This is a genomic window from Streptomyces sp. NPDC102274 (assembly GCF_044766385.1).
Classification (GTDB): Bacteria; Actinomycetota; Actinomycetes; order Streptomycetales; family Streptomycetaceae; genus Streptomyces.
Genome location: NZ_JBIWLW010000012.1, coordinates 170,296 through 253,810 on the forward strand (window position 1 = coordinate 170,296; position 83,515 = coordinate 253,810).

At 71.7% G+C, this 83,515-nt stretch carries 57 protein-coding genes and 1 pseudogene (1 of these 58 cut by a window edge); 21 read left to right on the forward strand and 37 right to left on the reverse strand.

Annotation, left to right across the window (positions count from 1 at the left end):
* The 9 genes in view from ACIRQP_RS18925 to ACIRQP_RS18965 are tightly spaced (at most 33 nt apart) and all read right to left on the reverse strand, a layout consistent with a single transcriptional unit that may run on beyond the window.
* Window positions 1-2,696: the 5' end (the start) of an amino acid adenylation domain-containing protein gene (locus ACIRQP_RS18925; protein WP_403891050.1), read on the reverse strand. It extends 6,703 nt beyond the left edge of the window; only the first 2,696 of its 9,399 coding nucleotides appear in the window; the start codon lies at window positions 2,694-2,696; the stop codon falls past the left edge of the window.
* Window positions 2,693-9,823 carry an amino acid adenylation domain-containing protein gene (locus ACIRQP_RS18930; protein ID WP_403891053.1) on the reverse strand — a complete coding sequence of 2,377 codons (7,131 nt, stop codon included), beginning with the start codon at window positions 9,821-9,823 and terminating at the stop codon, window positions 2,693-2,695. The genes ACIRQP_RS18925 and ACIRQP_RS18930 overlap by 4 nt, the downstream gene beginning before the upstream one ends.
* Window positions 9,816-10,862, reverse strand: coding sequence for a 3-hydroxyacyl-CoA dehydrogenase family protein (locus ACIRQP_RS18935; protein WP_403891056.1), 1,047 nt, complete (start codon window positions 10,860-10,862; stop codon window positions 9,816-9,818). The genes ACIRQP_RS18930 and ACIRQP_RS18935 overlap by 8 nt, the downstream gene beginning before the upstream one ends.
* A gap of 33 nt (window positions 10,863-10,895) precedes the next feature.
* Window positions 10,896-16,493, reverse strand: coding sequence for a condensation domain-containing protein (locus tag ACIRQP_RS18940; protein WP_403891059.1), 5,598 nt, complete (start codon window positions 16,491-16,493; stop codon window positions 10,896-10,898).
* Window positions 16,494-16,524: 31 nt separating this feature from the next.
* Window positions 16,525-18,597, reverse strand: coding sequence for a non-ribosomal peptide synthetase (locus ACIRQP_RS18945; protein ID WP_403891062.1), 2,073 nt, complete (start codon window positions 18,595-18,597; stop codon window positions 16,525-16,527).
* 19 nt (window positions 18,598-18,616) lie between these two features.
* Complete coding sequence (locus ACIRQP_RS18950; protein WP_403891064.1) at window positions 18,617-19,690, reverse strand: HAD-IIIC family phosphatase; 1,074 nt, start codon at window positions 19,688-19,690, stop codon at window positions 18,617-18,619.
* Entirely contained in the window at window positions 19,687-20,958 is a 1,272-nt protein-coding gene (locus ACIRQP_RS18955; RefSeq protein ID WP_403891067.1) for an acyl-CoA dehydrogenase family protein, read from the reverse strand. The genes ACIRQP_RS18950 and ACIRQP_RS18955 overlap by 4 nt, the downstream gene beginning before the upstream one ends.
* The gene (locus ACIRQP_RS18960) at window positions 20,942-21,211 is read right to left on the reverse strand and encodes an acyl carrier protein (protein ID WP_382519213.1); all 270 of its coding nucleotides are present in this window, start codon (window positions 21,209-21,211) and stop codon (window positions 20,942-20,944) included. The genes ACIRQP_RS18955 and ACIRQP_RS18960 overlap by 17 nt, the downstream gene beginning before the upstream one ends.
* Window positions 21,208-22,221, reverse strand: coding sequence for a 3-oxoacyl-ACP synthase III family protein (locus ACIRQP_RS18965; protein ID WP_403891070.1), 1,014 nt, complete (start codon window positions 22,219-22,221; stop codon window positions 21,208-21,210). The genes ACIRQP_RS18960 and ACIRQP_RS18965 overlap by 4 nt, the downstream gene beginning before the upstream one ends.
* A 720-nt stretch (window positions 22,222-22,941) precedes the next feature.
* On the opposite strand from ACIRQP_RS18965, the gene ACIRQP_RS18970 reads away from it, so the two are divergent.
* From ACIRQP_RS18970 to ACIRQP_RS18985, 4 genes are all read left to right on the forward strand, one after another.
* Window positions 22,942-23,661, forward strand: a complete 720-nt coding sequence (locus ACIRQP_RS18970) for a GntR family transcriptional regulator (RefSeq protein WP_403891073.1) — start codon at window positions 22,942-22,944, stop codon at window positions 23,659-23,661.
* Window positions 23,658-24,650 (forward strand): ADP-ribosylglycohydrolase family protein, encoded by a 993-nt coding sequence (locus ACIRQP_RS18975; protein WP_403891075.1) that lies wholly within the window; start codon window positions 23,658-23,660, stop codon window positions 24,648-24,650. The genes ACIRQP_RS18970 and ACIRQP_RS18975 overlap by 4 nt, the downstream gene beginning before the upstream one ends.
* A gap of 110 nt (window positions 24,651-24,760) precedes the next feature.
* Window positions 24,761-26,239, forward strand: a complete 1,479-nt coding sequence (locus ACIRQP_RS18980; RefSeq protein WP_403891077.1) for a purine-cytosine permease family protein — start codon at window positions 24,761-24,763, stop codon at window positions 26,237-26,239.
* Window positions 26,236-27,204: a PfkB family carbohydrate kinase gene (locus ACIRQP_RS18985; protein WP_403891081.1), complete on the forward strand. Its 969-nt coding sequence runs from the start codon at window positions 26,236-26,238 to the stop codon at window positions 27,202-27,204. Before ACIRQP_RS18980 ends, ACIRQP_RS18985 begins: the two co-directional genes overlap by 4 nt.
* A 27-nt stretch (window positions 27,205-27,231) precedes the next feature.
* On the opposite strand, the gene ACIRQP_RS18990 is transcribed toward ACIRQP_RS18985, so the two are convergent.
* From ACIRQP_RS18990 to ACIRQP_RS19000, 3 genes are all read right to left on the reverse strand, one after another.
* The gene (locus ACIRQP_RS18990) at window positions 27,232-27,981 is read right to left on the reverse strand and encodes a ribonuclease H (protein ID WP_403891084.1); all 750 of its coding nucleotides are present in this window, start codon (window positions 27,979-27,981) and stop codon (window positions 27,232-27,234) included.
* A gap of 140 nt (window positions 27,982-28,121) precedes the next feature.
* Window positions 28,122-29,027 carry an NADP-dependent oxidoreductase gene (locus ACIRQP_RS18995; protein WP_403891087.1) on the reverse strand — a complete coding sequence of 302 codons (906 nt, stop codon included), beginning with the start codon at window positions 29,025-29,027 and terminating at the stop codon, window positions 28,122-28,124.
* A gap of 120 nt (window positions 29,028-29,147) precedes the next feature.
* Window positions 29,148-29,669: a MarR family winged helix-turn-helix transcriptional regulator gene (locus ACIRQP_RS19000; RefSeq protein WP_403891089.1), complete on the reverse strand. Its 522-nt coding sequence runs from the start codon at window positions 29,667-29,669 to the stop codon at window positions 29,148-29,150.
* A 129-nt stretch (window positions 29,670-29,798) separates the two neighbouring features.
* On the opposite strand from ACIRQP_RS19000, the gene ACIRQP_RS19005 reads away from it, so the two are divergent.
* On the forward strand, window positions 29,799-30,215 hold the full coding sequence (locus ACIRQP_RS19005; RefSeq protein WP_403891092.1) for an organic hydroperoxide resistance protein: 417 nt from the start codon (window positions 29,799-29,801) through the stop codon (window positions 30,213-30,215).
* Between the two features lie 73 nt (window positions 30,216-30,288).
* Here the strand turns inward: ACIRQP_RS19005 and ACIRQP_RS19010 are convergent, their stop codons facing one another.
* From ACIRQP_RS19010 to ACIRQP_RS19020, 3 genes are all read right to left on the reverse strand, one after another.
* Window positions 30,289-31,539, reverse strand: a complete 1,251-nt coding sequence (locus ACIRQP_RS19010) for a DUF3089 domain-containing protein (protein WP_403891095.1) — start codon at window positions 31,537-31,539, stop codon at window positions 30,289-30,291.
* 407 nt (window positions 31,540-31,946) lie between these two features.
* Window positions 31,947-32,795: an NAD-dependent epimerase/dehydratase family protein gene (locus tag ACIRQP_RS19015; RefSeq protein ID WP_403891098.1), complete on the reverse strand. Its 849-nt coding sequence runs from the start codon at window positions 32,793-32,795 to the stop codon at window positions 31,947-31,949.
* A gap of 282 nt (window positions 32,796-33,077) precedes the next feature.
* Entirely contained in the window at window positions 33,078-33,953 is an 876-nt protein-coding gene (locus tag ACIRQP_RS19020; RefSeq protein ID WP_403891101.1) for an LLM class F420-dependent oxidoreductase, read from the reverse strand.
* Window positions 33,954-34,404: 451 nt separating this feature from the next.
* Here ACIRQP_RS19020 and ACIRQP_RS19025 point away from each other — a divergent pair.
* The 4 genes and pseudogenes from ACIRQP_RS19025 to ACIRQP_RS19040 form a co-directional block, all read left to right on the forward strand.
* Window positions 34,405-34,598, forward strand: a pseudogene (locus tag ACIRQP_RS19025) (FAD-linked oxidase C-terminal domain-containing protein); the annotation flags it as partial.
* A 2-nt stretch (window positions 34,599-34,600) separates the two neighbouring features.
* Complete coding sequence (locus ACIRQP_RS19030) at window positions 34,601-35,482, forward strand: diacylglycerol/lipid kinase family protein (RefSeq protein WP_403891104.1); 882 nt, start codon at window positions 34,601-34,603, stop codon at window positions 35,480-35,482.
* 157 nt (window positions 35,483-35,639) lie between these two features.
* The gene (locus ACIRQP_RS19035; protein ID WP_403891107.1) at window positions 35,640-36,800 is read left to right on the forward strand and encodes a substrate-binding domain-containing protein; all 1,161 of its coding nucleotides are present in this window, start codon (window positions 35,640-35,642) and stop codon (window positions 36,798-36,800) included.
* A 260-nt stretch (window positions 36,801-37,060) separates the two neighbouring features.
* Window positions 37,061-38,092 (forward strand): hydroxyacid dehydrogenase, encoded by a 1,032-nt coding sequence (locus ACIRQP_RS19040; protein WP_403891110.1) that lies wholly within the window; start codon window positions 37,061-37,063, stop codon window positions 38,090-38,092.
* A gap of 194 nt (window positions 38,093-38,286) precedes the next feature.
* Here ACIRQP_RS19040 and ACIRQP_RS19045 read toward each other — a convergent pair whose 3' ends face one another.
* The gene (locus ACIRQP_RS19045) at window positions 38,287-39,633 is read right to left on the reverse strand and encodes a 6-phospho-beta-glucosidase (protein WP_403891209.1); all 1,347 of its coding nucleotides are present in this window, start codon (window positions 39,631-39,633) and stop codon (window positions 38,287-38,289) included.
* A gap of 514 nt (window positions 39,634-40,147) precedes the next feature.
* On the opposite strand from ACIRQP_RS19045, the gene ACIRQP_RS19050 reads away from it, so the two are divergent.
* A complete protein-coding gene (locus ACIRQP_RS19050; RefSeq protein WP_403891112.1) occupies window positions 40,148-41,848 on the forward strand; it encodes a lysyl oxidase family protein in 1,701 nt (566 codons plus the stop codon).
* A gap of 125 nt (window positions 41,849-41,973) precedes the next feature.
* On the opposite strand, the gene ACIRQP_RS19055 is transcribed toward ACIRQP_RS19050, so the two are convergent.
* From ACIRQP_RS19055 to ACIRQP_RS19065, 3 genes are read right to left on the reverse strand one after another with little or no spacing between them, the layout of a single operon-like run.
* A complete protein-coding gene (locus tag ACIRQP_RS19055) occupies window positions 41,974-43,191 on the reverse strand; it encodes an NAD(P)/FAD-dependent oxidoreductase (protein ID WP_403891115.1) in 1,218 nt (405 codons plus the stop codon).
* A 14-nt stretch (window positions 43,192-43,205) separates the two neighbouring features.
* Window positions 43,206-43,400, reverse strand: coding sequence for a ferredoxin (locus tag ACIRQP_RS19060; RefSeq protein ID WP_403891118.1), 195 nt, complete (start codon window positions 43,398-43,400; stop codon window positions 43,206-43,208).
* 23 nt (window positions 43,401-43,423) lie between these two features.
* Window positions 43,424-44,623 (reverse strand): cytochrome P450, encoded by a 1,200-nt coding sequence (locus ACIRQP_RS19065; RefSeq protein WP_403891120.1) that lies wholly within the window; start codon window positions 44,621-44,623, stop codon window positions 43,424-43,426.
* 213 nt (window positions 44,624-44,836) lie between these two features.
* Between ACIRQP_RS19065 and ACIRQP_RS19070 the strand changes: the two genes are divergently transcribed.
* From ACIRQP_RS19070 to ACIRQP_RS19080, 3 genes are all read left to right on the forward strand, one after another.
* A complete protein-coding gene (locus ACIRQP_RS19070) occupies window positions 44,837-45,397 on the forward strand; it encodes a MarR family winged helix-turn-helix transcriptional regulator (protein ID WP_403891123.1) in 561 nt (186 codons plus the stop codon).
* 327 nt (window positions 45,398-45,724) lie between these two features.
* Window positions 45,725-45,928, forward strand: a complete 204-nt coding sequence (locus ACIRQP_RS19075; RefSeq protein ID WP_403891126.1) for a hypothetical protein — start codon at window positions 45,725-45,727, stop codon at window positions 45,926-45,928.
* A gap of 39 nt (window positions 45,929-45,967) precedes the next feature.
* Window positions 45,968-46,813 carry a M23 family metallopeptidase gene (locus ACIRQP_RS19080; RefSeq protein ID WP_403891129.1) on the forward strand — a complete coding sequence of 282 codons (846 nt, stop codon included), beginning with the start codon at window positions 45,968-45,970 and terminating at the stop codon, window positions 46,811-46,813.
* Window positions 46,814-46,935: 122 nt separating this feature from the next.
* On the opposite strand, the gene ACIRQP_RS19085 is transcribed toward ACIRQP_RS19080, so the two are convergent.
* A complete protein-coding gene (locus tag ACIRQP_RS19085) occupies window positions 46,936-47,751 on the reverse strand; it encodes an SAM-dependent methyltransferase (RefSeq protein ID WP_403891131.1) in 816 nt (271 codons plus the stop codon).
* Window positions 47,752-48,176: 425 nt separating this feature from the next.
* On the opposite strand from ACIRQP_RS19085, the gene ACIRQP_RS19090 reads away from it, so the two are divergent.
* The 3 genes from ACIRQP_RS19090 (at window position 48,177) to ACIRQP_RS19100 (ending at window position 53,562) form a co-directional block, all read left to right on the forward strand.
* A complete protein-coding gene (locus tag ACIRQP_RS19090; protein WP_403891134.1) occupies window positions 48,177-51,419 on the forward strand; it encodes an alpha-L-rhamnosidase in 3,243 nt (1,080 codons plus the stop codon).
* A 251-nt stretch (window positions 51,420-51,670) separates the two neighbouring features.
* Complete coding sequence (locus ACIRQP_RS19095) at window positions 51,671-51,832, forward strand: hypothetical protein (RefSeq protein ID WP_403891137.1); 162 nt, start codon at window positions 51,671-51,673, stop codon at window positions 51,830-51,832.
* Between the two features lie 185 nt (window positions 51,833-52,017).
* A complete protein-coding gene (locus ACIRQP_RS19100) occupies window positions 52,018-53,562 on the forward strand; it encodes a helix-turn-helix domain-containing protein (RefSeq protein ID WP_403891139.1) in 1,545 nt (514 codons plus the stop codon).
* A gap of 285 nt (window positions 53,563-53,847) precedes the next feature.
* Here ACIRQP_RS19100 and ACIRQP_RS19105 read toward each other — a convergent pair whose 3' ends face one another.
* Together ACIRQP_RS19105 and ACIRQP_RS19110 are read right to left on the reverse strand one after the other, a co-directional pair.
* Window positions 53,848-54,063 carry a ferredoxin gene (locus ACIRQP_RS19105; RefSeq protein WP_403891142.1) on the reverse strand — a complete coding sequence of 72 codons (216 nt, stop codon included), beginning with the start codon at window positions 54,061-54,063 and terminating at the stop codon, window positions 53,848-53,850.
* Between the two features lie 3 nt (window positions 54,064-54,066).
* Complete coding sequence (locus ACIRQP_RS19110; protein ID WP_403891145.1) at window positions 54,067-55,266, reverse strand: cytochrome P450; 1,200 nt, start codon at window positions 55,264-55,266, stop codon at window positions 54,067-54,069.
* 196 nt (window positions 55,267-55,462) lie between these two features.
* Here ACIRQP_RS19110 and ACIRQP_RS19115 point away from each other — a divergent pair, with 196 nt between their 5' ends.
* Window positions 55,463-56,107 (forward strand): TetR/AcrR family transcriptional regulator, encoded by a 645-nt coding sequence (locus tag ACIRQP_RS19115; protein ID WP_403891148.1) that lies wholly within the window; start codon window positions 55,463-55,465, stop codon window positions 56,105-56,107.
* 196 nt (window positions 56,108-56,303) lie between these two features.
* On the opposite strand, the gene ACIRQP_RS19120 is transcribed toward ACIRQP_RS19115, so the two are convergent.
* Both ACIRQP_RS19120 and ACIRQP_RS19125 read right to left on the reverse strand, forming a co-directional pair.
* On the reverse strand, window positions 56,304-56,681 hold the full coding sequence (locus ACIRQP_RS19120; RefSeq protein WP_403891150.1) for a toxin Doc: 378 nt from the start codon (window positions 56,679-56,681) through the stop codon (window positions 56,304-56,306).
* On the reverse strand, window positions 56,681-56,920 hold the full coding sequence (locus tag ACIRQP_RS19125) for a hypothetical protein (protein WP_249953645.1): 240 nt from the start codon (window positions 56,918-56,920) through the stop codon (window positions 56,681-56,683). Before ACIRQP_RS19125 ends, ACIRQP_RS19120 begins: the two co-directional genes overlap by 1 nt.
* Before the next feature lie 195 nt (window positions 56,921-57,115).
* Between ACIRQP_RS19125 and ACIRQP_RS19130 the strand changes: the two genes are divergently transcribed.
* Window positions 57,116-57,769: an SAM-dependent methyltransferase gene (locus tag ACIRQP_RS19130; RefSeq protein WP_403891153.1), complete on the forward strand. Its 654-nt coding sequence runs from the start codon at window positions 57,116-57,118 to the stop codon at window positions 57,767-57,769.
* Between the two features lie 73 nt (window positions 57,770-57,842).
* Here ACIRQP_RS19130 and ACIRQP_RS19135 read toward each other — a convergent pair whose 3' ends face one another.
* Window positions 57,843-59,276, reverse strand: a complete 1,434-nt coding sequence (locus tag ACIRQP_RS19135) for an SLC13 family permease (protein WP_403891155.1) — start codon at window positions 59,274-59,276, stop codon at window positions 57,843-57,845.
* A 92-nt stretch (window positions 59,277-59,368) separates the two neighbouring features.
* Window positions 59,369-60,154 (reverse strand): IclR family transcriptional regulator, encoded by a 786-nt coding sequence (locus ACIRQP_RS19140; protein WP_403891158.1) that lies wholly within the window; start codon window positions 60,152-60,154, stop codon window positions 59,369-59,371.
* Window positions 60,155-60,252: 98 nt separating this feature from the next.
* Here ACIRQP_RS19140 and ACIRQP_RS19145 point away from each other — a divergent pair, with 98 nt between their 5' ends.
* Both ACIRQP_RS19145 and ACIRQP_RS19150 read left to right on the forward strand, forming a co-directional pair.
* A complete protein-coding gene (locus ACIRQP_RS19145) occupies window positions 60,253-61,419 on the forward strand; it encodes a pyridoxal-phosphate-dependent aminotransferase family protein (RefSeq protein ID WP_403891162.1) in 1,167 nt (388 codons plus the stop codon).
* A 28-nt stretch (window positions 61,420-61,447) separates the two neighbouring features.
* Window positions 61,448-64,426, forward strand: coding sequence for an FAD-binding and (Fe-S)-binding domain-containing protein (locus ACIRQP_RS19150; RefSeq protein WP_403891165.1), 2,979 nt, complete (start codon window positions 61,448-61,450; stop codon window positions 64,424-64,426).
* Window positions 64,427-64,534: 108 nt separating this feature from the next.
* Here the strand turns inward: ACIRQP_RS19150 and ACIRQP_RS19155 are convergent, their stop codons facing one another.
* The gene (locus tag ACIRQP_RS19155; protein WP_403891168.1) at window positions 64,535-65,836 is read right to left on the reverse strand and encodes an amidohydrolase; all 1,302 of its coding nucleotides are present in this window, start codon (window positions 65,834-65,836) and stop codon (window positions 64,535-64,537) included.
* A gap of 157 nt (window positions 65,837-65,993) precedes the next feature.
* Between ACIRQP_RS19155 and ACIRQP_RS19160 the strand changes: the two genes are divergently transcribed.
* Window positions 65,994-66,170: a thiazolylpeptide-type bacteriocin gene (locus ACIRQP_RS19160; protein WP_129766434.1), complete on the forward strand. Its 177-nt coding sequence runs from the start codon at window positions 65,994-65,996 to the stop codon at window positions 66,168-66,170.
* Window positions 66,171-66,260: 90 nt separating this feature from the next.
* Here the strand turns inward: ACIRQP_RS19160 and ACIRQP_RS19165 are convergent, their stop codons facing one another.
* The 10 genes from ACIRQP_RS19165 to ACIRQP_RS19210 all read right to left on the reverse strand — a co-directional run bounded on the left by ACIRQP_RS19165 (window position 66,261) and on the right by ACIRQP_RS19210 (window position 82,956).
* Window positions 66,261-68,237 carry a TOMM precursor leader peptide-binding protein gene (locus tag ACIRQP_RS19165; protein WP_403891170.1) on the reverse strand — a complete coding sequence of 659 codons (1,977 nt, stop codon included), beginning with the start codon at window positions 68,235-68,237 and terminating at the stop codon, window positions 66,261-66,263.
* On the reverse strand, window positions 68,234-68,989 hold the full coding sequence (locus ACIRQP_RS19170) for an ABC transporter permease (RefSeq protein WP_403891173.1): 756 nt from the start codon (window positions 68,987-68,989) through the stop codon (window positions 68,234-68,236). Before ACIRQP_RS19170 ends, ACIRQP_RS19165 begins: the two co-directional genes overlap by 4 nt.
* The gene (locus tag ACIRQP_RS19175) at window positions 68,986-69,978 is read right to left on the reverse strand and encodes an ABC transporter ATP-binding protein (protein WP_403891175.1); all 993 of its coding nucleotides are present in this window, start codon (window positions 69,976-69,978) and stop codon (window positions 68,986-68,988) included. Before ACIRQP_RS19175 ends, ACIRQP_RS19170 begins: the two co-directional genes overlap by 4 nt.
* A gap of 29 nt (window positions 69,979-70,007) precedes the next feature.
* Complete coding sequence (locus tag ACIRQP_RS19180) at window positions 70,008-71,120, reverse strand: peptidase M50 (RefSeq protein WP_403891178.1); 1,113 nt, start codon at window positions 71,118-71,120, stop codon at window positions 70,008-70,010.
* Window positions 71,117-72,244 carry a lantibiotic dehydratase C-terminal domain-containing protein gene (locus ACIRQP_RS19185; protein WP_403891180.1) on the reverse strand — a complete coding sequence of 376 codons (1,128 nt, stop codon included), beginning with the start codon at window positions 72,242-72,244 and terminating at the stop codon, window positions 71,117-71,119. Before ACIRQP_RS19185 ends, ACIRQP_RS19180 begins: the two co-directional genes overlap by 4 nt.
* Window positions 72,232-75,123: a lantibiotic dehydratase gene (locus tag ACIRQP_RS19190; protein ID WP_403891182.1), complete on the reverse strand. Its 2,892-nt coding sequence runs from the start codon at window positions 75,121-75,123 to the stop codon at window positions 72,232-72,234. The genes ACIRQP_RS19185 and ACIRQP_RS19190 overlap by 13 nt, the downstream gene beginning before the upstream one ends.
* A 20-nt stretch (window positions 75,124-75,143) precedes the next feature.
* Window positions 75,144-76,763, reverse strand: a complete 1,620-nt coding sequence (locus ACIRQP_RS19195) for a nitroreductase family protein (protein WP_403891185.1) — start codon at window positions 76,761-76,763, stop codon at window positions 75,144-75,146.
* Window positions 76,764-76,821: 58 nt separating this feature from the next.
* The gene (locus ACIRQP_RS19200; RefSeq protein ID WP_403891188.1) at window positions 76,822-78,780 is read right to left on the reverse strand and encodes a TOMM precursor leader peptide-binding protein; all 1,959 of its coding nucleotides are present in this window, start codon (window positions 78,778-78,780) and stop codon (window positions 76,822-76,824) included.
* On the reverse strand, window positions 78,770-81,064 hold the full coding sequence (locus ACIRQP_RS19205) for a TOMM precursor leader peptide-binding protein (protein WP_403891191.1): 2,295 nt from the start codon (window positions 81,062-81,064) through the stop codon (window positions 78,770-78,772). Before ACIRQP_RS19205 ends, ACIRQP_RS19200 begins: the two co-directional genes overlap by 11 nt.
* Before the next feature lie 65 nt (window positions 81,065-81,129).
* On the reverse strand, window positions 81,130-82,956 hold the full coding sequence (locus ACIRQP_RS19210) for a BTAD domain-containing putative transcriptional regulator (protein ID WP_403891195.1): 1,827 nt from the start codon (window positions 82,954-82,956) through the stop codon (window positions 81,130-81,132).
* Window positions 82,957-83,515 lie beyond the last annotated feature (559 nt).

The window sequence follows — 83,515 nt, forward strand, 5'->3', positions numbered from 1 at the left end:
CCGGGCACGGCCAGCAGCGCGGACTCGATCTCGGCGGGCTCGATACGGAAGCCGCGGACCTTGACCTGGTCGTCGGCCCGGCCGAGGTACTCCAGACCGCCGTCCGGCCGCCACCGTACGAGGTCACCCGAGCGGTACAGCCGCGATCCCGGCGGGCCGAAGGGATCGGCGACGAACCGCGAGGCGGTGAGGCCGGGCCTGTCGAGATAGCCCCCGGCCACACCGGGGCCCGCCACATACAGCTCCCCCGCCGTGCCGGGCGGCAGCGGACGCAGCCGGCCGTCCAGCACGTACAGGCGTGTTCCGGGAAGCGCCGTGCCGACCGGGCTGCCAGGTTCCTCGCCATGACGGGCGATCAGGTCGAGCCGGGTGGCATGGACCGTGACCTCGGTGATGCCGTACATATTGACCACGACCGGCGAAGCGTCGCCGCGCCGCCGGAACCACGACCGCAGCCGCGCGGGCCGCAGCGCCTCGCCGCCGAGGATCACCCAACGCAGCGCCAGGTCCCGTCCCCGGTCCGGCTCCTCGTCGTCGGCCGCCGCCAGCGCGTAGAAGGCGGACGGCGTCTGGTTCAGCACCGTCACCCGCTCCCGGGCCAGCAGGCCCAGGAACTCTCGGGGCGACCGGCTCACCTCGTGGGGGACGACGACCAGCCGCCCGCCGTGCGCCAGCGCGCCCCACATCTCCCATACGGAGAAGTCGAAGGCACAGGAGTGGAACATCGTCCACACATCACCGGCATGGAACCCGAACCCGGCCGCGGCGCCCTCCAGCAGCGACACCACACTGTGGTGCTCGACCACCACGCCCTTCGGCCGGCCGGTGGAGCCCGAGGTGTAGATGACATACGCGGCATGGCCGGGCGTCAGCGGCCCCGTACGGTCCGCGTCCACCGGGTCGGCGGACGAGAACTCGTCCAGCGGCCCGGCCGGATCGTCGGGAGTGAGCACACACACCGGCCGCGCGTCCGCCATGATCATGCCGACGCGGTCGGCTGGCCAGGCCGGATCGATGGGCAGATACGCCGCGCCCGTCTTGCTCACCGCGACAATCGCCGTGACCAGTTCAACGGAGCGGGGCAGCAGTACGGCGACAGTGTTCCCGGGACCGGCGCCGCGCCGGATCAGCTCCCCGGCCAGCCGGTTGGCACGGGCGTTGAGATCTCCGTACGACAGCTCGTCCCGCCCGCAGGTGACAGCCGGGGCGCCGGGGGTCCGCGCCGCCCAGCGCTCGACCAGCCGCGGCAGGGTGGCGGAGGGCCGGGGCGACGGTGTGGTGGCGCGGGGCACCGTCCGCCGCCGCTCCCCGGCCGACAGCAGGCCGAACTCATCGGCCCGACGGTCGGGTTCGGCGATCAGCCCGGTCAGCAGCCGTACGAAACGCCGGGCCTCGGCGGCGGCCTCGCGCGCCCCGTACCGGGCCGGATCGGCGTAGAGATCGACGCGCAGACCGGAGCGCGACGTCTCCGGGTGGACGGTGACGGACAGGTCTTCCACCGGGCCGACGGCGAGATGGTGCATCGTCATCGGCCGGCCCGCGAACCGCCGTCCGAAGCTGAAGGGCATCACGTTCACGGCGAGCCCGTAGAGCGCCTGCCCGGTGCCGGTCAGTCCCAGATCGCGGTGCAGATCCTCGGCGCGGTACTGCTGATGCGCGAGCGCGGACGTCATTTCCGCGTCCACCGCTCGCACCAGCTCGGCGGCCGGCCGGTCCACTCGGACCGGCACCCGCAACGGCAGCACATTCGACGTCATACCGCCCACGGCGCGAGCCACGGCACTCGTACGACCGGCGACCGGCAGCCCCAGCACCACCTCCTCGCCGCCGCCCGCTCCGGCGCGCGCGTGTGCCAGCAGGGCCGCCGCGGCCGTGGCCACCACCGGCCACCGCACACCGAGCCGGCGGGCCAGCAGCCGCAGCTCGGCGAGGCCCGTCCCCGGAAGCCGGGCGACACCCCGCGACGCCACCCCGCTCACCCCGCTCACCGCGTCCGCCGCCCCGAGCCCGCCCGCCCCGGAGCGAACAGTCCCGGGCCGGACCGGCACGGGCCGCAGGTCCGCCATCCTGCCGGTCCAGTAGGCACGGTCGGCGCCGAACTCCGGCGCGGCCCGGTAGTCGGACTCCGCCCGCAGCAGCGCCTCCAGCGGGACCCGCGGGCCGGGCTCCGGGTCCTCCCCGCGCTCCAGCGCCGCGTAGGTCTCGCCGAGACGCCGGGCGAAGAGCGCGCCCCCCAGACCGTCCATGACCAGGTGATGACAGAGCAGATACCAGCAGACCCGCTCGTCCGAGAGCCGGATGAACGCGGTACGGAACAGCGGACCGGCCGCGAGGTCGAACGGGCGCGCCGCATCGGCCCGCATCCACTCCACCGCGGCGGCCATCGGGAACCGCTCGTGCCGCAGATCCACTCGCGGCACGCGCCACGACGGAAGTGGCCCGACCCGCTGCCAGGGCTCCTCCCCCTCCCCGGCGGGAAATTGCGCGCGCAGCGGCTCCGCCTCCGCCACCGTGAGCCGGAAAGCCGTCTCGAACAGCCCGGGGTCCAGATCTCCGGACACCTCGAAACCGGCCGCCACGTGGTACCGGGCCGGCGGGGCGAACTGCTGCCCCAGCCAGACCCCGTACTGCGCGGTGGAAAGAGGGACGGAGCCGGGGCGGTCCGCCGTGTTCCCCGGCTCCGTACCCTGCCTCATACGACATTCCCCGGTGTGGCCGGACGGGCCTTCAGCCGCTGGGAGAGCACCTGGGCGACATCGCCCAGCGGGCCGGGCCGCCCCAGCTCACCGTGGGTGCAGTCGACGGGCAGTATCTCCACCCCGCCGGCGTCCACCAGCGGCCGCCACAGGTCACGGGCGACATCCGGGGACGTCTCCCGGGCGGTGAAGACCAGTGGGGCGCCGGTGAACCGGCCCGGCTTGTGGGCGTACGAGAGCGACGAGTTGTTGGCGAAGATCCGGGCGACCGCCGCGACCCGCTGCTCGTCGAACGAGGCCAGCAGCCCCGTCTGTTCGCGTGCGATCTCCACGAACCGCGGATAGGTCAGCGACTCGCCCGCCCAGCCGGAGGGGTCGTAGCCGAAGAACTCCAGCACCATCGCCAGCACATCCCCGCCGGTCACCCGCGCGGTCGGCAGGCCCGCGCTGTCCTTCTCCCGGTCCGCGGGATAGGCGTCCAGCACCGCCAGCAGAGCGACCTCCTCCCCGCTCAACTGGAGCTGTACCGCCATCTCGTGGGCCACCAGCCCGCCGAACGACCAGCCCAGCAGCTGGTACGGGCCGGTGGGCTGCACGGAGCGGACGTGATCCACATAGTCCGCCGCCATCTCCTGAAGGGACGCGGGCAGCACCTCTTCCCCGTCGAGCCCCCGCGCCTGCAGGCCGTACACCGGCTGGTCCGTGCCAAGCGGCCCGGTGAGACCGGCATACGACCAGGCTATTCCGGCCGCGGGGTGGACACAGAACAGCGGCGGCCTGTCGCCGGACTCACGCAGCGGCAGCAGGACGCCGATTCCGCTCTCCGGGTCCCGCTGGGTGCCCGCGAGCAGCGCCTCGGCCGCCCTCCCGGCATCCCCCGCGGCGGTCTCGCCGGCCGTACCGGCGGCCGTGGCACCGGGTGCCATGAAGCCGCCGACGCCCCGGGTGGGCTCGGTCGCCGCCGTCGTCAGCAGCCGGACGAACCGGTCCGCCAGCGATTCCACCCGGTCGCGCTCCAGCAGATGCGGACGGTAGTCGAACCGCAGCAGCAGCCGCTCGCTCCGCGCGGACACCACCAGGTTCAGCGGGAAGTGCGGGGCGTCGTCACCATAGGCCCGCGCCAGCTTCAGACCGGGGGCGGGTTCCGCCAGCTCCTCCGTGTCGAGGGGGTAGTTCTCGAACGCCATCACCGTGTCGAACGGGTTCCCCACGTCCGTGATCCGGCGGATCTCACCGAGACTGATGTGGTGGTACGGCAGCAGCCGGGCCTGCTCCCGCTGAAGCCTGACCAGCAGCGCGCCCAGCGACTCCACCGGGTCCAGCCGGACCCGCGTCGGAACGGTGTTGATGAAGAGCCCCACCATCGTTTCCACACCGGCGAGTTCCGCCGGCCGCCCCGAGACCACGGAGCCGAACACCACATCGGTGTTGCCGGTCTCCTGGCCCATCAGGATGCCCCAGCCCGCCTGGAGCACCGTGTTGGTCGTCACGCCGTGGCGGCGGGCCATGTCGACGAGAGCCACGGTCGTCTCCGCGCTCAGCTGCACGGTGACATTGCGCGGCGCCATCGGCTCCGCCGCACCCTCCTCCAGCGCGATCCGGGTCGACGCTGTCAGTCCCGACAGCGCGTCCCGCCACGCGCCCTCCGCCTCCGTACCGTCGACCCGGCCGAGCCACGACAGATACTCGCGGAAGGGGGTGGTGGCCGGAAGATCGGCGGCCGCGGGGTTCCCGGCCGGAAGATCCCCGGCCGTGCCGGAGCCCTCGCCGCCGGCCTCACGGTAGAGGGCGAACAACTCCCGCAGCACGATGGGCAACGACCAGCCGTCCATCAGGATGTGATGGGTCGTCAGTACGACCCGGTGGCAGTCGTCACCCAACCGGATCAGCATCAGCCGCATCATCGGCGGGGCGGTCGGGGCAAAGCGGCGGTTGCGCTCCAGCACCAGCAGCCGGTCGATCTCCGTCTCGCGCCCGGCCTCCGCGAAGGAGCTCAGATCCTCCTCCCGCCAGGGCAGTTCGGCCGCGGCGCCGAACACCTGGACCGGCTCGGCCAGGCCCTCGTGGACGAAGGCGGCGCTCAGGTTGGTGTGACGCCGCAGCAGCGCCCGGCCCGCGGCACGCAGCCGGTCGGGGTCCAGATCACCGACGAGCTCCAGCCACACCTGCACGGTGTAGACGTTGTGCTCACCGGCCGGTGCGTCCGCCTCGTCCACACGCTCCCGCGCGCCCTCGTCCGCCGCATAAGTATCCGGATCCGTGTCCGTGTCCGTGTCTGCGTCCGCGTCCGCGTCCGTGCCCAATCCGCTGACCAGGACGTGGTACAGGAGCCCCTGCTGGAGCGGTGACAGCGGAAGAATCTCCTCCAGGCCGGGATAGTCGCGCTCCAGTCGCTCGACCTCGTCCTGGCTGAGGTTCGCCAGCGGGAAGTCGGACGGCGTACGGCCACCCGCTCCGGGCTCCGCCGCGTGCGCCGCCAGCGCGTCCAGGATCTCGAACCAGGTGTCCGCCAGCTCCCCGACCAGCCGCTCGTCGAGAATGCCCTCCGGCCAGGTGAAACTGACGCCGAGTTCCGGTCCCCGCGCCGTGTCCTGGGTCAGCGCGGTGATCTCCAGCGGATGGGCCAGCGGCATGTCCGCGTCGGCCCCCGCGGTCATGCCCGTCTCCGGCGCCGGTCCCCAGTCCTGTTCCCCCGACGCCGCGGGCAGCAGGAACCGTCCGAAGTAGTTGAACCCGATCTCCCGTGGCTCGGCGGCGGCCAGCGCGCCCGAGGTCTCCGGGTTCAGGAAGCGCAGCAGACCGAAGCCGATGCCCTTGTCCGGGATCGCCCTCAGCTGCTCCTTCACCCGCCGCAGCGCCCGGCCCAGTTCCTGGCGGGAGTCGCGCCGGCCCGGGGCATCGGCGCCGCCGGGCGCCAGCCGTATCGGGTACATGCTGGTGAACCAGCCGGCCGTACGCGACAGATCGGCATCGGGGACGACCGGCTCACGGCCATGTCCCTCCACATCGATGACCACATCCCGCTCATTGCCGACACAGCGCTGCACCGCCAGCGCCAGGGCGGTCAGCAGCACATCGTTGATCTCACAGTGGAAAGCCGCCGGAATCGTGCTGAACAGATGCCGGGCCCGGTCGGCACCGTATGTCACGGCGCGGGACCGCGCGCGCCCCGTGGTGTCCACGGCCGGGTCCAGCGGCCGCTTCGCCAGCCGGGGCCCCGGTGTGGACAATATGCCCGTCCACAACGGCAGTTCGGACGTACGGCGTTCCTCGCGCGCCTGCGCGGACAGCGCACGGCTCCAGTGCCGCAACGACGTCTCCACCGGACGCAGTCCGGGAACGCGGCCCGCTTCGAGATCCTGGTACGCCCCGACCAGATCGGGCACCAGAATCCGCCACGACACCCCGTCACAGGCCAGGTGGTGCGCCATGAACATCAGCCGGCCCGGTACGTCGTCCCCCGCGTCGAACCAGACGATACGGACCATCACGCCCGCCTGGACGTCCAGTTGTCCCTTGGCCCGGACGGCCTCGTCCGCGAGGACCCGCTCCAGATCACCGAGACCACCGACATCGACCCGTCGCACACACGACACGCCGGACACCGAGCCCGGCGGCCGTACCGAGAGCCGCCACTCGGCCGACGACCGGTCGAGCCGCAGCCGCAGGGCGTCATGGTGGTCCAGGAGTTTCTGTACGGCGGCGGTCAGCCGGTCCTCACGCACTCCGCCGGGGACCTGGAGCAGCACGGCCTGATGGAAACCGTCGACCGGGCCGTCCAGCTCGCGCAGCCACCGCATGATCGGGGTGAGCGGTACGTCTCCGACGCCCGAGGCCGCGCCCCCTGCCTTGGCACGCGTGGTCTCACGGGCCGCCCCGGCCAGCGCCGTGACGGTCTTGTACTCGAAGATGTCCTGCGGGGTGAGCACCAGCCCCGCCTGACGCAGCCGGCTGACCAGCTGGATCGACATGATGCTGTCGCCACCGAGGTCGAAGAAGCTGGCGTCCACGGGGACTTCGGGCTGCCGCAGGACTTCGCGGAACACCCGCGCGACCTGCTCCACCCGGGTTTCGACGGACGACACCTCGGGCGCGGCCGGCGCGGCGGCTTCGGCCGGCTCCGCGCGCTGAACCGGCGCGACGGCTTCGGCGACCGCCGCGACCGGCGCGACCGCCGCCGGTGCGGCGGGCTCCGGTGCGGCAGCCGGCTCCGGCACGGCGGTGGGCTCCGCGTCGCGGTCGAGCTTGCCGCTCGGGGTGCGCGGCAACGACTCGGCGAGCCGTACCTCCCCCGGGACCAGATACGCGGGCAGCCGCTCGGCGGCCCACTCCCGCAGCGCCTCGGGATCCGCACGCCCGGCCCCCGTCACCGGCACCGCGTAGGCGACGAGCCGTGCGTCACCGGCCGCGTCCTTCCGTACCGCGGCCATGGCCTCGCTCACCCCGGGGTGCGTGGCGAGTACAGTCTCCAGCTCGCCCGGCTCGATCCGGAATCCGCTGATCTTGACCTGCGCGTCGGCCCGCCCCAGGAACCGCAGTTGTCCGTCCTCGCGCCAGAGGGCGAGATCACCGGTCCGGTACATGCGGCTGCCCGGCGGGCCGAACGGATCGGCCACGAAGCGTTCCGCGCTCAGTCCGGGCCTGCCCAGATAGCCGCGGGCCAGCCCGGTACCCGCCAGATACAGCTCACCCCGCCGTCCCGGCTCCACCGGCTGGAGCGCCCCGTCGAGTACGTACGCGCGCACATGCGTCAGCGGACGGCCGATGGGCGGCGCACCGCCGGACAGCGCGTCACCGGACGGGGACTCGTCGGAGGACCACGCCGTGGCGTACACGGTGGCCTCGGTCGGTCCGTAGACATTGAGCAGTCTGCTGCCCGGCATGGTCCGCGCCACGCGCGAGGCGAGGGAGGCCGGGAGCGCCTCTCCGGCCATCGCCAGCGTCTTCGCGGACAGCTCCGCGCCGCCGAAGTCCATGAGCTTCGCGAACACGGAGGGAATCGCGCACAGCAGCCCGCCCGACCAGCGCGGCGGGTCGCCGTCGAGCAGCGACAGCAGATTGCCGACCACCTCGACACTGCCGCCGGTGGCCAGCGCGGGGAAGATCTCGGCCACCGACACATCGAAGCTGAACGAGGTGGCGGCCAGTGTGTGCGCGAGCGCCTGAGCACCGAACTCGGCGGCCACCCAGGCGATCAGCGGTACGACGCCGCGATGAGCGACGACGACACCCTTCGGCGTCCCGCTGGATCCCGACGTGTAGATGACATACGCGGGATGCGCGGGCAGCAGCGGCACGGCGCGGTCCGCGTCGGTGGGCGGCTTCGGGGAGCAGCGCGCCAGTTCGCCGGCGGTCTTCGCGTCCTCCAGTACGAGCACCTCGCCCGGAAGACCGTCGATGTCCCGGCCGGCGGCGTCGGTCACCACACACCGGGGCCGCGCGTCCTCGATCATGAAGCGGATCCGCTGCGCCGGGTAGGCGGGGTCGAGCGGGAGATACGCGGCGCCGGTCTTGAGCACCGCCAGCATCGCGACGACCGCCTCGGTCGTCCGGGGCAGCAGCAGCCCCACCACCCGCTCGGGTCCGGCCCCCCGGCTGATCAGCAGATGGGCCAGCCGGTTGGCCCGCTCGTGGAGTTCGCCGTAGGTGAGCCGCGTCGTACGGTCCCGGACGGCGATCGCGTCCGGGTGCCGGGCCGCCGCGGTCTCCAGCAGTTCCGTGAGCGTGCCCTGCTGGGGGCGCTGCTCCACCGCCCCCGTCCAGCCGCGTACGGTCGCCCGCAGGCCGGCGTCCAGGAGATCGTAGGTGCCGACCGGCAGGCCGGGAGCGGCCACGGCGGCGGACAGCAGACGCCCGAAACGCTGTCCGTGCGCCGCCAGTTCGGCAGCGGTGTACCGGCCGGGTGCGCCCTGGAAGGCGATCCGCAGACGGCTGTCCCCGGGGAGCTCGTCGATCACCACGCGCAGATCCCGGACCGGTTCGGGGCCCACTGCGCGAGCGACGGCGGGCAGCGCGCCGAACCGGATCTCCGGGCCGGGGGTCCGGATGTCGGCGACGGGTCCGTAGAGCCGCGGGCGGCTGCCCGGCAGTCCCAGCTCCCGGCACAGTTCCTCGTGCCGCAGCCGCTGATGGGCCCGGACACGGCGGCTCTCCTGGGCCGCCCGCTGGACGAGTTGACCGAAGCCCGTACCGGGGCGCACCGTCAGCCGCAGCGCCGCGATGTCCTCGGCGGCGCCCGTCGCGCGCTGGGAGACCCTGCTCGGCCGTCCGTCGACGGGCAGGCCGAGCACAAGGTCCGTACCGCCGCTCATCCGGTGCGTGTACGCCGCGACGGCGGCCAACAGCACGGCCCGGGACGGGGTGCCGCTGTAGCGGGCCGCCGCGCGCACCCGGTCGGTGTCGGCGGTGGTGAGGACGACGGGGTGCGCGGACTCGCCCGGAGCCTCGGCGGAAGCGCCGACAGTGCCCGACGCCGCTTCCCCGGCGAGGGTCACCGGCTCGGTCCGGCCCGCGACATACTCCCGCCAGAACGCGAGATCCCGCCCGTGGTCGGCCGACGCGCGGTATTCGGCCTCCTCGGCGAGCAGCACCGCCGGTGACACCAGCGCGGAGTCCCTTGGCGGCCATCCCTCGGCGCGCGCCGTGTAGATCTCCGCGACCCGCCGGGTGATCAGCGAGCAGCCGAAGCCGTCGAGCACCGAGCGGTGATGCCGGTGGAACCAGTGGAAGCGGTGCGCGGAGAGACGGATCAGCGCCTGCGCCGACGCCGCGTTCCCGGCCGGACGGGCCGACCGGGCGAGCTGGGCCCGTATCCACTGCTCCGCCGCGGCGACCGGGTCGGGCTCGGCGCTGACGTCCACCAGCGGCAGGGGCAGGCTGTCGGCGGACACCAGGGCCGGGGCCCTCTCCGTACCCGGATCGCGCGCGGGCAGCCGCAGGCGCAGCGCGTCGCTCTCCTGGACGACCTGGGCCAGCGCCTTCTCGAACGCCGTGACGTCCAGGGCGCCGTGGATCTCCACGACCTCCGCGACATACAGGCCCGGACCCCAGGGATCGGCCGGCGAGTCGTGCCAGACCTCCCGGCCCGCGGCGGACATTGCGGTGCGCACACTCTGGTGGTCAGCCATGGCTGGCTCCTCCCCGCGAGACGAGATGGTGTTCCGGATGCTGCCTCTGCTTCGGGTACTCGTAGAAACCACGGCCGGACTTGCGGCCGACGCTGCCTTCCGCGACATGACGGGCCAGCAGGGCGCATGGCCGGAAACGTTCGTCGCCGGTGAACTCGCGCAGCACTTCGAGTGAGTCGAGCACGGTGTCCAGCCCGATCAGGTCCGCCGTACGCAGAGGGCCCATCGGGTGGCCGAAGCAGTCCTGGAAGATGCGGTCCACGGTCTCGGCGTCGGCCGTTCCCTCGCCCAGCACGGTGGCGGCCTCGTTGAGCGTCAGCATCAGCACGCGGTTCGTCACGAAGCCGGGCGCGTCACGGACCACGAGAGCCCGCTTGCCGAGCTCCGCGAGGAGGTCCACGGTCCGCCGCACGGTCTGCTCGCTGGTCCGCGGCGCGCGGATGACCTCCACGGCGTCCTTGAGGGGAGCCGGGTTCATGAAGTGGGTGCCGATCACCCGGTCGGGACGGCCGGTGAAGGATCCGAGCCGGGTGATCGGGATGCACGAGGTGCAGGACGCGAAGACCGTGTCGGGGCCGCACACCTGATCCAGCTGCCGCAGGATCTCCTCCTTGATCGGCACCTGCTCTCGCGCGCACTCGACCACGAAGAGGGCGGGGGCCAGGTCGGAGAGCTTCTCCGACCAGACGACACGCTCCTCGGGAAACGGGGAGGAGGGCGCGGGCCTCCCGCCTCCGACTCCTTTTGTTGTTCCTGTTGTTGTTCCTGTTCTTGTTCCTGCTGCTGCTCCCGTTCCGGCTCCGGCTTCTGCCCCGGCCGATGGGGAGGAGGGACGGCGCAGCAGCCCCGCCATCCGCACCCCGGCGCGGAGGCGGGCCGGGCCGCTGCCGAGCGCCGCCGGATCGGGATCGACGACCACCACGGGGTATCCGGCCTCCGCGAAGCACTGCGCCACGCCGATCCCCATCGTTCCGGCGCCGACGACGCCCACGGGCGCGCCGGTCGTGATGGCCGGCTCACTGTCCTTGCGTTCGCGCACGGTTGCGGATCTCCTTCGGCTCTGTCCGGGATGTCAGTCGGCGAGTGAGGCGGTGGCGCTGAACCACAGGTGCGACAGGGGCGCGGCGGGCTCACGGATAGCGGCGCGCACGAGGGCGACCAGGTCGTCGGCGAAGGCGGTGACCGTCGAGGCGTCGAACATCTCGGTGCGGTACTCCACCGACGCCTGCAAGGCGCCCGGCTCGGGGCCTTCGACGACGGACCAGGCCAGATCGTGGCCGGCCGTACCGGTGGCGGCGGTGAGACGTCCCGCCTCCTCACCCGGCCACCGCACGGCACCGACCTCGACGCCGGCCGCGGAGCCGAGCTCCGTGGGCAGGCGGTGATGGGCGTAGACGACGTCGAAGAGCGGTGCCCGCCCCGGCTCTTGAGGCACCCCGACCGCGCGGACGATATCGGCGAGCGGCACGTCCCGGTGGCTCTCCGCGTCGGCGACCACTCCTCGGATCCGCTCGGTGAGCCGGTCGTAGGAGGGGTCGTCGGCGAGCGCGACGCGCAGCGGCAGGGTGCGCGCGAACGGGCCGATCAGTTCGTCCGTCCCGGGCCGCTCCCGGCTGTCTCCCGTCTCCCCCACGGCCGGGCCCGGCACCGTGGTGAATCCGAGGACCGCCTCCTCCGTCTCGGCGCGCAGGGCGAGGAGCGTGGCGATACCCGCGAGCAGCCCCTCCCGGGCTCCGGCCCGGCTCAGTTCGACGGCGAGTTCCTCCGGAACCCGGAAGGTGTGAGCGGCGCAGGCACCCGTACCGGCGAGGGGGCGCGGCCGGTCGGCGGGCAGGCCGGAGGCGCGCAGCCCGTCGAGGGTGTGCTTCCAGTGATCGAGGCGGCCGTTGAGCGGAGCCTCCATCAGTGGACCGTCCACCAGCGGATCGTCCTGCCCGCGCGCGTACTCCTCGTACCGGACCGGGAGTTCGGGCAGACGCGCCGTGTGTCCGCGCAGCCGCGCGCCGTAGAGGGCGAACAGGTCCCGGAAGAACACACCGGGCTGCCCTCCGTCGTAGGCCGCGGGGTGGGTGGTCACCACGAGGATGTGCTCGGTGCGGCCCGTGGTGATCAGCAGCGCGCGCAGCGGGCGGCCCGCGACCGGGGCCAGGGGCCGCCGCCCTTCCGCCAGCGCGAGTTCGCGTGCGGCGGCCGCTGGTGCGTCGCGGCCAGAGGTGTCGACGGCGGTGAAGAAGTCGCCGCGTACCGGGCGCAGCACCGCGTGCCGCTCGGCCAGTTCCTGGAACGCGGTCCGCAGCCGCGCGCCGTCCACCTCGCCACGCAGCTCCACGCAGACGCTGACCGGATCTCCGGAAACGGCGGGTGGGGCCGGGAGGTCCGGGGCGGCGGACTCGACGGCGGTCGGCGCGGTGGCAGCCGGCTCGACGGCGGTCCGCTCGATGGCGGTCGACTCGGTGGCGGTCCCCTGGGTGGGGGCCGGCTGTACGGGGATCTCCCCGTACAGGGTGTCCTCATCCGCCGCGACAGCACGCAGCAGCTCCGTCAGCGACGCCGACAGCGCCTCGACAGTACCGGCGTCGAAGAGCTGCGTGGCGTACTCGATCACCACGTCGAGGGATTCCTCGCCCGCCCGCTCGGCGACGACCACCGTGAGGTCGAACTTGGCCGTGCCCTTCGGCAGTCCGGGGAAGTAGGGACCGGTGTCCTCGTGTCCGGCCGGACCGAACAGGTCCTCGCCGAACGCGAGGCCCGCCGGCAGCGTCTGGTGGACGTACATCACGTCGAAGATCGGGTTCCGGCTGGGATCGCGCTCCGGTGCGACCTCGCGCACGATCTTGTCGAACGGGATCTCCTGATGATCCAGCGCGCCGACCACCACACCGCGCACCTGGCGCAGCAGCTGCCGGAAGGTCGGATCACCGGAGAGGTCGGAGCGCAGGGCGATGGTGTTGTTGAAGAAGCCGAGCAGGCCCCACAGTTCGGGGCGGCTGCGGCCGATGGTCGGCGTGCCGATCACGACGTCCCGTTGACCGGACCAGCGCGCGAGCAGCACTTTGAGGCCGGTGAGCAGCACCATGAAGAGCGTGGCGGTCTCCCGGCCGCCCACCGCCCTCAGTCCGTTGACCAGTTCGCCGGGGAGGGTGAACCCGTGGGACGCTCCGGCGAAGTCCATGCGTGTGGCACGCGGCCGGTCGGTGGGCAGTGCGAGCGCCGGGGGATCGCTCAATCGCCCGCGCCAGTAGTCCAGTTCGCCGTCGAGCCGCGAGCCCTCCAGCAGTTCCCGCTGCCAGCGCGCGTAGTCCCGGTACTGCACGGGCAGCGGATCGAACCGGTGTACGCGGCCCTCCAGCCGGGCCGTGTAGAACGTGAGGAATTCCTTCATCTGGATCTGGGGCGCCCAGCCGTCGTTGACCGCGTGGTGCATCGCCCAGCAGAAGAGATACTCGTCGGGCGCGAGCCGTACCAGCGTCACCCGGACCAGCGAATCACGGGCGAGGTCGAACACCCAGCCGGTCTCGGCCCTGATGACCGCGCGCGCCGCGGCCTCGGGGTCCGGGTCGGCGGAGACGTCCTCGTACCGGAAGAAGTCGCCCAGCTCCGGGCGGATCACCAACCGCGGTCGCCCGTCGGCCTCGACGAAGTTGGATCGCAGGGTCTCGTGCCGCTGTGCGAGATCCTCCCAGGCGAGCCGTACCGCGTCGGGATCCAGCGGACCGCGGTGCCGGGAGACACCCGGCAGGTTGTAGAGCGTGGTGGTCGGGTCCAACTGGTGGTGGAACCACATGCGTTCCTGCCCGTACGACAGCACCAGCTCGTCTCCGGGGAGGATCGGCGGCAGCCCGTGGCCGTCGTCCTGAGCGGGCACGGCCGACAGCTCCGGCCGTGTCCCCGTTTCCCGCGCGGCCTGCGGCAGCCGGGCCGAGAGGGCGTCCGAGAGGTCGCCGACGATGGGATGGTCGTAGATGTCGACCAGCTTGAGGTGGGCGCCGTAACGCCGTTCCATCTGCTGGACGAGCTGGAGCGCGATGACGGAGTTCCCGCCGATGGAGAAGTAGTCCGCGTCGGCCGGGACCTCGTCCGCGCGGAGCAGATCGGTCAGGGATTCCTGAAGCCAGCTCAGCACGGTCTGCGGGCCGGACGGCGCGGTCGGACCGGGCTCGGACGAGAGCGCGGGCGCGGCGGGTACGGGCGCGGGTACCGGGGCCTCGGGGACGACGGGTACGGGGGCCGGAACGGCCCTGGGCTCGGGGACACGGACAGGCGCGGCGGCGGGCGCCGGGGGCGCCACCGCCTCGGTGGCCGTCGTCGTCGGCGCGGCGGCTCCGAACCCCTCGAAGGAGATGATGTCGCCCACGGGCCGCGCCCAGCAGCGGACGCCCCTGAGCCGGTGGCCGGGCAGTGGGACCCGGCGGCCGACGCCGCCACCCCGCCCACCGGCGGCCGCCGCCAGTGCGGACCAGTCGGGATCCCATCGCAGCTCGTAGAGCCGGGCCAGCACGTCGAGCACCCCGTCCGCGCCGGAGTCCAGGGTGAGGACCGAGGCGCCGGGGCGGCCGTGCAGATACTCCGCCAGCCGCTCGCCGAGCTCTCCACGGGCCGCCAGTTCCACGAAGACGACGGGACCGCCCGCGATCTGTTCGTCCGCCGCCGCCCGCAGCTGCTCCAGCCGGAGCGCGTTACCGGCCACGGCCGGGTCCTGGCCGCTCGTCGCCCGCTCCAGCGCCGCGGTGTCAGCGGGCGTCAGGGTGTTCTGGAGATGCCGGACGGTATACCGGGACATCCCGGAACTCATCAGCCCGTCGGGGGCCACTCCGGCCCGGGTGAGCCGGGTGTACGCGGCGAGCTGGCCGCGAACCATCGCGGCGCGGTCGGCCGGTACGGGCAGCCGCTCGGGCAGCGGGTCCGGGCGCGGGTCCGTCTCCGGCGCCCGGCTGGGGTCGGCGTCGCCGGAGAACAGGAACACAACGCGGGGCGCGGCGGCGAGCCGGGCCTCGGTCCGGCCCGTCCGCGGGGACGCCGCCGTGTCCGGGGTGTCCAGCCGCTGCCAGGTGGCCTCCGCGGCCAGTCTGACGGCGAGTTCGGTGGTCCGGCGGGCCACCGCGCCGACACGGTAGGGGTGGTGCTCCCGTCCCTCGTTCAGCGTCCTGGCGATATCGGCCAACGGCTGTGTGCTGTGGCGCAGTTCGAGCGAGAGCCGTTCGCACAGGGCGATGAGCTCGGCGGGCGTACGGGCGGAGACGCCGACCAACCGCGCCTCGTCGGTACCCGGTCCTCCACCCGCGCCGTTGGCCGCGCCGTCGCCGGCGTCCGCCGCCCGCCATACGGATGTCGGAGGCGCCTGCTCCACCACACAGTGCGCGTTGACGCCGCCGAGGCTGAACGAGCTGACACCGGCGCGGCGCACCTCGTCGCGCCAGGGCAGGACCGACGTCACGACATCGAGGCGGGCACCGTCGAGATCGACCTCGTCCGCCGCCCGTTCGAAGTGCAGCGAGGGGTACAGCTCACCGTGCCGCACACTGAGGATCGTCTTGACCAGCCCGGCGATCCCCGCGGCGTGGTCCAGATGCCCGAGGTTGGTCTTCACGGAACCGACCGGGAGGATGCGCCGGTCGCCGGGGCGGGCCAGCGCCAGTCCCTCCGCCTCGATGGCGTCGCCGAGCCGGGTGCCCGAGCCGTGTGTCTCGACGTACCCGGCCGTCCCGATGTCCAGAGCAGCGCTGCGCCACGCCTTGCGGATGACCTCCGCCTGGGACCGGGCGCTCGGCGTGCTGATGGTGGCGGAGTGCCGGCCGTTGTGCCCGACGGCGCTGCCGCGGATCACCGCGTGGATGAACGCGCCGTCCGCCATCGCCCGTTCCAGGGTGGTGAGCAGCAGGACCGCGCCCCCCTCACCGCCGCCCGCTCCGTCCGCAGCGTGGTCGAACGCCCGGGACCTGGCGGTCGGCGAGCTGATGCCGGGGAAGGCCGCCACAGTGGCGGCGGGGGCGATGACATGACGCAGGCTCACACCCCCGGCCACCGCGTACTCCGCGTCGCCGTCACGCAGTTCCCGGCATGCCTGGTGTACGGCGACGAGCGATCCGTTGCAGCCGGTGTCGACGCCGTAACAGGGCCCGGTCAGCCCGAAGATGTGGGAGATCCTGGCGGGCAGTATGCAGGGGACGTTGCCGATCATGCTCAGCGTGCCGTGCTCGCGGACCAGCGGCGCGTAACCGTTGCTCGGGGAGCTGAAGATCACGGCGGTCTGGCTGTCGCGCAGACCCGAGGGGGCGTATCCGGCGTTCTCCAGCGCCTCGTGGGTGAGTTCGAGGGCGAGCCGGTGCTGCGGGTCGGTGACCTCGGCCTCGCGCCGCGACACACCGAAGTATTCATGGTCGAAGAGATCGATCCGGTCCAGATACCCCAGCTCCGGGTAGTCCGCGGAGGGGTCCAGACAGGTGGACTCGACCCGCTCGGGCGGTATGGGGCGCACCGAGTCGACGCCGTTGAGCAGATTCGCCCGGAACGCGTCGAGGCTGTCCGCCTGCGGGAGGCGCGTGGCGATCCCGATGACCGCGACGGCCGGCCTCGCCCGCGTCGTACCGTCGTCCCGCGTCGCGCCGGTCCGGTACGCCGTACCGTTCTCGTACGCCGCGTCGCTCCCGTACGCCGTGCCCGTCCCGCTCATGTCGCCCTCCCGTTCATGCGGCACCCTGCCTTCACAGCTCATAAGCGGTCGGGGGTGTGAGGTCTTCTCGCCTGGCGTCCGCGTCCGCGCCCACGCCCACGCGGCTCGTGATCGCCTCCGCCTGGGCGGAGATGGTGATGAGGTCGAACAGTTCTCCCATGCGCAGCACTCCCGGCCACCGCTGATTCAGCCGCGCGTGCAGATCGATGATCTTGAGGGAACTGCCGCCGACCGCGAAGAAGTTGTCGTCGGGCCCGGTGTCGGAGTGTCTGAGTACGGCCGCCCAGATGGCGCCGACGGTCCGCCGGTGGCCGGTCCACCCCTCCCAGGGGGAGTCCTCGCCCGTCCGGCCTTCGAGCCGCCCGTCGACCTGATCCGCGCCCGCGCCGCCCTCGGGCCCGCCCGCCGGGACGCAGTCGCGCAGCAGCGCCGTCCGGTCGGCCTTGCCGCTGCTGTTCAGCGGCATCCGCGCGACCGGCACGAACACGGTGGGCACGGCCTGTTCCACCAGATGTCCGAGGCAGTGCCGACGCAGTGCCATTCCGCCGGGCGGCGTGACCTGGGGCCCGGCGGGCGTGACGAAGGCCATCAAGCGCGGCTCGTCGTCCTCGGCCGGTTCACAGACCACCACCGCCTGGCCGATGGCGGGATGGCGCTCCAGGACGCTCTCGATCTCGCCGAGTTCGATACGCGTGCCGCGGATCTTCACCTGGAGATCGGTTCTGCCGTGGTAGTGGATCGCTCCCTGTTCGTCGACGAGGGCGAGATCACCGGTGCGGTACAGGCGCGCTCCCGGCCGGCCGAACGGGTCGGCGACAAACCGCTCGGCCGTTCTGCCCGGCTGTCCGGCGTACCCGAGGGCCACGAACGCGCCACCGATGTACAGCTCGCCCTCCACCCCGGCCGGTACCTCGCGCAGCCGGTCGTCCAGTACCCATGCCTCGGCGCCCGGCCAGGGCCGGCCGATGGGGATCCGCGGCCGGGAAGCGTCCGGGTCGGGTTCGACGGTGCAGGAGATGATCGTTTCGGTGGGGCCGTACTCGTTCGCCAGTCGCACGCCGGGCAACCGTTCGTGGTGCGTACGCACCAGCTCCGGCGTACAGACCTCGCCCGCGACCACCACCAGCCGCAGGGAATCGGGGAGCAGTCGGCTCTCGTCCAGCAGCGCCCGGTAGTAGGAGGGGACGACGACGAGATGGGTCGCCCGGTGTGTGCCGGCCAGCCCGGCGAGTTCCTGAACCTGCCTCAGCTGCCGCAGATCGGGCAGCAGCAGGGTGTGGCCGTTGCGGAACGACCAGAACATGCCGCCGAGCATGCCGTCGAACGACAGCCGCATCGCCATGAGGAAGGTGGAGGGTTCGGTGCCGTAGACCCCGGCGCGGGAGCCGATGGACGCCGCGAGCTGGGCGCGGCTGACCATGACCCCCTTCGGGAGCCCGGTCGATCCCGAGGTGTAGACGAGATAGGCGGGGGCGTCCTCGGAGACCGGCGGGTACCCCTCGTCCACGTCCGCGACGCGCGCACCGGTCTCGATGAGGTCGGGTATCCGGAGTCCGGCGGCATCGAGCCGCTCCGGCGGGTTCACCAGGCCCGTCATGGCCGGGTCGTCACCCGTGCTCAGCACCACCGCGCAGTCGGTGTCCCGGAACAGCGCCCGTACGCGCGAGGCCGGCAGGTCCGGTTCGAGCGCGGCCCAGGCGGCGCCGATCCGCAGGGCGGCGAGTACCCCGATCACGGCGAGGGCGCTCTGCTCGACGCGGATGCAGATGACCCTGCCCGGCCGTGCGCCGCGCTGCCGCAGGAGCCGGGCGAGCCCGGCCGCGGCGTGGTCGAGTTCGCGGTAGGTGAGGACCGCTTCCCCGATGATGAGGGCGGTGGTCTCCGGGGAGCGGGCGGCTTGTTTCCGGAAGGCGGCCAGGAGCGACCCGCGTTCGGCCGGCATCGCCCCCTGTTCCGCCACGATCGGCCTCTGTTCGGTCGCGGTCGGCCCCTGTTCGGTCGCAGTCGGCCTGTGTTCGGACGCGGTCGGCCCCTGTTCGGTCACGGTCGCGCCCCGGGCCCGAGTCCCAGCGGCTCCGTCGCGGTCGCTCGCGTAGCTGTTCACCACCGTGGTCTCCCCCTTCTCACTCCGCGCCAGTGATCACACGGGTATGGCTGTGGTGCTCCGGAGCCGGACGGTCCCGGTCGATCGCGAGCACCAGGTGGCCGTCCTCGGTGGCCACCTGCCGATAGCCCGCGAACCGGAGCGTGACGAGCATGTTCCGGTTGACGTCGGTGGGTACGAAGTGCGCGACGGGCCGGCGGCCCTCCGACAGCGCCTCCCGGACCAGATGGTTGAGGAGGACACCGCCCACTCCCCGTGAGGCGACCCGGCACGACATCAGCATCAGCCTCAGGACCGAGTCCCCGGGCGTGAGTTCGGTGACGGCCAGGCCGATGATCCCGTAGTCACCGAACCGGTCGCTGAGCCGTGCCACCCGCACCTGATGGTCCGGCGAGGCGCTGAGCGCCCGCAGTTCGTCGGCGTCGTATGTCAGGCCGGTGCTGTTGAGCTGATGGGTCCTGACGGTCAGTTCGCCGGCCCGCGAGAGATCGTCCTCGGTGGCCGGGCGCAGCCGCATGACCAGGTCGAGCGAGGCGAGGAAGGCCTGCCGGTCCTCACCGAACTCCTCCTCGGCCTCACGGCGCCGCCACTCGGTGCGGTAGAGCGCGCGCCGCCGGGACGCCTCCTCGGTGACCTGCTCCGGCTGGAACTCGGCGCGGTCCGGGAGCCGGCCGACCTCGTCGGCCGGGTAGCAGCGGACCATGGGCAGCGCCGCCTCGACCTCGGCGCGCTCCGCCGGGTCGTTGTCGACGAACGCGAGGGTGTCCAGACCGATGTTGAGGGTCTCGGCGATACGGCGCAGCGCGCCGGACTTGGCACCCCAGCCGACCTGCACCGCGCAGAACCAGTCGTCCAGGCCGTGTTCCGTCAGATGGCGGGTGACGGCGCTGTGTTCGCTGCGGCTGGCGGCGGCGTGCAGGATGCCCCGCTTGTCCAGTGCGCTCAGGGTCTCCAGCGCCTCGGGGAAGGGCTCCGGGTCGTCGTTCTCCAGTACGACCCCGTCCCACAGCGTGTCGTCCAGGTCCCACACCAGGCACTTGACGACGGGGGCGGTCCGCGGGGCGCGCGTCGGGGCACCTCGGTCCGGTGTCATACCGGCTCCCCGGGGCGTCGCGTGCCGGAGACGGGCGGAGCGCCGAACTGACGCAGGAGGCGATCGGCTATGTGAAGTTCGGACACGTGCTGCGCTCCTTCGATGATCTCCATGACCTTGGCGTCCCGGAAGTGGCGTCCCGGTCTGCTGTCGGGCTCGCAGCCGGCCGAGCCGAGGATCTGTACGGTGTCGCGGCTGACCGAGGCCGCGGCAGCGGCGGCCGCGTACTTGGCGACGATGGTCTCCGTGACGCCCCTGCCCGCACCCGGCACGCGGAACTCCGCCGCCCGGCGGGCCAGTTCACGCGCGCCGGCGGTCCGCACCCAGCAGCGGGCCAGCAGGGACCGGACCAGTTGGTGGTCGGCGAGCGGCACACCGCCCTGGGAGCGGGCGGCGGCATGCGTGGCGGCGTCGGCGACACACGCCTCGGCCATGCCCACGCATCCCCAGGCGACCGTGAAGCGGCCGTGGTCGAGCGCGGTGGCCGCGACATGGGACAGCCCGAGACCCGGTGGGGCGACGAGATGGCTCCTGGGGACCCGCACCGCGTCGAAGGTCACATGCGCGATCCGTGCGGCGCGCATACCGAGCTGGCCGGTCACCGGCTCCCGGCTCACGCCCGTACGGTCCGCCTCGACGAGCACGGTGGCGAGCTTGCCCCGGCTCTTCCCCAGGACCAGGAAGACATCGGCCACCTCACCGAAGGTGATCCATTTCTTGCGGCCGCTCACCTCGATGTCCGCGCCGTCGCGGGAGTCCTCGATCCGGGTCTCCACGGCCCCGAGCGCGCTGCCGGCCGCCTGCTCGGTGGCCGCGAAGCCCGCGGTCAGCTCACCGCTCGCCAGTCTCGGGAGCCAGTCGGCACGCTGCTCCCGGGTGCCCCAACGCGCCAGCGCCGCCGCGACCATGCCCTGCACGGTCAGCAGCCCGCGCAGGGCGCTGCACACCCCGCCCAGGTGCGCGGCCGCCTCGCCGAGCGCGGCGGGGCCGAGGCCCGCTCCCCCGTACCTCCGGGGCAGGTCGGCGCCGAGCAGGCCCGCCGAGGCCATGTCCTTCCGTACGGAGTCGGGCAGTGCGCCGGTGCGGTCCCAGTCGGCCGCCGGACCGCGTGCCCCGGCGGCGAGTTCGGCCGCCGCGCGTATCAAGGACCGTTCCGCGCCGCCCGGTTGTCCGTCCTCCGGTCGGCCCCCGGCGGTCGGCGCGTCGTGCGTCAGGGTCTCGGCCGGCGGCCCGGCTCCGGGCGGCGCGGCGTCAGGCACCCTGGTCATGGGTTTCCGTCAGCCGGCCGGCCCCGGTCTTGCGGAGCACGAATTCCGTGATGCGGGTGGCCGTGCGGAAGCTGTCCAGGTCGAGGTCCTCCACCTCGACGGTGAACGAGAAGCGCTCCTCGACGAAGGTCACCAGCTCCAGCGCGAAGAGCGAGTCCGCGAGGCCCAAGGCGAAGTAGTCGTCGTCCGGGCCGATCGGCCGGCGGAGCGCCGCGGTCAGGAACTCCGTGACCTCTTCGGTGATGCCGTTCACGCCACACCCTCCTGTGGTCCTATCTCGACCAGCAGCAGACTCCAGGCGGCTACCGGACTGGCATTGAGCAGTACGACGCGGTCCCCCGTGGCGAGTTCCTTGCGCTCCAGGGCCGTGTAGAGGTTCAGGAAGACATCGTTCGAGCCGAGGTGCCCGTAGCGCCGGAGGTTCTCCCGGCAGACGGGCAGGATGTCGATGCCGAGGGATTCCTCGGTGAAGGTGAAGCTGCCCGCGGACAGGTTGTGGCTGAGATATCCGCGGATGTCCGCCGGGCGCAGGCCATTGCGTTCCAGGACCTCGCGCAGCATCGCCGAGAGCGTGCCGCGTGTCTCCATGGCGAGCCGGAACGAGTAGGTGGCCGGGTCGCCGCACTCCTCGCGCCACTGCGCGGTGGGCCGGTCCCGGTACTTCACCTGGAAGAGGTCCCAGTACTGGCCGTTGGTCCGCTGCGCGATGTCGAGGATCCGGACGGGACCGCGGCGGGAGAGCAACAGCGCCTGCCCGCCGTCGCCGTTGACCGTCACGGGGTGGCGGTAGCGCACCGCCGCGGCCGGTTTGCTGCCGTGTACGACCAGGACGTTGTCCATGGCGGTGTCCCCGGCCAGCAGGCCGCGGGCGGTGATCAGCGCGGCGCTGATCGAGACACAGCCGAGCCCGCCCACCGCGAGGGTCGTCGCCGCGCCGGCGCCGAGCAGATGCTGCAGCCGGGTCACCTCGGAGCTGAGCAGGGTTTCCGGTGCCCGTGATTCGACCATGATCAGGGCCCCCAGCTCCCGGGCGTCCACCCCGGAGCGGTCGAGCACACGGCGCGCGGCGCGCTCGCAGAGGTCCACCGCGCTCACCCGGTCGTCCGCCCGTACGGTGTCGATCCCCAGGCTGCCGCGGGTGCGGAGTTCGGTCTCGTCCCGTGCCGCCAGTCCGGCGACCGGCACGACCGGTTCCGGCAGGTACCAGGCGGCCTCGCGTACGGCGAGCGGTGCCGTGTCATCGCGGGCGGCTCGATCGGTCACGCGCTCTCCCTCTGGGTCCTGGGCGGCAGGGAATCCTGGGCTTCTGAGCATCGGCGCTGTTCGGCACGGGAGTTGGGGAGAGCGGCGGGGACGGACCACGGGCTGTGTTCGCCGGACCGATCACCACACCGTGCGGTCGGATGTAAGCACCGACCCAACCCCGGGTCATATGACGCAGGTCACACAGAAATGAGGAACGAGATCGTCCATTTCCTGACATACATCACGCCCGACCATGACATCCGTCATCCGGGGCCAGGACAGCCCCCTTTCGCGCACGCACCCGCGAGGGGCGGCACTTTCCGGCACACACACCATTCCGGCCCGCGACTGTGACCCAAATCACTTCTGGGCGATTTGGCTGTGGCTGAATGCTCACCCTTCCTTCGGGCGCCGGCCCGCCTTCACGGCCGGCGCGTCGCCTTCTCCTCCGAGCGCGACGGGGACGACGTGACCGGCACTTCGTACAACTCCCGGCCTCCGGACACCCGTTCCGGTGAACCGGCCCGGTTCACCGATGAACCGGTCTTCGCGACCGAGGGCGAGGACGTCTCCCCGCGGCCGCCGCCCCGGACCCCCGACGGCGCGCCGTCCCATGCGACCGACAGGCGCGCACGGATCCGGCGTCCGGGAAGAGCGCCCCGGCCGACACCGTGCGGGGCGAAAGAAATCCTCCGTGGACTATGGACCGGAGGGAACGTGTCCGTTTACCTTCTAGACATGCCTGGACAGGTACACAAGCATCATCGCATCGCCCGCGTTCTCGCCGACGAGATCCGCGCCGGCGTCCACACAGACGGCAGCAGGCTGCCCGGGGAGCACGCGCTCACCGAGCGCTTCGGCGTCAGCCGCACCACCCTGCGGCAGGCGCTCCAGGTCCTCGGGGAGGAGGGGCTGATCTCCACCCACGCGGGGATCGGTTCCTTCGTCACTTTCGACGGGACGCCGCTGGACAACCGCCTCGGCTGGACCCGGGCGCTCGCCGAGCAGGGCACCGAGCTGACGACCGAGACCCTCCGCCTGGAGGAGGTGACCGACCGGGAGCTGGCCGCGGAGCTGGGGCTCGCGTCGAGTACGTTCATCGCCCTGGACCGGGTCAGACGTCTCGCCGACGGACAGGGCGTGTCGCTCGAACACAGCAGGGTTCCCGCCACCGGTGACCTCTCCGGGCTGCCGGAGCGCGGACTCGACGGCGGCTCGCTCAACCGGGCGCTGATCGCCGCGGGCCGTATCACCGACTCCGGCGAGGGCCTGGTGTCCGTCCGCGGGCTCGACGCGGCGGAGGCCGCCGTACTGCACCGCTCCCCGGGCGAGTCCTTCCTGCGGCTCGCCCAGGTCTACCGGGCCGCCGACGGCTCGGTCGTCGAGCAGGTCACCAGCCTGCTGGACCCCGCCAGGTTCGAACTGCACGTCCGCTCGGGCCGGGGAGGCCGACTGTGACCGACCGACTCGACCGCGCCCTCGGCGCGTACTACGGACTCGCCCTCGGCGACGCCCTCGGCATGCCCACGCAGGTGATGTCCCGGGAGGACGTCGTACGGGTCTACGGCACCCTCACCGGCTTCGAGCCCGCCCGTCCCGACAACCCGGTCAGCGCGGGCATGCCGGCCGGCTCCGTCACCGACGACACCGACCAGGCCGTCATCGTCGGCCGGCTGATCGACGAGGGCCATGGCCGGATCGACCCGCTGCGCCTCGCCCATGAGCTGCTCGACTGGGAGAAGGAGATGAAGGCCAAGGGTTCCTTCGACCTTCTCGGCCCGTCCACCAAGGCCGCTCTGGACGCGGTGGCCCGTGGCGTACCGATCCAGGAGGCGGGGAGGTACGGCACGACCAACGGCGCCGCGATGCGCGTCACCCCGGTCGGGATCGCCTTCGCCGTCGAGCCGCTGGAATCCTTCCTCGACCATGTCGTGGAGTCCTGCCAGGTCACGCATGACACGACTGTCGGGATCGCGGGCGCGGCGGCCGTCGCCGCCGCCGTCAGCACGGGTGTCGGCGGAGGCACACTGGGGGAGGCCGTCGCCGCCGCGGTGGCCGCCTCCCGGGCGGGCGCGCGGCGCGGGCACTGGATCGCCGGAGCCGATATCGCCTCCCGGATCGAGTGGGCGTGGGAGCTGGTACGGGACCTCCCGGAGGCCGAGGCCCTGGACCGGATCTGCGCACTCATCGGTACCAGCGTGGCCAGCCAGGAGTCGGTGCCCGCCGCCTTCGCGGTACTCGCCGTGGCCGACGGCGATCCATGGCGCGCCACCCTCCTCGCCGCCAACCTCGGCGGCGACAGCGACACCATCGGCGCCGTCGCGGGCGCGATCGCCGGGTCGGTCGCCGGGCTCTCGGCACTGCCGGCCGAGGCCGTCCGGACGCTCCGTACCGTCAACTCCCTTGCCCTGGAACCACTGACCGCCCGGCTGCTCGCCCTCCGCTGAGCCGCCCCGAGACCCCTGTACGCCGCGCGGACCCCCGGGTCCCCGGCCCCAGGGCCCCGCTCCTCCGTTTTCGCCACCCGTCCCTTCGCACCTTGCTAGGAGGTTCCGTCATGGCCGCTTCGAAGACGAACGATCGCGTCGGTGCCATTGAGACCCGAGGGATCGAACCGGTCCCCGACAACGAGCGGCACGGCCAGGCCGGCCAGATGTTCTGGACCTGGTTCGCCGCCAATATCAGCATCCTCGGGCTCCCGCTCGGCGCGACCCTCGTCGCCTTCCGCGGCCTGAACATCTGGCAGGCGATGCTCGTCGCCGTCGTCGGCGCCTTCGGCTCCTTCGCGCTGGTGGGGGCCCTGAGCCTGGCGGGCAAGAAGGGCGGCGCTCCGGCGCTCACCCTCTCCCGCGCGGTCTTCGGGCAGCGGGGCAACGCGGGTCCGACCCTGGTCACCTGGCTGAGCCGGGTCGGCTGGGAGACGATCACGACGACCACCGCGGCGTACGCGCTGCTCGCGCTGCTCGGCATCGCGTTCGGAGTCGACCAGAACACCGTGCTCACGCTCGTCTGTCTGCTGGTCTTCATCGCCTGCACGCTGCTGATCAGCGGTCTCGGCCACGCCACCATCATGTGGATCAACAAGTGGGCCACGGTCGTCTTCGGCGTCCTCAATCTGATCGTGATGGGCTTCCTGGTCGCCACCGTCGACTGGACCAAGGTCCTCGACGCCCCGACCGGTCCGACCAGCGGTGTGATCGCGGGCATCGGCTTCATCGCGGCGGGTACCGGGATCGGCTGGGCCAACGCGGGTGCGGACTACGCCCGTTATCTGCCCCGTGATATTCCGGGCAGGCGGCTGATCGTGGCCTCGGCGTTCGGCGCGGGCATCCCGCTCGTGCTGCTGATCTCGCTCGGCTCACTGCTCGCCGCGGGCGATCCGACGCTCGCCACGGCCTCCGACCCGGTCGCCGCCATCAACGCGATGCTGCCCTCCTGGATGGCGATCCCCTATCTGATCGCGGCCTTCGGCGGACTGCTGATGTCGAACCATCTCTCCACCTACTCCGCCGGGCTGACGATGATCACTCTGGGGCTGCGGGTGCCGCGCCCGGTGGCCGTCGCCCTCGATGTGGTGCTGATGTTCGCCGGCGGTATCTACTTCATGCTGATCGCCGACGACTTCTACGGCCCCTTCTCCACCTTCCTGACCCTGCTGGCGGTACCCATCTCGGCCTGGATCGGGGTGATCGCGGTGGACTCGCTGCGCGGGCGTACGTACGACTCCGAGGCAGTGATGGACACCACCCGCACCAGCCGGTACTGGTACGCGGGCGGCTTCCACCTGCCCGCCGTCCTCGGCTGGGCCGCCGCCATCGTGGCCGGTCTGCTCTTCACCAAGGCGTCGACGAGCGAGACCGACGTCTGGTTCGCGGGCCCGCTCTCCGACACCTGGTTCGGCGTGAACGGGCTGGGCTGGGCGATCTCGATGGCCGTCGGCGCGGCGGTGTACGCGCTGTTCGGCCGCCGTACCGGCGCCGCGACCGGCACCGCGAACGAGGCCGTCTCCCCCGCTCTCCAGGAGGCCGGACATTGAGCGGCCGTCTCGTCCTCGCCGGGAACGTCATCGCCGATCTGGTGATCGAGGTCCCCGCGCTGCCCGAACGCGGCGGCGACGTCATCGGCACACGTACGGAACTGACCGCGGGCGGCGGTTTCAACACCCTGGTCGCGGCCCGCCGTCTCGGTACGGAAGCGGTCTTCGCCGGGCTGCACGGCACGGGACCGTACGGCGATCTCGTACGCGAGGCGCTCGCCGCCGAACACATCGCGACGCTGCTGCCCGCCCGTACCGACGGCGACACCGGCTTCACCGTGGCCCTGGTCGACGGCGGCGGCGAACGTACCTTCGTCACCAGCTTCGGGGTCGACGCGGAGCTGACGCGGGCGGATGTCGACGTGGTCGCCGCACGGCTGCTCCCCGGCGATGTGGTGCAGCTCTCCGGCTATGGACTGGTGATGCCGGTCAACGGCCCGCTGCTGTCCCGCTTCGCGGCGGGGCTGCCGGCGGACATCACGCTCTGTTTCGACCCGGCGCCGCTGGTGGCCGACATCCCCGAGGCGGTGCTCGCCCCGGTCCTGGCCCGTACGGACTGGCTCAGCGGCAACGCCCGCGAGGCCCGGCTGATGTCCGGCCACGAGGATCCGCGCACGGCGGCCGCGGCGCTGCGGGAACGGCTGGCTCCGGGCGCGGGTGTGCTCGTACGGGCCGACAAGGACGGCTGCTGGCTGGCGGCGCCCGGTGAGGCGCCGCGGCATGTGCCGGGGTTCCCGGTCGACGCGGTCGACAGCAACGGGGCGGGGGACGCGCATGTCGGCTCGTTCCTGGCCCTGCTCAGCCAGGGCCAGGACCCGCTGACGGCCGCGCGCGGAGCCAACGCGGCGGCGGCGTACGCGGTGGGGCGCCGCGGCCCCGCCACCGCGCCGGACCGTACGGAACTGGCGGCGTTCCTGGACGGGGATCCGCTGGCGGAGCGGCTGTTCGGCGCGGCGGGCCGCTGACACGGCCGGCCGCTGACGGCCGGTTGGCTACGTCTGGGCGGGCGCCGTCGCCGTGGCGCATGCCGGGTGACCCCAGCCGTCCGGGTTCTTGGCGATCGGTTCACCGGCGGCGTAGGAGCGCCCACAACGGCAGCGACCGGGGAACTTGGCGTTGAGCGTCCTCTTCGGGTTTCCCGGGGTGCGCTGCCGCGACGGGGCCGCCTTCGCCGAGGCTCCCGAGCCCGCTCCCGAGCCCGATGCGCGGCCTCGGGACCCGCCGGAGCGTACGGTGTCGGGCGCGGTCGGCGGCTCCGGGGAGTCGTACGCGCTGCCCGCGGCCTCCTGCGCGATCGCCGCCTGGCTGGCGGCACGGTCGGCGAAGTCATTGAAACGGTCGCCGTTCACCTGGTGCGCGGGCACGTACCGGAACTCCACCGAGCGCCCCGTGAGCAGCGCGTCGATGCGGACGACCAGTTCCTGGTTGGCCACGGGCTTGCCGGCGGATGTCTTCCAGCCCTTGCGCTTCCAGCCGGGCAGCCAGGTCGTGACCGCCTTCATGGCGTACTGGGAGTCCATCCGGATCTCCAGCGGGACACTGGGGTCGGCGGCCGTCAACAAGCGCTCCAGCGCGGTGAGTTCCGCGACGTTGTTGGTCGCCGTGCCCAGCGGTCCCGCCTCCCACTGTACGGAGGTACCGTCACCCTCGGCGATGACCCAGGCCCAGCCGGCGGGCCCGGGATTTCCTTTCGACGCCCCGTCACACGCGGCGATAACGCGTTCAGCCATGTCACCGATCATGCCAGTGCCCCGCGACCCGCCGAGCACCGCACCCTCGTCCCGCCCGCCGGCCGAGCCGCTCGTCCCTCCGGGACGGACTCCGGCAGAGCTTGAGCCGTGCTCCGGTCGCGCTTCGGTCGTGCTCCGGTCGCGTGCCGCGATCAGACTCCGGTCAGTCGCAGGACGACCTTGCCCATGGCGTGCCCACCCTGGCTGATCTCGTGGGCCTTCGCCGCGTCGGCGAGCGTGAACTCCGCGGCGATACGGACCCCGAACTTTCCCTCGTCGGCGAGGCGGGCGGCCTTGGCCAGGGCGTCGAACGCCGACGCCCTGGTGGTGATCCGTACGCCGTGCTCGGCGGCGGAGAGGTCGGCGACAGTCACCACCGTGTCGGGGGAACCGGTGATCGCGACAAGATCCGGCAGGGCTCCCTTGCCGACGGTGTCGAGCGCGACATCGACCCCGTTCGGGGCCAGGGCGGCCACGCGCTCGGGCAGCCCCGGTCCGTAGGTGGTGGGCTCGGCGCCGAGGGAACGCAGATACGCGTGGTTGGACTCACCGGCCGTGCCGATGACGGCGACCCCGTCGGCGAGCGCGAACTGCGCGGCGGCGCTGCCCACCCCGCCCGCGGCACCGTCGATCAGCAGCGTCTGTCCGGAGGACGGGCCCAGGATCCCCAGGGCGCGCGACGCGGTCTCGGCGACGAACGCGAGCCCGGCCGCCCGGGACCAGTCCAGCGAGGCGGGCTTCCGGGCGAAGTGGTCCAGGACGGCGAACTCCGCGGAGGTCGCGGTGCCGAGCCCGAACACCTCGTCCCCCACGGCGATCACGTCGACGCCCTCGCCGACCTCGTCGACGACACCTGCCGCCTCCCTCCCGGGGATGGCGGGCAATGTCTGCGGCATCAGATCCTTGAGCTGCCCGGAACGCGCCTTCCAGTCGACAGGGTTCACCCCGGCGGCGTACACCGCGATGCGGACCTGTCCGGGACCGGCGTGCGGTTCCGGCATGGTGGCCACCCCGAGAACCGACGGGTCGCCGTACTCCGCGTACTCCACTGCCAGCATGTCTGCGCGTCCTCTCGGTCCGATCCCGTCCTCCCCCACCCCCACTCTGTGGCACACCTCTGTGCGGCACATCTCGCGGAGCGGCCGTTCGGCCACCCGAACGTCTCGTACGGACAGGGCTCAGGAACGGCGCGCGGTGGCGCCGTCCAGAGCCGCGGTGAGTCTGCCGAGCGTCCGGTGCAGCGCGGTGAGTTCGCCCTCGTCGAAGCCGGTCGAGGCGAGAACCGTCTCGGGCAGCACCCGCGCGCGCCGCTTGAGCGCGGCACCCGAGGTGGTCAGACGGACGCTGACCGAGCGCTCGTCGCTGCGGCTGCGCTCGCGCACCACGAGTCCGGCCGCTTCCAGCCGCTTGAGCAGGGGGGAGAGGGTCCCGGAGTCGAGACGGAGGGCGAGGCCCAGTTCCTTGACGGTCAGTACGTCGTGCTCCCAGAGGGCGAGCATCGCCAGGTACTGCGGGTAGGTGAGGCCCAACTCCCCGAGGAGCGGCCGGTAGAGCGCGTCGAACGCGCGGGAGGCCGCGTGCAGCGCGAAGCACACCTGACGGTCCAGGCGCAGCAGTTCCTCCGAGCCCGCCGGCCCGCGTCCCGACGGGAGGGGGTATGCCGCCGCGCCTTCCAGGGGTGTGTCCGCTGAGCGATCCATGAGGTCATCGTACTCTTCAGTTGTGCACAATTAAATTGCGCTATGCTGTTCTTGTGGGGATCGGCCGGCGGCCCCGTCGCCGACCGCATCCGCAACCATGCCTCGCCACTCCACTCCCGAGGAGAACCGATGACCACGACGCACTACACCGCCATCGCCACCGCGAACGGGCGCGACGGCCGGGCCGTCAGCTCCGACGGTCTTCTGGATGTCCAGCTGGCGCCGCCGCGCGAAATGGGTGGCAGCGGCAAGGGCACCAACCCCGAGCAGCTCTTCGCCGCCGGCTACGCGGCCTGCTTCGCCAGCGCTCTGGGCGCGGTCGGCCGCGCGGGCGGTCATGACACCAAGGACGTGTCCGTGACCGCCGAAGTCGGCATCGGCGGCGATGTGGCCTCGGGCTTCGGACTCTCCGTCGTCCTGCGGGTCGAGCTGCCCGAGCACCTCGAAGGCCCCTTGGGCCAGGAACTCGTCGACCAGGCCCACCAGGTCTGCCCGTACTCCAACGCCACCCGCGGCAACATCCCGGTCGAGCTGGTCATCGAGTAACAGCCCGGCCGCGTCCCCTCCGCCCGGACCGGGCGCGCCGCCGCCCTATGGCGCGGCGGCGCGACCGTACGGGTCATGGCTTCCGGCGGTCCAGCCACGCGCGGGTCTGCGCCGTGGCCAGGGCGATCAGGTCCCCCTGGGCCACATTGAAGTCCATGGCGTGCAGACCGGTCAGTCCGGCGGGCGCGGGGGCGGGGAAGTACGAGAGGTCCCCGCCGACCTGGAGCCAGTCGGCGCTGACCGTTCCGTCCGTGGCATGCGTGCACTCCCCCGTGAGCGCATCGGGATGGCGGGCGAAGCCCGTGGGCAGGTCCGGGAGACGGTAGCCGTTCAGGGGCAGCGCCAGAGGTCCGTTCGGCAGCAGTGCGTTGCCGCCGATCAGCCGCCGGGTGGGCAGATACAGATCGAGCGGTACGCGGGCGTCGGCCGCCTCGCCGCGCAGCAGCGCCGCCGGGTTGACGCAGACCACGCGGTGGCCGGGGCTCGCCGTTCTGCCGATCACGGCGGGCAGTGAGCCCCCGGGCAGGGAATAGGTTGCGTACGAGACCACGCAGCCGGTGGGCAGCGGGGCGCCGGCGGGGCGCCGGCAGGCGGGGATGTGCTGGAACGTCGACGCGGGGTCGGATCCACCGCCCGCGTCCCGGCCCTCGGGCACCTCGACGTTCCCGCCGAGCAGTGCGGCGGCGACGAGTTGTCGCCGTACCCCGGGGTGGTCGTCGACCCGTTCCCGCATCAGTTCGGTGGCGACTGCGGTGCCCTGGGAGTGACCGAGGATGACGACCCCACGGCGCTCGCCGGTCTTCGGGTCGCGGTTGTCATGGGCCCAGTAGTCGTCCCAGGCGCCTCGGATGTCCATGGTGGCCGTGGTCAGGTCGGCGCCCGAGCCCACGACGATCCCCGCGAGCAGAGCCGGCAGCGGTACCTGGCGGTAGACCGGGACGAACATCCGGCACAGTCCGGCGAAGCGCGCGCTCTGCATGAGCGTCACGGCTTGATGGACGTCCTGCGGCACCGGGGGCCGGCTGCCGGTCCGGAGCAGGGGGTTGGGCAGCAGGTCCACCGTCGGATAGGCGTAGAAGCAGTCCACGGGCGGCTTCCCGGTGACGGTGAACGGCTCGCGCTTCCCACTCGCGCCGACCGCGAACAGGGTGGCATCCAGGAGCCGGGTCCCACCGCTCGGGTAGCGGGTGACCAGCTCGGGGCCGGCCGGCTGCGGCATGCCCTCGGCGTCCTGCCCGCAGGGGTTGTTCAGCAGTCCCGGTCGGCACAGCCAGACGGTACGGTCCAGCGGCCGCGCGTCGAGGTCGGCGGTCGCTCGGGCCACTCCAGCCACTCGGGCCACTCCGGTCGCTCCGGTCGCCGGACTCGCTCGCGCGCTCGTGGACAACAGCACCATCTCGAGAACCGCGGCCACCGGAATCAGAAGTCTTCGCACTGCGTCCATACGAGACACGGGTGTTCCCTCCGATCGGCAGAGGCGCGCGGTCGCTGTCCCGGCGGGCCGGTCCGGCCCGTCTCTCTCACCTTGATCCCAAGGGACAGGCTTCACACCTCGGGTGGAGAGGATGGCGACAACCGGCCAACAGGATCGGCACCCGGCTGACGGCTCGGCACCACGTCCGGGCCCGGCTCGTGCCCCCGCTGGACGAGACCGCCCGTCTCACCCTCTACCTGAGGGTTGGCCCCGACGGTCTCGGGGAGCCGGCGACGGAGGACAGGAGGACAGCGGCGTCAGATGTCGAGCAGATTCCGCGCGGTGAAACCGAGCAGCCGCCGCGCCGCCGTGGTGTCGATGGGCGCGGTGCGTCCGGGCAGGGGGCGGCGCAGCGGGGTGGCGGGGTGGTAGCGGAGCAGGAGTTCCTTCGTGGGGAACGGAACCAGCGTCTCGGGGGCGCAGAGATGGACGGCGTGCGCTCCCGGTCCGGGCACGCCGAGGGCCAGCAGGGCGGCCCGCGCCGCGTCGCGCACTTCCAGATAGGTCCACAACTCCCGTGCCCCGGCGGCCGGATCCGCGGTGAGCCGGGCGGCGCGGGCCCGCAGCCGGTCGTCGAACCCGCCGACGAAGGGGTAGCGCAGACAGATCACGCTCATGGAGTGGCGTCGTGCCATCGTCCGGGCTGTCAGCTCGTCGGTCTGCTTGGAGAGCCCGTAGGCGTCCGCCACCTGCGCGGGCATCGCCTCGTCGACCGGGAGGTAGGCGGGGTGCGGATGCGGCTCGTCCGTCCAGGGCAGACCCGTGACACCGAACGAACTGGCGAGCGCGGTACGGCGGATTCCGGCCCGTCCGGCCTCTTCCAGCACGGTGAACGTGGCAAGGGTGTTGCCGCCGAAGACCTCCCCGGCGCTGTGGTGAACCGGGGAGGGGATGGCCGCGAGGTGGATGACCGCGTCGGCGCCGTCCAGCGCGGCCCGTACGGTCGTCGGATCGGTGGCGTCACCGGTGACCACCAGCCGCGCGGGGAGGTCGCCGGGGTCCTCCAGTACCAGCGCGTTGGCCTCGATTCCCCGCTCGGCGAGCAGGGCGAGCAGCGCGCGTCCTATCCGCCCGGCCGCGCCGGTGACCATCACCCTCGTCACCATGTCTGAACTCCCGGTCCGTAGGCGCGGACGGCCACCGATATGCGCGGACGCGGCGCCGTTGGTCGCCCCGACGACGATCCTGGCCGCCGACAGGGTGACCGGCTCCTGGAAAGCGTGGATCCGGCGGCGCCGGTTGTCCGGCGTACGGGTGAGGTTACGCCGGGGCCCATCGCCCCGGCGTGCCTCGATCCGGTGGTCGCGCAGCAGCGTGGGAAGCGCGTCGAACGGCGTTCGCCTTCACCAACTGGCAGGAGCGGGCCGTACGGCGTCGGGTGTCACGCGTCAGGTCAGCAGCTCGGCGAGCCGGCGCCACTCGGCACGCGGCAGGGCTCCCGGCGCCCCCGAAGCGCTGTCGCCCGTGACGATCTGGAGAGCGACATGGTCGGCGCCGGCCACGTGGAAGGCGTCGATACAGTCCCGGATCCGGGCCGCGTCGCCCCACGCGTAGACGGCGTCGATGAGCCGGTCGCTGCCGCCGCCGGTGAAGTCGTCCTCGGTGAACCCCAGCCGCAGGAAGCTGTTGGTGTAGTTGGGCAGGGCGAGATACCGCGCGAGATAGCCGCGGGCCGTGGCGCGGGCGGTCTCCGGATCGGCGTCCAGGACGACCTTCAGCTCAGGTGCGAGCAGGGAGTCGGGGCCGAGGAGTTCACGGGCCTGTGCGGTGTGTTCGGGGGTGACGAGGTACGGGTGCGCGCCGCCCGCGCGGTCACGGGAGAGTTCGAGCATCTTCGGCCCGAGGGCGGCCAGTACGATCCGCCCGGCCGGCATTCCTGCCGCGTCCAGCGCGTCGAGGTAGCCGACCATCGCCGAGTAGGGGCGCCGGTACTGCGCGGCGAGCTTGGCGTGGCTGGCGCCGAGCCCGAGCAGGAAGCGCCCCGGGTGCCCGGATTCCAACGCCAGGAAGCGGGCGGCCGCATCGGCGGCCTCGTACTGCCAGATGCTGAGGATGCCGGTGGCGACGGTGAGCCGGGAGGTGGCCTCGACGAGCGGTACCGCGTGCTCGACACCGCTGCTGCCGCCCAGCCAGACGGCGCCGAAGCCGAGCTCCTCCAGTTCGGCGGCGGCCTCGGGAATCTCCCCGCGCAGGGCGACGTCCTCCGAGCGGAGTTCCGCGCTCCAGATCCCGTAACGGCCCACGGATTCCCGCAGATTCACCATCGTGTCGTCTCCCGCGTGGACTCGAATCCAGTAACGACCGTGCCTACCCGGATCCCGCGCGGCCTATTCCTGATGCTTGCCCGGTTCCCGAGGCTTGCCGGGTTCCCGATGCTTCCGAGGGCTTCTGGAGCGCGCGGGAAAGGCTCTTCCCCGGAGACCCGGGGACGGGGTGGCGCTCCCGTCATCATCACCGGCCGGGGCGGCGCCCGCCTCGCCCGCGCCGCCGAACAGCTCAACGTGTCCCCGGAAGCGGGACCGGGCCGCTCACTGTCCGGGCCACCCGCCCTCCGTCGCGGGCGAGGCGCGTTGTACAAGGCCATCGCCCCTGGGCGGTTCGCGCTCCCGGCGGCAGGCGCCGGTCAGCTACCGGTGGCGGAAGGCGCCGCCGCTGCCGCGGCCCGGCGGGGCGTTTCGGACTCCGGCGCCTCGGGCACGTCCGGCACGGGTGGTGGGCGAAGCGATCCTCGCGTCGGGCGGCACCATCAGCCATCACCATGGTGTGGGTACCGTGACGGGTACGCCAGGGAGATCGGCCCTCTCGGCGTCGAGGTCCCCCACGCGGTGAAGGACCGCCTCGATCCGTCCGGCATCCTCAATCCCGGCATCCTTCTGCCACCCGTGCGGTCCCCGCCCACCGGAGCGTAGCCATGCGACAATTCACGGCGGTCGTCAACCCGAGCGCGGGAGGCGCGAGATCGGCGGCGGCCCTCACCCCCCTCGCCGGACTGCTGCGTGAGGCCGGCGCCGAACTCGAAGTCGAGTACAGCCGCAGTCTCGGTCACGCACGGGAACTGGCCCTGGGAGCCGCCGGACGGGGCCGGATCGTGCTGGGCGTCGGCGGTGACGGCCTGACGGGCCGCGTCGTCGGCGCTCTCGCGGGGACCGACGCGGTCGGCGGGATCGTGCCCGCCGGTCGTGGAAACGACTTCGCCCGTGCGGTCGGGCTGCCCGCCGAGCCGGCCCGGCTCGCCGAACTGCTCCTGCACGGCGAGCCGAAGGCGACGGACGTCATCGAGGTCGAGTCGGCCGTTCACGACCGCGTGCCCGTCCTCGGCAGCGTCTACGCCGGTGTCGACGCGCTGGCCAACCGCCATGCCAACCACAGCCGTCTGCTGCGCGGCGCCGCCTCCTACTACGCGGGAGGGATGCGCGCCGTAATGGGCTGGCGCCCGGCCGGATACCGCGTCACCGTCGACGGCACCCTCCATCACCGCAGAGGATTCACCGTCGTCGTGGCCAACTCCGGCTACTACGGCTTCGGCCGGCGCATCGCACCCGCCGCGGCCGTGGACGACGGCCTGCTCGATGTCGTCATCATCCACCAGGTCTCCCGCCTGTTGTTCTTCGCCGTGATGAACGAGCTCAGGAGCGGCGGACACGTTCACCGGCGGCAGGTGGAGACCCTGCGAGGGCGGGAGGTGCGGATCGAGTGCGACCGGGACCTCCCCTACGGCGCGGACGGCGAGGTCGAGGGCGATCTGCCGGTCACGGCACGTGTTCTGCCCGGAGCCCTGAACCTGTTGTCCTGATTCGCCCCGACCCGACCTTCCCCGGCGAGCCCTGGGTGACGCGGTGCGGCCGCACTCCGCCCGCGCGACACGGCGATGGCTATGCTGCGGCTCCAAGCGCTCATACGAAACATTCGAACGAACAGAGCGCGGTGGTGGCGGCAAGGGGGCCAACAGTATGCGGGAGCCGGTCGAGCTCAGACGCCGGCGGATCCTGGCCGTGGTGCGGTCACGGGGCGCGGTCAAGGTGAGTGCGCTCGCCGCGGAACTGGATGTCTCGGTGGTCACGGTCCGGCGGGACATCGAGGAGCTGGCCCGCGCCGGGCGGCTGCGGCGCGGGCACGGCGTGGTCCGCCCGGTGGGGGCGGTCGAGGAGGTCACGGTCCCGGCACCCCGGGCCGGGGAGCCGGGGCGGGACGGCGGTCCGGTCGCGCTGGTGGTGCCGGAGCGGCATTCGTATCTGTACGAGGTGGCGTACGGCGCCCGGCCCGTGCTGGAGGAGGCCGGGATGCGTATCGCCCTGCATATCGCGCCGCAGGCACCGGGCGTGGAACAGCCTCTGGTCGAAGCGGCGCTGGCGGCCGGCGCGCGGGGACTGCTGATCGCCCCGAGGTGGCGCGACGCGGTCTCGGAGACGGCGGATTACGGCTGGCTGTCCGAGGTGGCGGTGCCGACCGTACTGATGGAGCGGCGGCCCCGGCCGGGCAGCGCGCTGCACGCGCTGGACTCGGTGTGTTCCGATCATTGGTACGGGACATATCTCGCGGTCGATCATCTTTTCGCGCTGGGCCACCGCCGGATCGTGCTGGCCGCCCGCGACGACAGTCCCACGGCGCGCAGCGTACGCCGCGCCTTCGCCGAGATCGCCGCCGCCCGGCCCGAGGTGGAGGACTGGTCGGTGGTTCTCAGCTCACCGGACGCGATGCCGGGTCCGGACCATGACGACGGCGCCCGCCTCGGCGAAGCTGCGCGTGACCGCGCCCCCCTCGACCTTGCCGCGCTGCTGGCCGAGCGCCGGGCCACGGCCGCCGTGCTGCACGGCGACGTGGACGCGCTGATGCTGGTGCAACGGCTCGCCGAACAGGGGGTACGGGTGCCGCGTGACTGCTCGGTCGTGGCGTACGACGATGTGATGGCGGCGCTGGGCAGCACCCCGCTGACGGCGGTGTCCCCGCCCAAGGCGGAGGTCGGGCGGGCCGCCGCCGAACTGCTGCTGCACCGGCTGGCCCGGCCGCTCGGCGCCGCCGGTCCGGTGCGCAGGATCGAGCTGCTGCCCACGCTGAGGGTGCGCGGATCGACACAGCCGCCGGTGTCCCGTCCAACCCCCACAGAAAACTGATCGTTTGACCGCTTCGAGTTTCTTCCGAGCGATCTATTGACCCTTTCCGATCAGTCGATCAGGATTCCCCGTGTCTCATACCGCGGCCACGGGAGGCGGCCATGGACTTCATCGAGTGGCGGTTCTCGCGCTGCGACGCGCCACGCGCGCGGCTCGCCGACCGCACCAGCGGCCCGTGTCCGGCGGCGCCGGGCCTCACCGTCGGCACCGTCGAGTAGCCGCTGGGCCCGCCGGCCACCGTCCCCCGTCAGAGGAGAGAGATGCCCACCGCACCGACCGTACGTGCCCGTCCGCGCGCCGCCCTCGCCATGAATCCGGATGCCGCCGCCGCGGTCCTCGGGCCCGAGACCCTGGCCGCCCTGGGCACGGTCTGCGATCTGACACCACCGCCCGTCCTCGACGACTTCACCACCGACCGCGCCCGCACCACGCTCGCGGACGTGGAGATCCTCGTCACCGGCTGGGGCTGCCCACCCCTCGACCCGGCCGTACTGGACCTGGCCCCCCGGCTGCGTGCCGTCGCCCATACGGCGGGCACCATCCGCGGCCATATCACCGAAGCCTGCTGGGAGCGCGGCATCGAGGTGTCCTCGGCCGCCGCCGCCAACGCCCTGCCGGTGGCGGAGTACACCGTGGCGATGATCCTGCTCTCCGGCAAGCGCGTGCTGGAACGGGCCCGTGACTACCGCGCCGCGCGCGACCGCGACGGCGACCTGCTGAGCGTGGACGGCGCCGTGGGCAACTATGGCCGTACCGTGGGCATCCTGTCCGCCTCGCTGATCGGCCGGCGGGTGATCGAGCTGCTGCGGCCGTACGACTTCCAGGTGCTGCTGCACGATCCCTATGTCTCCGAGGAGGAGGCGGCGGCGCTCGGTGTCCGGCCGGTCGGACTCGGCGAACTGTTCGCGCGCGGCGACACGGTGAGTGTCCACACTCCCCTGCTGCCCGCCACGCGCGGGCTCGTCAGCCGGGAGCTGCTCACCTCCATGCGCCAGGACAGTGTGCTCATCAACACCTCGCGCGGCGCCGTCGTCGACCAGGACGCCCTCACCGATGTCCTCAGGCGGGAGCGGATCCGGGCCGTCCTCGATGTCACCGAGCCGGAGACGCTGCCCTCGGACCATCCGCTGTGGACCTGTGAGAACGCGCTGATCACCCCCCATCTCGCGGGTTCGCAGGGCAATGAGACCCGGCGGCTGGCCGATCTGGCGGTCGGCGAGGTCGAGCGCTGGACCGCGGGCGACGGCTTCGCCCATCCCGTACGACGCGAACGGCTGCCGTTCCTCGCGTGACCTCACCCCTCGTACCGTCCGTGTCCGCGGGGCCCCGTTCGAACTCTTCGTGTGCTCGGCGCGCCGCCCGGGGCGCGTGTGCGGCGGACGGGCCGGGCGAGGCGGACGGGCCGGGCGAGGCGGACGGGCCGGGCGAGGCGGACACCCGCTGGGCGCCTTCGCCCCACTGACGGCGGTCGGCCACTCGCCGAGTCCTACTTCCGGTTCAGATAGGCGAGGCCGGGGTGCTCACGCGTATAGCCGTCCACGAGACGGCGGGCGACGCTGACGGAGTCCACCAGCGGGTGCAGGGCGAACGCCTTGGCCGCGGTGGCGCGCGAGCCGCTCTCGGCGGCGGCCAGGACCTCGCGTTCGACGGCCTTGACGCCGCACACCAGGCCGGTGGCGTGGTGCGGCAGAGGGGAGACGGCCAGCGGATGGGCGCCGTTCGCGTCCACGAGGCAGGGCACTTCGATGACGGCCTCCTCGTCCAGCACGCGCAGGGTCGTGCGGTTGCGGACGTTGAGGATGAGCGTGGTGCGTTCATCGCGCGCGATGGCGCGCATCAGGGCCAGGGCGACCTTCTCGTAGCCGCCGGACTCCAGGTCGCAGGCGTCCCGTTCGCCGACGCCGGCCGCCTCACGGTTCGCCGCCATATAGGTGGCCTCGCGTTCGGCGCGGGTTCGGTCCCAGGTCGCGAGCGCGGGGGCGCCGGGCCGCTCCATCTCGTCGTAGAAGCGCGCCTGCTGGTCGCGGAGGAAGGCGCCGCGGGTCTGCTCGGCCTCCTGGTAGGCGCGTACCGCCTCCCGGTTGAAGTAGTAGTAGTGCAGGTACTCATTGGGGATCGCGCCGAGGGACTGGAGCCATTCGGCGCCGAAGAGCTTGCCCTCCTCGAAGGAGCCGAGGGCTTCGGTGTCGGCGAGCAGCCGCGGCAGTTCGTCGCGTCCGGCGACGCGCAACCCGCGCAGCCAGCCGAGGTGGTTGAGGCCGACGTAGTCGGCCGACGCCTCGTCCGGGTCGGCGCCGAGGGCGCGCGCGACGCGCCGGCCCAGACCCACGGGCGAGTCGCAGATGCCGATGACGCGGTCGCCGAGATGCCGGGACATGGCTTCGGTGACCAGGCCGGCGGGGTTGGTGAAGTTGATGACCCAGGCGTCGGGGGCGAGCCGGGCGACGCGTCGCGCGATGTCGACGGCGACGGGGACCGTGCGCAGTCCGTACGCGATGCCGCCCGCGCCGACCGTCTCCTGACCCAGCACGCCCTGGTCCAGGGCGATGCGCTCGTCGGCCGCGCGGCCTTCGAGTCCTCCGACGCGGATGGCGGAGAAGACGAAGTCGGCGCCGCGCAGCGCCTCGTCGAGGTCGGTGGTGGCCGTGACGGCCGGTGCGTCGGGGACGGACGCGGCCTGCTCGGCCAGCACGCGGGCGACGGCCGTGAGCCTCGCGGCGTCCAGATCGTGCAGGGTGACGTCGGTGACACGGCCCTCCGCGTGGTCGCCGAGCAGTGCCCCGTACACCAGCGGCACCCGGAATCCGCCGCCGCCGAGAATGGTGAGCCTCACGCCTGAACCGCCTTCGGTGCCCGAACCGATTTCCTGTCGGAACCATCTTCGCACCGGCCTCCCCCCGCGCGGTTCGGCCGACAGCACCACCGCTGAGCGGGCGCCGGCCCGGCCGGAAGCGTCGGGGCGGCGTTCGCCGAGTTCCTCGCCCGACAGCCCCCAGTCGGTGAGCAGTAAAAAGAGGTGCGCTGTGCCGGCCATCCACGGCATCACACCGCGGGCGGGCCCGGGAAGGGCGCCACCGTCCCCACCGGATCAACGGCCTTAGCACAACCCAGGGGTTCATGGGGAAGGAATCATGTCTGACGGCTTGATCCATGATTTCTCGCACAATTCCGGCCAACCATCGGCGACTTGCGGGTCCACGGGCAACCCGAAGTGACGCACTCCTGATCTCACAGGTGACACATAGATGACGCATAGGTCCCGTCATGAAACATCGGGACATTCCCGGACGACGGACCCCGCGCCATCCGTGCGCACCACTGTTGTTGCACTCGCAGACGAGGAACCGATGACCAAACCTCACCACCACAGCCGTACACGGCGCTCGGCGGTCGCCGCCGGAGCGGCGCTCGCGGTGATCGCGGGCGTGGCCGGAGCCGCGCCCGTCGCCGGAGCGGAGGCCCCCGCGGGCCCCAAGCTCTCCCTGATCGCCGCCTCCGACTCCGTGATAATCGACCGCTACGAGGGCGAACCGGGGGTCTACCTGGACCTCGGCACATATGTCACCGCCGACGGCGGGCCCCTGGAGTTCCGGGTGACGCGCAAGTCCTACAAGGACCCCGTCGTCGCCAAACAGATCATCCGCGAGGGGAAGAAGACCCGGACCAAGACCCTGCCGAAGGGTCTCGTGAAGGACTTCTCCGGCCTGCCGGGCTTTCTCCAGGTGACCATCACCGACGCGGCGGGCGCGGCGGTCGTGAAGACCACCGAGACGTTCTGCCCCAACAACGCCTCGGGCCGGATCCGTCCGGACGCCCCGTCCACCTCGAAGTATCCCGAGAGCTGCTCCACGAACCCCTTCACGCTCGGTTCGGTGTGGGGCGTCGAGAACGGCTGGGCGACCAACACCAACCTGGGCTACTACTCCGAGCCGGTCGACCTGCCGGCCGGGGAGTACACCGCCAAGGTCTCCGTCACCAAGAAGTACCGCGACCTGTTCGGCATGCCCAGCACGTCGAAGTCGCTCAAGGTGACGGTGCGCGCGCGCTCATGGGACGAGGGAGGCGGGGTCGGAGCGGCGCCCTCGGGAGCGAAGGCCACCGGTCACGCCGGTCACGGGGGCGGTCATGGCGGTCATGGCGCGGCGGCGGGGCACCCCGGCGCCTCGGCGCACACGAGCAGCAACGGCCGCGGGGCCGACGCCCCGGCGCCGCCCGCGCTGCCGAACGCGCTCAAGTCCGGCAGGGCGGCGGCCCATCCGGGCGACGGCCCCGGGCACACCGACGGTTCGCGGATCGCGCCCGCGCTCAAGCCCAACGCGAAGCGTCCGGCCGGCCTCGCGAGCGTGCCCGACGTGCCCAAGCCCGATCTGCGCGCGCTGCCGGCGTGGGACATCTCCATCACCGACGGCGAGGACGGGGACATCCCCGGCAAGGACTATCTGGCCTTCAGCGCCAATGTGTGGAACGCCGGTCCCGCGCCGCTGGTCGTGGACGGTTTCCGCAGTCCCGGCAAGGACCTGATGGACGCGTACCAGTACTTCTACGACGCCAAGGGCAAGCAGGTCGGCCACGCGCCCGCCGGCACCATGGAGTGGGACGCGCGACAGGGCCACGAGCACTGGCACTTCACCGACTTCGCCAGCTACCGCCTGCTGAGCGCCGACAAGAAGGAGGCCGTGCGCAGCGGAAAGGAAGCCTTCTGCCTGGCCAACACCGACGCCATCGACTACACGGTGAAGAACGCCAACTGGCATCCGAACAATACGGATCTGTCCACCGCCTGCGGTGTGCAGAGCTCCATCTCGGTACGTGAGGTGCTGGACGTCGGCTCCGGCGACACCTACACCCAGTACCGCCCGGGTCAGTCGTTCGAGATCACCGACCTGCCGAACGGCACGTACTACATCGAGGTGCTCGCCAACCCCGAGCGCCGGCTCCACGAGACCAGCCTGGCCAACAACACCGCGCTGCGCAAGGTGGTGCTGAGCGGCACGGCCGGTGCCCGCAAGGTGACCGTGCCCGCGCATGATCTGATCAACGCTCCCTGACGCGCGGTCCTTTGGCGGCCAGGGGGTCCGGGCGGTGCGGGGGCTTGTCGTCACAGTAGCCCCGTACGCCCGAAGAGCGGGTCCGGCCGCCCCGGCCGGACCCGCTCACAGGAGAGAGACTCCCGCTATGTCACCAGCTCCGTGCGGGCGCCGACCGCGGTCTCCCAGTCGGTGCCCTCGGCCACCAGCGCACGGTAGGGACGGGCCGACCGCGCCATATTGACGGAGACCGCACCACAGACCCGGCCGTCCCGCCCGTAGAGCGCGATGAGCTTGCGGTCCGCGACAGCGCCCTCGACGACGCGCATGTGGTCGGCGTCCCGCGTACGGCCGAAGATCTGCACCTTCAGGTCGTACTGGTCGGACCAGACATACGGAACGGGAGCGAACGGAACGGCCGCCCCGGGCCCGGCCAGGATGTTCCTGGCGACGGCCAGTCCCTGTTCGGCGGCGTTCGTACGATGCTCGATCCTGGTCGGGGCGCCGGTGCGCGGGTGCAGCCAGCAGGCGACATCGCCGGCCGCCCAGACCCCCGACCCGGCGTACAGCGTGGGATCGCACTCCACTCCGTCGCCGACCGGAAGACCGCTCCCCTCCAGCCAGCCGGTGCTCGGTCCGGCACCGATACCGACCAGCACCACGTCCGCGGGGAGCGTACGGCCGTCGGCCAGCCGCACCCCGGTGACACGGCCGTCCTCGGAATCGACCCCCTCGACGAGCACGCCCGTCTCCAGCCGTACTCCGTGGTCGCGGTGCACCTCGGAGAGCATCGTGCCCAGTTCAGGACCGAGCACGTCGGACAGCGGCGTCGGGACATCGCCGACCAAGGTGACGTCGGCGCCCAGTTCACTTGCGACCGCGGCGGCCTCGCAGCCGACGAAGCCCGCCCCGACGATGACCAGCCGCGGCCGGCCACGCAGGGCGTCCCGCAGACCGAGGGCGTCCTCCAGAGTGCGCAGCACATGCACCCCGTCGATGCCTTCCGTGCCGGGCAGCCGGCGGGCGGCGGCGCCCGTCGCGACCACCAGGGCGTCGTAGCCGACCCGTTCACCGTCGGCCAGGACGACCTGACGCGCCGCCGTGTCCAGGGACGTCGCCCGGACACCGAGTCTCAGATCGAGCCGCAGGTCCGTCAGTACGTCCTCGCCGCGCAGCCGCAGCCGCTCGGGCTCCCAGGCCCCCGACAGCAGCTGCTTCGACAACGGCGGTCTGTCGTAGGGGAGATGGACCTCCTCACCGATGACGGTGATCCGCCCCTCGAAGCCGGCCCGGCGCAGCCCCTCCGCGGTGGCCATGCCCGCCGCCGAGGCGCCGACGACGGTCACCTGCCGGACTTCGTTCACTCCCGCTCCGCTCACTACGGCTCCAGTCGGATCGCGGCGGCCGGACAGATGAGCGCGGCCTCGCGTACCTGCTCGTGCAGCGCGGCCGGCGGCCGCGCGTCGAGTACGAATGCTATGCCGTCCTCGTCACGCTGGTCGAACACTTCGGGGGCGGCGACGACGCACTGTCCCGCTCCACAGCACTTGTCCTGATCGAGCTGAATTTCCATGATTTCCCTCTCCACTCCGGCGGTCACCAGGCCACCGGAAGCCCGTACACCCCGTACACGCCCATGTCGGCACGGAAGCGGATGTCCTCGAACGGCACCGCGAGCCTCAGCTCGGGCAGCCGGCGGATGATGGTCTCCAGCGCTATCTGGAGCTCCACCCGGGCCAGCGGCTGGCCCAGGCACTGATGCACGCCGAAGCCGAAGGCGACATGGCGGCGGGCGTCCCGGGTCACATCGAGGTCCCCGCCGGACGGGAAGACATCCGCGTCACGGTTGGCGGTGTTGAGCGTGCAGATCACGCCCTCGCCCGCGCGGATCGTCCGGCCGCCGATGGTGACATCCTCGACGGCGGCCCTGGTGACCCCGTTGTGCACGATGGTCAGAAAGCGCAGCAGTTCCTCGACCGCCCCCTTCACCAGGGAGGGGTCCTCCTGGAGCCGCGTCCACTGGTCCCGTTCGCGCAGCAGGGCGAGCACCGACAGCGCGGTCATGTTCGCGGTCGTCTCATGGCCGGCGACCAGCAGCAACAGTCCCATGGCCGCGGTCTGGGGCATGGTGAGCTCGCCCCGGGCCATCAGCCGGCTGATGATGCCGTCGTCCGGCGCGTGTTCCTTGGCCTTCGCCAGCGCGGTCAGATACTCGACCAGTTCGTCTCTGGCGGCCAGGACCTCGGACTCCGTCGAATCGTTGTGCAGCAGGATGCGGCTGCGTTCCTGGAAGTAGTCGTGGTCCTCGTAGGGCACCCCGAGCAGCTGGCAGATCACGAGGGACGGCAGCGGCAGCGCGAACTCCGTGACCAGGTCGGCCGCCGACCGGGAGGCGGTCATCCGGTCCAGCAGATCGTCGGTGAGGCGCTGGATCTCGGGGCGCATCGCATCGATCTTCTTGATCATGAAGTCGGCGGTGAGCATCCGGCGCAGCCGGGCGTGGTCCGGGTCGTCCATCCGGATGAAGCTCGACTCGCCCGCGGCCACCTTCTTGCGTCCGGCGGTGAGGAAGGGGTACCCGGGGCGGGTGGCCTCGGCGCTGAACCTCGGGTCGCCGAGGACCGCGCGGACATCTTCATGACGGGTGATCAGCCAGCACTGGGAGCCGTCCCAGAGCGTCACCCGGGTCACGGGGGCCTCCTCGCGTGCCTGTTCGTACGAGGGAGGCGGGGCGAAGGGGCAACCGCCCCGGGAGGCTGGGGCGGTGAGGAGCGGAGGGTGGTCGGTGACGGTCATGGGGGGTTCTCCTTCGCACAGGGTGCGGGCTGGCTTCCGGGGAGAGGACCGAGCGGGCGAGCGAATTACCTAACAAAAGCAATTAACTCTCGGTCACGCTAACGCGCCTGCGCGTGCGGAAGGAAGGGGAGTGAGGTGGTGGTTCCACTTTGGCCGAATGCCGACCGCCACCGACCGCGTCCCCTTGCGCGGTGTTGCCGTTACAGTTCCTCCATGCCGGACGCCGACATTGCCCCGGAACCCACAGCCGCACTGGAGAAGATGCTGGCTCTGCTGTCGTATCTGCTCACCCGCTCCCAGGCGCACGACCAGCAGATCTCGCAGGCCGGCGTCAGCGCCCGCCGCTCGGACGTGTATCTGCTGCTGGCCCTCGACAAGAGCGACGGCGGCAGCCGGGTCGGCGATCTCGCCGCCCGGCTCATGGTCGAGCCCTCCCATGTCACCCGCCAGATCGCCCGGTTGCAGGCCCAGCGGCTCGTCGAGCGCACGCCCGATCCGCTCGACGGCCGGGCGCGCCGGGTGGCGATCACGGCGGAGGGCGCGGCCCTGCTGACCCGGCTCCACCGGGCCAACCGCGCCAGCCTCCAAGAGGCCCTGCACGGCGTGGAGGAGCGCGACATCGCCACCACCGTCGACGTGCTCCAGCGGCTCGTCGACGGCTATGTACGCCGGGTACGGGCGCACGCGCTTCCGGAGCAGTACGAGACCCCTGCCCCGAGCACGCCCGGCGGCGTCCCCGAGCCGCGCCGGTCCGGCGTCCGGGAAACCGGCTGATCCACGCCATGTCCCGTGGGTCCGGGCAGAATTCGGGGCCTTTGTCGTGAACAAGGGTCCGCAAAGAAGGCGGCCCTTGTCGTGGACATGGCGCGATCGATACGGTGGCCCGGATCGCGTCGCCCGGACACGATACGTTCAGCACATCCCGATGCGCCGACTGTCCCCCCACAGGGGTGACGGGGCGTCACCCGGCCCGAAGCGAAGGCGACTCAGGATGCGTGACAGGTGGCAACGGCACCGCCGGCCGGTCGGACTCGTCTCGGCACTCGCGTGTCCGGGACCCGCGGTGGCCACATCGCCCGCGACGGCGGCCGACGCGCGTGTGTGTCCACGCGCGTAGCACCGGATGAGAGCTTCCAGGATCCGCCACAGGGCAAGCCCGAAGCGCAGGCGGCGTACGAGAACGGCTACAACGGCGGTCTCGACGGCTCGGGCCGGCGGGTCCTCGACCCGGCCGGGATCGATCCGGCCGACGGCACCTTCGCCGATGTCGCCGAGGCATGGCCGCCCGGCGTCCCCACGTGCTGAACTCCCTTACAGCGAACCCTACTTCGGCAGAGGAGCCGTATGCGTCGCAGACGCCCGTTGTCCGCGCAGTCCGTACTGACCATGCTGTCCGTACTCGTCGCCGCGCTCCTCGCGACGACCGGCCCGACCGCCGCTTCCGCGCAGGCGCTGGACCGGCCCCCGCAGCCCCGCCAGGACGCCACGCTCGCCGCCCCGAACTTCAAGGCCCCCTATCCGTGCGGCCAGCGGTGGACGCTCAGCCACCACTCCGCCGAGGTGCGCCGGGCGCTGGACTTCGTACGGGCCGACGGCGGTTCGACGGCCGGTACACCGGTGCTGGCCTCCGCCGCCGGTACGGCCACCCGGATGTCACAGCCCAGCGGCGCGGGCAACTACATCGTGATCGACCACGGCGCCGGCTGGAAGACGTACTACTTCCATCTGGCCTCGTACTCGGTGCCCAGCGGCGCCTCGGTCGGCCAGGGACAGCAGATCGGGGTGACCGGGTCGTCCGGCAACTCCTCCGGTGCGCACATCCACTACGAGCAGCTGCTCAACGGTGTGGGCCAGAACATCGTCATCAACGGCGCCGGTCTGCCCTATCCCTCGCAGTACAACCAGTCGTATCTGACCAGTGACAACGGCTGCGGTGGCGGCGGAAGCAACTTCCGTACGTGGGGTTCGGACATCCGGGTCCGCGCGGACGCCTATCTGGACTCGGCGGTGGTCAACGTCCTCGCCGGGCCGACCGATGTCACGGTGGTGTGCCAGAAGCAGGGCAGCACCGTCACCGCCGAGGGCTACACCAACAACTGGTGGAGCAAGCTCCGCGACCAGGGCGGCTTCATCTCCAACATCTATATCGACCATCCCTCGGCCCAGTTGCCCGGCGTTCCGGTCTGCTGACCTCGCGAGGCCCGTCGGTCCACTGACGGAGAGAAACGCACCGAATCGCGGAGAGGCACGGACGCACCGATGCCCATGCGACGGCACTCGCATGGGCATCGGCCGGCAACCGGGCCGGTGACTCAGGCGTTCTTCCGGGCGACGCCTCCGTACATGGCGATGTCGCGGTCGTCGATGTCCTCCTGCCCGGCGTCCGGCCGCCAGTGGTGGACCTGGGTGACCCCCGGCCCGACCATGTCCAGACCGTCGAAGAACGCCTCGGCCTCGGCGTGCGTGCGCAGTTGCATGGGCATACCGCGGCGTGCGTACTCGGCGGCGACGCGGCCCACCTCCTGTGGGGCGAAGTCGGCGGTGCCGATGGTCATGGCGACGAAGCTGCCCGCGGGCAGCGGAGCCAGCAGGCGCTGGACGAGGCCGTGGTCGTCGTCGGTGTCGAGTATGAAGTGCAGGATGCCGATGATCAGCAGCCCGACCGGTTCACGCAGATCGAGGAGTTCCCGGAACTGGGGCGATCCGAGGATCGCGTCGGGGTCGCGCATGTCGGCGTCGACGTAGGCGGTGCGGCCCTCAGGAGAGCTGGTCAGGAGCGCCCGCGCGTGCGCGAGCACGATCGGGTCGTTGTCGACGTAGACGATGCTCGCGTCGGGCCGGACCTCCTGGACGACCTCGTGCACATTGGGCGAGGTGGGCAGGCCGGTGCCGATGTCGAGGAACTGCCTGATGCCCTCCTCCCGCGCGAGATACCGGGCCGCGCGGTGCATGAACTCCCGGTTGGCCCGCATGTGCACCGGCAGCGCCCGCCACTCGCGGCACATCGCGTCTCCGGCTTCCCTGTCCACCGGGTAGTTGTCTTTTCCGCCCAGGATGTAGTCGTAGACGCGGGCCGAATGCGCCTCGCCCGTGTTGATCCGCCGTATCGGTTTCTCCTGCTGTGTCATCTTCACTCCAGGTCCCGATCGAAGCCTTGACCAGGAGTCTAGTGCCGCGACTGGCAAGGTTTGCCCGTCGAGGAGCGGCGTCCGGTGCGTGTGATCGCAAGGCGGCCGGAAGTCCTGGTAACGGAGCTACCCGGGCTTGTGGCCAACGCCGCGAGCGCGCGTGCCGGCCGCCGCGACGGGGCAAACGTTGCCGGGAGGGGCACTGGGCACCAGGACATCCCAAGATCACGTGGCGCACGCGCATGAAAGGTTTCAACCAGCCCTCCAGGGAAGCTAGAGCAACGCCAACCACTCCGTCAATAGGCGGAACTTGCCCTTCTCCCGGCTGCCGCCAGGTGGTCACAGAACCCTTGACAGGTCTCACGCGTCTCCCTACTTTCGCAAAAGTGAAACGATTCATCACCGAGTCGTAACGGAGCCGTATTGTGATCAGCAGAAGACGACTGCTCGGCACGTCCGCCACCGCTCTGGGAACAGCGCTCGTCACCGGGACCGTTCCGGCCGCCGGAGCCGATCCGTCCATGGCTCCGGCCGCCGGGCCGGGTGCCGGCGCGGGGGCGCGTGTCACCGAACCGACGGTCGAGTACGTACGCCATCCGCTCGGCCTCGACACCCCACGTCCCCGGCTGAGTTGGCCCGTCGTGGCCGACCGTCCCGCACAGCGACAGAGCGCGTATCAGATACAGGTCGCCACCACTCCGGAACGTCTCGCCAGGCCCGACGTCTGGGACAGCGGGCGGATCACCTCATCGCAGTCGGTCCTGGTCCCGTACGCGGGTCCGGCGCTGAAGGCGCGCACCCGCTACCACTGGTCGGTACGGGTGTGGGACGCCGACGGCAGCGCGTCGGCATGGAGCGCGCCGTCCTGGTGGGAGACCGGACTCACCGACGCCTCGGACTGGTCGGCGCGCTGGATCGCCGCGCCCGCCGCGCTCGTCGGCGCTCCCGCGCTGGACGGCGCCTCCTGGATCTGGTTCCCCGAGGGGGATCCGGCGAGCAGCGCCCCGGCGGCGACCCGCTGGTTCCGGGGCCGGGCCGACATACCGGCCGGAGTCACCCGCGCCCGGGTGGTCATGACCGCCGACGACGGCTACACCGCCTCTGTGAACGGCGTCCGTGTCGCGCACGCCGAGGCGAACGGCCCCGCCGAGAACTGGAAACGCCCCGTCGTCGTCGATGTGACCGGCCATCTGCGCCCCGGCGCCCAGGTGATCGCCGTCTCCGCCACCAACGCGACCGCCGGTCCCGCCGGTCTGCTCGGTGTGCTGGAGCTGACGACAGCGGACGGCACCACCGTCCTCGCCACCGACGACAGCTGGCGGACCACCGACCAGGAGCCCTCCGGCGACTGGCAGAGCACCGATTACGACGACGCCGCGTGGCCCGCCGCCAAGACGCTCGCCGCGTGGGGCTCGGGTCCCTGGGGCGCGGTGCGGGTCTCCTACTCCCCCGCCGCGCAGCTGCGCCACGAATTCCGGCTGCGGCCCGGGGCGAAGGTCGCGCGCGCCCGGCTCTACTCCACGGCCCTCGGGCTGTACGAGGCGTATCTCAACGGAGAGCGGATCGGCGAGGACCGGCTCGCACCCGGCTGGACCGACTACCACAAGCGCGTCCAGTACCAGACGTACGACGTGACCCGGCTGCTCGGATCCGGTGCCAACGTACTCGGGGCGACGGTCGCGGCCGGCTGGTACGCGGGGAACATCGCCTGGTTCGGTCCGCACCAGTACGGCGAACGGCCCGCTCTGCTGGCCCAGTTGGAGGTCACGTACACCGACGGCACAACCGAGCGGGTGCTGTCGGGCACCGACTGGCGCGCCGCGACGGGACCCGTCACCGACGCCGATCTGATGGCGGGTGAGGAGTACGACGCCCGGCTGGAGACCGACGGCTGGACGCGCGCCGGATTCGACGCGACCGGCTGGGTGGCCGCCGAAGCCGTCGACAAGGTGACCGCCGCGCTCGTGGCGGAGGTGGACGGCCCCTCACGGGTGGCGGGTGAGCTGCCCGCGGAGAGGATGACGGAGCCCCGGCCCGGCGTCTTCGTCTTCGATCTCGGCCAGAACATGGTCGGCGCGGTCCGGCTGACCGTCTCCGGCGCCGCCGGCACCACCGTACGGCTGCGCCATGCCGAGGTGCTCAACCCCGACGGCACGCTCTACACCGACAATCTGCGCACCGCCCGCGCCACCGACACCTACACCCTCAGGGGCGGCGGCGAGGAGACCTACGAGCCGCGCTTCACCTTCCATGGCTTCCGCTATGTCGAGGTGACGGGCTATCCGGGAAAGCCGTCGCTCGGCGCGGTCGTGGGGCGGGTCATCCACACCTCGGCGCCGTTCACGATGGACTTCAGAACGAACGTCCCGATGCTCGATCAGCTGCACAGCAACATCACCTGGGGCCAGCGCGGCAACTTCCTCTCCGTCCCCACCGACACGCCCGCCCGCGACGAACGGCTCGGCTGGACGGGCGACATCAATGTCTTCGCGCCCACCGCCGCGTACACCATGGAATCGGCGCGCTTCCTCACCAAGTGGCTGTGGGATCTGCGTGACGCGCAGGAGGACGACGGCGCCCTCACCCATGTCGCCCCGGACATCGCCGGGGTCGGCAGCGGCGCGGCCGGCTGGGGCGACGCGGGGGTCACCGTGCCCTGGGCGCTGTACCAGGCCTACGGGGATGTCCAGGTGCTGGAGCAGTCGTGGGCCTCCATGCTGAAGTGGCTCGACTATCTGGAGGCGCACAGCAGCGGCTATCTGCGTCCCGCCGACGGCTTCGGCGACTGGCTCAACCTCCAGGACGAGACACCCAAGGACGTCATCGGCACGGCCTACTTCGCGCACAGCGCCGATCTCGTCGCCCGGACCGCCGAGGTCCTGGGCAGGTCCCCGGCGCCGTACACCGCGCTGTTCCGCGCCGTACGCGACGCCTTCCGCGCGGCGTATGTCTCCGCGGGCGGACGAGTGAAGGGCGATACGCAGACCGCGTACGTCCTGGCCCTGTCCATGGACCTGCTGGCCGACGCCGACCGCGGGCCCGCCGCCGACCGGCTCGTCGAACTCATCAAGGCCAAGGACTGGCATCTGTCGACGGGCTTTCTGGGCACCCCGCGACTGCTGCCGGTCCTCACCGCCACCGGTCACAACGATGTGGCCTACCGGCTGCTGCTGCGGCGGACGTTCCCCGGTTGGGGCTATCAGATCGACCAGGGCGCCACGACGATGTGGGAGCGGTGGGACTCGATCAGGCCGGACGGCAGCTTCCAGGACGCCGGGATGAACTCCTTCAACCACTACGCGTACGGCTCGGTGGGCGAGTGGATGTACGCGAACATCGTCGGCATCGCCCCGGGTGCCCCGGGGTTCCGGAAGATCGTCGTCCGGCCGCGCCCCGGTGGCGGGGTGACGGAGGCCGAGGGCCGCTACGACTCGCTCTACGGCCCGGTCACGACACACTGGACGTCGGACTCCGACGGCTTCCGGCTCACCGTCTCGCTTCCCGCCAACACCACCGCCGAGGTGTGGATACCGGAGGGCGGAACGGCGGCCGGGTCGGATGGGAAGGGCGGGGCGGACGTGCGGCACCACACCGCCACGTTCCTGCGACGGGAGGACGGCTGCGCCGTGTTCGCCGCCGGTTCGGGGAGGCATCACTTCACCGGCTGAGTGAGCCGGCGCGTCGCCGCGCACGCCCGCGCACGAGGCGGGGGTCGCGTCGGTCCACGTCAGTGGTGGTGGATACGGCCGGCCGGACGGCCCGGGTTCATCCCGGACCCATGCGCGGTTCCGGCCGGTCTCATCACAGTGTCGAGCGACATTGTTTTTACCGCGGGCGCCCGAAGTCGATGACGACCGACATGGGGATCTCCGACCCGGGCCGCTACAGTCCTCCCAGGAGTTGGACTTGGAGGAAGACAGTGGGCGTCTCGAAGCAGAGGGCGGCGGAGAACCGAGATGCGATCACCGCCGCCGCGAATGGCTTGTTCCGTGAGCGCGGCGTCGATGCCGACCCCGCCCTCGCCGACGAGATCCTCGACAGCGCGTGCACCGACCTGCGGCGCCGCGTCCGTGCCGCGTAGGGCCATGAACCACCTTCCGACGTGGTGAGGCCACCCAGTCGTGCGACGTGGCCCGGGCCCGGTCGCCGGCCCGGTGCCGGTGCCGCGTCCTGCCGAGCGGGCGGGCCCCAACGGATTTCATTCAAGAATGACGCCGGATCCAGCGTCGCGTATCAGTCCTGCGGGGACTCGGAGGGAAGGATCTGATGGAGGAGGGCCCGGAGAGACGGGCGCCCGATGACCGGCTCGATGAATTCCTCTATGTGGTCGGACAGTTGGCTTGGCGGCCGGACGCAGGCCTGCAGGGCGTGGTCGGCTGGCTCCAACGCCAGCTGGGCACCGAGATCGCACTCATCGACAGCGCGGGCACGGTGGAGCTTTCCACCCCGCTCTTTCCCGAGGAGGCCCTCGGCCCGCTGGGGCCGGTGCTCACCCGGCTGACGACCGGCCGGATGACCTCGGCGCTCACGGAGATCGGGGCGGTACATCTACGGCTGGAGGCGGTCGGGACCGAGTCACCGCGCCGGGTGCTGGTGCTCGCCGGGCCGACGGGACTGAGCCGCCGGGCGGCGTCCCTCGCATCGCACACCGGAAGCGTCATCAGCATCCTGCACCGCGCCCGCGACGCCGACACCGCGCTCCACGGGTACCAGGAAAAGGCACACCAGCTGCGGGTGGCCCTCTTCATGGCGCTCATGGCCGGGGATCCGGTGCTGGCACGCCGGATGACGACCGGGTCCGTTCCCGCGCTGCTGGACTGCGACCGGATCCGGGTCCATCTGCTGCGCTGCCCGCCGGAGGACCGGGACCGGCTCGCGCGGGCCTATCAGGACTCCTCGGGCTACCACGGCCGGGGACTGATGGTGCGCTGCCCGGTCTATGACGAGCATCTGATCTGCCTGATCGCCGAGGACGACGTAGCGCGGGACGGCGAGGGACAAGGTCCCGGCGCGCCGGGGGGTCCGGGCGGTCTGGGCGCGGCGCTGCGCGAGCTGGTCGGGGAGAGTCCGCGTTACGCGCTGGGCATCAGCGGTGCGCATCCGCTGCGTGCGACGGCCGAGGCGTACGAACAGGCCAGGCACGCCCTGGCGGTGGCGGGCAACGCCCCCGCCAGGGTGGCCGGTTACCGGGGTCAGGAGCCGCTGGAACGGCTGCTGCCGCGCGACGCGGCCGTCGGCTGGGCCCGTTCCTTTCTCCGGCCGCTCCGCTCACTGCCCGAACTCACCCTCGAAACGACCCGGCTGGCGATGCACTTCCCGCGATCCGGTGTGGCCGGTCTGCTGGGCATCAGCCGCAATACCGTCACCGCCCATCTCCGACGCGCCGAGGACGCACTCGGTGTCGACCTCCGAGACGTCCGCTCCCGCGCCACCGTCGCGCTGGCCCTCGCCATCACCAGCCTGCATCAGGACGCCGAACCCGTCGGCGGGGGTCCGGCCGTCCCCGGTGCGAAGGCGCCGCTCCGCACCCGGGCCGCCGCCGCGTGGGCCGAGGGCTTCCTCGAACCCCTGGACGGCGCCGGCCGTCAGCGGGTGCGGACCACCCTGCGTACCTGGATCGAGACGAACACCGACGCGCAGCGGACCGCGCGGCGCCTCGGCAACAGCCGCACCACGGTCGCGGCCCGTCTGCGTGCCGCGGAGCGTCTGCTCAACCGGGATCTGCTCACGACCGGTTCCGGCGTCCACGATCTCGTGTACGCCTTCGGTCTGCTGGGCGAGATCCCGCTCGCCCCCGGCCACGCACCGTGAACAGACCAGCCCACGCACCGTGAACCGAACAGCCCGTGCGCCGTGAACAGAACAGCGTCCTCCTGACCGCGCACGACGCACCACTCGCGCACCGCCCTGTGCGTCGTGCACACCCCGGCCAGGGAGTTCGGGCACCGTGACCGGTGGCCGGGCCTGTCATTCGTCCGGGTGAGGCGATCTAATTCCGGTGTCGAGTGCGCGGCCGCCCCGCATCGGGGGACGGGGCGGCCGGAGCACACGGCGGGCAGGGAGTGACGGCCGGGGAGCGGGGGCCGGAAGGACGTGTCAGGGGCGCGGGGCGATCTCGCGCCCTCCGTCCACGACGGTGATCGCCATCGCCGGACACGAATCGGCCGCGTCCAGCACGACCTCATGGGCTTCGACGCTCGCGGCGAGGGGCCGCGCCCGGTCGCCCTCCAAGGTGAAGTAGTCGGGCGCCATCCCCGCGCACAGGCCCGACCCCATACAGCGTTCTCCGTCGACGTGGAGCTGCCAGGCCATGGGTCACCACCCGATCGGCATGGTGCGCGGGCCTCGGACGATCATCTGCTGCTTCCAGACGATGTCGCCCGCCAGCCGCAGACCGGGCAGCCGGGTCAGCAGCGCGCGCAGCGCCTCCTGGAGCTCCACCCTGGCGAGCGGCGCGCCGAGGCAGTGGTGGACGCCGTGTCCGAAGCCCAGATGCTGGTTGCCCTCGCGCTCGATGTCCAGCACGCCCGGTGAACTGAACCTGAGCGCGTCCCGGTTGGCCGCGCCCACCGCGACCAGTACCGGCTCCCCGGCGTGTACGAGCGTGCCGCCGACCTCGACGTCCTCGGTGGCGTATCGGGGGAACGCGGCGCCCGCGCCGAGGGGTACGAAGCGCAGCAGCTCCTCGACGGCGCCCGGGATCAGCTCGGGCTCCTCACTCAACCGCCTGAGCTGGTCGGGATGTTCGAGGAGCGCGTAGACGAAGTTCGGGATCTGTGTCGCCGTCGTCTCGTGGCCGGCGACCAGAATACCGACGCACAGATCGACGAGCTCCGTCTCGGAGAGCCGGTCGTCGACATCGCGCGCCTGGATCAGCGCGGACATGAGATCGTCGGTGGCCTCCTCCCGGTGCCCGGCGATCAGCCCGGCCATGTACGCGCGCAATTCCTCGTGCTTGGTGGTGAACTCCTCGGCGGTCAGCCCGCTGGTGGACAGCGCGGCGTCGCTCCACTCGCGGAACAGCGGGCGGTCCTCCACCGGTACGCCGAGCAGCTGGCAGATCACCGCGACCGGGATCGGCAGCGCGAAGTCCTCGACGAGATCCACGGGTGGGCCCATGGCGATCAGATCGTCCACGAGCCCGTCGGCGAGCCGGCTGATGTCGGGCCGCATCTTCTCGACGCGGTGGACGGTGAACGCCTTGGTCACCAGGGTGCGCAGCCGGGTGTGGTCCGGCGGGTCCATGCTGAGGATGCCGCCGGCGCGCTGCTCCGCCCACTGGCGGGGACCGTCGTGCCGCTCCTCCTCGGCGCGGCTGAACCTGCGGTCGCCGAGCACGAGCCGGGCGTCGGCGTAGCGGGTGGCCAGCCAGGCGGGTTCACCGTACGGCAGCTGGACCTTCAGCAGCCCAGGCAGATCACGGGCGTGTGCGTACGCCTCGGACAGCCCGATCCCGTCGGTCCGGTTGAAGGGGTAGCTGGCGGGTTCGACGTGTGCGTTCTGTACGTCGGTCATCGGAGAGCCTCGATCGCGAGTCGTTGACGCGGCTCATTTCGCGCACGGGTCGACGTGTGCGCGAGCCGCAGGATGTAAGCGCTCGATTACAAACGGTAGGAGTGGCGTCCGGTCCCGTCAACCGGGCCTCACCACGGCTGGATTCGGCCCGTCGCGGCATTACCGTGTCGGGTGCACGGAGTACGGGAGGTGCGACATGGCCCACCAGGGGCCCGAGCGACGGCGCAATGCCGCGGAGACGAGACAGGCGCTGCTCGACGCGGCCACCACGCTCTTCGCCGAGCGCGGTTTCGACAGCACCACGGTGCGGGACATCGCCGGCCTGGCCCGGGCGAACCAGGCGCTGGTCTTCCGCTACTTCGGCTCGAAGGAGGCGCTCTTCGAGGAGGTCATGGCGGGGGTCGGGCGGGAGCAGCTGGCCGCCACGCCCGCGGAACACCTGCTCGCCACGGTGCTGCGCGATCTCCTGGCGCCGGCCGCCGACCGGGACCGGTCCCTGGAGGCGTTCCTGCGCTCGGGAGGCAGCGGCGGGGTGGTCTCCGCGGTGCGCGAGCAGCTGGGCGAGGAGTACGCGCGGGTGCTGCGTACGCTGACCTCGGGACCGGACGCGGCGCTGCGCGCGGATCTCGTGCTGGCCTGGCTGCTGGGTATCGGTCTGATGCGGGTGGTGGCGCCCAAGGAGCCGCTGTCGACAGCGGACTCCACCGAGGTGAGCACCTTGGTGCTGGGCGCGGTGAGCACACTGCTGGAACGCGTCGACCGCTCCCCCGCACCCCGGGCGGCACGCGTACCGGCTCCGGCCGCCGCTCCGGAGTCCGAGCGGCAGCCTCAGGAGACCTGAGCGTGGACCTTCGCGCCTAGGTCCTGTCCGGCCGATCTTCGTGGGCCTGCGGTGTCTGGCACGGCACCTCGCGGCGTTGTCGGAGTCGTCCGCGTACTTCCAGTACGAGGACGATCCTCCGCCTTGCGATGCACCGCACCAGACATCGCAGGCTGATCCACGAAGCTCGACCGGACAGGACCTGGCGTCGCGCGCGTCAGACGCGCCAGCCGCGGATCTGGTCCGCCGCCTGGTACACGCCGGCCTTGCCGGACTGGATGGCCCGTACGAGTTCGACGAGGGCCCCGTACGGCGGATCGATCCCCTCACCGGACGCGTGCATATACGCGGCGGCGACCTGGCAGGCGTACAAGCTGTTGCGGTACGGCAGGGGCTCTAGGCGCACCAGCGTGTGGATGAGCGCCGCCGCGCGCCAGGCCACATCGGGCTCGCTGGTCGCCGGGCGCGGGATGCGGGTCTTGTGGCGGGCCACCGCGGCCACCAGCGCCGAGTAGTCGGCCACCGAGACATCTTCCGGAACAGCCTGTTCCTGTACGTCCAGGAGCCAGGCCACGTCGATGTACAGCACCGGCATCAGGCGGCTTCCGCCCGCCTGTCGTGCCGCGCCGGTGGGACCTCGTTGGCGAACGCCTCGTCGAACTCGCCCCGGTGCTGTTCACCCCAGCTGACGGCGTACCTCACGAACTGGAGACGCTGCTGCTCACGGAGGGGCAGGTCATGAACGTACTGCTTGAGCGACTTGCCCTCGGCGGCGGCCGCCGCGCGGACCGCCTCCAGCTCGTCGTCGGTGAAGCTGATGTTGAGTGACGGCATACCCGTACGGTACCTAACTGGTACCGAACAGGGAAGCGGCGTATCCACCGGGCTCCGGCACCGCTACGGAGCCGTCCGCGGCCTTTTGCCGTAACAGCAAATCTACTTGCTCCACGCGCCGCCGACGACACACCATGCCACCCGGCGATCACCACCAACGGCCACCGGCCACGAGTCAGAGCGGAAGGCGCTTCCATGACCGGCGAACAGCTTCAGGACATTCCGGCAGACCAGTACTGGGAGGACTTCTACCGGGCGAAGGACACCGTGTGGAGCGGTAACGCGAACCCGATCCTGGTCCGAGAGGTCACCGGGCTCGCGTCCGGTACGGCCCTCGACCTCGGCTGCGGCGAAGGAGCCGACGCGATCTGGCTCGCCCGGCGCGGCTGGCGGGTCACCGCCGTCGATGTCTCCTCGACGGCCCTCGACCGGGCGGCCGGCCACGCGGCGGAGGGCGGGGTCGCCGACCGCGTCGACTGGCAGCGGCACGATCTGGGGCACTCCTTCCCCACCGGCGCCTTCGACCTCGTCTCCGCCCAGTTCCTGCACTCCCCGGTGGACATCCCCCGTGACCGGATCCTGCGGTCGGCCGCCGCCGCGGTGGCTCCCGGCGGGACCCTACTCGTGGCCGGACACGCCGGGTGGCCCTCCTGGGCGGACGACGACAGGCCCGACGTCCACTTCCCCACCACCGACGAGGTCCTCGACGCGCTCGACCTCCCGGCCGGGCAGTGGCGGGTCGACCGCCAGGAGACCCTGGAACGGTCCCTGACTTCCCCCGACGGCCGGCCCGGCACGCGCACCGACAATCTGCTGAGAGTCAGGCGTCTGACCGGCCCGGAGGCGTAACCGGAGCCGGAGGCGGCGGGGCTGTCGTCGGTGTCCCCCGGCACCCGGCACGGTCCACCGGCACCCGCCGTGCTCAGAACCAGCCCGGGACGACGAACACTCCCCAGGTCACGGCGGGCACCACCACGGCCATCGCGAGGCCCCACACCATGAGACCGCGGAAGACCGTGTCCCGCCGCGCCTCGGGCGAGTTGGCGACCACCAGGGCGCCACTGGTCGAGAACGGTGAGGAGTCCACCACCGACGCCGAGATCGCCAGCGCGACGATCAGCCCGACCGTGCCGACCTCTCCGCCCAGCAGGAAGGGGACCGCCAGTGGGATCAGCGCGCCCAGGATGCCCGTGGTGGAGGCGAAGGCGGAGACGACCGCTCCGATGAGGCAGATGAGCAGGGCTCCCAGCAGCGGGGTACGGACCGAGGCGACGCTCTCGCCGAGATAGTCGATGGTGCCGATCCGTTCCATCAGGCTGACGAACGTGACAATGCCGCAGACGAGCAGGACCGTCGACCACGCGCACTTGTCCACCGCTCCCTTCGCCGAGTCCGGTGAGACGAGGGAGAGAACGACCGTCACGGTGAGGGCCATCAGCCCGACATCGAGGTCGAAGAAGAGGGATCCGACGACCAGGCTGAGCAGACCGAGGAGGGTGAGGACACGGGCGCGGTCGAGGGTGAGCGGTGGTTCCGCGTCGGCCGCGTCGGTGGCGTCGGCGACCGCGACGGCCAGGCCGCCGCCGCTCTCCGCCGCCACCGACGCGTCCGACGGGGAGGACCCGGAAGCCCCGGAGGACGCGGAGGGCAGAGCCGCGGTGACGGTCCGGCCGTCGCCCCCGCCACCCGGGCTGTCACCGTCCCGCGGCTCCCCGGCCGGAGCCCCCGGGCCCGCCGCCGACTCCCGCCGCCCCAGCAGGGCGCGACCGCCGAACAGGAAGAACACGAAGAGGCTGAGGATGGTATTGAAGAGGAAGGAGCAGAGGAACAACAGCGCGGGATTTCCGGGCAGGTTGTTCCGTGACATCACTCCGTTGGTGATGCTGCCGAACACACTGATGGGTGAGAAGCCACCGGCGCTGGCGCCGTTGATGATGAGCAGGCCCATCAGAAGCGGATTGATCCGGTAGCGCTTCGCGAATCCGAGGCCGATCGGAGCGACGAGCGCGACGGCCGCCGGGACCACCGCGCCGACGGCCGTCAGCACGGCGGTGACCAGGAACATGATCCACGGGATGAGCGCGATCCGGCCACGCACCACTCTCATGGCGCTGTGGACGAGCCAGCTCACCGTGCCGTTGTTCTTCGCGATCGCGAAGAGAAAGGTCACACCGACCAACACCACGAACAGATCCCCGGGGAACCCCGCGAAGATGTCGTCGGCGGATTCGTGCACGAATACGGTTCCCACCACAAACGCGACCACGATGGCCAGGGCGCCCATGTGCACCGAGAAAACGGTGGCGACCGTGAATATCAGTACGAGACCAATGAGGGAGATGACGTGATCCGACACAAGGCTTCCTCGCCTTCAGTCCGGCTCCAATATTTCCACAATACGGAATCTCGTTTCCGCAGTCGGAAGTATGGGAGCGGCACCAGAAGGCGTCAAGAGCCATGCTCTGACGTACCGTCACCTCCCGTCGGGGTACGTACGCCGCCCAGCGCGGCGCCGACCGCCGCTGCGGCCTCCCGCACCAAGAGGCCGTAGACGGACTGGTCTTCGCTGGTCAGACGGCTGGTCGGGACATTGACACTGATGCTCGCGACCGGCTGCCCCGCGCCGCCGAGTACGGCCGCCGCGACCGCCGAGACATCCGTGCGCCATTCGCCGCTGTTCGTCGCGTATCCGCACTCCCGGATCTCGGCCAGCTCGGCGAGCAGGCGCTCCGGATCGGTGATCGTGGTGGCGGTGTAGCCGGACAGCCCCTCGGCGAGCTGCCGGTCGATGACCTCGGCGGGGCTCGCCGCCAGCACAGCCTTGCCGTTGGCCGAGGCGTGCAGCGGCAGATTCTGGCCCAACGGCAGGATGATGCGCACCGGCTGGGCCGTCTCCAGCCGCTCGATGAGCACGACCTTGCCACCCTCGGGCACCGCCAGATGGACCGTCTCGTCGGTGCGGCGGCGCAGGTCCTCCATCACCGGTACGGCGACATCGCGCAGCCCCAGTTCACCGGTGGCGTGCCGCCCGACGTGCAGCGCCTTGGTGGTGACCACCCATCGGGTGGGGGCACCGCCCGCCGGGCGGATCCACCCCGCGGTGTGCAGGGTGACCAGCGCGCGCTGGACGGAACTCTTCGGGAGTTCCATGGCCCTCGCCAGGTCCGCGACCCCGACCGGCTGACGCGCGGCCACCTCCTCCAGCGCCCTGAGCGCGTTGAGGACGTTCTGCATCCATTGACTCCCTCGACAGCCGAACCCTATGCTCCCCCGTGCCACGACACGATACGTTGTGCCGCCTCACGGCACAATCCTTGAGGGGAGCCGCTCGCATGACCTCCCGTACCGGCCGCCACTTCCTCCAGATCCCGGGCCCGACGAACGTCCCCGACCAGGTGCTCCGCGCCATGTCGGCGCCCACGATCGATCACCGCGGCCCCGAGTTCGCGGCCCTGACCCTGCGTCTGCTGGAAGCCATCAAGCCGGTGTTCGGCACCGCGGGTCCGGTGGTGATCTATCCCGCCTCCGGTACCGGCGCCTGGGAAGCCGCGCTGGTCAACACCCTGAGTCCGGGCGACCGGGTGCTCTGTTTCGAGACCGGCCACTTCGCCACGCTGTGGCGGGACATGGCCCTGAGCCTCGGTCTGGAGGTGGAATTCGTGCCCGGGGACTGGCGCCACGGCACCGACCCCGAGGTCGTGGCCCAGCGGCTGACGGCCGACCTCACGCACACGATCAAGGCGGTCTGTGTCGTCCACAACGAGACCTCGACCGGCGTGACCAGCCGTATCGCCGAGATCCGGCAGGCGATCGACGCCTCGGGGCATCCGGCGCTGCTGCTCGTCGACACGATCTCCTCGCTCGGCTCGATCGACTACCGCCATGACGAATGGGGCGTCGATGTCACGGTGGCGGGATCGCAGAAGGGGCTCATGCTGCCCCCGGGCCTCAGCTTCAACGCCGTCAGCCGCAAGGCGCTCGCCGCCTCGCGCACCGCCGGGCTGACGAAGTCCTTCTGGGACTGGCAGCCGGTCATCGAGGCCAACCGGCGCGGCTTCTTCCCGTACACCCCGGCGACGAACCTCCTCTACGCCTTGGAGGAGGCCCTTCGTATGCTCGCCGACGAGGGGCTGGACGCCGTCTTCGCCCGCCATGCCCGGCACGCCGCGGCGACCCGGGCCGCCGTCCGGGGCTGGGGACTTGAGGTGCTCTGCGCCGACGACCGCGAGCACTCGGGATCACTGACCGCGGTGCTGCTGCCCACCGGCCAGGACGCCGACAAGGTGCGCGAGATCATCCTCGACCGGTTCGACATGTCCCTCGGCACGGGCCTCGGCAAGTTCAGCGGCCGGGTCTTCCGGATCGGGCATCTGGGCCACTTCAACGACCTCACCCTGGCCGGGACGCTCGCCGGGGTGCAGATGGGCCTCGAACTCGCCGGCGTACCCATCGATCCGCGCGGTCTGGGAGACGCCCTCGACGTACTGCGTTCCCGGTGACGGTCCGAACCTTCTGGAGCGAGTGGACATGACAACGATCAGCTCGGACGCCCCCGCGACCGGGGGTGCGGCGGCAGAGGATTTGGCACACCGTCTCCGGCGGGAACTCGACGGTGATGTGGGGTTCGACGACTACACCCGGCATCTGTTCTCGCGGGACGCGAGCATGTACGCGATCACCCCGGTGGGTGTCGTCTTCCCGCGGCACGCCGATGATGTGCGGGCGGCGGTGGCGGCGGCCGGGGAGTACGGCATCCCGCTGGTGCCGCGCGGGGCCGGGACCAGTCTGGCCGGCCAGACGGTGGGCCCGGGGCTCGTCCTGGACCTGTCGCGGTACATGAACCGCATCCTGGAGATCGACGGCGACCGCCGCACGGCGCTCGTCCAGACCGGGGTCGTCCAGGACCAGCTGAACAGGGCGGCGGAACCGCTGGGGCTGATGTTCGGTCCTGACACCTCCACCAGCAACCGGGCCACCGTCGGGGGGATGATCGGCAACAACTCGGCGGGCAGCGGTTCACTGCGCTACGGCATGACCATCGATCATGTCCGGGAGCTCGATGTCGTCCTCTCCGACGCGAGCCGGGCGCTGCTGGCGCCGGTCGACGAGGTGGAGCGCGCCCGCCGGGCCGCCCTCCCCACGCTGGAGGGAAGCCTCTACAAGCGGCTGCCGCAGATCGTACGCGCCAACTCCGAGGCCATCGCGGAAGGTTTCCCGGAGTTCTGGCGCCGGGCCTGCGGCTACCGGCTGGACCGGATGGCGCGCCCCGACACCCCGTTCGACCTGGCCAAGTTCGTCGTCGGCTCGGAAGGCACGCTTGTCATCGCCACGGAGGCGCTGGTCGATCTCGTACCCAAACCGCGCCACACCATGATCGCCGTCGGCCACTTCACCAGCACGGCCGCCGCCATCGAGGCCACCGAGGACGCCCTGGCCTGTGACCCGACCGCGGTGGAGCTGATGGACCGTACGATCCTCGACCTGTCCCGGCAGAAGATCGAGTACGCCTCGTTGAGCTCCATCCTCGAAGGCGATCCCGACGCGCTGCTCTTCGTCAGCTTCACCGGGAACCACAAGCGGGAACTGCTCGCCGGTATGGAGCGGCTGACCACGCTCTGGGCCCGGCACGGCCACGGCTACCACACCCTCCAGGCCATCACCCCGGACCAGCGGTCCTCCCTGCTGAAGGTCCGCAAGTCCAGCCTCGGTCTGCTGATGGCGGCCGGTGAGGGCACCCGCCGGCCGCTGGCCTTCGTGGAGGACACGGCCGTCGATCCGGTCCATCTCCCCCAGTACACCAAGCGTTTCAAGGAGGTGCTCGACCGGCACGGGCTGACGGCCGGCTTCTACGGCCACTGCTCGGTCGGCTGTCTGCACATCCGGCCGTTCCTGGACCTCACCGACCCGGGACAGGTCGACACCATGCGCGCGGTGGCGGTGGAGATCAAGGACCTGGTCACGGAGTACGGCGGCGTCAACTCCAGCGAGCACGGCGACGGCCTGGCCAGGAGCGAGTTCAACCGGGAGATCTTCGGCGAGCGGCTGTACGAGGCGATGCGCCAGGTCAAGCAGGTCTTCGACCCGGACAACCGGATGAACCCGGGCAAGATCGTCGACGCGCCCTCGATGACGGACAACCTCCGCGACCGGGCGCTGCCGCCCGCGGAACCGCTGCGTACCCGCCTCTCCTTCGAGGTGGTGGGCGGTATGCGAGGCGCCGCGGACCGGTGCATGAACATCGGGCTGTGCCGCAAGAGCGGTACGGGCGCCATGTGCCCCTCGTACATGGCCACCCGCAATGAGGAGGACTCCACCCGCGGCCGGGCCAACGCCCTGGTCAAGGCGCTCTCCGAACCTGATCCGCGCAGGGCGCTCGGGGACGAGCGGCTGCACGGGATCCTCGATCTGTGTCTCATGTGCAAGGCGTGCAAGAGCGAGTGCCCGCTCGGTGTCGACATGGCCACCCTCAAGGCCGAGTCGCTCTCGCACCATCACGATCTGCACGGCGTGCCGCTGCGGTCACGGATCTTCGGCTCGATCCGGCTGCTGAACCGGCTCGGTTCCGCGGTGGCGCCGCTGTCCAATCTGCCGGGGCGGCTGCGCCCGCTGCGGCTGCTGCTCGACCGCCGGCTGGGCATCACCTCGCGGCGCCCGCTGCCGGTGTTCGTACGGCGCGATCTGGTGCGCTGGTTCCGTAAGCACGCGCGCGGCGCCACCGAGCCGGGCCGTCCGGCGGCCACCCAGGGAACGCTCACGTTCCTCGCCGACTCCTTCACCACCTTCACCGAGCCGGACATCGGCCGCTCCGCGATCGAGCTGCTGGAGCTGGCGGGCTGGCAGGTCCGGCTGGAGAGCCGGGGCTGCTGCGGCCGGTCCAGTCTCTCCAAGGGGCTGGTCGACGACGCCAAGGACAAGGCGTTCGCGCTCGCCCATCTGCTCACCGGGACGACGGAGCCCGGCTCACCGATCGTGGGCTGCGAGCCGTCCTGTCTGATGACGCTGCGCGACGAGCACAAGGCGCTGCTGCCGGACGACGCGTCCGTCGAGGACATCTCGGGGCGGGTGCGCCAGGTGGAGGAGCTGCTGGTCGAGGCGGTCGACGACGGCCGGCTGCGGCTGCGTGAGGACTCCTGGCTCGCCGGACGCAGACTGCTCTACCACGGGCACTGCCACCAGAAGGCGGAGGTCGGCACCGCCGCGACGATGAGTCTGCTCAGCCGTATCCCCGGGGTGCGGGTGTCCGAACTGGACGCCGGATGCTGCGGGATGGCGGGGTCCTTCGGCTTCGAGTCCGAGCACTACGAGGTGTCCATGACCGTCGGCCAGGACCGGCTCTTCCCCGCTGTCGAGGCGGAGCCGCCGGAGACCGTGGTGGTGGCGACCGGGGTCTCCTGCCGTCAGCAGATCTTCCACGGCACGCGCCGCGACGCGTGGCATCCCGTACAGCTGCTGTGGGAGGCGGTGGAACTCCCCGACAGGCGTGGGAGAACAGGGGGTCGCCCCTGAGGGTGCGGGCCGGCGGCCATCTGATGGTGGCCGAGGAGCATCGCGCGGGTGGCCTTCGCGCGCGGGCGGGGCCCTGTGGCAGGGGTGGGCGGCGCGTTGTCCCGGGGCTCACTCCCCGGGTCCGGCGCCGCCCTTCAGCCAGCACAGCGCCGCCGCCGTCATCGCGGTGATCCCGGCGGGCAGCGCGGTACGGACGTCCGGCGCGAACTCCGGCGAGTGGTTGGGCGGGAGGGCCGCGAGCTTCTCCTCGGCGGACCCGGGGGTCCGCGCCCACGTGCTCGGGCCCACCGCGCCGAACATCCAGTAGGCGAGCGAAATCCCCGGCATTCCGTGCACGGACACCCCCGCGTCCCCGTACAGCGGGAAGTCCTCGCTCGCCGTGGCCGGCGGCCAGAGGGCCACCCGTTCGCGGCCGTAGAGCCGCAGATGGGCGTCGCGTACGAGCTCCGTGGCCCCGGGGTCGGGATGGGTCACCGGGGAGCGGGAGACGATGGTGATCTCCGGGTCGCGGGGGCAGCCGGACGCGGCGCACTCCGCCCGTACGATCCGTTCCACCGAGGCCGCCATCCGGTCGAGCGCGCGCTCCGACATGGCGCGGACGGTGATGCCGAGCGTCGCCCGGTCGGGGATGAGGTTGCCGCCCGAACCGGAGTGGAGGGAACCGACGTTCAGCACGGCGGGCTCGGTGGGCGCGCACTCGCGCGACACCACGCTCTGGAGCCGCAGGACCGTCGCCGCCGCGGTGACCACCGGGTCCACCGCCAGCTGCGGGGTGCCGGCATGGCCCGCCCGGCCGTGGATGACGGCCTCGAAACCGACGCTGCCGGCGAGCATCGGGCCGTACCCATGGGCGACCATGCCGCCCGGCAGCGGGGCGGTGTGCTGAGCGAGGACCACATCGGGCCGGCCGAAGCGTGCGTACAGCCCGTCCGCCAGCATGGCCCGCGCCCCCGCGAGGGTCTCCTCCGCGGGCTGGCCGACGATCACCACCGTCCCGCTCCACCGGTCCCTGGCACGGGCAAGCAGCGATGCGGCGCCCGCCGCCGCCGCCAGGTGCAGATCGTGGCCACAGGCGTGCATGACCGGGCCCTCGCTCGCGTACGGCAGCCCGGTCCGCTCCGTGACCGGCAGCGCGTCCAGTTCCGCGCGGATCAGCACGCGCGGTCCGTCCCCGTTGCGCAGGACGCCGACGACACCATGGCCGCCGACCTCTCCCGTCACCTCGTAGCCCGCTTCGGTCAGCCACTCCCCCAGCCGGGCGGCCGTGCGCCGTTCCTCGCCGGAGAGTTCGGGATGGCGGTGCAGGTCCAGATAGAAGGCGACCGCCGGACGGAGAATCCCCCGCACCCCGTCCAGGACGGGGGTGTTCTCGCCGGGGTACGCGACAGGTACGTGGTTCACCCGCCCCATCGTGCGGCACGGGCACGGCGGGTGACCTACAGACCGCTGACACGAGCGGTCAGTGGAAGACCTGCCGATGTGGAAGTGGGGTCGGCTGGAATACCTGTGGCACGACAAGGGACCGCCGGGGAAAGCCCGGTGGCCCGGCCTCTCCCAAGGAGTCACCATGGCTGACAAGAGCCCCCTCGCCTCCCTCGCCGACGAGATCATGGAGCTGGAGTCGGAGACCTTCGAGATCTCGGACTACTCGGACGCCAGCGAGGTCGTGCTCGCGGGCTCCACCAGCTGCAGCTCGACGTCGACCTGCTCCTCGACCACCAGCACCACCTCCTGCAGCGCCTGATCCTTCGCGCTCCGCACCACGGGCGGGCGGCACCCGCGGCCTTCCGCGCGGGTGCCGCCCGCTCCGTGGTGTCCGGCCCCGCCGCCGGGGTTACGGGAACGGATGCGGCACGAGCCGGATCTCCGCCTCCGTCAGCTCCCGGTCGCGCAGCCCCGCCCGGAACGCGGCGCTCCGCAGTCGCGGCATACGCGGCGCGCGCTGACGCGACCAGCCGAAGTCGATCGGCAGCAGGCCGGGGACGATCGTGGCGACCGTGCGCAGTCCGATGCGGTGCTGCTCCGGGGTGGTCTGGTCGACGACGATGACATCGTGTCCCGCCCGTACCAACGCGTCGCGGCAGTGGGCCACATCGTCACGCAGGTCGCCCGTTCGCGGCCGCTCCCGCTCCTCCCAGTCGCGGTACACCTCCGCCATCGGCCGCACGGCGGAGGGCTCCAGATAGCCGCGGACATGCTCCGCCGTCCTCGGCAGACCGTACAGCTGTGCGTGGTCCTTGAGGTGCAGCACCTTCCCGAAGTCCTCGGCCATCGCCTCCAGTTCGGCCCGGCGCTCGGCCACCTGCCGGGGCAGATGCGGGATGTACGTGAGCACCTCGGAGAGGGCCCCCTCCAGGGCCGCCGCCGGGTCCAGGCTCGCGCCGGCGCCGAAGGAGAAGGTGCCGGGGCCGCCGTCGCGCCGGACCGCCAGGCCCGTGACGACCGGTACGCCGAGGTCGATCCGGTTGTCGAAGGCGTGGACGTCATAGCCCTGGAGAGCGGCCCGGTCGATCATGGTGCGGACGGTGCGGTCGTCGAGCAAGCCGAGATCGATCTCGGTGAGCGGGGTGGCCCCGTACCAGGCGACCAGGAACGCGTCCCGCTCGATGAGTTCGAGGAGCCCGCCGAGGATCGCCTCCTCCAGACAGCCGCCGATCGCACAGCCGTTGGAGCATTCGAAGACGAAGTTGTCGGAGGCGAGGCCCGCGCTGTAGTGGACGAGCCGGGCCGGAACCAGGACCGGGCGCTCGTCGCGCAGGGAGTGGCCCCAGACCCAGGGGATGGGCCGGTCGGGGTCGAAGGGGCTGACCATCGGGTCGTCACGGTAGGTCTCGGGCGCGTAGAAGCCGCACTCGGCGGGGTCGAGGGCGTCCTCGCCGAGATCGCTGTAGGCCGCGGTGAGCAGGGTGGTGCCGGTGCGCCGGTGCGTACCGGCGTACCGCTCCAGGCCCTCCAGATAGGCCAGATCGCGGCTGGCGTCGAAGCCGTTGGCCTGGCCGCTCCAGGTGACATCGGTCAGCCCCGCGTAGCCGCGCATGAAGACGCTGCCTGCGACCGGCGCGGTGGTGGGTGAGGTGACATTGATCCAGGTGCCCGCCCCGAGGACGCCGGAGACGGGGTTGGCGAGCGCCATGGCCGGCATCGGGTACGCGGACGCCGGGCGCAGCCGGTAGGTGTCCGGTGCGGGCTTCGGCCGGCTCACCGGACCGAAGCCCTCGTCGGCGGGGCCGTCCGTGCCGCGTGGCCCGCAGTGCGGGCAGAGCGGATCGGCGAGCAGCGGATAGGTCCGCACCTCAAGCGTGGCGAGGTCGAGGCGCGAGACCTGCGGGAGGGACCGGTCGGCCGCGCCGGGGCCCGGCGGGAGCACGGCGTCCGGGAGGAACACCGCGCGGTGCAGCGCCTCGACCGCGTCCAGGGCGTACGGGGTGAGCCGCGGCCAGTGGCCGGCCGCGCGGGTGCGCGATCCGGTCTCCAGGGCGTCCCGCTCGGTGCGGGTGCGCAGCCGCTGCCAGCGCATGGCCAGACACTGGCCGCAGGCTGCGGTCGCGTCGCCGCCGCCCCAGGGGCCCACCAGTACGGCCCCCGAGGTGAGATGGACGGTGGCCCCGGGGCGTACGGCGGCGTGGCGGTCCTCGCCCCGGTGGCCGAGTACGTCCCCGGCGCCGAGGGGGACCACGGTCGGCCCCGCGGCCGGGGCGAGCCGTACGGCCAGCTCGCGCCGCAGCAGTTCGCGCGCGGCCTCCAGCGGAGCGCCGTCCATCACCGCGCCGGGATCGCCGGGTGCGTCCGTCGTGGTCGTCGTCGTTGTCATGTGGAGTTGCTCCAGCGGAACGTCTTCAGGGCCAGCGCACCGAAGACGACGGTGAAGACGACCAGTCCCCCGCATCCGAGGGCGATGTCCCCGAGGTCGCCCCGGCCCGACAGGGCGGCGGACACCGCGTCATTGAGATAGCGCAGCGGCAGCACCCGCGAGATCGACTGGAGCCAGGACGGCATCATGTCCAGCGGCAGGAACGAGCCGGAGAGGAAGGCCATCGGCACCATCAGGCAGTTGGCGATGGCCGCGACGGCCTCGGGCGTGTCGGCGTACGAGCCGATGACCACGCCGATGGTGAGGAACGCCGTGATGCCGAGGACCAGCACGGGCAGCGCCAGCGGCCAGCGGCCGTCCAGCTCCAGCCCGAACAGCGGCAGCATCGCCACCGCGATGAACACCACCGCCTGGAAGACCCCCACGCCGAGGGCCAGCACATAGCGGGAGCCGAGGACCGACGACAGCCGGGTGGGGGTCATCCGGATCAGCCGCAGCAGATCGTCGCGGCGCCACTGCATCAGGGTGAAGGCGACTCCGAAGACGGCGGCGTTTGCCACGCCCCAGGACATGACGCCCGGCGCGATGTAGGAGATGTAGGGACGGCCGGTCTCCTCCACCTCCTGGCCCCGGAAGATCAGTCCGAAGACGACCAGGAAGAGCAGCGGGAAGGCGAAGGTGAAGAAGAGGGTCGCCTTGTCCCGGACCTGCGCCCGGTAGCCGGCGCCGGTCAGTGCCGCGTACGCGCTCATCCCTGCTGCTCCGTGTCGTTGGTGTCGTTGGTGTCAGTGGTGCCGGTGTGGTCGGTGGTGCCGGTCAGTTCGAGGTAGACGTCCTCCAGCGTGGCGGTGCGGGTCTGGACGCCGTCCAGACCGCCGAGTGCGTCGACCGCTTGGAGGACCTTTCCGGACTCGGCCGTCTCCAGTACGAGGGAGCCGCCCTGAGCGGTGACCCGGTCGACCCCCGGGATGGCCGCCGCGGCCTCCTGGCTCATCCGTTCCGCCGGGATCAGCAGCCGGGTCGGCGCACCGGCGGCGGTCACCAGATGGTGTGGGGAGTCGAGCGCCACGACCGAGCCGGCCACGAGGATGGCGACCCGGTCGCAGAGCGCCTCGGCCTCGTCCAGGTGGTGGGTGGTGTAGACAATGGTGCGGCCTTCGCTCTTCAGCTCGCGCAGCACCTTCCACAGATCGCGCCGGGCCTGCGGGTCCAGGGCGGCGGTCGGCTCGTCCAGGAAGATCAGCTCGGGGCCGTGGACCAGGGCCGAGGCGATGGCCAGGCGCTGGCGCTGGCCGCCGGAGAGGTTCTCCACCATGACATCACGCTGATCGGCCAGCCCGACGGTGCCGAGTGTGCTGTCCGCGTCGGCGCGGCTCGCCCCGTACAGGGCGGCGACGGTACGCAGATGCTCCCGCGCGGTCTGGCGCACGAAGAAGGCCGAGGACTGGGTCTGGACGCCCAGCCGTGGCAGCAGCGCCACATTCCGCGGCCAGGGGGACTGGCCGAGAACCGAGACGGTTCCGGAGTCCGCCTGCCGCAGGCCCTCCATGATTTCGACGAGGGTGGTCTTCCCCGCGCCGTTGGGGCCGAGGAGTCCGAAGAACTCCCCGCGGCCGACCTGGAGTGACACCCCGTCGACGGCCTGCCGGTCCCCGTATCGTTTGCGTACCTCCTCGACGACGATCGCCGCTCCGGTGGCCGCCTCGTGCGGCACGGACGCCATGGTCCTGGCCTCGCTCATGTGGTTCTGCGCCCCTCGGGGGTTGTGGGTCAGTGAACTAGTAGGAAGTAGAGCCCTGTCGCCAGAGCCGCCACCAGGAGAAGGACGAGCAGGGCCGACCCCACCCCGTAGGAGAGGTAGACGACGCGGGCCCGGCGCGGGTACGCGGCGGCGGCCGGCCGGTCGCCGAGGCACAGCCGCAGATAGCGCCCGCTCTCCGGCGCGAGACCGGAGACTCGCAGCGTATGGCTCAGCATCGTGTAGCCGTCGAGCGGAGGCAGGGGCAGCAGGTTGACGAGTGCCTGGAGACTGCCGAGCAGCAGCAGTCCGGACAGCACCTTGCGGGTCGGGTCCCCCTCGGGGAGCGCGGCCCACCAGCCCAGGAACGGCAGCAGGAAGAGCAGATTGGCGAAGGCGCCCGCCCCCGCGACCACGAGCTGATGCCAACGGGTACGCAGATAGCGGTAGTTGTCGACGGTGCAGTACATCACGGCCACGGGCAGCCGCCAGCGCAGCCCGATCTCGCTGACCGTACCCCCGTAGTGCCGGGCGCTCACCCCATGGGCCAGTTCGTGCAGCGCCGTGCTCAGCCAGAGCAGGGTGAAGACCGCGATCAGTGCGGCGGGCTGGTGGAACAACCACCATGTGTCACGGGCGAGTTCGGGCAGGTCCGTCGCGAGCAGGACCTCCATCGCCACCATGAGCACGGTCAGCGGCAGCAGGACCGGGGTCCGCAGTGCGGGGCGCAGCAGCCGGTGCAGGCGTGTGGTGGTGGCGTCGGCGTCGGCGACCAGCCGCAGGGTGCCCCGCAGCAGTGTGCCGCTGAACGGTGTGCCGGGCGGGGTGGCGGGTGCCGGCCGGGGCGGTGCGCCGGCCAGCAGGCTTCTGGCGCCCAGCAGATGCAGCAGCCGCTGCCAGTGCGCGGCGGCGAGGCGTTTGCCGAAGGTATCGGCGTACTCCTCCCCGATCTCCGCCAGGGTGCGGCTGCCGTCGAGCCGGGAGATCAGGAAGTACTCCTTCGCCCCGACCTCGAAGGCCCCGCCGCCCTCCGGCTCCTTGATCAGATGCACGGTGGCGGGGCCGTGCAGCAGTGCGGGGCTCAGCAGGACGCCGGGGCGCAGTGCCGGGCGGTGCGAGAGGAGTTCCCCGGGGGTGGCGGTCATGGGATCGCCGCCGGGGCGGGTGGGGTGACGGTGTCCTCGCGCAGGACCCGGCCGAGTACATGGGAGAGATACGCCTCGTCGCGGATCGTCACATGCAGCCGGTTGTTGGTCATGTGCATGTACGGGGAGAGCAGCAGCGGGATCGCCACGGCGGGATCGGTGACGCGCTCGTCGCGCGTACCGTCCCAGGAGCGGAACACCAGCTCGCCGCCCACGGTCAACTCCTCGGCACGGGTGCGCAGTTCGAGGCAGTGTTCGGCCCAGCCGCGCAGGAAGGCGGGGAGTGAGCCGAGTTCACCGGTGCGGACGGCCCGCCGGATCCCCTCGAAGCGGCGGCCGAGGCCGGGAGCCATCGCGGCGTAGTTCTTGTCGTACTCCTTCGACCCGATGAAGCCGGTGCCGGGGAAGGCGTTGTGCCAGAACTCGTAGTAGCGGTCCAGATACTCCCCCAGCTCCTCCCGCTCGCGCAGGAAGCAGCCGGCCATGACCATCATCAGCTGGGCGGACGTGCCGAGCAGCACGGTGCGCAGATGCAGGTTCATGGTGCGGAAGGCGTCCATGACGAGATCGCTGGAGTGCGCGAAGTGCCACTCGGCCAGCTCGATCCCGGCCGGGCCGCCGTACTTCCCGTACTCGGGTTCGTACGGTTCGTAGGAGAAGGAGTTGTTGGGCCGCAGGTTCATCCGGCCGTCCTCGTTCATGAACGCGCCGCGGTCGCCCTCCGGGAACTCGATCTCGAAGAGGGTGTTGTAGAACTCGTTGAGGAACCCGGAGTCCACTTCGTAGAGGGCGGGGCGGGCGCGGAGGAAGCCGCTGATGGCCTCCTCGGCGCGGCGCCGTACCTCGGGGGTGGCGGTCGCGTCGACGGGCTTGAGCCGGAGGCGGACATGCGGTCCCTCCAGCCAGTAGTTGATGAAGAAGTGGCCGGCCAGCAGGCCGCCGGCGGTCAGGTCGGCCACCAGCGGGCGGACACAGTTCACCAGCAGGGGCTGGGGATTGGCCGCGTAGAAGATGTGGACGGCCTGCCAGTCGGCCGCGCCGGGGCCAGGGACGGGGGCGGAGCCAGGGACGGGGGCGGGCGCGGGGACCGGTGTGGGGCTCGGCGCGGGGGTCAGCTCTGACATGTCGGTGCGCCCTCTCTGCGTCGGGTCGAGGTGAAGGTCTCCACGGCCAGCTCGGCCACATGGCTGCCGCGCGCGGAGCGGACATGCAGCCCGTCGCGCCCGGGGAGCATCTCCCGCAGGACGACCCGGTCGTCCGGGTCCGCAGGCAGTGCTTCGAGGGCGGTGAGGGAGAGCGCGCTGTCGAAGTCCACGTACTGCGGCTTGGCCCCCGCGCCGCCCCTGGGGCCGCTGGAGACAGTGGCGAACACCTGGTCGGGCAGGGCGTGTTCGCGACGCCAGCGCTGCCAGCCGAGGAACCACTCCTCATCGCCCGTGCCGGGCCGGCGGACGGGCAGCGCGCCGGCCGTCGTGGTCCAACTGCGGCGGCTGAGGACGACCTCGCCGTGCAGCACCCGGGGCCGCGTGGTCACACCGTCGTGCGCCTCGCCCGCCGGGACACCGCCCCAGACGTCCAGGGGCGCCATCGAAGTCGGGGACATCAGCAGCAACGTACGCGGGATCTCGGGCAGGGCGAGCGGCACCAGATAGCCGAGATAGACGGGGACGACCTCGCGGCCGAGCCGGGTGGAGCGCAGCACCAGCCGGTCCGTCTCCGCGTCGTGCTCGACATGGAGATCGTCGAGGTGGATGCGCCGTTCCTCGGGGACGGTGCTGGATTCTCCGGGGCAGACGATCTCGTAGTCGGTGAGCGGGCTGTGCAGATTGAGATTGCTGGTGACCGCTCCTCCGGTGATCTCGGCCAGCACCGCTCCGTCGGGGGTGACGGCGGCGGCGGTGTCGCGCAGCCCTCGTGAGAAGGCCCCGGACCGCCGCTTCTCCGCCCGCTCCACCGGGCCGGCCGTGGAATACGTGTCCTCCGTGGAATACGTACCGTCCGTCTCGTTCGTGTCGTTCGTGCCGTCCGTGTCGTAGACATGGGTGAAACGGCTGAAGGGGAAGGAGAGCCCGCCGTACGAGCGGTTGAGCACGACGAGCGGCGCGCCGTCCCTCTCGGTGAGCTGGAGATGGTGGCACTGCGGTGCGAAGTCGGCCGCGAGCAGGGCGAGTTCGTCCGCGACGAGCCCGAGATCCCGTTCGTCGAGCCGGATCTCGTCCGCGTCCGCGTGCTCCTCCCAGAGCCGCCGCATCCGGTCGATGAAGGCACGCCGCGCCGCGTCGATCGCGCGGATCCCCGGCAGGCCGAGCCAGTTCTCCTCCGGCACGTACTCGCCCCCGTCGTCGAACGGCCGCCGCTTGCCCGCGAACGAGAGGTACTGGTCGAAGAAGTCCTCGTGGAAGTCATGGACGAGGCCCAGAAGATCGTCGCACCGGCCGCCACGGCCGTAGCGCGCGACGAAGAAGCCCTTGAAGGTGACCCGCTGAGGGAGTGTCAGGTCGAAGGCGGGGAGTATCCGCTCGACGGAGCGCAGCGCCCCGTCGGCCGGCCCGGTCCAGGCACCGAGCCCGCAGGTCACCTCACGCCCGGCGCTGACGTCCTCGTAGAGCAGGGTCTGCGGCAGCGTGGCCTCCGCCGCGCCCAACTCGGCCTGGCCCTGCCGCAGTCCGGCGCGCAGGTCGCGCAGCAGGTCCGCCCGTTCGGCGCGGCCCGCGGAGGGAAAGCGGTCGATGGCGCGGAGGGGACCCTCGAAGGCGGCGGCCAGCCGGTCGGCCCAGGGGCGCCCGAGGGTGCGCAGCGCGCTCTGGAAGGAGCGCAGGGGATCGGGGCTGTGGACGTCGGTGTCCAGGCATGGCACCCGCACGAGCCCGAGCTGGAGGAGCGCGGCCACATAGGTCTCGCACTGCGCGGGCTCGGCGTCGTGCTCGGCATGGAGCCACTCCACCAGTTCGCCGTAGCGCAGTTCGTCCCGTCCCTCGAACAGCCCGAGCAGCCGGTCCAGCGTGCCGCTGCGGCGGAGGTAGAACAGCCGGTCCTTGACCGCGTCGAAGGTCACCGCGGCCGAGTCGTCACCCGCGCTGATCCACTGGCGTACGTACCGGATCCGGTCGTCGTCCCGCTCCCAGCCGGAGGCCGGCCGTACGGGCAGATCGCCCCGCCGGGCGGGGTCGGCGACGATCAGTTCGGCGAACCGGCCCAGCACGACGACACTGAGCCGCACATGGCTCGACCACACGTCGTCGACACGGATGGTGGGGTCCGCGGCGTCGCGTCCGGGCTCCCCTCCGTCGCCACCGCCGTCGCCACCGCCGTCGTCCTGGAAGACGCCGGTGGCGACGCCGGTGAAGGTGCTGAACGGACTGGTCTTGCAGGCTGTCCGGTACAGATACGACAGCACCGACCGCTCGATCTTCCGCATCCGCTTGTCGGGGGACACGCCTGCCGCGGCCCCTGCCTCGGCCTTGCCGATATAGGCGTCGAGCTGTCCCTCCAGGGTCGGGGAGGCCAGCAGAAGACCGCAGCGCAGCCGGTCCTCGGCGAGGAGCCCGCGCAGCGCGGCCCGGGTCCTGCCGAGGTCGGCGGCGAGCAGTGGCGCCCCCTCGGCCCGCAGCTTCTCCAGATGCCGCCGGTCCCGCAACCACTCGGCGGTCGCCTCCGCCGCGCGGGGGTCGAGTCCGGCGACCAGCCGGACGGCCGCCTCCGGGTCGGCGGGCAGCCGGTTGTTGAAGATCTGGCGGCGCAGTCCGAGCAGTTCACGGCGCTGGCCCGCGCCCGCCCCGTCCGGGGCGACATCGGTGGTGCTCACCACCTCGTGCAGCAGATCGCTCAGTCCGTCCGCACGGGCCCGGAGCCGGTCCTCGGCCGCGAGGACGTCGTCCGCCCACCGGCGGCTGTCGCCGCAGCGCAGCGCCTGGACGGACTCGACCGGCAGCCCCGCGACACGCAGCATGAAGCGCCGGCCCGGTTCCCAGCCGGCATCCGTCGTGTGCGCGTCCGGTGTCATCACTCGTTCCCCCATCCCGGTCAGCCGATCTCGTAGCGGAAGTCGGCGGGCCGTGGCCGCTCATTGCCGAGCAGCATGATCAACAGGGGCTTCTCGCCGGTGCGTTCGAGGCCCAGCTCCTCGATGTACGAGATGTTGTCGAAGCCCAGGGCGACGCCCGCACCGAGCCCGAGGGCGGCGGCCACGGTGTAGAAGGTCTGCGCGACGGCCCCGATCGTGCCGTTCACCAGCCGGTAGCCGCGATCTCCCACCGCGTCCAGGACGGCGGCGGTGCGGATGGTGGGGACGATCACCACACCGGCCTGCTCCAGGTTGTAGTTGGAGAGGAAGTAGTTGCGCTGGAGGAACGGTCCCGGCGGGCCCGGCACCACCGGGCGCAGGGTGTGATCGGCGGGATCGTAGGCGTACGCGCCGGGCGCGACGCCCTCGACGTGGTTGATGAACGCGTACAGCGTGATCAGGCCCGGCGCGGCGGTGCCGCCCGGCGCAACGGGGCGTTCACTGTCGCCGCCGAGCGAGGCGGTGACGCAGGCGTCGAGAGTGGCCGCCAGTTGCGCGGTGGTGACCGGGCGGGCCGCGTCGAAGCGCCCGAAGCTGCTGCGCCGCTCCCGCAGGGCGTCGCGCACACTCACCGCCGGCAGCTCGGGCTCCGGCAGCACGACGGGCGTGCCCGTCGCGGTGGGCGGGATCGCGGCCGCCGGGTCGAGCGCGCCCGGCTCCGGGCGGTCGGTGGCGGCTTCCACCGTCGCCGCGTGGATCCGCTGGAGGGTCTCGAAGCGCAGGACCGTACGGGAGCGTTCGACGTCGGTGTGCCGGACGGCGGGGACGTCGGGGAGAGCGGTCACGGAGAGCCCGGCGGTGGGCTCGGCACCCTCCCAGGCCAGCGGGACGACGGCGAAGATGCCTTCTTCCTGGTTGGGTACACCCAGCACGTGGCTCAGCCTCTCCTCGTCGAACCACAGCGCGGGTTCGACACTCAGCCCCTGCGCGCGGGCCCAGATACGCCAGGTCCCGACGATCGCCCCGAGATCCATACTCACCGCGTGGAAGGAGAAGCTGTTGTACTTGAACGCGTTCTGCCAGTACTTGATCCCCAGGACCAGGAACTGGTCCCGGTCCGCGCCCGCCGCCCCCTCCCCGAGCGCCGCCCGCACCTCACCGGTCACATCGCCCGCGAGCAGCCGCTGCATGGAGTGGTGCGGGGCCGAGTAGTAGTGGATGCCCGGCGCCCTCGGCCCGCTGGGGCCGGAGACCCAGTAGACGCCGACCGGGTAGAGACCGCCGCCGGAAGCCGTGCCACGGGACCAGTTGGCCTGGGTGTAGTGCGGCAGCGCGGCGAGGTCGGTATTGGTCTGGACACCGAGCCGGCGTCCGGTCAGACCGTAGGAGTCGCGCAGCATCCCGGAGAGCGAGCCCAGGGTGAACGACCGCTGTCCGCCGCGCCCTTCGGTACGCAGACAGCCGGCCGCCACGGTCGCCCCCTCGGGAAAGTCCGTGTCCGGCAGCGGGAAGGACTCGACGCCGGGGTAGAACTTCGCCTTCCTCGGCCGATCCGCCCAGTCGGGGACGAAATCGGCGGGCTCCATCGGGATCCGGCCGCGCTGCATGATCGCGGCCGCATAGTCATGGGCGTAGCCCACGGGACCCTCCTCTCTGCTGGACGGTGCTGTACTGGACGGTTCCGGGCTGGACAGTGGATTACGGGAAGGGGTGCGGGGCCGGGTTGATGTCGTCCGGCCCGAGATCGTGGTCGCGCAGTCCCGCTGTACGCAGCGCGGTGCGCAGCCGGGGCATGGTGCGGGCCCGCTGCCGGGACCAGCCGAAGTCGATCGGCAGCAGCCCCGGGACGAGCACGCTGACGGTGTGCAGCCCGAGCGTGCGCTGCTCGGGCATGGTCTGGTCGACCACCACCACGTCGAAGCCGGCTCCGGTCACCGCGTCGACACAGCGCCGCAGATCCTCGCGGAGATCCTCGGCGGCCATGGCGCCGGAGGGGTCCGGCCAGCACAACTCATGGACGGTGCACGAGGGTTCGGGGGCGACTCCGCGCCGCAGCGGACTGTCCGGATCCAGCAGGAAGTCGGCGTACTCGCCCATCTCCGGCACCCCGTACACCAGGGGATGGTCGTGCAGCGCCGTCACGCGGTCGAAGTCCCGGGCCATGGCGCGCAGCCGGGGCCCGTCGCGCTCGGTGCGGTCCCGCAGGTTCACGGCGTCGGTCGCGATCTCGCAGAGCGCCGAGTCGAGCGCGGACTCGGGGTCGAGCCCGGCGCCCGCGCCGAAGCACATCCGGCCGGGTCCGCCGTCGAAACGCTCGGCCACGGCGGTGATCACCGGCACCGGGAAGGTGATCCGGGTGTCGAAGAACCGTGCGCGGTAGCCGTACATCGCCAGCCGGGCGACCATGTGCCGGGTGGCGGCGCGGGTGCTGGTGACCGGGTCGATCTCGGGCAGCGGCTGCTGCCCGTACCAGGCGAGAAGGAAGGCGTCGCGCTCGATGACCTCCATCAGCCCGAAGTAGATCGCCTCTTCCAGACAGCCGCCGGAGGCGCAGCCGTTGGAGCTCTCCTGCACGAACCGGTTCTCCAGGCCCGGCGCGTGATAGTACGTCAGTACCTCAGGCACCAGCCGCGGCTGCTCGTCACGCAGGGAGTAGCCCCATACCCAGGGGATCTCCCGGTCCGGCGCGAACGGGCGGACCCGTGGGTTGGCCCGGTAGAAGTCCGGTGCGTACAGGCCCACTTCACGGGGGTCGACGGCCTCGGCGCCGAACCGGTCGAGCGTTCCGGTGACGCTGGTGATCCGCGAGCGCGCCCGCATCCCCGCGTAGCGCTCCATGCCTTCGAGCACACCGATCCGGTTGCTGTGGCCGAAGGAGTCGGCGTGGCCGCCCCAGAACGTCTCGCGCAGATACTCGCCGGAGCGCATCGAGAAGCAGCCGATGGTCGCGGAGGTGGAGGTGGAGGAGACGTCATGGACCACGGACGGCCCGAGCGCGCCGCACACCGGGTTGGCGAAGGCGGCGACGTCGATGTCGTACGCCTCGATGGGCCGCAGCCGGAAGGAGCCGGAACGGTGTTTGGGGGCGGGACGCAGGGTGATCCGGGCGTCCTCGGCGCTGTCGGTTCGCGGCGTGGCGCAGCGCGGGCATTCGGGGTCGGGCACGAGCGGATAGCACCGGACCGTGAGGGTCCGCAGATCCACCAGCCGGATCTCGGGGAACGGGCCTCCGGGGGCGGGTGGCCGCTCGCGCAGTGCGGTGACCAGCGCGGCCACCGCGTCCGCCGCGAACGGTGTGGCGTAGGGCCACTCCGCCGCGGCCCTGGTATCCCCGCCCAGTTCGAGGGCGTCGCGCAGGGCCACGGACCGTACGGCCTGCCAGCGGCGGGCCAGACAGTGGGAGCAGGCCGGGGCCGGTGCGCCGTCGGCACCTGGCAGGGGCCCGATGACGGCGTGCGCGCCGTACAGCCGCACCGGGACCGACGTTTCGGGGTGCCGGGCGGCGTCACACCCGTCGGTGTACGCGGCGTCCTGTCCGGTGGCGAACGCGTCGTGCGTACCGAGCACGCCGATGTTCACCTCGGGTCCGCCGAGCCGCGCCAGGGCCTGACGCAGCAGGCCCTCCGCCGGGCGGACATCGACTGTGCTAAGCACCACGGGATGCCTCCGTGGTGAGGAGCACGCGGGCGGTTGTGATGCCCGCGATGGCCAGGTCCGCGGAGCCGGTGTCCACCATCAGGGCGTCGCGTCCCGCCGCCCGGAGCCGGTCGAGCACCTCGGACCAGCCGGTCACCGCCCGGGAGGCGACGGCCCCGGTCCCCTCGGTGTCCGTGGCGTGGATCGTCGTCGCGTCGAGGTCACGCAGGAGCGGATCGCCGAGGTCGAACGGCGCGGCCGTCTCCTCCCGGCCCAGCTGCACCTGTCCCAGCAGATCGCGCAGCGCGGCGACCGCGGCGCTCTGTGCGCGGATGTCGCTGCCGACGGCCCAGTGTCCGGCTCCCCGGGCGAGCAGCACATGGGCGCCGGAGCGGTCGCTCTCGCCCAGGTCGAGCAGGTCCAGCTCGATGTCGAGGACGGCCGCGGACCGGACGAGGAAGGTGAGTTCGGCATCGGCCCCCTCCCCCTCCGCGAGCGGCTTCAGCGGCACCCTGCTCGCCGTACCGCCCCACAGGGTGCGACACAGCGCGTCATGGGCGAGAGCGGAGAGCAGACCGTCGGCGGCGGCGTCCGCCGCCGAGGCTCCCGCTCCGGTCCCGGCGCGCGTCGGCTCGAACAGCCGGTCGGCGTTGTGCGGGCCGAAGGTGCGTACAGCCGCAGCCGGTACGAGAATCCGCTCCTTGGTGAGCAGCGAGACGGCCCGGGTCCAGGCCGTCACCCGCGCACCGCCCGTCCCCGCTCCGCCGGAGAGTGCCAGCGCGCCCGGCTCCACGGCCGGCACGCTCGCACGCATCGCGTCGAGCTGATCCTCCGTCAGAACGTCTGCGGTGGGCACGACATGCTCCGCGTACACCCCGGCCGCCGCGTTCAGCGCCCGCAGCCGTGCCCCCGCGACATGGTGCACATCGAAGGCGGCGATCCGACGGGAGGCGCCGTGGCCGGTGCCGAACTCGACGAGGGTCGCCTTGAGCGGTATCTGCGTGAGCGGCTCGTCGGCGAACCGGCCGAAGACTCCGGCGCGCGGCCGGACCAGGACCGAGCGGCGGTTCAGCTCCTCCACCAGTGCTTCGGCCTCCCGGGCCGTGTCGACCGTCGGCATCGGCGGAGTGCCGCTCCCGGCCTCCGTGAGGTCCGCGGGGAGATCCAGCGGGAGGTCCAGAGGGACGCCCAGGGGGAGATCCACGGAGCCGGCCGGGGCACCGGCCGCCGCCGTCCCGGCGCAGAACGGGCAGCGCGGGTGCGGCAGCAGGGGTTCGGCCGTGACATCGAGGGACTTCATGTCCTGGATGATCAGCTGGCCCGCGGTCTCCGCCGGTAGTGCGCCGGTGGTGATGCGGAAGATCTCGTAGCCGAGCAGATTGCCGATCATCGCCGCCAGGGGGCGGCTCGGGAGATCACCGGCCGGTACGGAACCGGGCAGTGCCAGACCGCTCCAGATGTCCGCAGCTGCCGCCGCCCCGTCGTGGGAACCGATCCGCAGCACCGCGCAGGACCAGCAGCCGGCCGTGTCGGGCGTCATCAGCGGTCCCACCACGGCGAACTGGCCGTAGGACCAGGCCGGCAGGAGCGTACGGCCCTCGGGCACGCCGGCCCGGAGCAGCGGGAACAGCCGCCGCGGGGCCGCGGGTCCCCCGGTCACCACCACGAGGTCGTACGACGCGAGGTCCGCCCAGCTCGGGGGCTGCCGGGGGTCGTCCGCCCCGATCCGCCGGAGGTCCACGGGGCAGCCGTCGGACGCCGCCTCCCGTGCCTCGGACTCCACGATCTCGATGCTCTCGGCTCCGAGTCCCGGCTGCACGCCGATGGTCGCGGAACCGTTGCGGATCAGGCTGAGGACGCACCAGCGGGCCACGAGGTCGTCGCCGAGCACGGCCACCCGTGCCGTACGGAAGCGGTGGAAGCGTCGCTCGGCGTCGTCGGAGTAGTGGTCGGCATAGGCGATCTGCGGGGCGAAGCGCCGTGCCACGTCGGGCGGTGTGTCGTGCGCCTGGCTCGCGGTCGCCGGGACCGGCCGGGCGAAGTCCCGTTCGTACAGGCTGTTCACCAGCTCGCCGACCATGGAGCGCTGCTGGTCGCCGAGGCCCTGGCAGATCTCGGAGACGGAGTGCTCGCCGGTGAGATGCGGCACGATCAGTGTGGCGAACCGGTAGGCGGACCTGGCCGTCAGCTGGAACCCGCCGTCGGCGTTGTGGAAGAGCACTCCCTCCGGTGTTTCGGTGAAGAGCACGTCGCGGCGGATGCGCGGGCGGGTCGAGGCAACGGTCGCGTAGGTCGCTGAGCCCATGAGAATGACACCCCTGGATGCTTGGTCAAGGTGGCCTGATCGTGGTGGAGTTCGGGCGTCGCCCGTCAGTGGCGTGCAGTCGCCGCCTGGCTGTTGTGCCTCTCGCGCGCCTGCTGACGCGCGTAGATTTTCAGCAGTCGATGGATGCGGTACGGGCCGGGCGGCCCTTCTTCGAGCAGGCCCGCGTCGGCGAGCCGCTCCAACGCCTCCTCCGCCTCGGGCGAGTCACCGAGCGCGTGGGAGGAGAGCAGCAGCCCCTCGTGGTCGCCGAGCCGGTGGAAGGCTTCCCGCCAGCGCGGCTCCAGCCGGCGCAGCGCGCCGCCGAACACCTGCGGTACGGACAGCCGCGGATCGTCGGCGAGGGAGAGTCTGGCCGGCAGATCCTCCGCCAGCCAGGCCGCACAGTCCTCGACGCGCAGCCCGGGGCGGGTGAGCAGCCGGGCGGCGGCGATCCGCAGACTGAGCGGGAAGTGGCCGCAGATACGGGCGAGTTCGCCTGCGGCGTCCGGTTCCGCGGCCACGCGTTCGGGGCCGAGAACGGCGGCCAGCAGTTGCCGGGATTCCGCCGGATCCAGGGTGGACAGCCGGTGAACGCTGCCGCCGTGCGTGGCCATCAGTCCGGCCAGACCGCGCCTGCTGGTGACGATCGCGGCGCCGCCCGGCCTGGCCGGGAGCAGTGGACGGACCTGATCGGGGCTGGTCACATCGTCGAGGACGAGCAGCGTCGCGCCGTCGGCGGTTCCGGGCGGCGGCAGGTGCGCCAGCGCCTCGGCCGGGGGGACGGAGGAGCCGTCCTCACGCGTCATGGCCAGGATGAACACGCCGCCGGGGAAGCTGTCCTGGGTGTCATGGGCGGCTTGCCGGGCCAGCGCCGTCTTTCCGATGCCCGGGGCTCCGGAGAGGACCACGACGGTGGTGTCCGTCGATCCGGCGGTGAGGCGGGCGGTGATCGCCGCCCGCTCGGCGGCGCGGCCGGTGAAGGACGGCACCGGCGGCACCGGCCGTACGGCGGGCGTGAGCGGTACGGACGGTACGGGAACGGGGGCCGGGGCGGCGATCGCCAAGGGCTCGGGGCGCGGGGCGCGAGCCACCTCCGTACGGCCGCCGGGCGGCGGCGCCGTCCGGTCGAGCGCCGGATCGAGTGCGGGTGGGCCGAGGTCGTCGCCGCGCAGGATCGACAGTTCGAGCCGCTGGAGCGACGGGCCGGGATCGACGCCCAGTTCCTCTTTCAGCCGGCCTTTCACACTGCGGTACTCGGAGAGCGCCTCCGACTGCCGGCCGGTTCGGTAGAGCGCCTCGATGAGCTGTTCGGAGAACCGTTCGCGACCGGGGTGCCGGCGAGCGGCCTCCCAGAGGTCGACCAGTACCTGACGACATCGGCCCAGCGCGAGCTCGATGTCACAGGCCCGTTCGAGCGTACGCAGCCGCTCCTCGGTCAGCCCCGGCACCTCGTCGCGGTGCAGCATCGGGGACGGCACATTCGCCAGCAGGGGTCCCTGCCAGAGCGTGAGCGCCTCCTTGAGCCGGTACAGCTCGCCCTCGGCGTCGTCGGCGTCGTCCGCCGCCCGTACCAGCGCGCGGAACCGCACCAGGTCGAGCGTGTCGGCGTCGGCGTTCATCCGGTAGCCACCGGGCACCGCCTCGATGACATTGCGCGTGACTCCGTACTTGACGAAGATCCGGCGCAGTCTGAGGACACAGCTCTGGAGCGCGGCCCTGGCCGTGGCCGGCTGGTCCTCGTCCCACAGGGCGCGCAGCAGATAGCCGGTGGACACGACGGATCCGGGATGAATGAGGAGAGCCGCCAGCAGGCTGGACGGTTTGGACGGTTTAAGAACAACAACGTCATGGCCCTCGGCAATACTCAAAGGGCCCAGAAGCTGAAAACGCACGCGGCTCCCGCCCCCGAATCAGTACTCGCGTCCATGACGCATGAAAGTGCCAAATCCTGGGCACCTCACGACGTCAGGACATCCGTGGACGGAAATGGTGCGCATTTTTCTCCGGTACAGACCTCTGTCAGGCCCCACTGATTCCCTACTCCCCCGTAGCCACACAGCCGAGTTGCCCCGTCACCTTCGGCGAGGGCCAGCTCAGTGGAGTGATACGTACCGCTGTTCCAAAGAAAATTAACGTCGCTTTACCAACAGATGAATAGGCTCGGCTGCACACCTATGGTTGTTTCCAAAACAATGCCGACGCCCAGAACTTGTTGGGCATCCTAGTAACTCGCCCATGGAAAGTCGACCCTCCGGCCCAGCGGCATTCCCGGACGGCGAACCAACCGGAAAGAAGCACTTATTGAGTGTGAATACGGCCCGCCGTCGCGAACACGCACAAAGGGAACAGGCACAAAGCTTGACTCTGTCGGGGATCTTGGATGGTTGAGGTCAGGTGCCGAGGGTGCGCCAGGACTTTGACCGGGGGATCCCGTGCTGGTCCAGGAAGGTC

Coding starts and splice junctions, on each gene's coding strand:
- ACIRQP_RS18930 (WP_403891053.1), bottom strand. CDS start 9,823: ATGGCTGACCACCAGAGTGTGCGCACCGCAATGTCCGCCGCGGGCCGG.
- ACIRQP_RS18940 (WP_403891059.1), bottom strand. CDS start 16,493: ATGAGCGGGACGGGCACGGCGTACGGGAGCGACGCGGCGTACGAGAAC.
- ACIRQP_RS18950 (WP_403891064.1), bottom strand. CDS start 19,690: ATGACACCGGACCGAGGTGCCCCGACGCGCGCCCCGCGGACCGCCCCC.
- ACIRQP_RS18955 (WP_403891067.1), bottom strand. CDS start 20,958: ATGACCAGGGTGCCTGACGCCGCGCCGCCCGGAGCCGGGCCGCCGGCC.
- ACIRQP_RS18970 (WP_403891073.1), top strand. CDS start 22,942: ATGCCTGGACAGGTACACAAGCATCATCGCATCGCCCGCGTTCTCGCC.
- ACIRQP_RS18980 (WP_403891077.1), top strand. CDS start 24,761: ATGGCCGCTTCGAAGACGAACGATCGCGTCGGTGCCATTGAGACCCGA.
- ACIRQP_RS18990 (WP_403891084.1), bottom strand. CDS start 27,981: ATGATCGGTGACATGGCTGAACGCGTTATCGCCGCGTGTGACGGGGCG.
- ACIRQP_RS18995 (WP_403891087.1), bottom strand. CDS start 29,027: ATGCTGGCAGTGGAGTACGCGGAGTACGGCGACCCGTCGGTTCTCGGG.
- ACIRQP_RS19000 (WP_403891089.1), bottom strand. CDS start 29,669: ATGGATCGCTCAGCGGACACACCCCTGGAAGGCGCGGCGGCATACCCC.
- ACIRQP_RS19005 (WP_403891092.1), top strand. CDS start 29,799: ATGACCACGACGCACTACACCGCCATCGCCACCGCGAACGGGCGCGAC.
- ACIRQP_RS19015 (WP_403891098.1), bottom strand. CDS start 32,795: ATGGTGACGAGGGTGATGGTCACCGGCGCGGCCGGGCGGATAGGACGC.
- ACIRQP_RS19020 (WP_403891101.1), bottom strand. CDS start 33,953: ATGGTGAATCTGCGGGAATCCGTGGGCCGTTACGGGATCTGGAGCGCG.
- ACIRQP_RS19030 (WP_403891104.1), top strand. CDS start 34,601: ATGCGACAATTCACGGCGGTCGTCAACCCGAGCGCGGGAGGCGCGAGA.
- ACIRQP_RS19035 (WP_403891107.1), top strand. CDS start 35,640: ATGCGGGAGCCGGTCGAGCTCAGACGCCGGCGGATCCTGGCCGTGGTG.
- ACIRQP_RS19040 (WP_403891110.1), top strand. CDS start 37,061: ATGCCCACCGCACCGACCGTACGTGCCCGTCCGCGCGCCGCCCTCGCC.
- ACIRQP_RS19050 (WP_403891112.1), top strand. CDS start 40,148: ATGACCAAACCTCACCACCACAGCCGTACACGGCGCTCGGCGGTCGCC.
- ACIRQP_RS19060 (WP_403891118.1), bottom strand. CDS start 43,400: ATGGAAATTCAGCTCGATCAGGACAAGTGCTGTGGAGCGGGACAGTGC.
- ACIRQP_RS19065 (WP_403891120.1), bottom strand. CDS start 44,623: ATGACCGTCACCGACCACCCTCCGCTCCTCACCGCCCCAGCCTCCCGG.
- ACIRQP_RS19070 (WP_403891123.1), top strand. CDS start 44,837: ATGCCGGACGCCGACATTGCCCCGGAACCCACAGCCGCACTGGAGAAG.
- ACIRQP_RS19080 (WP_403891129.1), top strand. CDS start 45,968: ATGCGTCGCAGACGCCCGTTGTCCGCGCAGTCCGTACTGACCATGCTG.
- ACIRQP_RS19085 (WP_403891131.1), bottom strand. CDS start 47,751: ATGACACAGCAGGAGAAACCGATACGGCGGATCAACACGGGCGAGGCG.
- ACIRQP_RS19100 (WP_403891139.1), top strand. CDS start 52,018: ATGGAGGAGGGCCCGGAGAGACGGGCGCCCGATGACCGGCTCGATGAA.
- ACIRQP_RS19105 (WP_403891142.1), bottom strand. CDS start 54,063: ATGGCCTGGCAGCTCCACGTCGACGGAGAACGCTGTATGGGGTCGGGC.
- ACIRQP_RS19110 (WP_403891145.1), bottom strand. CDS start 55,266: ATGACCGACGTACAGAACGCACACGTCGAACCCGCCAGCTACCCCTTC.
- ACIRQP_RS19115 (WP_403891148.1), top strand. CDS start 55,463: ATGGCCCACCAGGGGCCCGAGCGACGGCGCAATGCCGCGGAGACGAGA.
- ACIRQP_RS19120 (WP_403891150.1), bottom strand. CDS start 56,681: ATGCCGGTGCTGTACATCGACGTGGCCTGGCTCCTGGACGTACAGGAA.
- ACIRQP_RS19125 (WP_249953645.1), bottom strand. CDS start 56,920: ATGCCGTCACTCAACATCAGCTTCACCGACGACGAGCTGGAGGCGGTC.
- ACIRQP_RS19130 (WP_403891153.1), top strand. CDS start 57,116: ATGACCGGCGAACAGCTTCAGGACATTCCGGCAGACCAGTACTGGGAG.
- ACIRQP_RS19140 (WP_403891158.1), bottom strand. CDS start 60,154: ATGCAGAACGTCCTCAACGCGCTCAGGGCGCTGGAGGAGGTGGCCGCG.
- ACIRQP_RS19145 (WP_403891162.1), top strand. CDS start 60,253: ATGACCTCCCGTACCGGCCGCCACTTCCTCCAGATCCCGGGCCCGACG.
- ACIRQP_RS19150 (WP_403891165.1), top strand. CDS start 61,448: ATGACAACGATCAGCTCGGACGCCCCCGCGACCGGGGGTGCGGCGGCA.
- ACIRQP_RS19155 (WP_403891168.1), bottom strand. CDS start 65,836: ATGGGGCGGGTGAACCACGTACCTGTCGCGTACCCCGGCGAGAACACC.
- ACIRQP_RS19160 (WP_129766434.1), top strand. CDS start 65,994: ATGGCTGACAAGAGCCCCCTCGCCTCCCTCGCCGACGAGATCATGGAG.
- ACIRQP_RS19165 (WP_403891170.1), bottom strand. CDS start 68,237: ATGACAACGACGACGACCACGACGGACGCACCCGGCGATCCCGGCGCG.
- ACIRQP_RS19170 (WP_403891173.1), bottom strand. CDS start 68,989: ATGAGCGCGTACGCGGCACTGACCGGCGCCGGCTACCGGGCGCAGGTC.
- ACIRQP_RS19175 (WP_403891175.1), bottom strand. CDS start 69,978: ATGAGCGAGGCCAGGACCATGGCGTCCGTGCCGCACGAGGCGGCCACC.
- ACIRQP_RS19180 (WP_403891178.1), bottom strand. CDS start 71,120: ATGACCGCCACCCCCGGGGAACTCCTCTCGCACCGCCCGGCACTGCGC.
- ACIRQP_RS19185 (WP_403891180.1), bottom strand. CDS start 72,244: ATGTCAGAGCTGACCCCCGCGCCGAGCCCCACACCGGTCCCCGCGCCC.
- ACIRQP_RS19190 (WP_403891182.1), bottom strand. CDS start 75,123: ATGACACCGGACGCGCACACGACGGATGCCGGCTGGGAACCGGGCCGG.
- ACIRQP_RS19205 (WP_403891191.1), bottom strand. CDS start 81,064: ATGGGCTCAGCGACCTACGCGACCGTTGCCTCGACCCGCCCGCGCATC.